The sequence below is a fragment of the Bordetella sp. 2513F2 genome (assembly GCF_054642735.1).
The window spans coordinates 2444685-2554305 of the sequence record NZ_CM137755.1; the positions used below are offsets into that span (position 1 = coordinate 2444685).

The 109621-nt window shown below is 66.7% G+C and carries 120 protein-coding genes and 1 tRNA gene (2 of these 121 only partly in view); 70 read left to right on the plus strand and 51 right to left on the minus strand.

Features of this window, described 5'->3' with window-relative positions; all coding sequences use genetic code 11:
* The 8 genes from clpP to ACYBYQ_RS11565 all read right to left on the minus strand — a co-directional run.
* Positions 1-125, minus strand: the start of a protein-coding gene (gene clpP / locus ACYBYQ_RS11530) for an ATP-dependent Clp endopeptidase proteolytic subunit ClpP (RefSeq protein WP_459614333.1). 541 nt of this gene lie to the left of the window's left edge; the window shows 125 of its 666 coding nt (coding positions 1-125); the start codon lies at positions 123-125; the stop codon falls past the left edge of the window.
* A 2-nt stretch (positions 126-127) separates the two neighbouring features.
* On the minus strand, positions 128-1438 hold the full coding sequence (gene tig / locus ACYBYQ_RS11535) for a trigger factor (RefSeq protein ID WP_459614334.1): 1311 nt from the start codon (positions 1436-1438) through the stop codon (positions 128-130).
* A 122-nt stretch (positions 1439-1560) separates the two neighbouring features.
* Positions 1561-1767, minus strand: a complete 207-nt coding sequence (locus ACYBYQ_RS11540) for a cold-shock protein (RefSeq protein ID WP_459614335.1) — start codon at positions 1765-1767, stop codon at positions 1561-1563.
* Positions 1768-1951: 184 nt separating this feature from the next.
* On the minus strand, positions 1952-2527 hold the full coding sequence (locus ACYBYQ_RS11545) for a DUF924 family protein (protein WP_459614336.1): 576 nt from the start codon (positions 2525-2527) through the stop codon (positions 1952-1954).
* 136 nt (positions 2528-2663) lie between these two features.
* Positions 2664-4061, minus strand: coding sequence for a group II intron reverse transcriptase/maturase (ltrA, locus tag ACYBYQ_RS11550; protein ID WP_459614337.1), 1398 nt, complete (start codon positions 4059-4061; stop codon positions 2664-2666).
* 486 nt (positions 4062-4547) lie between these two features.
* Positions 4548-4751, minus strand: coding sequence for a cold-shock protein (locus tag ACYBYQ_RS11555; RefSeq protein ID WP_459614338.1), 204 nt, complete (start codon positions 4749-4751; stop codon positions 4548-4550).
* Positions 4752-5088: 337 nt separating this feature from the next.
* Positions 5089-5409 carry a hypothetical protein gene (locus tag ACYBYQ_RS11560; protein ID WP_459614339.1) on the minus strand — a complete coding sequence of 107 codons (321 nt, stop codon included), beginning with the start codon at positions 5407-5409 and terminating at the stop codon, positions 5089-5091.
* A gap of 51 nt (positions 5410-5460) precedes the next feature.
* A complete protein-coding gene (locus ACYBYQ_RS11565) occupies positions 5461-5742 on the minus strand; it encodes a hypothetical protein (RefSeq protein ID WP_459614340.1) in 282 nt (93 codons plus the stop codon).
* A 1308-nt stretch (positions 5743-7050) separates the two neighbouring features.
* On the opposite strand from ACYBYQ_RS11565, the gene ACYBYQ_RS11570 reads away from it, so the two are divergent.
* Positions 7051-7239 (plus strand): hypothetical protein, encoded by a 189-nt coding sequence (locus ACYBYQ_RS11570; protein ID WP_459614341.1) that lies wholly within the window; start codon positions 7051-7053, stop codon positions 7237-7239.
* A 44-nt stretch (positions 7240-7283) separates the two neighbouring features.
* The gene (locus ACYBYQ_RS11575) at positions 7284-7568 is read left to right on the plus strand and encodes an XRE family transcriptional regulator (RefSeq protein ID WP_459614342.1); all 285 of its coding nucleotides are present in this window, start codon (positions 7284-7286) and stop codon (positions 7566-7568) included.
* An 84-nt stretch (positions 7569-7652) separates the two neighbouring features.
* On the opposite strand, the gene ACYBYQ_RS11580 is transcribed toward ACYBYQ_RS11575, so the two are convergent.
* A protein-coding gene (locus tag ACYBYQ_RS11580; protein WP_459614343.1) for an IS3 family transposase occupies positions 7653-8842 on the minus strand; the annotation gives its coding sequence in 2 pieces (ribosomal slippage) (positions 7653-8572 and positions 8572-8842; 1191 coding nt in all).
* Between the two features lie 714 nt (positions 8843-9556).
* Here ACYBYQ_RS11580 and ACYBYQ_RS11585 point away from each other — a divergent pair.
* On the plus strand, positions 9557-10114 hold the full coding sequence (locus tag ACYBYQ_RS11585; protein ID WP_459614344.1) for a hypothetical protein: 558 nt from the start codon (positions 9557-9559) through the stop codon (positions 10112-10114).
* Positions 10115-10123: 9 nt separating this feature from the next.
* On the opposite strand, the gene ACYBYQ_RS11590 is transcribed toward ACYBYQ_RS11585, so the two are convergent.
* Positions 10124-11161: a phage portal protein gene (locus ACYBYQ_RS11590; protein WP_459614345.1), complete on the minus strand. Its 1038-nt coding sequence runs from the start codon at positions 11159-11161 to the stop codon at positions 10124-10126.
* The gene (locus tag ACYBYQ_RS11595) at positions 11158-12912 is read right to left on the minus strand and encodes a terminase large subunit domain-containing protein (RefSeq protein WP_459614346.1); all 1755 of its coding nucleotides are present in this window, start codon (positions 12910-12912) and stop codon (positions 11158-11160) included. Before ACYBYQ_RS11595 ends, ACYBYQ_RS11590 begins: the two co-directional genes overlap by 4 nt.
* Before the next feature lie 142 nt (positions 12913-13054).
* Here ACYBYQ_RS11595 and ACYBYQ_RS11600 point away from each other — a divergent pair, with 142 nt between their 5' ends.
* The 26 genes from ACYBYQ_RS11600 (at position 13055) to ACYBYQ_RS11725 (ending at position 33151) form a co-directional block, all read left to right on the plus strand.
* Positions 13055-13876 (plus strand): GPO family capsid scaffolding protein, encoded by an 822-nt coding sequence (locus ACYBYQ_RS11600; RefSeq protein ID WP_459614347.1) that lies wholly within the window; start codon positions 13055-13057, stop codon positions 13874-13876.
* Between the two features lie 27 nt (positions 13877-13903).
* The gene (locus ACYBYQ_RS11605; RefSeq protein ID WP_459614348.1) at positions 13904-14956 is read left to right on the plus strand and encodes a phage major capsid protein, P2 family; all 1053 of its coding nucleotides are present in this window, start codon (positions 13904-13906) and stop codon (positions 14954-14956) included.
* Position 14957: 1 nt separating this feature from the next.
* Positions 14958-15659 (plus strand): phage terminase small subunit, encoded by a 702-nt coding sequence (gpM, locus tag ACYBYQ_RS11610; RefSeq protein ID WP_459614349.1) that lies wholly within the window; start codon positions 14958-14960, stop codon positions 15657-15659.
* 92 nt (positions 15660-15751) lie between these two features.
* Entirely contained in the window at positions 15752-16228 is a 477-nt protein-coding gene (locus ACYBYQ_RS11615) for a head completion/stabilization protein (RefSeq protein ID WP_459614350.1), read from the plus strand.
* Entirely contained in the window at positions 16229-16435 is a 207-nt protein-coding gene (locus tag ACYBYQ_RS11620; RefSeq protein ID WP_459614351.1) for a tail protein X, read from the plus strand.
* A 1-nt stretch (position 16436) separates the two neighbouring features.
* A complete protein-coding gene (locus ACYBYQ_RS11625; RefSeq protein WP_459614352.1) occupies positions 16437-16808 on the plus strand; it encodes a putative holin in 372 nt (123 codons plus the stop codon).
* Positions 16805-17101, plus strand: a complete 297-nt coding sequence (locus ACYBYQ_RS11630) for a phage holin family protein (protein WP_459614353.1) — start codon at positions 16805-16807, stop codon at positions 17099-17101. Before ACYBYQ_RS11625 ends, ACYBYQ_RS11630 begins: the two co-directional genes overlap by 4 nt.
* On the plus strand, positions 17094-17903 hold the full coding sequence (locus ACYBYQ_RS11635) for an N-acetylmuramidase domain-containing protein (RefSeq protein WP_459614354.1): 810 nt from the start codon (positions 17094-17096) through the stop codon (positions 17901-17903). Before ACYBYQ_RS11630 ends, ACYBYQ_RS11635 begins: the two co-directional genes overlap by 8 nt.
* Before the next feature lie 318 nt (positions 17904-18221).
* Complete coding sequence (gene lysC / locus ACYBYQ_RS11640) at positions 18222-18455, plus strand: Rz1-like lysis system protein LysC (RefSeq protein ID WP_459618763.1); 234 nt, start codon at positions 18222-18224, stop codon at positions 18453-18455.
* Positions 18439-18939, plus strand: a complete 501-nt coding sequence (locus ACYBYQ_RS11645; RefSeq protein ID WP_459614355.1) for a phage tail protein — start codon at positions 18439-18441, stop codon at positions 18937-18939. The genes lysC and ACYBYQ_RS11645 overlap by 17 nt, the downstream gene beginning before the upstream one ends.
* Complete coding sequence (locus ACYBYQ_RS11650) at positions 18936-19403, plus strand: phage virion morphogenesis protein (protein ID WP_459614356.1); 468 nt, start codon at positions 18936-18938, stop codon at positions 19401-19403. The genes ACYBYQ_RS11645 and ACYBYQ_RS11650 overlap by 4 nt, the downstream gene beginning before the upstream one ends.
* Before the next feature lie 61 nt (positions 19404-19464).
* Positions 19465-20097, plus strand: coding sequence for a phage baseplate assembly protein V (locus ACYBYQ_RS11655; protein ID WP_459614357.1), 633 nt, complete (start codon positions 19465-19467; stop codon positions 20095-20097).
* Positions 20094-20453, plus strand: coding sequence for a GPW/gp25 family protein (locus tag ACYBYQ_RS11660; RefSeq protein WP_459614358.1), 360 nt, complete (start codon positions 20094-20096; stop codon positions 20451-20453). Before ACYBYQ_RS11655 ends, ACYBYQ_RS11660 begins: the two co-directional genes overlap by 4 nt.
* Position 20454: 1 nt before the next feature.
* Positions 20455-21378, plus strand: a complete 924-nt coding sequence (locus ACYBYQ_RS11665) for a baseplate assembly protein (RefSeq protein WP_459614359.1) — start codon at positions 20455-20457, stop codon at positions 21376-21378.
* Positions 21371-21994 (plus strand): phage tail protein I, encoded by a 624-nt coding sequence (locus ACYBYQ_RS11670; protein WP_459614360.1) that lies wholly within the window; start codon positions 21371-21373, stop codon positions 21992-21994. Before ACYBYQ_RS11665 ends, ACYBYQ_RS11670 begins: the two co-directional genes overlap by 8 nt.
* Positions 21991-23172: a phage tail protein gene (locus ACYBYQ_RS11675; protein WP_459614361.1), complete on the plus strand. Its 1182-nt coding sequence runs from the start codon at positions 21991-21993 to the stop codon at positions 23170-23172. Before ACYBYQ_RS11670 ends, ACYBYQ_RS11675 begins: the two co-directional genes overlap by 4 nt.
* A gap of 5 nt (positions 23173-23177) precedes the next feature.
* A complete protein-coding gene (locus tag ACYBYQ_RS11680) occupies positions 23178-23582 on the plus strand; it encodes a hypothetical protein (RefSeq protein WP_459614362.1) in 405 nt (134 codons plus the stop codon).
* Positions 23583-24039: 457 nt separating this feature from the next.
* On the plus strand, positions 24040-25047 hold the full coding sequence (locus ACYBYQ_RS11685) for a hypothetical protein (protein ID WP_459614363.1): 1008 nt from the start codon (positions 24040-24042) through the stop codon (positions 25045-25047).
* 60 nt (positions 25048-25107) lie between these two features.
* Positions 25108-25530 (plus strand): hypothetical protein, encoded by a 423-nt coding sequence (locus ACYBYQ_RS11690; RefSeq protein WP_459614364.1) that lies wholly within the window; start codon positions 25108-25110, stop codon positions 25528-25530.
* 1283 nt (positions 25531-26813) lie between these two features.
* Positions 26814-27995: a phage tail sheath protein gene (locus ACYBYQ_RS11695; RefSeq protein ID WP_459614365.1), complete on the plus strand. Its 1182-nt coding sequence runs from the start codon at positions 26814-26816 to the stop codon at positions 27993-27995.
* Positions 27996-28062: 67 nt separating this feature from the next.
* On the plus strand, positions 28063-28572 hold the full coding sequence (locus ACYBYQ_RS11700) for a phage major tail tube protein (RefSeq protein ID WP_459614366.1): 510 nt from the start codon (positions 28063-28065) through the stop codon (positions 28570-28572).
* Between the two features lie 17 nt (positions 28573-28589).
* Positions 28590-28940, plus strand: a complete 351-nt coding sequence (locus tag ACYBYQ_RS11705; RefSeq protein WP_459614367.1) for a phage tail assembly protein — start codon at positions 28590-28592, stop codon at positions 28938-28940.
* Between the two features lie 8 nt (positions 28941-28948).
* Positions 28949-29062 (plus strand): GpE family phage tail protein, encoded by a 114-nt coding sequence (locus tag ACYBYQ_RS11710; protein ID WP_459614368.1) that lies wholly within the window; start codon positions 28949-28951, stop codon positions 29060-29062.
* A 2-nt stretch (positions 29063-29064) separates the two neighbouring features.
* On the plus strand, positions 29065-31620 hold the full coding sequence (locus ACYBYQ_RS11715; protein WP_459614369.1) for a phage tail tape measure protein: 2556 nt from the start codon (positions 29065-29067) through the stop codon (positions 31618-31620).
* A gap of 11 nt (positions 31621-31631) precedes the next feature.
* Positions 31632-32087 (plus strand): phage tail protein, encoded by a 456-nt coding sequence (locus ACYBYQ_RS11720; RefSeq protein ID WP_459614370.1) that lies wholly within the window; start codon positions 31632-31634, stop codon positions 32085-32087.
* Positions 32087-33151, plus strand: a complete 1065-nt coding sequence (locus ACYBYQ_RS11725) for a contractile injection system protein, VgrG/Pvc8 family (protein WP_459614371.1) — start codon at positions 32087-32089, stop codon at positions 33149-33151. Before ACYBYQ_RS11720 ends, ACYBYQ_RS11725 begins: the two co-directional genes overlap by 1 nt.
* A 14-nt stretch (positions 33152-33165) precedes the next feature.
* Here the strand turns inward: ACYBYQ_RS11725 and ACYBYQ_RS11730 are convergent, their stop codons facing one another.
* The 3 genes from ACYBYQ_RS11730 to ACYBYQ_RS11740 form a co-directional block, all read right to left on the minus strand.
* Positions 33166-33504 carry a hypothetical protein gene (locus ACYBYQ_RS11730; RefSeq protein WP_459614372.1) on the minus strand — a complete coding sequence of 113 codons (339 nt, stop codon included), beginning with the start codon at positions 33502-33504 and terminating at the stop codon, positions 33166-33168.
* Between the two features lie 113 nt (positions 33505-33617).
* Positions 33618-34103 (minus strand): hypothetical protein, encoded by a 486-nt coding sequence (locus ACYBYQ_RS11735; protein ID WP_459614373.1) that lies wholly within the window; start codon positions 34101-34103, stop codon positions 33618-33620.
* A gap of 8 nt (positions 34104-34111) precedes the next feature.
* Positions 34112-34519 carry a helix-turn-helix domain-containing protein gene (locus ACYBYQ_RS11740; RefSeq protein ID WP_459614374.1) on the minus strand — a complete coding sequence of 136 codons (408 nt, stop codon included), beginning with the start codon at positions 34517-34519 and terminating at the stop codon, positions 34112-34114.
* Positions 34520-34810: 291 nt separating this feature from the next.
* On the opposite strand from ACYBYQ_RS11740, the gene ACYBYQ_RS11745 reads away from it, so the two are divergent.
* From ACYBYQ_RS11745 to ACYBYQ_RS11775, 7 genes are all read left to right on the plus strand, one after another.
* Positions 34811-35092 (plus strand): Ogr/Delta-like zinc finger protein, encoded by a 282-nt coding sequence (locus tag ACYBYQ_RS11745; RefSeq protein WP_459614375.1) that lies wholly within the window; start codon positions 34811-34813, stop codon positions 35090-35092.
* Positions 35085-35480: a hypothetical protein gene (locus ACYBYQ_RS11750; protein WP_459614376.1), complete on the plus strand. Its 396-nt coding sequence runs from the start codon at positions 35085-35087 to the stop codon at positions 35478-35480. The genes ACYBYQ_RS11745 and ACYBYQ_RS11750 overlap by 8 nt, the downstream gene beginning before the upstream one ends.
* 121 nt (positions 35481-35601) lie before the next feature.
* On the plus strand, positions 35602-35802 hold the full coding sequence (locus ACYBYQ_RS11755) for a hypothetical protein (RefSeq protein WP_459614377.1): 201 nt from the start codon (positions 35602-35604) through the stop codon (positions 35800-35802).
* A complete protein-coding gene (locus ACYBYQ_RS11760; RefSeq protein ID WP_459614378.1) occupies positions 35799-35957 on the plus strand; it encodes a DUF4406 domain-containing protein in 159 nt (52 codons plus the stop codon). Before ACYBYQ_RS11755 ends, ACYBYQ_RS11760 begins: the two co-directional genes overlap by 4 nt.
* A 7-nt stretch (positions 35958-35964) precedes the next feature.
* Positions 35965-38655, plus strand: coding sequence for a toprim domain-containing protein (locus ACYBYQ_RS11765; protein WP_459614379.1), 2691 nt, complete (start codon positions 35965-35967; stop codon positions 38653-38655).
* Positions 38656-38931: 276 nt separating this feature from the next.
* Positions 38932-39195: a helix-turn-helix domain-containing protein gene (locus tag ACYBYQ_RS11770; RefSeq protein WP_459614380.1), complete on the plus strand. Its 264-nt coding sequence runs from the start codon at positions 38932-38934 to the stop codon at positions 39193-39195.
* 209 nt (positions 39196-39404) lie between these two features.
* Positions 39405-40370, plus strand: coding sequence for a DUF2971 domain-containing protein (locus ACYBYQ_RS11775; protein WP_459614381.1), 966 nt, complete (start codon positions 39405-39407; stop codon positions 40368-40370).
* 67 nt (positions 40371-40437) lie between these two features.
* Here ACYBYQ_RS11775 and ACYBYQ_RS11780 read toward each other — a convergent pair whose 3' ends face one another.
* Both ACYBYQ_RS11780 and ACYBYQ_RS11785 read right to left on the minus strand, forming a co-directional pair.
* Complete coding sequence (locus ACYBYQ_RS11780) at positions 40438-41448, minus strand: tyrosine-type recombinase/integrase (protein ID WP_459614382.1); 1011 nt, start codon at positions 41446-41448, stop codon at positions 40438-40440.
* A gap of 143 nt (positions 41449-41591) precedes the next feature.
* Positions 41592-41678, minus strand: a tRNA-Leu gene (locus ACYBYQ_RS11785).
* A 97-nt stretch (positions 41679-41775) separates the two neighbouring features.
* Between ACYBYQ_RS11785 and dapC the strand changes: the two genes are divergently transcribed.
* The 5 genes from dapC to ACYBYQ_RS11810 are packed head-to-tail and all read left to right on the plus strand — an operon-like array spanning position 41776 to position 47799.
* Positions 41776-42972, plus strand: coding sequence for a succinyldiaminopimelate transaminase (gene dapC / locus ACYBYQ_RS11790; protein ID WP_459614383.1), 1197 nt, complete (start codon positions 41776-41778; stop codon positions 42970-42972).
* Between the two features lie 24 nt (positions 42973-42996).
* The gene (dapD, locus tag ACYBYQ_RS11795; RefSeq protein WP_459614384.1) at positions 42997-43818 is read left to right on the plus strand and encodes a 2,3,4,5-tetrahydropyridine-2,6-dicarboxylate N-succinyltransferase; all 822 of its coding nucleotides are present in this window, start codon (positions 42997-42999) and stop codon (positions 43816-43818) included.
* Positions 43815-44951 carry a succinyl-diaminopimelate desuccinylase gene (gene dapE, locus ACYBYQ_RS11800; RefSeq protein WP_459618764.1) on the plus strand — a complete coding sequence of 379 codons (1137 nt, stop codon included), beginning with the start codon at positions 43815-43817 and terminating at the stop codon, positions 44949-44951. Before dapD ends, dapE begins: the two co-directional genes overlap by 4 nt.
* A 5-nt stretch (positions 44952-44956) precedes the next feature.
* Positions 44957-45850 carry a 50S ribosomal protein L3 N(5)-glutamine methyltransferase gene (gene prmB / locus ACYBYQ_RS11805; RefSeq protein WP_459614385.1) on the plus strand — a complete coding sequence of 298 codons (894 nt, stop codon included), beginning with the start codon at positions 44957-44959 and terminating at the stop codon, positions 45848-45850.
* A complete protein-coding gene (locus tag ACYBYQ_RS11810) occupies positions 45847-47799 on the plus strand; it encodes an ABC-F family ATP-binding cassette domain-containing protein (RefSeq protein ID WP_459614386.1) in 1953 nt (650 codons plus the stop codon). The genes prmB and ACYBYQ_RS11810 overlap by 4 nt, the downstream gene beginning before the upstream one ends.
* 69 nt (positions 47800-47868) lie before the next feature.
* On the opposite strand, the gene ACYBYQ_RS11815 is transcribed toward ACYBYQ_RS11810, so the two are convergent.
* The 3 genes from ACYBYQ_RS11815 to ACYBYQ_RS11825 are packed head-to-tail and all read right to left on the minus strand — an operon-like array spanning position 47869 to position 51631.
* Complete coding sequence (locus ACYBYQ_RS11815) at positions 47869-48165, minus strand: chorismate mutase (RefSeq protein WP_459614387.1); 297 nt, start codon at positions 48163-48165, stop codon at positions 47869-47871.
* A 5-nt stretch (positions 48166-48170) separates the two neighbouring features.
* A complete protein-coding gene (locus ACYBYQ_RS11820; RefSeq protein WP_459614388.1) occupies positions 48171-50426 on the minus strand; it encodes a UvrD-helicase domain-containing protein in 2256 nt (751 codons plus the stop codon).
* Positions 50423-51631 (minus strand): DesA family fatty acid desaturase, encoded by a 1209-nt coding sequence (locus ACYBYQ_RS11825; protein WP_459614389.1) that lies wholly within the window; start codon positions 51629-51631, stop codon positions 50423-50425. The genes ACYBYQ_RS11820 and ACYBYQ_RS11825 overlap by 4 nt, the downstream gene beginning before the upstream one ends.
* Before the next feature lie 231 nt (positions 51632-51862).
* Here ACYBYQ_RS11825 and ACYBYQ_RS11830 point away from each other — a divergent pair, with 231 nt between their 5' ends.
* A complete protein-coding gene (locus tag ACYBYQ_RS11830; RefSeq protein WP_459614390.1) occupies positions 51863-52261 on the plus strand; it encodes a hypothetical protein in 399 nt (132 codons plus the stop codon).
* On the opposite strand, the gene ACYBYQ_RS11835 is transcribed toward ACYBYQ_RS11830, so the two are convergent.
* Both ACYBYQ_RS11835 and purN read right to left on the minus strand, forming a co-directional pair.
* On the minus strand, positions 52245-53687 hold the full coding sequence (locus ACYBYQ_RS11835; protein ID WP_459614391.1) for an RsmB/NOP family class I SAM-dependent RNA methyltransferase: 1443 nt from the start codon (positions 53685-53687) through the stop codon (positions 52245-52247). The genes ACYBYQ_RS11830 and ACYBYQ_RS11835 overlap by 17 nt on opposite strands.
* The gene (purN, locus tag ACYBYQ_RS11840; protein WP_459614392.1) at positions 53684-54361 is read right to left on the minus strand and encodes a phosphoribosylglycinamide formyltransferase; all 678 of its coding nucleotides are present in this window, start codon (positions 54359-54361) and stop codon (positions 53684-53686) included. Before purN ends, ACYBYQ_RS11835 begins: the two co-directional genes overlap by 4 nt.
* Before the next feature lie 34 nt (positions 54362-54395).
* Here purN and ACYBYQ_RS11845 point away from each other — a divergent pair, with 34 nt between their 5' ends.
* The 4 genes from ACYBYQ_RS11845 (at position 54396) to coaBC (ending at position 60020) form a co-directional block, all read left to right on the plus strand.
* Positions 54396-55361 (plus strand): bifunctional riboflavin kinase/FAD synthetase, encoded by a 966-nt coding sequence (locus tag ACYBYQ_RS11845; protein WP_459614393.1) that lies wholly within the window; start codon positions 54396-54398, stop codon positions 55359-55361.
* A complete protein-coding gene (ileS, locus tag ACYBYQ_RS11850) occupies positions 55351-58212 on the plus strand; it encodes an isoleucine--tRNA ligase (RefSeq protein ID WP_459614394.1) in 2862 nt (953 codons plus the stop codon). The genes ACYBYQ_RS11845 and ileS overlap by 11 nt, the downstream gene beginning before the upstream one ends.
* Before the next feature lie 2 nt (positions 58213-58214).
* Positions 58215-58748, plus strand: coding sequence for a signal peptidase II (gene lspA, locus ACYBYQ_RS11855; protein ID WP_459614395.1), 534 nt, complete (start codon positions 58215-58217; stop codon positions 58746-58748).
* Between the two features lie 66 nt (positions 58749-58814).
* Positions 58815-60020: a bifunctional phosphopantothenoylcysteine decarboxylase/phosphopantothenate--cysteine ligase CoaBC gene (coaBC, locus tag ACYBYQ_RS11860; protein ID WP_459614396.1), complete on the plus strand. Its 1206-nt coding sequence runs from the start codon at positions 58815-58817 to the stop codon at positions 60018-60020.
* Positions 60021-60041: 21 nt separating this feature from the next.
* Here coaBC and ACYBYQ_RS11865 read toward each other — a convergent pair whose 3' ends face one another.
* Positions 60042-60995, minus strand: coding sequence for a nucleoside recognition domain-containing protein (locus ACYBYQ_RS11865; protein ID WP_459614397.1), 954 nt, complete (start codon positions 60993-60995; stop codon positions 60042-60044).
* A gap of 135 nt (positions 60996-61130) precedes the next feature.
* On the opposite strand from ACYBYQ_RS11865, the gene ACYBYQ_RS11870 reads away from it, so the two are divergent.
* Positions 61131-61589, plus strand: coding sequence for an Lrp/AsnC family transcriptional regulator (locus ACYBYQ_RS11870; protein ID WP_459614398.1), 459 nt, complete (start codon positions 61131-61133; stop codon positions 61587-61589).
* A 32-nt stretch (positions 61590-61621) separates the two neighbouring features.
* On the opposite strand, the gene ACYBYQ_RS11875 is transcribed toward ACYBYQ_RS11870, so the two are convergent.
* A complete protein-coding gene (locus ACYBYQ_RS11875) occupies positions 61622-62662 on the minus strand; it encodes a metal-dependent hydrolase (RefSeq protein WP_459614399.1) in 1041 nt (346 codons plus the stop codon).
* A 107-nt stretch (positions 62663-62769) separates the two neighbouring features.
* Between ACYBYQ_RS11875 and ACYBYQ_RS11880 the strand changes: the two genes are divergently transcribed.
* From ACYBYQ_RS11880 to dut, 3 genes are read left to right on the plus strand one after another with little or no spacing between them, the layout of a single operon-like run.
* Complete coding sequence (locus tag ACYBYQ_RS11880) at positions 62770-63411, plus strand: DedA family protein (RefSeq protein ID WP_459614400.1); 642 nt, start codon at positions 62770-62772, stop codon at positions 63409-63411.
* 9 nt (positions 63412-63420) lie between these two features.
* Positions 63421-63930, plus strand: coding sequence for a hypothetical protein (locus ACYBYQ_RS11885; RefSeq protein WP_459614401.1), 510 nt, complete (start codon positions 63421-63423; stop codon positions 63928-63930).
* Between the two features lie 50 nt (positions 63931-63980).
* Positions 63981-64427: a dUTP diphosphatase gene (gene dut, locus ACYBYQ_RS11890; RefSeq protein ID WP_459618765.1), complete on the plus strand. Its 447-nt coding sequence runs from the start codon at positions 63981-63983 to the stop codon at positions 64425-64427.
* Positions 64428-64473: 46 nt separating this feature from the next.
* Here the strand turns inward: dut and ACYBYQ_RS11895 are convergent, their stop codons facing one another.
* From ACYBYQ_RS11895 to lhpI, 7 genes are all read right to left on the minus strand, one after another.
* Positions 64474-65589 (minus strand): NADH:flavin oxidoreductase/NADH oxidase, encoded by a 1116-nt coding sequence (locus ACYBYQ_RS11895; protein WP_459614402.1) that lies wholly within the window; start codon positions 65587-65589, stop codon positions 64474-64476.
* Between the two features lie 105 nt (positions 65590-65694).
* Positions 65695-66465, minus strand: a complete 771-nt coding sequence (gene ehuA / locus ACYBYQ_RS11900) for an ectoine/hydroxyectoine ABC transporter ATP-binding protein EhuA (protein WP_459614403.1) — start codon at positions 66463-66465, stop codon at positions 65695-65697.
* Entirely contained in the window at positions 66462-67133 is a 672-nt protein-coding gene (gene ehuD / locus ACYBYQ_RS11905) for an ectoine/hydroxyectoine ABC transporter permease subunit EhuD (RefSeq protein WP_459614404.1), read from the minus strand. Before ehuD ends, ehuA begins: the two co-directional genes overlap by 4 nt.
* Complete coding sequence (gene ehuC, locus ACYBYQ_RS11910) at positions 67130-67771, minus strand: ectoine/hydroxyectoine ABC transporter permease subunit EhuC (protein ID WP_459614405.1); 642 nt, start codon at positions 67769-67771, stop codon at positions 67130-67132. Before ehuC ends, ehuD begins: the two co-directional genes overlap by 4 nt.
* Before the next feature lie 13 nt (positions 67772-67784).
* Positions 67785-68708 carry an ectoine/hydroxyectoine ABC transporter substrate-binding protein EhuB gene (ehuB, locus tag ACYBYQ_RS11915; RefSeq protein ID WP_459614406.1) on the minus strand — a complete coding sequence of 308 codons (924 nt, stop codon included), beginning with the start codon at positions 68706-68708 and terminating at the stop codon, positions 67785-67787.
* A gap of 145 nt (positions 68709-68853) precedes the next feature.
* Positions 68854-70041 carry an ABC transporter substrate-binding protein gene (locus ACYBYQ_RS11920; RefSeq protein ID WP_459614407.1) on the minus strand — a complete coding sequence of 396 codons (1188 nt, stop codon included), beginning with the start codon at positions 70039-70041 and terminating at the stop codon, positions 68854-68856.
* A gap of 38 nt (positions 70042-70079) precedes the next feature.
* The gene (gene lhpI, locus ACYBYQ_RS11925; RefSeq protein WP_459614408.1) at positions 70080-71036 is read right to left on the minus strand and encodes a bifunctional Delta(1)-pyrroline-2-carboxylate/Delta(1)-piperideine-2-carboxylate reductase; all 957 of its coding nucleotides are present in this window, start codon (positions 71034-71036) and stop codon (positions 70080-70082) included.
* 164 nt (positions 71037-71200) lie between these two features.
* Between lhpI and ACYBYQ_RS11930 the strand changes: the two genes are divergently transcribed.
* Positions 71201-71626 carry an OsmC family protein gene (locus ACYBYQ_RS11930; RefSeq protein ID WP_459614409.1) on the plus strand — a complete coding sequence of 142 codons (426 nt, stop codon included), beginning with the start codon at positions 71201-71203 and terminating at the stop codon, positions 71624-71626.
* A gap of 73 nt (positions 71627-71699) precedes the next feature.
* Here ACYBYQ_RS11930 and ACYBYQ_RS11935 read toward each other — a convergent pair whose 3' ends face one another.
* The 7 genes from ACYBYQ_RS11935 to thrS form a co-directional block, all read right to left on the minus strand.
* Positions 71700-71876: a hypothetical protein gene (locus ACYBYQ_RS11935; protein WP_459614410.1), complete on the minus strand. Its 177-nt coding sequence runs from the start codon at positions 71874-71876 to the stop codon at positions 71700-71702.
* 159 nt (positions 71877-72035) lie between these two features.
* Complete coding sequence (gene ptsP, locus ACYBYQ_RS11940) at positions 72036-73730, minus strand: phosphoenolpyruvate--protein phosphotransferase (RefSeq protein WP_459618766.1); 1695 nt, start codon at positions 73728-73730, stop codon at positions 72036-72038.
* Between the two features lie 118 nt (positions 73731-73848).
* On the minus strand, positions 73849-74118 hold the full coding sequence (locus ACYBYQ_RS11945) for an HPr family phosphocarrier protein (RefSeq protein ID WP_459614411.1): 270 nt from the start codon (positions 74116-74118) through the stop codon (positions 73849-73851).
* Positions 74119-74213: 95 nt separating this feature from the next.
* Complete coding sequence (locus tag ACYBYQ_RS11950; RefSeq protein ID WP_459614412.1) at positions 74214-74615, minus strand: PTS sugar transporter subunit IIA; 402 nt, start codon at positions 74613-74615, stop codon at positions 74214-74216.
* 11 nt (positions 74616-74626) lie between these two features.
* Positions 74627-75583 carry a glutathione synthase gene (gshB, locus tag ACYBYQ_RS11955; protein ID WP_459614413.1) on the minus strand — a complete coding sequence of 319 codons (957 nt, stop codon included), beginning with the start codon at positions 75581-75583 and terminating at the stop codon, positions 74627-74629.
* Positions 75584-75748: 165 nt separating this feature from the next.
* A complete protein-coding gene (gene infC / locus ACYBYQ_RS11960; protein WP_459618767.1) occupies positions 75749-76297 on the minus strand; it encodes a translation initiation factor IF-3 in 549 nt (182 codons plus the stop codon).
* A 20-nt stretch (positions 76298-76317) separates the two neighbouring features.
* Positions 76318-78270, minus strand: coding sequence for a threonine--tRNA ligase (gene thrS, locus ACYBYQ_RS11965; RefSeq protein ID WP_459614414.1), 1953 nt, complete (start codon positions 78268-78270; stop codon positions 76318-76320).
* 394 nt (positions 78271-78664) lie between these two features.
* Between thrS and ACYBYQ_RS11970 the strand changes: the two genes are divergently transcribed.
* Positions 78665-79402: a response regulator transcription factor gene (locus tag ACYBYQ_RS11970; RefSeq protein WP_459614415.1), complete on the plus strand. Its 738-nt coding sequence runs from the start codon at positions 78665-78667 to the stop codon at positions 79400-79402.
* 2 nt (positions 79403-79404) lie between these two features.
* On the opposite strand, the gene arfB is transcribed toward ACYBYQ_RS11970, so the two are convergent.
* Positions 79405-79818: an alternative ribosome rescue aminoacyl-tRNA hydrolase ArfB gene (gene arfB / locus ACYBYQ_RS11975; protein ID WP_459614416.1), complete on the minus strand. Its 414-nt coding sequence runs from the start codon at positions 79816-79818 to the stop codon at positions 79405-79407.
* An 80-nt stretch (positions 79819-79898) separates the two neighbouring features.
* Here arfB and queE point away from each other — a divergent pair, with 80 nt between their 5' ends.
* The 7 genes from queE (at position 79899) to ACYBYQ_RS12010 (ending at position 86222) form a co-directional block, all read left to right on the plus strand.
* Positions 79899-80531 (plus strand): 7-carboxy-7-deazaguanine synthase, encoded by a 633-nt coding sequence (gene queE / locus ACYBYQ_RS11980; protein ID WP_459614417.1) that lies wholly within the window; start codon positions 79899-79901, stop codon positions 80529-80531.
* Positions 80532-80556: 25 nt separating this feature from the next.
* On the plus strand, positions 80557-81000 hold the full coding sequence (queD, locus tag ACYBYQ_RS11985) for a 6-carboxytetrahydropterin synthase QueD (RefSeq protein WP_459614418.1): 444 nt from the start codon (positions 80557-80559) through the stop codon (positions 80998-81000).
* A gap of 115 nt (positions 81001-81115) precedes the next feature.
* Positions 81116-81604 (plus strand): MarR family winged helix-turn-helix transcriptional regulator, encoded by a 489-nt coding sequence (locus ACYBYQ_RS11990; RefSeq protein ID WP_459614419.1) that lies wholly within the window; start codon positions 81116-81118, stop codon positions 81602-81604.
* Positions 81601-83646 carry an FUSC family protein gene (locus ACYBYQ_RS11995; protein ID WP_459614420.1) on the plus strand — a complete coding sequence of 682 codons (2046 nt, stop codon included), beginning with the start codon at positions 81601-81603 and terminating at the stop codon, positions 83644-83646. Before ACYBYQ_RS11990 ends, ACYBYQ_RS11995 begins: the two co-directional genes overlap by 4 nt.
* On the plus strand, positions 83643-83855 hold the full coding sequence (locus ACYBYQ_RS12000; protein WP_459614421.1) for a DUF1656 domain-containing protein: 213 nt from the start codon (positions 83643-83645) through the stop codon (positions 83853-83855). The genes ACYBYQ_RS11995 and ACYBYQ_RS12000 overlap by 4 nt, the downstream gene beginning before the upstream one ends.
* 4 nt (positions 83856-83859) lie before the next feature.
* The gene (locus ACYBYQ_RS12005) at positions 83860-84765 is read left to right on the plus strand and encodes an efflux RND transporter periplasmic adaptor subunit (protein ID WP_459614422.1); all 906 of its coding nucleotides are present in this window, start codon (positions 83860-83862) and stop codon (positions 84763-84765) included.
* A gap of 17 nt (positions 84766-84782) precedes the next feature.
* Complete coding sequence (locus ACYBYQ_RS12010) at positions 84783-86222, plus strand: efflux transporter outer membrane subunit (protein ID WP_459614423.1); 1440 nt, start codon at positions 84783-84785, stop codon at positions 86220-86222.
* A gap of 10 nt (positions 86223-86232) precedes the next feature.
* Here ACYBYQ_RS12010 and ypfH read toward each other — a convergent pair whose 3' ends face one another.
* A complete protein-coding gene (gene ypfH / locus ACYBYQ_RS12015) occupies positions 86233-86931 on the minus strand; it encodes an esterase (protein WP_459614424.1) in 699 nt (232 codons plus the stop codon).
* 195 nt (positions 86932-87126) lie between these two features.
* On the opposite strand from ypfH, the gene imuA reads away from it, so the two are divergent.
* The 3 genes from imuA to ACYBYQ_RS12030 are packed head-to-tail and all read left to right on the plus strand — an operon-like array spanning position 87127 to position 92416.
* The gene (imuA, locus tag ACYBYQ_RS12020; RefSeq protein WP_459614425.1) at positions 87127-87822 is read left to right on the plus strand and encodes a translesion DNA synthesis-associated protein ImuA; all 696 of its coding nucleotides are present in this window, start codon (positions 87127-87129) and stop codon (positions 87820-87822) included.
* Positions 87752-89227: a Y-family DNA polymerase gene (locus ACYBYQ_RS12025; RefSeq protein WP_459614426.1), complete on the plus strand. Its 1476-nt coding sequence runs from the start codon at positions 87752-87754 to the stop codon at positions 89225-89227. The genes imuA and ACYBYQ_RS12025 overlap by 71 nt, the downstream gene beginning before the upstream one ends.
* Before the next feature lie 36 nt (positions 89228-89263).
* Entirely contained in the window at positions 89264-92416 is a 3153-nt protein-coding gene (locus tag ACYBYQ_RS12030) for an error-prone DNA polymerase (RefSeq protein ID WP_459614427.1), read from the plus strand.
* A 39-nt stretch (positions 92417-92455) separates the two neighbouring features.
* Here ACYBYQ_RS12030 and ACYBYQ_RS12035 read toward each other — a convergent pair whose 3' ends face one another.
* Together ACYBYQ_RS12035 and ACYBYQ_RS12040 are read right to left on the minus strand one after the other, a co-directional pair.
* Positions 92456-92992 (minus strand): GNAT family N-acetyltransferase, encoded by a 537-nt coding sequence (locus tag ACYBYQ_RS12035; protein WP_459614428.1) that lies wholly within the window; start codon positions 92990-92992, stop codon positions 92456-92458.
* A gap of 27 nt (positions 92993-93019) precedes the next feature.
* The gene (locus tag ACYBYQ_RS12040) at positions 93020-94270 is read right to left on the minus strand and encodes a D-amino acid dehydrogenase (protein WP_459614429.1); all 1251 of its coding nucleotides are present in this window, start codon (positions 94268-94270) and stop codon (positions 93020-93022) included.
* Between the two features lie 163 nt (positions 94271-94433).
* Between ACYBYQ_RS12040 and ACYBYQ_RS12045 the strand changes: the two genes are divergently transcribed.
* Positions 94434-94895: a GatB/YqeY domain-containing protein gene (locus ACYBYQ_RS12045; RefSeq protein ID WP_459614430.1), complete on the plus strand. Its 462-nt coding sequence runs from the start codon at positions 94434-94436 to the stop codon at positions 94893-94895.
* A 6-nt stretch (positions 94896-94901) separates the two neighbouring features.
* Here the strand turns inward: ACYBYQ_RS12045 and dinB are convergent, their stop codons facing one another.
* Complete coding sequence (gene dinB / locus ACYBYQ_RS12050) at positions 94902-95984, minus strand: DNA polymerase IV (protein WP_459614431.1); 1083 nt, start codon at positions 95982-95984, stop codon at positions 94902-94904.
* Between the two features lie 116 nt (positions 95985-96100).
* On the opposite strand from dinB, the gene ACYBYQ_RS12055 reads away from it, so the two are divergent.
* Positions 96101-96523, plus strand: a complete 423-nt coding sequence (locus ACYBYQ_RS12055) for a PaaI family thioesterase (protein WP_459614432.1) — start codon at positions 96101-96103, stop codon at positions 96521-96523.
* A 12-nt stretch (positions 96524-96535) separates the two neighbouring features.
* Here the strand turns inward: ACYBYQ_RS12055 and ACYBYQ_RS12060 are convergent, their stop codons facing one another.
* Positions 96536-96979, minus strand: coding sequence for a BPTD_2524 family lipoprotein (locus ACYBYQ_RS12060; RefSeq protein WP_459614433.1), 444 nt, complete (start codon positions 96977-96979; stop codon positions 96536-96538).
* 73 nt (positions 96980-97052) lie between these two features.
* Here ACYBYQ_RS12060 and ACYBYQ_RS12065 point away from each other — a divergent pair, with 73 nt between their 5' ends.
* From ACYBYQ_RS12065 to prpF, 3 genes are all read left to right on the plus strand, one after another.
* The gene (locus ACYBYQ_RS12065; RefSeq protein WP_459614434.1) at positions 97053-98960 is read left to right on the plus strand and encodes a S9 family peptidase; all 1908 of its coding nucleotides are present in this window, start codon (positions 97053-97055) and stop codon (positions 98958-98960) included.
* Between the two features lie 150 nt (positions 98961-99110).
* Complete coding sequence (locus ACYBYQ_RS12070) at positions 99111-101654, plus strand: penicillin-binding protein 1A (RefSeq protein WP_459618768.1); 2544 nt, start codon at positions 99111-99113, stop codon at positions 101652-101654.
* Positions 101651-102820 (plus strand): 2-methylaconitate cis-trans isomerase PrpF, encoded by a 1170-nt coding sequence (gene prpF / locus ACYBYQ_RS12075; RefSeq protein ID WP_459614435.1) that lies wholly within the window; start codon positions 101651-101653, stop codon positions 102818-102820. Before ACYBYQ_RS12070 ends, prpF begins: the two co-directional genes overlap by 4 nt.
* Here prpF and ACYBYQ_RS12080 read toward each other — a convergent pair.
* Positions 102817-103560 (minus strand): metallophosphoesterase, encoded by a 744-nt coding sequence (locus ACYBYQ_RS12080; RefSeq protein ID WP_459614436.1) that lies wholly within the window; start codon positions 103558-103560, stop codon positions 102817-102819. The two genes, prpF and ACYBYQ_RS12080, sit on opposite strands and share 4 nt — an antisense overlap.
* 59 nt (positions 103561-103619) lie before the next feature.
* Between ACYBYQ_RS12080 and ACYBYQ_RS12085 the strand changes: the two genes are divergently transcribed.
* Both ACYBYQ_RS12085 and ACYBYQ_RS12090 read left to right on the plus strand, forming a co-directional pair.
* Positions 103620-104792, plus strand: a complete 1173-nt coding sequence (locus ACYBYQ_RS12085) for a PepSY-associated TM helix domain-containing protein (protein ID WP_459614437.1) — start codon at positions 103620-103622, stop codon at positions 104790-104792.
* Positions 104789-104971 (plus strand): hypothetical protein, encoded by a 183-nt coding sequence (locus ACYBYQ_RS12090; protein WP_459614438.1) that lies wholly within the window; start codon positions 104789-104791, stop codon positions 104969-104971. The genes ACYBYQ_RS12085 and ACYBYQ_RS12090 overlap by 4 nt, the downstream gene beginning before the upstream one ends.
* Before the next feature lie 81 nt (positions 104972-105052).
* On the opposite strand, the gene ACYBYQ_RS12095 is transcribed toward ACYBYQ_RS12090, so the two are convergent.
* Entirely contained in the window at positions 105053-105880 is an 828-nt protein-coding gene (locus ACYBYQ_RS12095; protein ID WP_459614439.1) for an aldo/keto reductase, read from the minus strand.
* 164 nt (positions 105881-106044) lie between these two features.
* Between ACYBYQ_RS12095 and ACYBYQ_RS12100 the strand changes: the two genes are divergently transcribed.
* Entirely contained in the window at positions 106045-106440 is a 396-nt protein-coding gene (locus ACYBYQ_RS12100) for a Rieske (2Fe-2S) protein (protein ID WP_459614440.1), read from the plus strand.
* A gap of 76 nt (positions 106441-106516) precedes the next feature.
* Here ACYBYQ_RS12100 and ACYBYQ_RS12105 read toward each other — a convergent pair whose 3' ends face one another.
* From ACYBYQ_RS12105 to ACYBYQ_RS12130, 6 genes are all read right to left on the minus strand, one after another.
* The gene (locus tag ACYBYQ_RS12105; protein ID WP_459614441.1) at positions 106517-106732 is read right to left on the minus strand and encodes a hypothetical protein; all 216 of its coding nucleotides are present in this window, start codon (positions 106730-106732) and stop codon (positions 106517-106519) included.
* Between the two features lie 79 nt (positions 106733-106811).
* Positions 106812-107915, minus strand: coding sequence for an AGE family epimerase/isomerase (locus tag ACYBYQ_RS12110; protein WP_459614442.1), 1104 nt, complete (start codon positions 107913-107915; stop codon positions 106812-106814).
* A gap of 148 nt (positions 107916-108063) precedes the next feature.
* Positions 108064-108276 carry a hypothetical protein gene (locus ACYBYQ_RS12115; RefSeq protein WP_459614443.1) on the minus strand — a complete coding sequence of 71 codons (213 nt, stop codon included), beginning with the start codon at positions 108274-108276 and terminating at the stop codon, positions 108064-108066.
* Positions 108277-108445: 169 nt separating this feature from the next.
* Positions 108446-108679, minus strand: a complete 234-nt coding sequence (locus tag ACYBYQ_RS12120; protein WP_459614444.1) for a hypothetical protein — start codon at positions 108677-108679, stop codon at positions 108446-108448.
* 153 nt (positions 108680-108832) lie between these two features.
* Positions 108833-109453, minus strand: a complete 621-nt coding sequence (locus ACYBYQ_RS12125; protein ID WP_459614445.1) for an ureidoglycolate lyase — start codon at positions 109451-109453, stop codon at positions 108833-108835.
* Between the two features lie 13 nt (positions 109454-109466).
* On the minus strand, positions 109467-109621 hold the 3' end of the coding sequence (locus tag ACYBYQ_RS12130; RefSeq protein ID WP_459614446.1) for a hypothetical protein. It continues 235 nt past the right edge of the window; the window shows 155 of its 390 coding nt (coding positions 236-390); its start codon lies off the right edge, out of view — the gene reads right to left on this strand; the stop codon is at positions 109467-109469.

Here is a 109621-nt window from a genome sequence, read left to right on the forward strand (position 1 = left end):
GCGCGCTCGCCGCGCCCGGACTGCTCGATGACCATGGGGATATACCCCAGGCCGGTGGGAGTCTGCGTCTGGGTGACCGAGGCTCCGCCGTTCATTGCTGCATAGAAATCGGTGAAACGCTGCATGGTTATGCCATCCCCATCAACTGATCGAAGGGCACCTTCTCTTCGGTAACCTTGGCTTGGCCCAGGACATGGGCCACGACATTGTCTTCCAGCACGATGGCCTCGATTTCGGCACGGCGCTGGCGATCGGAGAGATAGTAGCTGACCACCTGGGCGGGCTGCTCGTAGTTCTCCGCGAATTCCTCGATGCGGGCACGCACCTGCTCAGGCTTGGCCTGCAGCTGGGCCTGCTTGACGAGTTCGGACACCAGCAGGCCCAGGCGCACGCGGCGCTCGGACTCGGCGGCGAACACCTCGTTGGGCATCGGGACCGAATCGGCGTTGGGAACGCCGCGCTGCTTCAGTTCTTCGCGCGCCGCGGCGACCCGGTTCTGCACGTCGCTCTCGACGAGGGCCTTGGGCACGTCGAACTTGCCGGCTTCGACCAGCGCGTCCATCACGCTGCTCTTGGTGCGGGCCTGGAGACGGTTCTTGACCTCGCGCTCGATGTTGGCGCGGATGTCGGCCCTGAGCTTGTCGACGTCGCCTTCGGCCTGGCCCAGCGACTTGGCGAACTCGCCGTCGACCACAGGCAGCACGCCCTCGGCCACTTCCTTCACCGTGATGGTGAATTCAGCCGTCTTGCCGGCCACTTCGCGGCCCTGGTAGTCGTCGGGGAAGCTGAGCGGGAACACCTTGGTGTCGCCGGCCTTGAGGCCGCGCGCCGCCTCCTCGAATTCGGGCAGCATGCGGCCCTGGCCGAGGACGAACGGGAAGTCCTCGGCCTTGCCACCTTCGAACGGCACGCCGTCGATGGTGCCGGCGAAATCGAGCACCACGCGGTCGCCGTCCTGGGCGGCACGATCGGCGCGGGGCTCATAGGTGGCGCGCTGCTTGCGCAGCACGTCGATGGTCTGCTCGACCTCCGCGTCGGTGACGTCGGTGGCGTAGCGCGTGACCGACAGCGCGGCGAGGTCGGGCACGGCAACCTCGGGATAGACCTCGAAGGTGGCGGAGAACGCCAGCGTGCCCTCGGGCACGTTTTCGGTCTTGGGTTCGAGCGACGGCATGCCGGCCACGCGCAGCTTGGCGCTGTCGATGGCCTGCTCGAAGGCGCGGCCGACCTGGGTATTGATCACGTCATAGCGAATGCCGGGGCCATGGCTGCGCTCGAGCATCGCCAGCGGGGCCTTGCCCGGGCGAAAGCCCGGCACCTTGGCCGTGCGGGCCACGCGCTTCAATTGCGCCTGGACTTCCTTTTCGACGTCGGCCACCGAGACGGCCAGATCAATACGGCGCTCCAGGCCGGAGAGGGTTTCAACCACAGGCTGCATTCAAAGACCTATTTTCCGAGAAGTAAGGGAGACGAACGGATAAACAGGTCATTTTACCGGAAAGTCGCCAAGCGCCTCCGGCCCCTGCCACCACGCTGGGGAAACCCCGGCTGCCAGCAGCCTCAGCCCGTGACCGTGATGTTCTTGGCGCTGGGCCCCTTGGGGCCCTCCGCGACCTCGAACGAGACGCGCTGGTTTTCCTGCAGGGATTTGTAGCCCTCGCTCCGGATTTCGGAGTAATGGGCGAACAGATCCTTGCTGCCGTCGTCGGGAACGATGAAGCCATACCCCTTCTCGGCGTTGAACCATTTGACGATACCAGTTGCCATGGGAACCACCCTGCAGGTAGCGATTGCTCGCGGAAAGGCCAGATGCTCAAGCAGGAAGGAACGCCGGCCCCGGGGACTACCAGGCTGCGGCCGGGGCCGCGCCACTTGAAGATCTCGCCGATCCAGTTTAGGAGCGAAGCCTGGCCCGGTCAACGCGCGCGTGCCGCCTCTGGCCGGCCCGGCCTCAGCCCGCGAAGCCCCCTTCGTCCAGAAAGCGCTGTTCGTCCTCGGTGGTGACCCGGCCGAGCATGGCATTACGATGCGGGAAGCGGCCGAACCGCAGGATGATGTCGCGGTGCAGCTCGGCCCAGCGCAGCGCATCGGGATCGAGCTCGGCCATCAGCGCCACGCACTGCGCCTGGGCCTCCGGATCCTCCGCATGCTCCAGCGGGAGGTAGAAAAACTGCCGCAGCGCCGGCTCGGCCTGACGATCTAGGCCCACCGCGATGGCCCGGCGCGCATGGGCCAGCGCGAGGCCGTCGGTGGCATACATGTGCGCCGTGCCGCGGAACGCATTGCGCGGGAACTGGTCCAGCAGGATCATGAGGGCCAGCGCGCCCTCGACCGTGCCCGCCCAGTGCGCCAGCGCACCGCGCGCCGCGGCAAGGTGCGCACCCAGGAAACGCCGCCGCAACAGGGCGTCGAAGGCGTCGTCCTTGGCGAACCAGGCCGCCGGGCCGGCCTCGCGCCAGAACGCCACCACCTCGCCAGCCGGCGGGATATCGGGATCGGCCCCGAAAGCCGCATCGATGTCCGTCATGCCATCGCCTCCATGCGCAGGAACCGGCATGCCCGGCCCCGCCGTTGCAGGAATCAGAAAAACCCATCGGGTAGGGTGAGGGGTCACCCCCTCGGCCCTCCCACACCACCGTACGTGCGGTTCCGCATACGGCGGTTCAGTTGATACGCTGGAGGCGATCCACGGTATCGCGGATCGAGATCAGCCCCAGCCCCTGGAAGTACGCGTTGGGCAACGCGTGCGTCAGGTGTGAGGCGCCCGCATTCCACCAAGGCCCACGGCCATTGACGCTGGACTTCGCCGCGCGTGCCGGGTCTAGCCCCAGCACGATCATGTGCCGTCTTCGCGTCCGTGGCCGCTTCCATTGCCGCCAGATCAGGCAGCGCAACCGCCGCCTTATCCAGCCGTCCAGTCCCTGCATCCGGCGTCGCTGCAGGCTCAGCCGGAAGTAGTTCGCCCAACCCCTCAGTAGCGGGTTCAGCGTCTGGATCGTGTAACCAACGGACCAACCCCGGCCTTCGCGCACCACCTCCCGCACCCGGCTCATCAATCGCTCGATGCTCTCCGGGGCGATCCGCAGGTGCGCCTGCCCAAGCCGTACGGCCACCCGGTACCCCAGGAACTTGCGTGCCCCCGGCCGGGCCACCGCACTCTTGGCCTCGTTCACGCGCAGCCTCAAGACCCTCTCGAGATAGGCCCTGGTGCTGCGCATCACCCGCTCGCCCGCCCGCTTGCTTGCGACGTAAATGTTGCAGTCGTCCGCATAGCGGCAGAACGCCAGGCCTCGGCGCTCCAGTCTATGGTCCAGATCACTGAGCAGGATGTTCGACAACAGCGGCGAGAGCGGTCCGCCTTGCGGCGTGCCTTCTGTACGCGCCTGCGCCAGCCCATCGGCCATCATCCCCGCTTGCAGCAAGCGGCGAATCAGCTTCAGGACCTCCTTGTCTTGCACCTGCCGCGCCACCCGGGCCATCAGCACGTCGTGGTCCACTCGGTCAAAGAACTTCTCCAAGTCCAGGTCCACCACCCAATGCCGTCCCGCCTGCACATGGGCCTGCGCCTGACGCACCGCGTCCAACGCACTCCTGCCAGGACGGAACCCGAAGCTGCTCGCCGAGAACGTCGGCTCGAAGATCGGTTGCAGCACTTGATGCAACGCCTGCTGGATGAGCCGGTCTACCACGGTCGGCACGCCCAGTGTCCGTACCCCGCCTTGCGGCTTCGGTATGTCCACCCGGCGCACCGCCCGCGGCATATACGTCCCCGCCAGCAGCGCCGCCCTTACGCTGGGCCAGTGCGCCTTCAGCCAGCCGCCAAGGTCTTGCACGGTCATGCCGTCTATGCCGGCCGACCCCTTATTCCCCAGCACTCGCCTGTACGCCTGGCTCATGTTCGAGCGTTCCACGACCCGCCGCATCAGCGAGTCGCCCTCCGATTTCGTTTGCCCGGGTGTCGCTGTGCGGGCCTGCGCACCCCGGCCGCGCTCGGACAGCTTCCGGCCGCCTCCCGCCTCCAAGGCCCCTGTCTCCAGAGCTTCTGCATCCACAGCTCGCATCAAGATCACCCGTCCTACTCTCGGTATCCTCTGTTCGGGCCTTCGGTCATGGTCCTCATCGGCTCGCCGCCTTCGCCATCGACCTACTATGCCCTCGGCTGACTTCTGATCGCGCGTCCCCTCGCCTTGCGGCTTCGGTAGCTGGGCCAGCCCAGCACGCGGTCAGATCTCCCCGGGTATTGCACACCCACCTTCACGCTTATGCCTGTCGGATATACGTCCCAGCGTTCCGGACAAGTATCGGGCTTTGACGAGTTTGGCCGCCTTACCCCGCTGACACGCCTCATCCGCTTCCTGTGCGTCAGGCCAGCGCTTTGCCATCCGGCTTCCTTCAGACTCGCAGTCGCCCGCGAAACCCTTGCCTTCGGCTAACTCTTCCCCTTGTCGGGCGAGTAGAGGACTTCCACCTCCAAGTGGGTGCGCCCTGCCGGGCGCACCAAAAGCAAAAAAGCCCCTTGCGGGGCTTTCATCGGATGACCAGAAGCCTTAGAGGATCTGGATCTTCGTGGCTTGCGGGCCCTTGGGACCCATGGCGGTCACGAAGCTGACGCGCTGGTTTTCCTCGAGGGACTTGAAGCCATTGGCCTGAATTTCGGAGAAGTGCGCAAAGAGGTCCTTGCCACCCGACTCGGGGGTGATGAAGCCATAACCTTTCTCTGCGTTGAACCACTTAACGACGCCGGTTTCCATACTGTGTTTCCTAGAAATAATGTGGGCTTATCGCCCGGGACCACGGATCAATCAAGGAGGAGACAGTAGAACAATAACGGTCGCCGCAAAGGCAAGGCACTGTACGAACTTGAACACCCCAGATCGCGTGCCGACACTATCGTCAGGTTCCCCTCACAAGTCAACATAATCCTCAAAAATGCGTGCCAATAATGCAACAAAGAGAAACTCGGGACGCATTCAAAGGGGCTGTTACGCAACTATTTGCAAAATCGCACATAAATCCCGGATGTCCGGGCCCCAATTTCCGGTCCGCACACCGTTGCTGCCGGCCAAATCGCATGCCGTCCCGACGTCGTCAGTCGTCTTCCGGCAGGCCGAGGAGGTCGAGCGCGGCACCGTAGCAGTCTTCGTCGGCGCAGAAGAACACCATCACATCCGCGGGCTTGACGTTTTCGATCACCGCATCGATCTCCTCCTGGGCAGTGGATACGGCCTGGACGGCCGAAGCGTGGATGTCGGCGCCCGCCTCGACCAGCGCGGCCGGGACGAGTTCGGGAATGACTTCGAGGTCGGGCTCGCCAAGCACGACGAACGCCGTCAGGACGGCCCCGTCGACGTTCGTCTCGAGGCACAGGCCATGGGCCAGGGTCGCCTGGCGGCGGCTGGTGATCTGCATGATGGTTCCAGAGGGAAACAGGCGGCGCCCCGCCGCCTCAGTGGGAAAAACTCAGGGGGAAAAATAGCGGTGACGCACCTTGCGCGCCACCAGCGTGGCTGCTGCGCCGATTACGAGATTGAACATGCCGGCAGCCACGGCCAGCAGCCCGGCATGCGGCGCGAATTCGCCGCGATGCGCCAGCCCGAATGCAGCCGCCAGCACCAGCACCGCAATGACCGCCACGCCCGCCAGGCTGGCCGCGAGGCGCTGCAATCGCGCAAGCAGCGCACCGCCCGCAAGCGCCACGGCCACCACGGCTGCCATGGCCCAGTAGAGGGATTCATAGTCCATGCCGGCTCATCGGCAGTGTTGGTGCGAGGGAGGGGACTCTACGAACCAATGTTTATACGGGTTTCCAGGTTTTGTGGGGCCAAAACGGGGCCACACGCACATTCGAACATCACTCCCAGCCAGCGGTGGCCGCATCGAAGGACCGAATCAATTGTACGCGCACTTCGACGTGGCCCCCGGCCGCCTGCAGCTGCTCGGCGGTGGCCAACGGTCCTGCCCCCGCCGGCATCGAGCCTGGCCCGCCCCGTCCATCAGCCGGCGCCGTACCTTGGGTTTCTCGCCGCCCGATCCGCCAGCTCGGCCGCACTGCGTTGTGGCTCTGGCCAGCGAGTCAGCGAGCGGAAGAATTGCGCAAAAAATGACCAAAACACCCCGCGAAACGTCCCTTTTTCAAGATCGGGGGAGAGGTCGGGAAAAACCTAACCTTCCTAACCGGACATGCCACACTGCCCGCAGAGCCTTTATTCATGCGGGTTTCCGCGATTTCGCAAAACCTAACCTTTTCCTAACCATTTCCTAACCCGGTTAGGTTTCCATACCCTAACCTTTACAAAATACAACATCCTTATAAATCAATGACTTGTGCTCAGGTTAGGTTTCAGGTTAGGTTTGGTTAGGTTTCTACCCTAACCCTAGTAGTGCTTAAAAATCAGATACTTAGGGCCACTTTTTTGGCTCGGTTAGGAAGGTTAGGTTTTTCCCGCCCCCCTCCCCCACCCTGTGCAAAATTTGAGCAAACGCAAAGCAACCGCGCTCGCCGCGCAACGGGTATCGCGGTGAGTCCGTACCGCGTCATATCGCGGCGTCCAGTAACGCCCTAAGTCGGGCCGCTAAGGGGCTTTCTGCTTGGCGCCCAGGGGTGACGCACCAGCGAGTCGAAAACGACCCATTTAGCGGGCAGGCGCGGAGGGGGGAAGACCGCGCGCCGGAGGGCTTCGCCGACAAAAAAGCTGTATATTTATACAGTCTTTTGAGGTGATGCCATGGCGAAATACCCGACCTTCGAGCCCGCCCCCCCGATGCTGACCGGCAACGAGATCCGCCGGCTGTATGATTTGGCTCACGTACGGATGTGGTGGCCTGGTTGCTGGAGACGGCCGAAGAGCTGAAGATGGAACCGTGCGTGATTGAGTCCCGCAAAACGGATTTCCGTGCCGAATTCCGGGAGAAGGTCAAGAACATCACTAAAGCTGACCGCGAAAGGAAGGGAAAGACGGGTCTTGACATATAGACCCAATGGGTCTAATATTAGGTCTGTGGGTAGCGCATTGGGCGCAGCCCCTCAACCTCGAAGAGAGAGACCTTCAAATGGAAATGACTGTCATGGAAGCCGCCCAGCTGGAAAAAACGCACGCTGAGATCGCCAAGCTGATGGCCGAGACGTCGAAGATCAACGCCGAAGCCCGCAAGCTGACGCGCGAGACGGTCTGGTACCCGCTGCTGATCGCCACCGGCCTGGTCGGCTCCATCGTCGCGCTGACCAAGCTTTTCCTGTAACGACGAAGCCCCGCCAATGTGCGGGGCTTTTCCCTTCCGAGCCCATGCCCACCATCCATAACTACTCCCCTCCCACCACCGAGCAACTAGATGCCTTCAAGGCGGAGCTAGGCTTCACAGGTGCGCAGATGGCCGAACTCTTCGCACTAGGTGGCTCGCACCAATGGCGCAAGTACACCGGCGGGCAGTCGCCACGGGCCATGAGCGTGCAGATGCTTTTCTTTGGCTGCGCCATGCTGGAGCTGCCTCCAGAACAAATCGAGCGCGTGTTGGCCCGTATGCGGGCGGCAGGGGCGCAGTTTGACTATGACGAAGCGACGGAGCGGTAGAGGCGAATGCAGCGTAAGGCTCACCGGGCGTGCGAGATCTGCCTGGATTTATCCCGCTTTCACGGACAGGTTAGGGCTTGGTTTTCAAGCCGGAACGGGTTCAGGTATTGCTTGATTTGAGCGTTCGAAGTTGGCAGGCGACAGATACCCCAGGCCGGAGTGTCGGCGCCGCGGGTTGTACCAGCCCTCGATGTAACTGAACAGCGCCATGCGGGCCTCGGTCTTCGTTTTAAAGACGTTGCGTTCAATCAGTTCACACTCGAGCGTAGCGAAGAAGCTCTCGGCCATGGCGTTGTCATAGGCATCGCCCACGCTGCCGGTCGAAGGTCTGACACCCATTTGCGCGCAGCGCTTGCCGAAGGCCACACTGGTGTATTGACTGCCCTGATCGCTATGATGGATGACCTCGTCGGGCTTGCGCTGCGCCAGCGCCATGTTCAACGCGGTCAGCACCAGATCGGTCGTCATGCGTTCGCCGATGGACCATCCCACCACACGCCGGCTCCAGACATCGAGCACGATGGCCAGGTAGACGAACCCCGCCCAGGTTGGCACGTAGGTCATATCCGCTACCCACAACTGATTCGGGCCATCGGCCTGGAAACGTCGGTTGACCAGGTCGGCCGGCGGGCGCTGGCGAGGCTCGCGCTGCGTGGTGATCGTAAAGCCCCGACGCTTGCTGACTCCGCGCAACTTGGCCGCGCGCATCAACCGGGCGATGCGCTTACCCCCGACACGCACGCCGTGCTCGGCCAGTTCGGCCCGGATACGCGGCATGCCGTAAGTCTGGCGCGAGTCGGCGTGGATCGTGCGGATACGCTCGCTGAGCACTGCATCGGCGATCGCCCGCTTCGATGGCCCTCGGTGCTGCCAGTCGTAGAAGCCGCTGTGCGACACGCCGAGTATTCGGCACATGGCTCTCACGGGGAAGTCGGCCTGGTGCGCGCTCATGAGTTCGAAGACGGCGTGGACGTCTTCTCGCTTTTGTTTGCGAACCAGGCCGTAGCCTTTGCCAGGATGTCGCGCTCCATCTGGACCTGGCGCAGTTGGCGACGCAGTCGGATGAGTTCTTCACGCTCGGCCTCGTTCAAGGCACTGCCTGCCGACTTGGCCGGCTTGTCTGCCTTCAGGCCGGCAGCAGCCACCCAGTTGACGACCGTCTGGGCCGAGCAACCGAACTCCTGGGACAGCTCGGCAGGAGTTCGGCCGGCTGCGACCAACTCCACGATCTGCTGGCGAAATTCCGCCGGATACGGCGGGCGTGTCTTGGGCATTGCGGACTCCTTGTTCCACTAAGGGTAAGGTGTCCGTCAAACCGGGGCAAATCCAAATCCAACCTTTTACGCCGTCGGCGCATAGAGCTCGCCCGATATCACGCCACCAAGCCTGTACGGACTATCCCCCACTGCGAGGTCTGCGGCACCGCATTGCCAATAGGCCGAGGCCTTTCGAAGCTGACTTGCAGGGGCGAATGCCGGCGCGTGCGCCGCTTATTACTAGCCCGCCAAAAGCAGCACAGCGAATAGCTTCGGACTCGCTTAGGCACAGCTGGTCGCTCTACCCCTCCCCGTAATCTTCTATTACGATATGATGCGTTCATACACGGCGCACGTAGAGGGAGTCATGGAGATCATCCACTTCCAAATAAGAGCTAGCTCTTCACCCGATCCCTACACCATTACCGTCACTCGCAGTCGCGGCGAAGTCACCCTCACGTGCACGTGTGCTGGAGCGGCAAATGGCCAGATGTGCAAGCACCGTCTTGGCATTATCGAGGGAGACGCTTCCGCCATCCTTGGCGACAGTACGCGGGACGTACATCAGGTCCGCGAGTGGATCGCCGGGTCGCCTCTGTACCAAGCAGTAGAGGCTTTGCGGACCGCCCTGGCTGAGGAAGAAGCTGCGAAGACGCGGGTCAGGCACGCTAAGCGCAGTCTAGCCGCCATGTGCATGGGAGGTAAGCTGTGAGTCGCCGGGTTGAGAACAAAGTGGTTGCCTTTACGGATTCAAAAGGGGAACTTTCCGGTTACGCGGCAGGTTGGTTCTTCTGGGTGCACAAGGCGTTCCGTGAGGCACTGGATATCTCCTATCGCTACCCGATCGATGAAGAGAAGACCAAGATCGCTCGCGACAAGCGCAGTCTCGCGCTACACGGCGTCACTCATGACGAACTGAAGCGCCAATTGGGCAAGAATTTTGCCGACTCATTGAAGCACCAAGAAGTCATGCGCACAAAAATTCCGCGGCGCGTCGACACCATAGGTGATCCTCCCGCATACAACTTTCGACCATATGATGGCCTTGAGAGCCGGTGTGGTCGATGGTATGTACAAGTCAAAGATCCCCGCACAGTCGGCGCTGAGTCCAACGAAGACGAAGACCCAAATACGCTCTACGTCCAGCTTTTTGCGCGACTCGAGCCAACCCAGCGTTGGGAGCCGCGACAGCTGTACAAATTGTCCCAAGCTGAGTTTGGCCAATTGCTTTTCACCGGCTCGTGTGCATCTTTGAACCTCACTCTACCCACAGATCTCGATGCTGCTTAGGCCGCTGCCTTACTCGACATCTTTGCTCATCTCTACGGCATAAGGCTTGAACCGCACGACCTCCTCGTCCAGCCAGGCATTCAGCTCCAAGAACCGGGCCTGCAGTGGTTCGATCTCATTGCGCGCAAAGACCTGAGCGGCCGGCAGCACCGCGCCAAACCCGCCCGTGTTGCCGGGCACGATCCCCATGAGCTGGGGCGGCACCCGGTGGGCCGCTAACACGTCGTCGCGCGTTGTGCTCTTGATGTTGAAAAAATCGTCCCGCGCAGCTACCTCGCTGATCGGGATTACCTGCACGCCATCCTTCTTGCCGCCGGGGGCATGAATGAAGAGATTGCGGAAGTTCCCCGGTCCCTTCGAGTTGCGCAGCGCCTGGCGGATGTTATCGACGTCCCTAGTGTTGTTGACCGCGTCGGACATATACAAGATGAAGCCCGCATGGCTTCCATTGTTGTAGTAGCGCCGCCGGAACAACGTGGCGGACTCGTTGAGCCAGGCACTTTGCAGCGTGCTGAGGTACTCCGGGAGGCCATACACCTCCTGGTTGATGTCCGGTTCCTTGAGGTGCCAGATACTGCCTGGTGCGAACTCGAATTCATCGGCCCCACCGGGCACGTAATAGAACGTCCCAGGTTCGACGCCAACACGCATGTACTTCGCCAGCGCGGGCCGCAGGCCCAGCAGGCGCCCGGTGACACTGCGGCGCTGCTCGATATAGCCATTCCCAAAGGTCAGGAAATTGACGGCCAGCTCCTTGACAAGGGCGGGCGGCAACAGAGGGTGCGGCTCTAACGTCGACGCCAGCACGTTGGCCTTGAAGTAGATGGCGCTGCTGTGGTGCGTGCTGGCCCGGAAACTCTTGGCCAGGCCATGAAAGCTGATGGGCGGCTCATACCACCGACCATTGTCCAGGCACTCGATGTAGTCCAGAATCTCGCGCCGGTCCATCACCGGTACGGGATCGTCAAAGGTGAAGGCCTCCACGCCGGGGCGTGGCCCTGCTGCCGCGGCAAGCGGTGCGCCCCGGGCATCTATCAGCTGACTCATGCAAATATCTCCACTGTTCCCTGGTTGGCCTGCCCACCCTCCAGGGGTTCAAAGTCCAGAGCGTGCATGCACGCCCATGCAAGATCCGCGTGGCCCGTGTCATCGGCCCGCCCCGCGTCATACGTCACGCTGCGCCCGCTCGCAGTGAGCGTCTTTCGGATAGCCATGAAGGACTGTGCGAGGTCGCTCCAGCCAGCATCGAACTCCAGGCGCTTGTTACGCATCACGTCTCCTGCCTTCAGCACCAGGCGCGACTTCACCTCCGGCGAATAGGTGATCTGGCGAACCGTCGGGAAGAATTGCTTGACCAGCTGGAACACGCCCTGCCCCATGCCCGTCGCATCAATGGCGATATCCACCACGGCGTACTGCTCTGTCAGCTCGCGGATCTTCTCCGCCTGCTTGGCAAAATCGAGGCCTCGCCACTGGTAACGCTCCAGGATCCGAAACTTGCCGCCCGGCGTGCGGGGCAGCGCAACCACAACGCACCCTGCCGAGTCGCCCGAAAGCGACGGGTCATATCCGATGGCCACAGGGTGGTAGGCGTAGCGGCGTAAGCCGAAATAATCCACGTCGACCCAATCCACCATTGCATCGACCATGCAGCCCTGCAGCAGCGCCAGCGGAAACACCGACGCGCTGTCGTCGATGAACTTGCACATGAGCAGGTTCTCGAACTGGTCGGGGCTGTATTCGTAGTTGCGCAGCTCGTCAATGTCGAAGAGATTGCAGCCGCCTGCCTCGGCATCCATGATCGTGACGATCTGCCGCCACACCCTGTCGGCGCACAGCACGCCGCCCTGCAGCGCGGCGTGGTCCACGTCGATACTTACCTGCTCCTTCTTGCTTCGGCGCTTGTTGAACTGCTCGCCGGTCCACAACGGGTATGCCTCGTGCGACATTGCCGATGGCGTACTGAAGTACGTCTTGCGCCATTGCTTGTGCAGCGCCATGCCGCTGGCCACCTTGTTCAGCTCGGCGAACTTAGGCACCCAGAAGAACTCATCGAAGTAGAAATTTCCGTGGTACGACTGAGCCGTGCGCGCGTTCGTGCCCAGGAAATACAGGTGGGCCCCATTAGGCAGCACAATGGGATCGCCCTTGAGATCGACGTCGGCCGCCTCGCGCGCGAACTGCACGATGTACTGCTTGAACACGTGCGCCTGCGACTTCGAAGCGGACAGAAAAATCTGATTGCGCCCCGTGGATATCGCATCTACCAGCGCCTCGCGGGCGAAGTACCACGTCGCGCCTATCTGGCGCGACTTCAGGATCATGCGCGTGCGCTGATCGCCATTCCGATACCAAACCTTCTGATAGTCAAACAGCGACCCCTCGAACGCCGCCAGGAGCTTTGTAGCCTGCTCCTCGCTGATGGCGTTTCTTTCCGGCCGGCGCTTTGGCCCGGCGTTGCGGCGCTCCAGATTCGGGTTGAGGTCCGATTCGCTGCCGCCGCCTTCATAGCGCCGTACGCGCGCCGTGCGCTCCAGCTGACGCGTGAGAAGGTCAATCTCCTTGAAGTCCCGGCCGTCCTTCTGATCCTTGGCCACAAGCAGGGCCAGCCGGGTCTCGATCGCGCTCTCAATCTTCTGCAGCGGCGTGGCCTTGTCCCAGCCGTCGCGGGACTTCCAGCTATGCACCGTGGTGCGCTTCTCGCCCAGGCGGCGGGCAATGGACGAAACGCGCCAGCCCTGCCAGTACAGGTCGCGGGCAACGCGGCGCGGGTCTGTGGTTTCGCGGTTCTCCAACATGCCCGCCATGCTGCCGGCAATTCTCGCGCGCGCGTGATCCCTGCTTTTGTGGCACCGCCAGATACGTCTCTGCATCGTTGAGCGCGCGGTGGCCTACAGCCAGTATGGCAACACCTCAACACCACTGAGCAGCGAGACAACCATGCCCAAGAAATGGTTTACCGTGGCCACCGAAGGCCAGACCACCGATGGCCGCGTCATCGAGCGCAAATGGCTCGAAGATATCGCCGAGACCTACGACCGCAAGAAGTACGGCGCGCGTATCTGGCTGGAGCACTTCCGCGGCATCCTGCCCGATGGCCCGTTCAAGGCCTATGGCGATGTGCTGGCCGTGCGTACGGCGGAGAACGAGCAAGGGCAGCTGACCCTCCAGGCCGAGATCGAGCCGACCAACGATCTGGTCGCCATGACCAAGGCGCGCCAGAAAATCTACACGTCCATGGAGATCGACCTCAACTTTGCCAATTCCGGCAAGGTGGGGCTCATCGGCCTGGCTGTCACCGATACCCCGGCCAGCCTGGGAACTGACATTCTGGAATTCGCCGCACAGCATCCGGACAAGAATCCGCTCGCTGCTCGCAAGCAGTCGCCCGCCAATCTCTTCACGTCGGCGCTGCCGGTCGAAATGGATTTCACCGAGATCGGCCTGGAGACGGAGGCTGCAGGGCTGCTGCGCAAGATGGCCGAGACCTTCCGCGCCATCGCCGCACCCAAGGCCAACCCGGCAGCTCTCGGTGAGCTCTCGGAGGCCTTCACCGCATTCTCTGCGCACTACACCGAGCAGCAACAGGCCCATGCGGCGGCCCTGGCCAGTCTGCAGGCCGAGGTCGAGGAGTTCAAGACGCACTACGTGCCGGTCTCGGAATTTGCCGCCCTGCGTGCCCAGCTGGACAACACCGACCGCAGCGCGGTGCATCGCCCGACCGCCACCGGCAGCAACGGCACCGTGCAGACGGACTGCTGAACCACACACCATCTACTGGAGCTACACATGCGCACCGATACTCGCGCTCATTTCAGCGCTTACCTCAAGCAGATCGCGTCCCTGAACGGCGTGGAAGACCCCACCAAGGCATTCAACGTGCAGCCTGCCGTGCAGCAGCGAATGGAGCAGAAGATCCAGGAAAGCTCCGAATTCCTCACGAAGATCAACATGCCCCTCGTCACGGACCAACAGGGCCAGAAGATCGGCCTGGGCGTGGCGAGCCCGGTGGCCAGCCGCACCGACACCACGACGAAGTCGCGCCAGACGCGCGACCTCACCGCGCTGGACGACAACGGCTACCACTGCATCAAGACCAACTTCGATACCCATATTCCGTATGCGCGCCTGGACGCCTGGGCCCGCTTCCCCGACTTCCAGGTGCGCGTGCGCGACGCGCTGCTCAAGCGCCAGGCCCTCGACCGCATCATGATCGGCTTCAACGGCGAAGCCGCTGCGACCGAAACCGATCTCGAGGCCAACCCGCTGCTGCAGGACGTGAACAAGGGATGGCTGCAGAAGCTGCGCGAACGCGCGCCCCAACGCGTGCTCAACCAGGGTGCCGCAGCGGGCAGCCCCGTGCGTATCGGTAAGGGCGGCGACTATGCCAACCTCGACGCGGCGGTCTTCGACCTGCTGGAGCTTCTGGATCCGTGGTTCCAGGCGGACACTCAGCTGGTGGCCATCGTCGGGCGGGGCTTGCTGCATGACAAGTACTTTCCGCTCATCAACGGTAGCGAGCCTGCCACCGAGAAGCTCGCCGCCGACATCATCGTGAGCCAGAAACGGATCGGCGGCCTGCCGGCCGTAGCCGTACCCTACTTCCCGTCCGGCCGTGTGCTGGTCACGCGCTACGACAACCTGTCGATCTACACCCAGGAGGGCTCGCGCCGGCGTTACGTGCGGGAAGCTCCCGAGCGCGACCGGGTGGAGTTCTACGAGTCGTCCAACGATGACTATGCCGTGGAAGACTACGGGTGCGCGGCCCTGCTGGAGAACATCGAAATGCTGGACGACTCCGGAGCCCCGGTTACGACCGAGGCGACACAGGAGGGCCAATAACATGGCGAGCCTGGCCCAACGCCACCGCATCCGGGTGCTCGCTGAGCAAGCCAACCCGGGTGCTGCGAGCGTCACGGCCGGCGGCGCCCATCGGATGATGATGGCCCGCCTGACCGCCGACCGCCGCCGCCTGCACGACATCCAGTCCGTCGAACGCAAGATCGCGGCCAAGCGCGAAATGTTGCCGGCGTACAGCGACTACATCGCCGGCGTGCTCAAAGCCGATGCCGGCGGCCAGGACGAGGTCATCACCACGTTGATGGTTTGGCATCTGGACGTGCTGGATTTCTCCCACGGGCTGGAGATCGCGGCCTATGTGCTCAAGCATGAGCTGGCGCTGCCCGAGCGGTACAACCGCAAGGTGCCGGCCCTGCTGCTCGATGAAGTGCCCGGCGCAGTGCTTGAGGGCCGCGTACCTGCCACTTCCGACACGCTGACCGCACTGCAGCGCGTAGCTGCCCTCACCCAGGACCAGGACGCGCCGGACCAGGCGCGCGCCAAGCTGCACCGGGCGCTTGGCGAAGTGTTGGCGGCCATGGCCGGCGAGACCCCGACCGGCGCCCAACTGGAGATGGCCCGCGCGGCGCTCGCCCAGTTGAACCGGGCAGTCGCCCTGCACCAGGCAGTCGGCGCCAAAAAGACCATCGAGCAACTGCAACGGACCATCAAACGGGCCGAGGCGGCATCTGCCGCTTCGCCCTGACCGAGTGCCCCCAAGCGCACGGCGGCGCGGGCTGAAGGTGAGTCACCGATCCACTGGAAGCCCGCCCACCGCCGGTTTCCGGAATCGTACCCATGAGCTTTATCGCAGCCGCACCCCTCCCCGCTGACGCGAGCCCGCCCGAGGTCATCGCCAACGACGGCTTCTGGCCCAGCATCGGCCTGTCGGACGCTCGCCAGATCATGCGCCTGGACGACGGCACTGTGCCACAGGCGCGACTGCGCCATGCCCTGGTTGCCGCCATGATCGAGGTCGCGCGCGATGTGGCAGACTGGAAAGCCCAGCGCCTGGCCGAAGGCTACACGACGGCGGACGAGGTGCCCAGCCCGTGCATTGATGGGGTACCTGTGCACATGCACTGCTACCTGCGCGCCGTGTACTGCTACGCCAAAGCCGACGTCATCGAGCGCATGACGGACTACGACCTCACCGGTACCGGCCAGCGCAAGCGCGAACTGATGGACGAGGCGCCCGACGATCTGCGCCGCGACGGGCTGTGGGCCATCTCGCGTCTGCTGGACCGTTCACGCGCGACTGTGGAGCTGATCTAGATGCAAGTGCGCACCCAACAAGGCGATACCGTCGATGCGCTGTGTTGGCGCTATCTGCGGATGACCCGGGGGGTGGTAGAGCAGACCTACGAGCTCAACCCCGGCCTGGCCGAGCACGGCCCGATCTTGCCTCACGGCCAGCTGGTCACCCTGCCCGAACCCTCCACCGAACCTACGACGGTGCCGACCGTCAACCTGTGGGACTGACATGGCTGAACCCTCTACCTCCACGGCCGCCGGTGCGACCCTGATATCGGGCGCGGCCCTGGCGTCGCTCTTACCGCACATGGACGCGAATGCCGCATTCGGCGCGATTATGGGCGCCGTCTTTGTCGCCAGCACCCGCAAAGACCTCTCCGCCTGGAAGCGTGTGTTGTCGTTCCTCTTCTCGGCGCTGTGCGGCTACGGTGGGGCTGGCGAATTCATCGCCCGCGGCCTGGCCATGCAGAGCTTCTTTCCCGCGATGCTGGTGGCGCTGGTCATCGTACCGGTTGCGCTGAAGGTCATGGCCTGGGCCCCCGATATCGACCTCGCGCACCTGCGGGCCACCTTGCTGCGCCTTCTGGGGGACCGGAAATGATCGCCGCGGCCTCTTCGACCATCGCGCCCCTGGCACTGGTTTGCGCCCTTGTGTACGTGGCCGCGGCCTGTCGATTCCTAGCCTACCGCCCCAATGGCGCCCGCCACCGGCCGGCGGTATCGCTGCTGGCGTGCGGACTGATCGCCGCGTTGCTGTGCCGGGCGGCCGAGATCCTGCTGTGTCAGGCCGCAACAGGTCTGCCGGAGCTCTGCATTGGCGCCTGCATCTGCGCGGCAGCCTGGCGTGCCCGTGGCAATGTGGCGGCGCTCCTGAGGGGGTGCGCCAATGGCTGACATCCTTCGCCGGGGCGACATCGGCCAAGCCGTCACCGACCTGCAGGCCGCGCTGCAGGCGGCTGGCTTCACCCTGGAGCGTACCGGCATCTATGACGAAGCCACCGAGACGGCTGTACGGGCCCTACAGCGCGTTTCCGGTCTGGTGGTGGACGGAAGGTATGGGCCCAAGTCGAAAGCGGCCCTACAGCGCTTGGATACTCGGCGCCTACTGCGCGAACGCGACCTCCAAGACGCGGCCGAGCGCCTGGGCGTGCCCCTGGCCAGCATCAAGGCCGTCAACGAGGTCGAGTCGGCCGGCTCCGGCTTTCTGGAAGACGGCCGGCCCAAGATCCTGTTCGAGCGCCACGTCTTCTACAACCGCCTGGGAGAGCATGGTCTGGATCCCGGCCCGTACGCCGAGCGCTACCCAAGCCTGGTTAACCCCAAGCGCGGCGGCTACGCCGGCGGCACCGCCGAATACACCCGCCTGGCCAGCGCTGAGGCCATCTGCCGTCCGGCCGCCCTGGAGGCTGCCAGCTGGGGATCATTCCAGATCATGGGATACCACTGGCGAAATCTGGGTTACGAGGGCATCGAGGTGTTCGTACAGGCCCAGGGCATGGGCGAAACGCAGCAGCTGGACGCCTTCGTGCGCTTCCTGCTGGCCGACCGTGCGCTACTCAGGGCCCTACGCGCACGCCGCTGGGCTGAATTCGCGCGCCGCTACAACGGGCCGGCGTATGCCGCGAACCTCTACGACGTCAAGCTGGCGCGGGCGTTCGACCGGTTTGCTGGCCAGGAACTGGAGCTGCAGGCATGACAACGCTTTCGAGCTGGTCCTGGCGCCTGGCCCCCTATCTGGCGGGCGCACTTCTGACATACGGCCTATGGACCCAGCACCAGGCGCTACAGGCACAGAGACAAGCCATCCAGACGTACGAGACCCAGCTGCGGGCGCAGAATCAGGCGATGCAGGACATCGCCGCGCGCGTGGACGGCTACGGAGTGCAGCTCAGGGAGCTGGCCGCCGTGCAAAGCGGCTTCCGGGCGGATCTTCAGGCCCGTGAGCGTGAAATAGGAGACCTCAAACGTGAAAATCCCGACTTCCGCACATGGGCTGACAGTGATTTGCCTCCTGATGCTCGCCAGCTGCGCGAGCGCCCCACCATCACCGGCGCTACAGGCTTCCGTGAATTCCTGCGCACCCGTGGTGCCGTGCGTCCTGACGGCCTCGAGCGCCACGACCAACGGCGACCTGCTGCAGCTGATTGATCGCATTGAGGCTGACTGGGCCATCTGCGCGGCACAGGTTGATGCCGTGGTTACGTGCCAGCAACAAGCCAATGAGGTGAACCATGCGCAAGCCCGCTGAGCTGCGCGCGTATCTCACGCGCGCCAACGCATTCCTGCAGGCGAACCCGGACCGGCTGAGCGTATTCATTGACGATGCCCGCGTGCGCAGTACGGCATCCGGCAACCTGTCTCATGAGTACGCCTATACCCTCAATCTCATCATCCAGGACTTCACGGGCGAGCCCGCAGCCATCGTGCTCCCCATCCTAGCCTGGCTACGCAGAGCACAGCCGGAAGTCTTCGCCAATCCGCAGATGCGCGATAACGCACTGCAGCTGGAGGTAGAACTACTGAACAATCAGACCGTGGACGTATCGATCCGATTGTCGTTGACCGAGCGTGTCGTGGTAGGTGCGGATAGCACGCCGGGTCGACTGCAGGCGCGGTATGTGGGTGAACCTGGCGAGCCCTACCTGACCGGCGACGGCGGACCGTATGACGTGTACGAGGGCGACAAGCACGTCACCACGCTGCCCGACGTGCCCTGGGATCCTATGGCATGAGCGCTGGGACATTCGAGGACGTGGCCGAGTGGGCGGCCGGCTTGATGGCGCGCCTGTCGCCGGCTGAGCGCAGGCGCGTCAATCGCCTGGTGGCCGTTGAACTCCGTCGCGCGCAGTCCGACCGCATTGCCGCCCAGCGCAATCCCGACGGCTCGACTTATGCGCCGCGGCGCGCGCGCAAAAATCTGCGCGGCAAGACCGGGCATATCCGGCGCAAGATGTTCACGCGTCTGCGCACGGCCCGCTACTTGAAGGCGCAGGCCACCGAATCGACCGCACTGGTGGGATTCACCGGTGCTACGGCGCGTATCGCCAGGATCCACCAGTACGGCCTGCGGGATCGGCCATCGCCCGGCATGCCGGACGTCAGATACGCCGTGCGCGCCCTACTCGGCTTCACGGGCGCCGACCGGGCCCGCATCCTCGACGCATACGCCCGACACCTTGCAGGCCTCGGCCTGTAGCTGGCCCGCCCACAACGGCAACTCCGTGCGCGCGCGAGGCCCGCCCGGCACCATGGGAGGCATGACGGACACAGCCGAACTCTACCGCCTGCTCGCCAACCTGATCCGGATTGGCCAGATCATTGCCGTGGATCTCACGCAACGACCCGCCCTTGTGCGTGTAGCCTCCGGCGATCTCGAGACCAACTGGTTGCAGTGGTGCGAGCGCCGGGCCGGCACGACGACCACATGGAGCCCACCCACCGTAGGCGAACAGGTACTGATGCTGTGCCCGGAGGGCGATACCGCCGCGGCTATCGTGGTTAGCGGGCTGAACTCCGACGCCAACCCGGCACCATCGGCAAGCCCGGACGAATGGAAGATCCGATTTCCGGACGGCGCCACCGTCACCTACAACCATGCCACCGGCGACTTGCTGCTCACCGGCATGCAGACTGCAACGGTGGAGGCTGCACGCAGCATGACCGTGCGCTGTCCCGACATCCTGCTCGACGGCAAAGTCACCGTCACCGACCTCTTTAGCTACCAAGCCGGCATGAGCGGCATGAACGGTCGCGGCAACAGCACCGCCATAACGGGAGACCTGACGCACCGCGACGGACGCCTCTCGAGCAATGGCGTTGTGCTCGATCAGCACAACCACGACGGCGTGCAGCGTGGGGGCAGTAGCACCGACGGGCCGAACAAATCATGAGCACGTACCTCGGCATGGACGCCCGGACCGGCTTACGGATCACCGACGGCGCGCACCTGCAGCAATCTGTAGCCAAGATCCTCGGCACCAGCATCGGCACGCGGCTGCGCCGCCGGCCCTTCGGCTCCAAGGCGCCGGACCTTATCGATGCACCGGCCAACCGCGCCACCCTGCTGCAACTGTACGCTGCGGGCGCGACGGCGCTTATGGCCTGGGAACCGCGGCTCAAGTTGCGGTCGATATCGGCCAACCTCGCCACTGACCAGCCCGGCCGAGTGGAGATCTCCGTAGCGGGCGAAACCTCCCACGATGGCGGTACGCAAGGCGTCTCTCTCACCGTGGCCATGGGAGGATAGCGTGGCAACGTCCAATACCATCGACCTCTCACAGTTGCCGGCTCCGCTAGTCGTTGAGCAGCTCGACTACGAGCGGCTGCTGGAAGCCCGTAAGGCGCGCATCATCGCCCTTTTTGCCGCCGACGAGCAGACAGCCGTAGCGGGGGCTTTGGCGCTCGAGTCCGAGCCCATGACGATACTGGTGCAGGAAAACACCGAGCGCGAGCTCATCCTGCGCCAGCGCGTCAACGACGCGGCGCGCGCCGTGCTGCTTGCCTTCGCCAAGGGCTCCGACCTCGAGCACATCGCGGCCGAGTACGGGGTAAGTCGACTCACAATCAAGTCGGCCGATCCCAACACTATGCCGCCCACACCTGCGGTCATGGAAGAGGACGAAGACCTCCGCGACCGCGCTCAGCTGGCTTGGGAAGGCCTGTCCACTGCCGGCCCACGTGGCGCCTATGAGTTCCATGCACGCTCGGCCCACGGCCTGGTCGCCGACGCAAGCGCCATAAGCCCTGAACCCTGCGACATTGTGGTGTCGGTCCTCTCCCGTGAGGGGGACGGCACAGCATCGGAAGAAGTCTTATCGGCCGTACGTGCTGCGCTATCGGACGAGGACGTGCGCCCGCTGGGCGACCGGGTGACGGTGCAATCTTCCCAGATCATTCAGTACAACGTCGTCGCCCGACTCTACCTCAAGGGCAACGGCCCCGGCCAGGAGGTTACGCAGCAGACGGCAATATCCGCGTGCGCGGCCTACGTGCAGCGGCCACGCCGCCAGGGCGTCTCCATTTGGCGTTCCGCGCTCACCGCCGCGCTGCACGTCGAAGGCGTCGACCACCTGGAACTTCTGGAGCCCGCTACCGACATTCTGCTGGACAGCACGCAGGCGGGCACCTGCATGTCGTTGAACGTCACTATCGCAGAGCAAGGCAATGGCTGATCCTGAAACCATGCTGCCGCCCGGCTCTACGCCCCTCGAGCGCAACCTGGCGCAAGGCATGGCCGCCATCGCGGAAGTACCGGTGCCACTGCGCAGTCTGCGTCGCAGTGCCACGTGCCCGGCGTCCCTTCTGACTTGGCTGGCCTGGGAGCGCTCTGTTGACCGGTGGGACGACGCTTGGAGCGAAGAGGCCAAGCGCGGCGCCGTCGCCAACTCGTTCTTCGTGCACAAGCACAAAGGCACCATCGGGGCGCTACGCCGCGTCGTGGAGCCGCTGGGCTACCTACTGGAAGTCACCGAATGGTGGCAAATGCAGCCCGAGGGCAGGCGCGGCACGTTTCAACTCTCCATTGGCGTCCTGAACAACGGCGTGACGGATTCGATGTACGCCGAGCTGGAGCGGCTGATTGACGACGCAAAGCGCCTGAGCCAGCACTTGATTGGCCTGGCCATCACCCTGGAAGTACGCACTGAGGCGAATCACGCGGTGGCCTCCTATGACGGCGACGTGCTGACTGTCTATCCCTACCAGCCTACCGAGATCAGCGTCTCCGCGATGACCTCCTACGGCGTACGAGACCACACCATCGACACCTTGACGGTATACCCGCAATGACTACCTACTACGGCATCCTCACCCGCATTGGGGAAGCGAAGCAGGCCAACGCACTGGCCCTGCGTATCCCGCTGGAGATCACGGAGCTAGCCGTCGGCGACGGCGGCGGCAACGACGCACCGGTACCGACACCCGACCGCGAGCAGTTGGCGCTTCTGGGAGAGTGGCGCAAAGCGCCCCTCAACCGGCTGTATCCGGACACCAACAACGCCAACTACCTCATCGCAGAACAGGTGCTGCCCGAGTCGGTTGGCGGGCGCTGGATCCGCACCATGGGCCTGTACGACAAGGACGGCGACCTCATAGCCGTGTGCAACTGCCCGCCCACCTACAAGCCCCTGCTGGAGGAAGGATCTGGGCGCACGCAGGTGGTGCGCATGGTCATCATGGTGGCCAGCACCGCAGCGTTCATGCTAAAGATCGACCCCGCGGTGGTGCTGGCCACGCGCGATTATGTGGACGAGTCCATCAAGAATCAGGCGCGCGCCACAGAGACGGCATTCGGGCTGGTGACATTCGCAACCAAGGCGGAAACAGTTGAGGCAACGGAGCGGGCCAAAGCCGTAACTCCCGCCGGGCTCGTGGGCCTGATGCCCTGTCGCGGCATCGCTGTCTACAACACGCCCGGCACGTTCTCGTTCGCTCGGCCCTCAGGCTGCGACCATGCCCTGGTCTACGTCACGGGAGCGGGCGCGGGCGGAGGCGGCAGCGCGAGCGAGCGCGCAGGCGGCGGCGGTGCAGGCGGGACGGCTTTTATGCGCGTCACCTTCACCGACGAGACCACAGTTGCCGTCACCGTCGGCCGTGGCGGCTCGGGCGGGCCGCTGGGATTCAGCGGGGGAAACGGCGGAACCTCCAGCTTTGGCGCATTTTGCTCCGCCACGGGCGGCGTAGGTGGCGGTGTCATCAAAGGCGCGCCGGCTGGTGGCGCCGGCGGCACGGCAACCGGGGGAGACCTACTGCTGGCAGGCGGCGCAGGCAGCGACGGCGTACCGGATGCCTTTGGCACCGGCCTAGGCATCGGCGGTGGTCATGGCGGCAGCTCCTTCTGGGGCGGTGGCGGGCGAGGAGCGAATGGCCCGGGCATGGGCGCCATTTGCCCCGGTGCCGGTGGTGGTGGTGGCGGTGCCGGTACCGGTGGCCGCGGCGCTGACGGCCTTGTGATGGTTATGTGGTGACGACTATGTGGACTCGAATCGAAAACGGCACCGTGGCCGAAATCACGGCCACCGACCCCACTGGAAGGTTTCACCCTTCCCTGGTCTGGATCCCTTGCCCTGACGGCATTGAGTGCGGCTGGATCTACGCCAATGGCGAATTCTCCCCGCCGCCGCCGCCCTCGCCCCCCGTTCCCGAACGAGTCACGCGCCGCCAAGGCTGCCTAGCCCTGCTCGATGCCGGCCTGCTCGATGAAGTGGAGGCCAAGATTGCGGCAATTGCCGATCTGGCGCAGCAGCGCGCGGCTCAGATCGAGTACGAGGCAGCCACCTGGGAGCGTAGCAACAGTTTCCTGCAGAGCATGTGGGAGAGCCTGGGTGGCACGCCGGAAGGACTTGACCAGATGTTCATCGCGGCCGCATCGAAATAGCAGGTATCCGTTAGCAGATACCCGGCACCGCCGGTCCCTATACCCCAACTGTGAAATCCTGAGTAACATCTAGTAATTCATAGCAGCCAAGGGGGACAACATGCCTAGGAGAAGACGTTCGCACGAAGGCTACGGCGGCTTTCTCCTGACGTTCGAACCCGGCAGGGCGGAGTGGCTAGCAGAGCGGCTGCCCCCAGGCTTGGAAGAGTCTACATGGAGCGAGACATTCTCTTCGCGAGACTGGGAGCTTGAGCAGCGTGAACTGGTGTGCCTGATGGATCCTATGCGACCCGAATCGACAGTCTGCGCCGTTGCATTAATGGAGAGGATGCACGGAAATGGGGGCTTCGCAACGCTAAAAATGCGTTTTACACGGATACTAGCATTCGAAGACGGTGTATCTCTCTCTGAGCTGGGTCTAGAAAGCCTTGAAGCATCGGTTTCGACTCGAAACTCGATGAAGCGTATCAACGAGTCTACATGGAATCACTTGCTGATGCGGCTGAAGCAAGCAAGGCAAAGGGACGCGAATCACCTAGACGCTCTTATAGCTGCACGTCAGGCTGAACATCGATTGCTCGGGGGTACGCCACGCTATGCACGGCTAAACGAGCAGCGAGATGCTCTTGGCCTAGCACTCGATATCGGCCACCTGGACCGCCGCTCGGTGTTGGAATCCATCGCGCCAGAGAAAGCCCCCGAAGCTCAGTCAATGCTCGACCTCCTAGATGACTCGATTCGGCCCCAAGAACGCAGCCTGCTAGAACACGACGGCATGCTTTTTGAACTGCTCCTCGACAAGGCACCACATAGATCCATCACCATCTCTAACGACCGTGGCTATTCAGTATCCGTGAAGATCACCGACCACACCAACCTAGAGGCGGTTTTAGGAACCGATCTTCTTATATACAACGCACGGTTTAATAGCTTCCTACTCCTGCAGTACAAAAAAATGGCTAAGGTCCAGAGTACTTGGAGTTATGCGATCCCTCCTTCCGCTAACCTGCGTCTACAACTGCGCCGGATGTTGACGCTCCAGTCTGCTATAAACCGCCAAGTCACCAATTCTTCCTCACGGCCACAGTCACTATGGAACTATCGACTAAATAACGACCCTTGCTATTTCAAATTCTGCGAAGAGTTCCGCCCTAATGCTCGGGATGCAAGTCTAGTCCCAGGAATTACGATACCTGCAGCTCAACTCGACGCCTTTCTGGATCTACCTGAGGCTCGCGGCCAAAATGGCGGCCTATCGGTGGGCTACAACAACTGCCCCCGATATCTCAATAATACGGAGTTCATCGATCTCGCCAGATCGGGTTGGATTGGCGGGGGGGAACACTGCTTCGAGTTGATGCAAAGCATATTGAAAGCCAATGCTCAAGGCGACCACGCTACGGTAGTGGCAATCCTCGATGGCCCCCAACACACGTCTGCCTCAGAGCGCAGGTGGTGGACGTAGAAGACCCGCGCTGTTCTTGCCCTTGTGGCCAGAACGGAAACCTCCAGCAGGAGATACAAGATGAGCACGCTATTTTTTATCATTATCCTGGTGCTTTTAGCTAGCTTCTTTGTTTTTTATAAATCCATCAAGAAAAGGGCGGAACTGAGACGAAAGGCTCGAGCAACCTACAACGACATAAGGGCAGCGGTCAATCTCTGGGCATTTGACCGCAACGATGTAGACAAGAGAACCCTGGCGCTAGCTGCGCTGGAAATCTACGAAACTTGGCATAAGCGCGCAATGCTGCTACCCATAACGTACCAACACACAACCCCAGAAGGGTTCGAACTAATTGACGAGTGGCGAAAGATCCTCGAAGAGGAGGAGCGTGCCGCTGCGGACTGGGTGTCCCTTGGCCGAGGAAGCGTCGCCGCGATGACATTTAGAGAATACATCACGGAGCTGCGCGAACTACGTCAACATACTGATATCAGCTCCTGAATGACACGTACCGACGATATTCCGGTACACCGAGATACGGTCGCGAAATGTCTGATTCTAATATTGACAGCTTAAGACGGCAGTTCCGGCTCGACCTCGAGGCCGCATGTGAGGCTTGCATTCAGTACTATGGGATAAAGTTCAAAAGACAGCAACCAACACTTAGCTCCCCGTTAAGTCGTTGGCTGGAGTATCGACTCCGGCAGATCGACCCAATCCCTCGCACCATCAGGTATTCCAACCGTTTCCCGAGGCCACTGCCTAAAAAAAATAGACGAGGCCGAGAGGTGTTAGAAAGGAAGATTCTTTTGGGTGCTGATATCAATCCATATCAGAGCCGAGGGCTGATGGAGAACGACTTAAGTTCCCGTCGTTCCGGGGAGAGGACCGATAGGCTATGGGCTGATTGGGGAATCAGTCACCTACACCTCACAGACGAAGAGCCCGCCACCGGAGAATACTTCGCCCCTCGGTCGGACTGGCACTTGCTTGTAATGGTCGTGGCAAATGAGGTGTGGTTTCTGGACGCGGTACCCCACCTAAAAGGGGAACAATATTCGGAGATCGATCTCCTCGATATCGTCGTGGAGAATTGGCCGGATCACATGGCCCGGTATGGGCTTAGGGGGATACTCTCTGGATCAAACATCACGGCGCAACAACGGGAGCGGTTCCGCAGGAGTGGCGTCAACTCCCTAATCACTATTCGAGGCAAGACGTATATAGGTCCAAATTTTGGCCTGACTACCGCTGCTACCCCACTTGCGGTAACTAGTACCGCGGACCAAATGCTTGGCGCCGCTGACACTTTGGCCCAGTGGGTCTGCGATCCAAACACCGTTGCGGCACATCCATCGCTGGTGGCTGACATCGACAATCCTAATTACAGACTAGGAATAATGCCGCACGGAATAGTTATTACTGAAGAAGCCAGCAAAAGGGCCTTTCTACTGCCATCAGCGTGGAGTTGTGTATCCCATTTGGAATACTTGTTTCCTTCTTGGGTTAGGCACTCTGTTATCAACGATCATTAGCGCTCGAGTCAATAGCCTCCCGCATACTCCTGCCACGCAGCTGCGAGCTGTCCCTAGCGCCCCTGCGCACTGACGGAGTCCGATTCTGTTCGGAGTTGGGGCGCCGTAACGACTTCTAGAGGTTGAACTTTATCGCTCATTGTGGATGCGGCTCATACACCGCAAATGAGCTGCCCGCGCGCGCGCGAAACGCCAAACTGGCGCCACGTTCCCCTGGTGCATCGAGCACCCCAAACACACGAGGGCTACATGGCTGCCGACTCCTATCACCACGGCGTGCGCGTTATCGAAGTTGACGACGGCACGCGCCCAATTCGCACTGTCTCAACCGCCGTTGTCGGCTTCGTGGCTACTGCCGATGACGCCGACCCGGTCACCTTTCCGCTGAATACCCCCGTCCTGGCGACCAACATCCGCGCTGCTGCAGGCAAGGCCGGCGACACCGGAACGCTGGCGCGCACGCTGGAAGCCATCGGCGCGCAGACCAACCCAGCGACCGTCATCGTGCGCGTTCCCCAGGGCGAGACCGAAGCGGAAACCACCTCCAACGTGATCGGCGGCACCGACGCCAACGGCCGCTACACCGGCATGCGCGCACTACTCGCGGCCCAGAGCAGTGGGCCGCTCGTCAAGCCGCGTATTCTGGGCGCGCCGGGCCTGGAGACGCCGGCGGTGGCTGCGCAGCTGGCCACCATCGCGCAAGCACTCCGCGGATTCGCATATGCCGGCGCCTGGAACTGCAACACCAAGGAAGACGTCGCCGCTTACCGCGAAACCTTCGGCCAACGCGAGCTGATGCTCATCTGGCCAAACTTCCTGGGCTGGGACACCGCCACCAACTCCGAAGCGGCGATATCGGCGTCCGCCACTGCGCTGGGCTTGCGGGCAAAGATTGACCAGGAGACCGGCTGGCACAAGACCCTCTCCAATGTCGTCGTCAACGGCGTAACAGGCATCGACAAGCCGGTCTACTGGGATCTTCAAGACCCTGCTACCGACGCCGGCTACCTCAACGAGAAAGACGTCACGGTACTCATCAACAAGACCGGCTTCCGCTTTTGGGGCAGCCGCACATGCGCGGGTCCCCAGAGCCTCTACCCTTTCGAGAACTACACGCGCACCGCGCAAATCATCGCCGACACCATGGCGGAAGCGCATATGTGGGCGGCGGACCAGCCCATGCACCCCTCGCTAGTCCGCGACATCATCGAAGGCATCAACAGCAAGTTCCGCACGTGGAAAAACCAGGGCTACATCCTCGACGGATCCGCCTGGTACGACGACGAGCCCAACACCAAGGAAACGCTCAAGTCGGGGCAGCTCTATCTGGACTACGACTACACGCCGGTTCCGCCCGCCGAGAACATCGTGTTCCGCCAGCGGATCACCGACCGCTATCTGCTCGATTTCAGCCAGCGGATCAACGCCTAACGCGGCGGGCCGGTCGCCTTAACGGCCCGGCCGCTTCCTCCCTACCCCTGGAGTATTCATCATGGGCATGCCCAGCAAACTGAAGAATCTCAATCTTTACAACGATGGCGCCAGCTACCTCGGCGAAATCGCCTCTTTCACACCTCCGAAACTCTCACGCAAGATGGAGGCCTATCGCGCGGCCGGCATGCTCGGCGCTGCACATGCCGACTTCGGCCTGGACGACGACGCGCTGCAGGTGGAGTGGTCGGTGGGCGGTTACGTCAAGCAGGTACTGCAGCAATACGGCGCCACGGGCGTGGACGGCGTGCAGCTGCGCTTTGCCCAGGCATACCAACGCGACGACACCGAAGACGTCGATACCGTGGAGATCGTCCTGCGTGGCCGCCATTCGGAGCTCGACCGTGGCGACGCGAAGGTGGGCGACGACACGGAATGGAAGATCACCACGAAATGCACCTACTACAAGGAGACGCTGAACGGCGAAACCCTGCTGGAGATTGACCTGTTCAACCTGGTCTACATGGTCAACGGCGTGGACAAGCAAGAGGCCATCCGCCGCGCCATCGGCATGTAACCCAATTGGAGCATCGCATGGAACATACCAACCAATCCACCGAGCACGTCCAGTCGCCCGCAGCCGCCAGCCAGGACGCCGGCGCGCAGACCGTCACCCTGGACGAGCCGATCCGCCGCGGCGACCAAGTCATCGAACGGCTGACCATCCGCAAGCCGACGTCCGGCGCCCTGCGTGGTGTCACCTTGGTGGCCCTGTCGCAAATCGACGTCATCGCCCTGCAGACCGTGCTCCCGCGTATTTGCGAGCCGATCCTCACCAAACAGGAGATCGCCAATCTGGATCCGGCCGACCTGATGGCGGTGGGCGCGACGGTGGCCAGTTTTTTCATGTCCAAGGCGGACCGCGCCGCCTTCCAAATTGCGTAGAGGACGCGATGGCGGACATCGCCGCGGTATTCCACTGGCCGCCGAAGGCGATGTACGACCTCTACCCCGAGGAACTGATGGAGTGGCGCGAGCGTGCGCGGGTGCGCTCGCAGCCTGAGTAACGATGGACAAGAATCTGCAGCTGCGCATCATCGCGGCAATGCAAGACAAGCTCTCGGCTCCGCTTTCCCGGATCCGGGGCCGCTCCGTCGCCTCGGCCCGCAGCATGAGCGACCTGCGCGATCGCCTCAAGGCGCTATCCGCGACCCAACGCGATGTAGGGCGCTTCACCGAGCTGGCCCGTGGGCTCCAGGCAACCCGCAGCGAGCTGTCGTCCGCGCAGCAGCGTGTCGCTGAGCTCGCACGCCAGATGCAGGCCACAACGGCGCCAACCCAAGCCATGCGCCGGAAGTTCGATGTCGCGGTGCGCAGCGCTCAGCAGCTCAAGGCGCGCCACGGCGAGCAAGCGCGCGAACTGCAGCAGCTGCGCAGCCGCCTACACGACGCCGGCATTTCCACCGGGAAATTGGTGCAGCACGAGCGAGACCTGCGCCAGCGCATCCTGCAGACCAACCAGGCACTCAACCAGCAGGCCGCGCGCCTCAAGGCAACCGCCGCACAGCAACAGCGGCTGGCTTCTGCCAAGGAACGAATGGACCGCATGCGCGGCGCAGCCGGCTCCATGGCTGGCACCGGTGTCGCCGCCACAGCCGCCGGCGGCGCAGGCCTCTACACTGCCGCCCGCTTCCTGGCGCCCGGACTCGACTTCGATGTGAGCATGAGCCGCGTTCAGGCACTGGCGCGCCTCGAGAAAGACAGCCCCGAGGCGCAAATGCTCCGGGCACAGGCACGCCAGCTTGGGGCGTCTACCCAATTCACGGCGGGGCAGGCGGCGGACGCGCAGGGCTTCCTGGCCATGGCGGGCTTTCGCCCGGATGCCATCCAGGCGGCCATGCCCGGCATGCTCTCGCTGGCCAAGGCGGGCGATACCGATTTGGCCCAGACCGCTGATATCGGCTCCAATATCCTCACCGGCTTCAACCTGCAGGCCTCTGAAATGGGCCGCGTCGGCGATGTGCTGGTCGGCGCGTTTACCCGCTCGAATACCAGCCTGTACCTCCTGGGCGAAACGATGAAGTACGTCGCGCCCGTGGCTGCTGGCGTGGGCCAGGACATCGAGACGATGGCGGCCATGGCGGGCAAGCTGGGGGACGCCGGCATCCAGGGCAGCATGGGTGGCACCGCACTGCGCGCGATTGTGAGCCGCTTGGCGGCGCCGCCGAAGATGGCCGCCGATGCACTGGCCGAGCTGAATATCCAGACAAAAGACGCCGCCGGGAACCTCCGGGATCTCCCGACTATCCTCCGCGAGATCCACAGGCGGACACAGAACATGGGCACCGCCCAACGCTCTGGCCTATTCAAGGCCATCGCGGGCGAAGAGGCCTTCAGTGGCCTGCAGGTGCTCGTCAACCAGGCCGGTAGCGGCGAGCTCCAGAAGTTCGTCGCCACACTGCGCCAGTCGGCCGGAGAGGCCGACCGCACCGCCGCAAAGATGGCCGACAACCTGCGGGGCGATCTTGACGCCATGAGCAGCGCCTGGGAGGACTTCGGCATTGGGATCGAAGAGCAAGAGGACGGCGCTCTGCGCAGGCTCGTGCAAGGTATCACTGGCGCCATCGGCCACATCGCACGCTGGACCCAGGCCAACCCTCAGCTGACCAGCTCCATCTTCCGCGTAGGTGCCGTACTCGCTGCGGTGGTGGCCATCATGGGAACGCTGACGCTGGCGCTGGCCAGCCTTGTCGGGCCGTTTGCCATCTTCCAGTATGGGATGACCCTTCTCGGGGCCCGCGCACCTATTGCCGGCCGCGCCCTCGGCGTCCTGGCCAGCGCAATCCGGCTCGTCGGCACCGTCGTCGTCTGGCTCGGCCGAGCCTTGTTGACCAACCCACTTGCCCTGGCCATCACAGCTATCGGGCTAGCGGCCTACTCGATCTACCGGTACTGGGGGCCGATCAAGGGCTTTTTCTCTACCCTATGGGACTCGGTGAAGCAGGTATTCTCCGGCGGGCTCGGCGGCATTGTTGCCTTGCTCGCTGACTGGTCACCACTGGGCGTCGTGTATCGCGGCATATCCGCTGGATTGTCGGCGCTGGGCATCGAGCTGCCAGCGAAGTTCTCCGACTTCGGATCCATGCTGATGCAAGGGCTTATCAACGGAGTCGTGAGCATGGCTGGCGCCGTGCGGGAGACGATTTCCAACATGGGCGGCAGCGTCGTGTCATGGTTCAAGGACAAGCTGGGCATCCAATCTCCCAGCCGCGTCATGATGGAAATGGGCGGCTATGTCGCCGAAGGCGCCGCGCTCGGCATCACTCGGCAGCAGCCGACCGCGGTAAAGGCGGCTCAAGCCCTGGCCGCCTCCGTGGCGCTGAGTGCGGGGCCTGTGGCGGCTGCGGACACGCCGCCAGATCGCCTGTTCGATACGCGGACGGCCGTGGCCACCGCGCCGGCCGCGCAGCCGCCGGTCTCCATCCAGGGAGACACCATCACGCTGCACATCTCGGTGGCGTCCGGCAATCCGCAGGATATCGCCCGTGCGGTGGAAGACGCGTTGCGCCGGCGTGATGCCGAGAAAGGCGCTCGCCTGCGCTCGGCGCTGCGCGACATTGATTAGGAGAAGTCACCATGATGATGGCGCTGGGCATGTTCGTATTCAGCCTGCCCACCCTTGCGTATCAATCCCTGCGGCGCCGTACCGAATGGCGGCATCCGTCTAACACCCGAATGGGAAGCATGCCGGGATACCAGTTTGTCGGCAAAGGACAGGATGCCATTACGCTGGGCGGCGTCCTCATTCCCGAGCTGGCCGGCTCGGCAGGGTCCCTGACCCTACTGCGGCGCATGGCCGACACCGGCAAGGCATACGTGCTGGTCGACGGCTCGGGCACTGTCTATGGCGCCTGGGTTATCAGCAGCATGGAAGAGGACCAATCCCTCTTCTACGTCAATGGCCAGCCCATGCGGGTGGAGTTCACCATCAACCTCCAATGCGTGGACGATACCCAAGCACGCACGCTGCTCGATGACCTGCAGCTGCCTATAAGCAGCATGGACGGCTCGGTGCTGGATTGGAGCCTGTAATGCCCTCTCCCCACCTCACGGGTCACCGCACACCCGCCTGGCGCGTGACGCTAGACGGTCGCGATGTCTCCGCCAAGATCCGCCCACGGCTCATGCAGCTATCGCTGACGGAATGCCGCAGCGATGAAGCCGACCAACTCGAGATCCAGTTGGACGACAGCGACGGGCAGCTGGCGATACCGGCGCGCGGAGTGGTCGTGCGCTTGGCCCTGGGCTGGCAAGATACCGGCCTGGTCGACAAAGGAGAATTCACGGTGGACGAGGTGGAGTATTCGGGGCCACCCGACACCGTGACAATTCGGGCGCGCAGTGCCGACATGCGTTCGGCGCTGCGCACGCGTAACGAGCGCAGCTTTCACGACAAGACCATCGCGGAGATTGTCGCCACCATCGCCGAGGACCATGGCCTGACCCCTGTTGTCGGCAGCTTCGGCCCGGTCAAGGTGGCACATATCGACCAGACCAACGAATCCGATGCGGCGTTTCTGGCCCGCATCGGCAAACGCTACGATGCGGTCGCCACGATCAAAGACAAGCGCCTGCTCTTCCTGCCGGTGGCGCAGGGCCAGACCGCCAGTGGCAAGGAAACCCCCACCATCACCCTGCAGCGCGGAGACGGCGACCGGATACGCTTTCATGCCGCTGACCGGAATTCTTACACCGGCGTGCGGGCCTACTGGCAGGACAAGGCAAAGGCGCAACGGCGCAGCGTGCTGTATGGCGTCAGCGGCAACGCCAAACGGTTGAAAACCCTGTTTGGCAACGAAGCCGACGCGCTGGCCAACGCGAAGGCCGAATGGGAGCGCATCCAGCGCGGCGTGGCCACGTTCGAGATGGACTTGGCTTTCGGGCGGCCCGACCTGATCCCGCAGAGCCGCCTCGTGGTAACCAACCTGAAGAATCCGCTCGGAACGTACACCTGGCTGATCGCACGCCTGGCGCATAGCCTCAACGACAACGGCCTGACTACTCGCCTTGAGGCGGAGACGGCAGAGGCCGCGGAGATGCGCGACCAGGGCGACGCCGGCCGCGCACCGGTGTCCGAAACGGACGACGCAGATTAACTATCTGTCTATTTTTATCTTATGTAGTTACAACTACGGCAAAATTTTTTGCGCGCTTTGGGCGGACGCTTATGGTCGACAACCACATCTAGCTTCAGCACCACGCATGCCTCGCTAATCTGCACGTTGTTGTTGCCCCGGATCACCTGGCTGACGGCAGGACCCGCCAGCAATTGCATGTTCCCATCCCCGATAATTTCCTGATTGGCGGCCTCTGCCGACGACGCAGTTGCCGCACTGCGCTCGGGGTCCGCATCTTGCAGAGCGGCCCGCAGCGTGCGCAACACATCGTCGGCCTTGTGAGCCTCGGGGCGCTCGAACTGCAGGACCTTCGATTGCTTGTCTTCGTACATCTTCCTTCCTTTGCAAGCAGCCGGCTCCATGCAGGCGCGCGATGCACGCGGCCCACAGCCCTCGCCGGCAGGATCAGGGCGTCAGATCGGCCGGCTCGAAGGCGTCCCGCCTGCTATCTCAGCAACCGGGACGCCGCTAGGCCGATAAGCGCGGCGACGCCCATTACGACGGCCGCATCACCACTCCACACGTCGGGGATCCAGCCCAGCTGATGCAGGAGAAGTCCGGAGAACAGGACGACCGCTGCAGGAGCGGCGATATACATTGCTCGCCGCTGGACGCGCTGCTGATGTAGCGCCAGATAGTGGCGTCGGACGTTGTTGCCGCAGTGCAGGCAGGTGTCGGCATATCGGCCTACCGGCTGGTGACACGCTGGGCAGGCGATGAAGTCGCCGTTCTCCGGGAATGTCGACGCGCCATAGACGTTGATGTCGCGGCCAGCCTGGATATGGCTTGTACCTTCGGCGTGCTGGTGAATGCGCGCCGCCTCGTCCACCGTGGGGCTGGCCTGTGAAAGCGCGCCGTTCAACGTGGCCAGTACGTCATCATCCCGGCGGGGCGCCCTCGGGAATTGCACGACGGTGTCGTCTTTCTCCATGGTTCACCTCACGCCGCCAGCTTTAGCACCAGATCCATTAACTGATCACGGGTCGCGCCCACCTGTGCCTTGCTGGCCTGGAATAGCGCCTCGGCAGCCATACGCTTCTTCGCGGGTGGCAGTGTCTTCTTCACCTTCACCAAGGCCAGCTCCAGCGTCTCCCAGGCATCGCTCATGCGCCGAACATCGTCAGCGAGCTGCTCGGGCGTGATGGCCCGTATTCCTGTCACGACGTACTGAATATCGACTCCCTTAGCCGCCAGCGCCGCGAGATATTCACCGTCAGGCGATCGATTCCCCGCCTCGTAATTCCGCTGGGCAAGCGCTTTGACCCCTCCCAATTCCCCAAACTCTGCCTGATTCATGCCCAGGCGGGTGCGCTCTTCGCGTAGCCGCAAGCCGAGTTCTATTCGCATCTATTTCCTCTTGACGATGGATTCATTTGAATCTATTATCTGCTCGTCACGTCCCTGAGCAGAGTGTCACGCTATGCAACATACACCATCGCGCCGTCCTGGTGCATGCAAACGAAACGAAAAACAGATGATTGGGCTGCGGATGTCGCCAGCCGACATCGAGAAATGCAAAACGCTGGCTGCGTCGGAAGAGCGTTCAGCGGCATCCTTCGCGCTGCTGATGTACCGCCGAGGGCTCGCCCAGTACGAGACTGAACGCGCCAAGTCCCCCAAGACCCGCCGGGGCTAACCATGAATGTCCTCGGCATGAATTGCCCGCACTGCGACGACTGGGCGACCGTGCGATCCAGCGAGCGCCTGTCGCCGCTGGTGAGGGTCGTGTATTTCCAGTGCCGCAACCTGTATTGCGGGCACACCTGGAAAGCGCACGTCGAGGCCATCGCAACCATCTCGCCGTCCGCCATCCCCCGGTCCGGCGTCAGCCTGCCCATCTCGCCCTATAGCGAAACGCTGCGCCGTGCGGCCAGCGCCAAATCCGCCAACCCCAACCAGCTCAGTCTCGACCATGAATAGTCACGCCAAAGTCCCCCACTTCCTCGGCCCTGACTGGAGCCGCGATTTCATCTCTGACCAGGCGCACGAGTTCCTGCGTGTTGAACAAGCCAACGGCGCCACCACGCCCAGCAGCCGCGACAATCTGCTATTGGAGCGCTGCACGGCCCATCTGATGGCGATCTGCAACTGCTCACGTCGCACAGCCGAGACGCACGCCGCCCAGGCCATCGCCGAGCTGGCCAGCCGCCGCAGCCGGGTGTCATTCGACATGGACCGCAGTACCAGCCACGCGCTTTTTGTCGTAGACCGTGCGACCAACACCACGCGCGTGATTTCCGCCGCGGAACTGCTGCAATTGCTGCAGCACCATGAATCCAGTCAGGCCCGGGCGCCCGTAGCCGCCTAAGCCCCTACCCCTATAGAGCATTCCCCGCCCCGGCGGGCGCCTCGCGCCCGTTGTGGCTTCCTGTTGCCTGGAGAAACGCAACATGCCCGCAATCCCCGTCATGGCCCGCGTAGAGGCCCACATGCGCGACGACGAGCTGATCGCGCTCAACTGGCTGTTTGAGCACCTGCTCAATAACCACTATGAGGCCGGCTGCAACCTTTTCCTGTCAGCCGCACATGGCGATGCTTCCGTGGCCGCCGACATGCGGGCCCGCTCTTGCTTGATGCATACACCCGCCCGGCGCGCCATGCGTGAGTGCAACACGGTGGAAAGGGCATGAAGATCTACCTTGCCGACCCCATGACGGGGTCAAACATCAACCATGCGGCATTCCACGCCGCTGCGGCGCGCCTGCGCGATGCTGGCCTGGGCATGCCGGTCTGGCTGTTCGATGTTGATGCAGCGGGCGCGGCCGTGCTGCGGCGTTTTCCCTGATAGCCATATGAAACCCGACCTACACCGAGAAGTGATGGCTCGCCTGGAAACCTACGGATTTCGGGAACGGTCCGGCTGGCTGCGGCGGGGCCTATGCCCAGCTTGCGGCAAGAAAGAGCTGTACACGAACGCTGAACATCCCTGGGTGCTGCGTTGCGGCCGCCTGAACAACTGCGGCTACGAAGGACACGTGAAGGACCTGTTCCCGGAGATTTTCGATAACTGGTCCAAGCGATTCGCGGAACAACAGAAAACCAACCCGAACGCCGCCGCCGACGCCTATCTGGCGCACGCGCGCGGCTTCGACCTGGCCCCGCTTCGGGGCAGCTACACCCAGGAGTACTACCACGACCGCGAGCGCGGCATCGGAAGCGCAACCGTGCGCTTCAACGTCGGCACGACGTGGTGGGAACGTTTGATCGATCAGCCCCACCGATTCGGCAAGCAGAAGGCGCGCTTCCAATACGGCGGTAGCTACATGGGCACATGGTGGGTACCGCCCACAGTTGACCTGGCCACCGTCACCGTGCTGTGGCTGGTGGAAGGAATTTTCGACGCCATCGCCATGACGCAGGCCGGCATCCCGGCCGTAGCCCTGATGTCGTGCAACAACTACCCGACGGCTGCCCTGGCCAGCCTGCGCGTCGCGCGCGGCGCCAATGGCACGCTGCCGCAGCTCGTGGTGGCGCTCGACGGCGATAAGGCGGGCACCGCCTTCATCCGCAAACACGTCCTGCGCGCCCGGCGTGAGGGCTGGCAAGCGGTCGCGGCCTACATCCCCCAGCGGGGCAAGGGCAAGCGCGACTGGAACGATCTTTTTCTGTTGGACCGCCACGCGGGCGAAGACCAGAAGAAGCACCTCGACCCGGACGGCCTGCGCACCTATCGCTACTACGGCGACCTCCTCATGGCTGAGACGGCCACCGAGAAAGCCCTGCTGATCTATCAACACGACAACAGCAGGACAGCGTTCGACTTCGAGTTTGGCAAACGCCTGTACTGGTTTGAGATGGATGTCTCGGCCTACTCGAAGGCATTGGATCGGCTGGACGAGCAAGGTGCCAGTGCCAACATGACGCCGCAGCAGATGCGCGAGACCGCGTTGCGGGAGGCCGGTGCCGTCCGCACCATCTGCAACTGCTATCCCCAGCCCCTCTATTTTCAGGAAAACCGCCTGACCGATGAGAGCTGGTATTACTTCCGGGTGGAATTCCCCCACGACGGTAAGCCCGTCAAAAACACGTTCACGGCGGCACAGGTTTCCGCCGCCAGCGAGTTCAAGAAGCGCCTACTGGCGATGGGGGCCGGAGCCATGTTCAGCGGTACGCAGCAGCACCTCGATCGCATGATGGAGCGTCGCCTCTACAACATCAAGCGCGTGGAGACCGTCGACTACATCGGCTATAGCAAGGAACATCGAGCCTATATCTTCGGCGACGTGGCCGTGAAAGATGGCCAGATTTACAGCCTGAACGAAGAGGACTACTTCGACTTGGGCAAGCTGGCCGTGAAATCCCTAGTGGTCAGCGATATGACCATCAACGCCGATCCCCACGATTACCGGGCTGATTGGTTCGATAAGCTGTGGGCGGCATACGGCGCCAAAGGCGTGGTGGCGCTAGCCTTCTGGTTTGGCTCTCTGTTCGCCGAACAAGTGCGCGAGCAGTTCCGCAGCTTCCCTTTCCTGGAGGTCGTGGGCGAGGCCGGCGCAGGAAAGACCACCATCATTGAATTCCTGTGGAAGCTCTTCGGGCGCGACTACGAGGGCTTCGACCCAGCCAAGGCCACTCCGGCGGCGCGCGCGCGCAACTTCGCGCGTACCAGCGCCATGCCGGTGGTTCTGATCGAGTCAGACCGCGAGCGAGTGGGCGATGACAAGGGCACCCACAGCAAAGCTTTCGACTGGGATGAACTGAAACCCATGTACAACGGTCGCGGCATCCGCGCCCGAGGCGTTGCCAACGGAGGTAACGACACGTACGAGCCGCCCTTCCGGGGCACTGTCGTCATTTCGCAAAATGCCCAGGTCGCCGCCGGCGAGGCCATCCAATCGCGCATCGTACACCTGTTCTTCGACCGTGCCGGGCAGAACGCGGAAACGTTCGCGGCCGCCAAAGCCCTGAGCACCACGGACATGAGCGAGGTCTCCGGGTTCGTCCTAGCGGCAACGAAGCGCGAGGCCCAGGTAATGGAGGTGATCGCCGCGCGCACGCCGGGCTACATCACCCAGCTGATGGCCATGCCGGAGGTCAAGATGACCCGGATCGCCGAATGCCACGCGCAGATGATGGCCATCGTGGACGCCCTGCGCCTCGTGGTAAAGATGTCCGACGCCCAGCACCAGGCTGTCCTGGACCTCATTCCTCAGCTGGCAATCAACCGCCAGCAACTCATCAACGCGGACCATCCGCTGGTGCAGGAGTTCTGGGACACATTCGAGTACCTGAACGGCGACGACATTTCTCCGCGCCTGAATCACTCGACCCACGATGACGAGATAGCCGTCAACCTCAACCACTATGTTGAAGAAGCGGCCGTCCACAAGCAGCAGATCCCCAGCATCCGCGACCTAAAAAAAGTCCTGCGCACCAGCCGCCGGCATAAGTTCGTCGACGTGAAAACGGTCAAGAGCCGCATCCGCGCCAATGCCGGATCGCCTGGCGCCGTGCACTGCTGGGTGTTCAAGAAGGGGGCATGACATGAAATCGCCCACCGTCGAACAATTGGCGCGCGCACATGCTGCCGCGCGCCTGCGCGGTCCACTCGCAGATGCGCTCAGCAATCCTACGCTAGCTCGCTGCCTGCAAATCACGGCCATCGCACTCGCCGCCCAGGCGCACCCTCATGAGTTTCGCCCGCCGCCGGCGGCGCCGCCCTCGCCTACATCTTCCGTAGCCATATCGACCCGTATTAACCAAGCCCCTCAGCCGGCCCGCGATTTCAAACGCGCGTGTGCGGGCGACAAGGACAACGAATGAAAGAAGTAAACCAACCTACACCGCCAGCAATAACATTGGCTCCGAGCGAACTCGGCGAACTGCTCACGCAGGCAGCCGAGCGTGGCGCGGCACTGGCCATCGACGCTCTCGCCGTCTATCACCTGCAGGATGCCGCCAAGCGCCTGAGCATGTCCTACAACACCCTGAAAAAACGCATAGCTGAAGGGAAAATTAAGCCGGTGGACGGCCGTATCACTGGAGCGGAAATTCGCCGCTACCTCATGCAAAGAAGTCGGTAGAGCCGAAACTGATGCGCGCCAATATCGGAATGACCTTCCGGTATTGGCGAGCGGCATGCGCCATAAGGGGTGAAATCAGTCACATTCGAGCCAGTCGTCCGACCTACAATACTGTTCGCCCCGCAACCTGACGAAGCGCAACACGTCAATGCTCGTTCGAGCAGTTTCAGCTGCAGCAAAAAGTGACTTCTAGTAGACGGAGGAACAATATGGATGATAGAGAAATCGTAGGCATATTCATGCCCTACGCGCTGCACCGAATGGAAGAAGCCAATAACACTGGGCTACGGTTTGCCCACTACACCACCGCGGAGACCGGATTTAAAATCCTCGATTCCGGGCATATATTCTTGCGCAACTCCAGCTTAATGAATGACTTTTCTGAAGTCCGCCATGGGTGCGATTGCCTGGTCCGAGCTCTCGATGGACCTGCAGGGGAGCGGCTGAAGGCTGCGCTGTCTGACATTAATCCCGGGTTGCCACGCGCTCTAGAGTCGAGCCTCCATGACCACCTCGAGCAAGTGCTAAGCCAAACATATCTAATGTCCATATCGGAGCACTTGGACCATGAAGATGAATTTGGCAGGCTCTCCATGTGGCGCGCCTACGCGCCAGAAAACGGTATTGCTTTCGTCTTGAATAATAGGCCGTTCGTCACGCCAAGCAACGCATTAGGGGCTTATACCAGTCCTGTGTTGTACACGATGCCTGACGACCGACAGCCAGCATTCGAGGAAGTAGTCTCGTCCATAGAGAGACATATCGAAATCCTAAGGCAGCTTGGAGGCACGTTAGTGCTGCGTCTTCTGATCCATGCCTTCCGCTTCGCAGTTCAATCTACTAAACATCCGGCGTTCCGTGAAGAGCGCGAATGGCGGGTAATCTACTCCCCCCTCCCTACCACTCTGCAAGAGACGCAATCCAACGATCGGATCCCCATGGAGTTGATAAGCCTAGGCGGAGTACCACAAAGGATCTACAAAATACCGTTTCGCGACTACCCCGAGGAGGGGTTTGTGGGAGCGACTATTCCAGCCCTGTTGGATCGTGTGCTAATTGGCCCGTCGACAGACGCCAACACAATAGCGGAAGCCTATGTCGACAAGCTGACTCAACTGAATGTGCCCGATGCCCAAAAAAAGATCGTTGTGACGGGCATTCCGCTTCGGAACTAAGGTTGTGACACCACGTCCATTTTTAGAAGTCGCAGGCTTACATGGGCATAAATCCTTAAATCAGCACTCATCCCAATCGCGCCGCTATGGACGAGGCGGTCGGGTTGTAATAGACCATCGCCTGCTTCGGGTTTGTCCAACCGAAAATCTTGCATAGCGTAAGCGGATCAACCTTCGATGCCATCATCGTCGCCGCAGTGTGGCGCGAGTCGTGGAACGTGAATCCCACCAGTCCGGCACGCTCCCTGTGGCGACGGAAGAGAACATCCAAGCTCGCAGCATCGAGACCAAAGACACTTGGCTCATCCCAACCGCGCAGTCGTGCAACCAAGCGCCGTGCCCGCGAGGACAGGGGTACGTCGCGTACGGTGCCGTTCTTCGTGTCAGGTAGATGTACGTAATCGCTATACACTCTGTCCCAGGTCAAACCACATAGCTCGCTCGCTCGCATTCCAGTCCGAATAGCCAGCAGCAGGCATACTGCGACAGATTCCGCGGTCGAGCCTACATGCGGGGCTCTGGGCCGATACTTCATTTGGCGCAATAAGGCGCGCAGTTCCCACCATTGGATGACCCGCTCTCGCGGCTTACCCTGCTTTGGGCGCTTCACTTCGCCGCACGGATTGGCCTTTACCCATCCCCATTCCTTCTGAGCCACCGTAAAGACCGACGACAACAGTGACATCTCGCGGCGCACGGACCCGGATGTGATGACCTTCAATCGCGCATCACGGAATGCAGCGATGTGCCTGGGCTCGACTTGGCCCATCGGCATATCCACTGGGAGCGCGGGGTGGTTCTCAAAGGCAGTAAGTCGGACCACCTCCCACTTCTCCCCTTTATGTTTCGGAGCCACTTCTTCGGCGTATCGCCGCAATCCCCGCCGCAGCGTGGGTGCGTCCTTTGGAGCCTCCACGGCGCCGTGAGCGCGCAGCTCCGCCTCTCTGGTTGCACCCCAGATTTTTGCATCCCTCTTGGTCGGGAAAACTTGACTATCGCGCAGCGGCTTGTCGTGACCAGGTACGCGCACTTTTACCTGCACCCGCCAGCCGCCGGCTACCTGCTGGATACTCGCCATTTCATGGGGCCAGGCATGGGGCCAAGCCGGGGCCAAATGTTGAAAACTTGTGCTCCCATGCCGTCAAGCAGCTTCGCCGCCATGCTCTAACTCGTTGATTTTTCTCGTTATTGATTCTACCGGATCAACGAATTTTATCTAAGTGGTGCGAGGGAGGGGACTCGAACCCCTACACCTTTTACGGCGTCTGGACCTAAACCAGGTGCGTCTACCAATTTCGCCACCCTCGCGTTGGGATTGCCCATCCCGGGCTGCCATCGAGGTGCGCACGCGGCATTTCCGACGGCCAAGCCCGATATTGTAGCTTGCTTGTTAAAATCCTGCGCCATGAACCCCCGCCTGGATGCCTTGCATCCCTACCCCTTCGAAAAATTGCGCGCGCTGCTGGCCCAGGCCGGCCCGGCGCCGCAGGAGCTGGCGCCGATCGACCTCTCGATCGGCGAGCCCAAGCATGCCGCCCCGGCCTGCGTGATGCAGGCCATACGCGAGCACCTCGACGGCCTCTCGGTGTATCCGGCCACCCGCGGCCAGCCCGAACTGCGCGCCGCCATCTCGCAATGGCTGGCGCACCGCTACAGCATCCCGGCGCCGGATCCCGACACCCAGGTGCTGCCGGTGCTGGGCTCGCGCGAGGCGCTGTTCGCATTCGCCCAGGTGGTGCTGGATCCGACCGCGGGCGCCCGGGTGGTGTGCCCCAATCCGTTCTACCAGATCTATGAAGGCGCGGCCCTGCTTGCGGGCGGCCGCCCCTACTACCTCGATGCCGATCCGGCCCGCGGCTACGGCTGTGATTGGTCTGGCGTGCCCGAAGAGGTATGGCGCGAGACGGGGCTGGTCTATGTGTGCTCGCCCGGCAATCCGGCCGGCAACGTGATGACGCTGGACGGATGGCGCGAGCTCTATGCGCTGTCTGATCGCTACGGCTTCGTCATCGCCTCCGACGAATGCTATTCGGAGATCTATTTCGACGACGGCGATGCGCCGCTGGGCAGCCTGCAGGCGGCGCGGCGCCTGGGCCGCGACGACTACGCCAATGTGCTGGCCTTCTCCAGCCTGTCCAAGCGCTCCAACGTGCCGGGCCTGCGCTCGGGCTTCGTGGCGGGCGATGCCCGGCTGATCGCCGCATTCGTGCGCTACCGCACGTATCATGGCAGCGCGATGAGTCCGCTGGTGGCGGCTGCCAGCATCGCGGCCTGGTCCGACGAGGCCCATGTGCGCGAGAACCGCAGCCTCTACCGCGAAAAGTTCCGGGCCGTGGTGCCTCGCCTGTCCACGGCGCTGGACGTGCGCCTGCCCGATGCCTCGTTCTATCTCTGGGTGCCCACCCCGGGCTCCGACACTGCCTTCGCCCGCGATCTCTACGCCCGCACGGGCGTCACCGTGCTGCCGGGCAGCTTCCTGGCGCGCGAAACACAGGGCCGCAACCCGGGCCAGGGCCATGTGCGCCTGGCGCTGGTCGCCCCGCTCGAGCAATGCGTGGCCGCAGCCGACCGCATCGCGCATTTCGTCCGAACCTCGATTTGATCAACCCACTGACACTGAATCCTCATGACTCTCGACCTGCAAACCACCATCGAACAAGCCTGGGAGAACCGGACCAACCTCTCTCCCACCGACGCCGGCGCCGAAGTCCGTGAGGCAGTCGAGCAGACCATCGCCGCGCTGGACCTGGGGCGGCTGCGCGTGGCCGAAAAACTGAACGACGAATGGGTCGTGCATCAGTGGATCAAGAAGGCGGTGCTGCTGTCGTTCCGGCTGCAGGAAAACGCCGTGATGGGCCAGGCGCCGCTCCAGTTCTACGACAAGGTTCCGCTCAAGTTCGCTGAATACGGCGAGAACGCCTTCAAGATGGGCGGCTACCGCGTGGTGCCGCCCGCCGTGGCGCGCCGCGGCGCCTACATCGCCCACAACGTGGTGCTGATGCCGTCCTACGTCAACATCGGCGCCTATGTCGACGAAGGCACCATGGTCGACACCTGGGCCACGGTGGGCTCGTGCGCGCAGATCGGCAAGAACGTGCACCTGTCGGGCGGCGTGGGCATCGGCGGCGTGCTCGAGCCGCTGCAGGCCAACCCCACCATCATCGAAGACAACTGCTTCATCGGCGCGCGCTCCGAAGTCGTGGAAGGCGTGGTGGTGGAAGAGAATTCGGTGCTGGCCATGGGCGTGTTCCTGTCGCAGAGCACCAAGATCTACGACCGCACCACCGGCAAGATCCTCTACGGCCGCGTGCCGTCCGGCTCGGTCGTGGTGCCCGGTTCGCTGCCGTCCCAGGACGGCTCGCACAGCCTGGCCTGCGCCGTGATCGTCAAGCGCGTGGATGCCCAGACGCGCGCCAAGACCAGCATCAACGATCTGCTGAGGGCCTGATGAGCTCTGCCGTCCTGGATCTGGTCAAGGACCTGATCGCCCGCCCTTCGGTCACGCCCGACGACCTCGATTGCCAGCAGATGCTTGCGCAGCGGCTGGCCCGCATGGGCTTCGCCTGCGAAACCATCGCCCGCGGCGGCGTGACCAACCTGTGGGCGCGCCGCGGCAGCGCTGCGCCGCTGGTGGTGTTCGCGGGCCATACCGACGTGGTGCCTCCTGGCCCCCTCGAGAAATGGGACAGCGATCCGTTCGCGCCGACCGAACGCGACGGCTTTCTCTATGGCCGCGGCGCCGCCGACATGAAAAGCTCGATCGCCGCCTTCGTGGTGGCGGTCGAGGAATTCATCGCCGCCCACCCGGCCCATCCCGGCTCCATCGCGCTGCTGCTCACCTCCGACGAGGAAGGTCCGGCAGTCGACGGCACCGTGATCGTGTGCGAGGAACTGCAGCGCCGCGGCGAGCAGCTGGACTACTGCATCGTGGGCGAGCCCACCTCGGGCGAGGTGCTGGGCGACACCTGCAAGAACGGGCGGCGCGGCTCGCTGTCGGGCCGGCTGGTCGTCAAGGGCATCCAGGGCCACGTGGCCTATCCGCACCTGGCGCGCAACCCCGTGCACCAGCTCGCGCCGGCCCTGGCGGAACTGGCGGCAACCGAATGGGACGAGGGCAACGAATATTTCCCGCCCACGACCTTCCAGGTGTCGAACCTGAACGCCGGCACCGGCGCCACCAACGTGGTGCCCGGCGAGGCGGTGGCCCTGTTCAACTTCCGGTTCTCCACCGCCAGCACGCCCGAAGGCCTGAAGGCGCGGGTACACGGAATACTCGACCGGCACGGACTCGAATACACGCTCGACTGGGAGCTCGGGGGGGAACCCTTCCTCACGCCGCGCGGCTCGCTGACCGACGCCCTGGTCGACGCCATCCGCGACGAGACCGGCGTACAGGCCGAGCTCTCGACCACGGGGGGCACCTCCGATGGCCGCTTCATCGCCAAGATATGCCCTCAGGTGATCGAGTTCGGCCCGGGCAACGCCACCATCCACAAGATCAACGAGCGCATTGCGCTGGACAGCCTCGAGCCCCTGAAGAACATCTACCGCCGCACGCTCGAAAACCTGCTGGTGCGGTGACACGAATGCCCGATTCCCGAACCGAACTGCAAACCGTGCGCGACCTGATGCGCTATGCGGTCTCGCGCATGAATGCAGCCCAGGTGGCCCTGGGCCACGGCTGCGACAATGCCTGGGACGAGGCGGCATACCTGGTGCTGCATGCGCTGCACCTGCCGCTGGACACGCTGGAGCCCTTCCTGGATGCCCGGGTGCTGCCCGCCGAGCGCGAGCAGGTGCTGGCGCTGCTGGACCGGCGCGTCGACGAACGCGTGCCTGCTCCCTACCTGACCGGCGAAGCGTGGCTGCGCGGCCATCGCTTCTACGTGGACGAACGCGTGATCGTGCCGCGCTCGCCCATCGCGGAACTGCTCGATACCGGCCTGGCGCCCTGGATCGCCGATCCCGAGGCGGTGGGCCGGGCCCTGGACATGTGCACCGGCTCGGGCTGCCTGGCCATCCTGACGGCGCTGGCGTTTCCCGACGCGCAGGTCGATGCGGTGGACGTCTCGGCCGACGCGCTGGCAGTGGCCGAACGCAACGTGCAGGAATACGGGCTGCAGGATCGCCTGAAGCTGTATCGCAGCGACCTGTTCGACGACCTGCCGGCGCAGCGCTACGACCTCATCGTGTGCAATCCGCCCTACGTCAACAGCGGCTCCATGGATGTCCTGCCCGACGAATACCGACGCGAGCCCGGGCTTGCGCTGGCAGGCGGCGACGATGGCATGGACCTGGTGCGCCGCATCCTGGAGGCGGCGCCGCGCTACCTGGCCGACGAGGGCATCCTGGTGCTGGAAATCGGCCATGAATACGAGCACTTCGTGGCTGCCTTCCCGGATCTCCAGCCGGTCTGGCTCGACACCGCCGAAGCGACGCAACAGATCCTGCTGCTCGAGCGCCGGCAGCTGACGCCGTGATCCGCGCACAAGGGCTGACCTTGCGCCGGGGCACCAAGGTGCTGCTGGACGGCGCCGACTTCGTGGTCCATCCGGGCGAACGCGTAGGCATCGTGGGCAAGAACGGCGCGGGCAAATCCACGCTGTTCGGGCTGCTCACCGGCGAGCTGGACGCCGACGGCGGCACGCTGGATATGCCGGCCGGCTGGCGCATCGCCAGCGTGGAGCAGGAAATCGCGGCGAACGACAGGCCTGCCCGCGAGTTCGTGATCGACGGCGATCGGCACCTGCGCGCGCTGCAGGCGCAGCGTGCGGCCCTGGCCGACGACCAGGGTACCCGGATCGCGGAAGTGGAGTCGGAACTGGCGGATGCGGGCGCCTGGGACGCCGCCTCGCGCGCCGAGCAACTGCTGGCCGGCCTGGGTTTCGCGCCGGACGCCTGGATGCGGCCGGTGGCGAGTTTCTCCGGAGGATGGCGCATGCGGCTGGCACTGGCGCGCGCGCTGATGGCGCCCTCGGACCTGTTGCTGCTGGACGAACCCACCAACCACCTGGATCTCGACGCCATGCTGTGGCTGGAGAAGTGGCTGGGCGCCTACCCCGGCACGGTCCTGGTGATTTCGCACGATACGGAGTTCCTGGACGCCGTGGCGCGCGCCGTGCTGCATTTCGACCACGGCAAGCTGGTGCGCTATCGCGGCGGCTACCAGGGCTTCCTGGCCCAGCGCGCGGAGCGCCTGCGCCAGGCCAACGTGGCGTACGAACGCCAGACCCGCGAAGCCGCGCGCCTGCGCGGCTTCATCGACCGCTTCAAGGCCAAGGCCAGCAAGGCCAAGCAGGCGCAGAGCCGGGTCAAGGCCCTGGCGCGCATGGAACTCATGGCGCCGGTCCATGCCGAGGCCGGCATCGACATCCGCATCCCCTCGCCTGAACATACGCCCGACCCGCTGCTCACGCTGGAACACGTCTCGGCGGGCTATGCAGATCCGGCCAGCGGGGCGCAGCCCGTATTGCGCGACGTCACCCTGATGGTGCGCGCCGGCAGCCGCATCGGCGTGCTGGGCGCCAACGGCGCGGGCAAGAGCACGCTGATCAAGACGCTGGCCGACGAGCTGCCGGTGCAGCATGGCGAGCGGCGCGCCTCGCGCGGCCTGGCCATCGGCTATTTCCACCAGCACCAGCTCGACATGCTGGACCTGGACGGCACGCCGCTGCAGCACCTGGCCCGCATCGCCCCCGAAGTGCGCGAGCAGGAGCTGCGCAATTACCTGGGGGGATTCGGTTTTTCGGGCGATGCCGTCACGAGCAAGGTCGGCCCGATGTCGGGCGGCGAAAAAGCCCGCCTGGCCCTGTCGCTCATCGTCTGGCAGAAACCCAATCTGCTGCTGCTGGACGAACCCAGCAACCACCTGGACGTGGAAACGCGCGAGGCGCTGGCCACCGCGCTGGCCGAGTTCTCGGGCAGCATGCTGCTGGTGTCGCACGACCGGCATCTGCTGCGCACCACGGTGGACAGCTTCTGGATCGTGGCGGACGGCGCCGTGCAGGAATTCGACGGCGACCTCGAAGACTATCGCGACTGGCTGGCCGAACGGCAGTCGGCCGGTCGGGCGCAGACCCGCGCCGAAGCCCGGTCCGGGGGCCCCTCCTCCCCCGCCTCTGGCCCGGCGCCCGACCGCAAGGCCCAGAAGAGGCTGGAAGCCGAGCAACGCCAGCGGCTGTCGGCGCTGCGCAAGCCGCTGGAGGCGCGCCTCGCCAAGCTAGAAGCCGACATGGAACGGGCCCGCTCGCGCATGGCCGAACTCGACGCACGCATCGCCGACCAGGATTTCTATTCGGAAGCGCGCCGGGCCGAGCGCCAGCAGGTCATGGCCGAGCACGGTGAGCTCGGCAAGCACGCCAGCGACCTCGAGGAACAATGGCTGGCCATACTCGAAGAACTCGAGGCCATCGACAAGCAGGCGGAATAATGGTCCCTGCGGCGGGCGCCGCGCGCCTGCGGGCCCGCGGCCCGCGCAGGAGCCGCTGGCCGCAAGGGATCAGGAGTAGCGTTCGCGCTGGCGGCGCTGCTCGGCCTCTACCGCATCCATGATGGCGTCGAGCAGCGTGACGGCGAGTTCCGTCGGCACGCCCGAATCCAGCGTCAGCGCCCGGATGCGCTCACGCCGCGCCTCGCGGCTGGCATGCGGGCCGTCGGCGGACAGGCCATGCTCGCGCTCGAGCTCGCCTATGCGGTCGGTGCAGCGGAAGCGCACTCCCAGGAGCAGCAATATCTGCTGGTCGATCTCGTCGACCTCGGCCTGCAATGCCGGAAGCTCGCTGCGGGTATCAGCCATGTTGCTCATCCTTCGATGATGTCGAGCTTGGCAATGCCCAGCGCCAGGGTCTTGGCCCCCACCTCGCGGAACTGGATCTGGGCCTGGGCGTCCTGGCCGGCCCCGCTCAGGCCGATGATGGTGCCTTCGCCGAAACGGGCATGGCGCACGCCCTGGCCGAGACGGAAATGCTGGGCGCCGACCGTGATGCCGCTGGACAGGCCGCGCGGCGCCCGCGGTGCGATGGCGCCGGTGGGCGCGCGGCCGAAGGCATCGCGCCGCCCGCTGCCCCAGCCGTCGGAAACGGCCTGGGCATAGGCGCCCGCCACCCGCGGGGTGAGCCATTTGAGGTGCGCCTCGGGGATCTCCTCGAGGAAGCGCGAACGCATGGCGTAGCGGGTCTGGCCATGCAGCATGCGGCTCTGCGCCATGCTGATGTAGAGGCGTTCGCGCGCCCGCGTGATGGCCACGTACATCAGGCGCCGCTCTTCCTCGAGGCCGCTCTGCTCCAGGATGCTGTTCTCGTGGGGAAACAGGCCTTCCTCCAGACCGGTGATGAACACGGCGTCGAACTCCAGGCCCTTGGCCGCGTGCACGGTCATCATCTGGACGGCGTCCTGGCCCACCTGGGCCTGGTTGTCGCCGGCCTCCAGCGCCGCATGGGACAGGAAGGCGGCCAGCGGCGTCAGGCCGTCGGCTGCGGGCTGTCCGTCGACCTCGGGCACCTTGCCGGCCGGCAGGCCGTCGTAGTTTTCCTCGGAGGCGAACACGGCAGCGGCCGTGATGAGTTCGTTGAGGTTCTCCAGGCGCTCGGCGCCTTCGCGCTCGCCCTTGTAGTGCTCAATCAGGCCGCTGCCCTCGAGCATGTGCTCGACCACCTCCGGCAACGGCAGGCCGCGGGTCTCGTCGGCCATGCGCGCGATCAGCTGGGCAAACTGTGCCAGGTTGGAACCGCCCTTGCCTCCCACCATGGCCACCGCGCCATGGAGGCTGGTGCCATGGACGCGCGCAGCGTCAGCCAGCTGCTCCAGCGTACGCGCGCCGATGCCGCGCGCGGGAAAGTTCACCACCCGCATCCAGGACGTGTCGTCGTCGGCGTTGGCCATGAGCCGCAGGTAGGCCAGCGCATGCTTGACCTCCTGGCGCTCGAAAAAGCGCAGGCCGCCGTAGACCTTGTAGGGAATGCCGGCGGAGAACAGCGCATGCTCGAGCACGCGCGATTGCGCGTTGCTGCGATAGAGCACTGCGATCTCGCGCCGCAGCCTGCCTTCCTGGACCAGCGCGCGGATCTCGTCCACCACCCACTGCGCCTCGAGGGCGTCGCTGGGCAGTTCGACGACGCGCACCGGTTCGCCCTCGCCCTGGTCGGTCCAGAGGTTCTTGCCGAGCCGGCCGGTGTTGTGGCCGATCAGGGCATTGGCCGCGTCCAGGATATGCCCGTAGGAGCGGTAGTTCTGTTCCAGGCGGATCACGCTGCCGCGCGCGTAGTCGCGCTCGAAGTCGGCCATGTTGCCGACATTGGCGCCGCGGAACGCGTAGATGGACTGGTCGTCGTCGCCCACCGCGAAAATGGCCGCGCCCCCCCCGGCCAGCAGCCTCAGCCACTTGTACTGCAGCGTGTTGGTGTCCTGGAACTCGTCGACCAGGATATGGCGGAAACGCCGCTGGTAGTGCTCGCGCACGGGAGCATTGCGCTGCAGCAGCTCGTAGGCGCGCAGCAGCAGCTCCGCGAAGTCGACCACGCCCTCGCGCTGGCACTGCGCTTCGTAGAGCTCGTAGATCTCGATCATGCGCCGGCGATAGCTGTCCCAGGCTTCGACGTCGGCCGGCCGCAGCCCTTCTTCCTTGGCGCCGTTGATGAAGCGCTGCACGTCGCGCGGGGGATACTTTTCGTCGTCGATGCCGTTGCCCTTGAGCAACCGCTTGATGGCGGCCAGCTGGTCGGCGATATCGAGGATCTGGAACGTCTGAGGCAGCCCGGCGTCACGGTGGTGAGCACGCAACATGCGATTGCACAGGCCGTGGAAAGTGCCGATCCAGAGGCCGCGCGTGTCGATCGGCAGCGTGGCCGTCATGCGCGCGAGCATCTCGCGGGCCGCCTTGTTGGTGAACGTGACCGCCAGCAGCGCAAAAGGACTGGCCTGGCCGGTTTGAATCAGCCAGGCCATGCGGGTGGTGAGCACCCGGGTCTTGCCGCTGCCCGCCCCGGCTAGAACCAGGGCGTGCTGGGGATCCAGGGTGACGGCGGCGCGTTGTTCCGGGTTGAGCTTCTCAAGCATCATGCCGCGTAGCGGCGCAGACGCAGGGCGAACTGCTCGAGCCCGGCAATGCCGCTTTGCTGGGCGCGCTGGCACCAGTTCTGCAGATCATGGAGCAATTGCTCGCTGCTGGCGCTGGAGCTTTCCCAGAGGCGGCCGAGCTCGCGGCGCATCTGCACCAGCGTGGACAGCGACTGGTTCTGGGCGATGACCTGGTCGACCTCGGCGCGCTGCTCCGGCTGCAGGACTTCTTCGTTGCGGTGCAGCCAGCGCCGCACGCGCCGCAGCGTGGCCCAGCGGCACTGGGCGCTGTTCTCGTCGCGCGAGGCCTTGAGCTTGGCCAGCTCTTCGCCGGCAGCCTGCTTGATGACGTCGGCGTACCGGGCCATGACTTCGTAGCGGTGCGTGATCACCCCCTGCAGGGTGCGCAGGTCGATGGCCTTGGCCGTGGGATCGAGCTTGAGCCTGGGCGCAACCTTCTTGACCTTGGCCAGCCCCAGGAAGCGCAGGACGCTGATATAGCACCAGCCGATGTCGAACTCGTACCACTTGGCCGAGAACTTGGCGGACGTGCCATGGGCATGGTGGTTGTTGTGCAGCTCTTCGCCACCGATGATGATGCCCCAGGGGAACACGTTGGTGCTGGTGTCGGGGCTGTTGTAGTTGCGGTAGCCCCAGTAGTGGCCGATGCCGTTGACCACGCCCGCGGCCCAGAACGGGATCCAGGCCATCTGCACGGCCCACACGGTGAGACCGATGGCGCCGAACAGGGCCAGGTCGATGCCCAGCATGATCAGGATGCCGGCGAGGCTGTGCTTGGAATAGATGTTGCGCTCGAGCCAGTCGTCGGGGGTGCCGTGGCCGAACTTGGCCATGGTCTCGCGATTGACGGACTCCTGGCGGTACAGCTCGGCGCCGCGGAACAGCACCTTCCAGATGCCGAACAGCATGGGCGAATGCGGATCACCCTCTTTTTCGCACTTGGCGTGATGCTTGCGGTGGATGGCGACCCATTCCTTGGTGACCATGCCGGTGGTGAGCCAGAGCCAGAACCGGAAGAAGTGCATCACCGCGGGATGGAGGTCGAGACCGCGGTGCGCCTGGCTGCGATGCAGAAAGACCGTGACGGACACGATGGTGATGTGCGTGACCACCAGGGTATACAGAACGATCTGCCACCAGGACGCCTGCGCCAGGCCGTGGGAAAGGAAACTGAGGACTTGATCCATAAAAGCTGTGTTGTAGCCTCGTGTGAAATATAGGAGTGCAGTTTAGCCTACATGCCTACCGATAGACAGCCCGGATGCAAAATAGTTCTTGAGCCAAATCAAGCACCTAGGATGAAATCCGCACAGTCTGCCGGCACCGCACCGCGTTTTAGCATGCCGCATGCCTGGAGAGCCGCTCTGCTACGATTTGCAACATCCGCCATCTTGCCCCGGCGCCCGGGTATCAACCTCATGTCCATATTGCTTCCCCGCTGGCCGGTCCGCCTGGCCTGCGTCCTGGCCGGCCTCCTCATGAACGCTGCCACGGCCGCCGCCCCCACGGACGTGGCCAGCGGCGACAGCGTGATCCTGGCCAGCTATTACGAGCTGGGGCCCGGATGCGTGGCGTTGCGGCCGCCGCGGCTGCGCATCACGCAGCCGCCCGAGCTGGGCCAGGCCATCGTGATGGGCAGCCACGCCGTGGTGCAGGCTTCGCCGGGCTGCGCCCCGATGCGCGTGCCGGTCGTCCAGGTGCTGTACCAGGCCGGGCGCCCCGGACTGGACATGGTGTCCTGGGAGGTGCGCTCGCAGCGGCGCGACAGGAAGCCGGCCGAAACCAGCGCCCAGGTGCGCGTCACGCCGCGTCGCTGACCGGGTCCGGCTCGCCGCCGTCGGCTTCCGCGGGCGTGCCGCCCTCGGCATGCGCGGCCGCTGCCTTGCGCCGCTCGAATACGGCGGCGAAGAAGCCGTCGGTGCCGTGCACGTCGGGCCGCAGTTGCATGTAGGGGCCCTGCAAAGAAAGCGACGGGCACCGCTGCCCCATGATCTCGGCCGCGTCCAGGCGTTCGAAATCCGGATGTTCGGCCAGGAAGCGCTCGGCCTGCGCGGCGTTCTCTTCGTCGAGCAGGCTGCAGGTGGCGTACACCAGCCGTCCGCCCGGAGCGACGCAACGCGATGCGCTGGCCAGGATGCGATGCTGCAGCGCGCACAGCTCGGCCAGGGATTCGGGGTGCTGGCGCCACTTCAGGTCGGGATTGCGACGCAGCGTACCGATGCCGCTGCAGGGCGCGTCCACGAGCACGCGCTGCGCCTTGCCGGCCAGGCGCTTGACGCGCGTATCGTTCTCGCCGTCGATCACCACGGGCACCACATTGGACAGGCCGCTGCGCGCAAAGCGCGGCTTGGCCCGCGCCAGCCGGGCCGCCGACACGTCGAAGGCATAGAGCCGTCCGGTGGATCGCATCAGGGCGCCCAGCAGCAGGGTCTTGCCGCCGGCGCCGGCGCAGAAGTCGATGATCATTTCGCCGCGGCGCGGCGCCACCAGCATGGCCAGCAACTGGCTGCCTTCGTCCTGCACTTCCAGGCTGCCGTCCTCGAACTGCGGCCAGCGATTGACGGGCGGATGCCCGGCCAGCCGTATGCCCCAGGGCGAATGCGGCGTGGGCGCAGGCTCGTAGCGCAGCGCCGGGCCGCTGCGCAGCGAAGCCAGCAGCGCGTCGCGGTCCTGCTTGAGCGGGTTGACCCGCAGGTCCAGTGGCGCCGGCCGGTTCAGCGCGTCGAGCAAGGCGTCGGCATCGGGCATGGCGCCCAGGCGCTCATCCAGCCAGTCGGGCATGCTGGTGCGCACGGCCCGCGGCAGCGTCCGGGGATCGATGCGCGACACGTGCTGCAGCCAGGTCGCCTCGTCGGCCTGCAGGCCTTCTTCGAGGGCCGGCTGGCCCAGCGTGGCGGCCAGGCCGAGGATGGCAAGGCGCCGCGAGGCGGGGCCGACACCGGACTCGGCCATGCGCCGATAGCGGCGCAGGTTGCGCAGCACGTCGTACACGGCGCCGGCGATCTCGGCCCGGTCGCGCCCGCCCAGCTTGGGATGGGCGCGCAGCCAGTGCGACAGGACGGCGTCGGCGGGATGGGTCCATTGCAGGAGCTCGCCGAGTACGCGCTGGACCTGCTCGATGCGCAGCGCGGCACGGGGCACGCGCGGGTGGTCGGGCAACGGGCCTGCAGACGGGCGCGCACGGCCGCGCTGCGGCGAGGAAGAACGGGCGCCGCGCGGACGCGGCGTCTGGGATGAACTCATGTCGGTTCCAGCATGAAAAGGCGCTGCGGGTTGCCCTGGACCAGCACTCGGTGGTCGCCGGCGAGGCTTACCCGCCCTTCGGCCAGCCAGCGTGCCGCGGCCGGGTAGATGCGATGCTCGATTTGCAGCACCCGGTGGGCCAGGGCGTCGGGCGTATCGGTGGCGTGCACGGGCACGCAGCCCTGCACGATGATCGGACCATGGTCGAGCATGGGGGTGACGAAGTGTACGGTACAGCCGTGGACCTGCACGCCATGGGCCAGGGCCTGGGCATGGGTATGCAGGCCCGGGAAGGCGGGCAGCAGCGAGGGGTGGATGTTCACCAGCCGGCCGGCGTAGCGCTGGACGAAGCCCGCAGTGAGCACCCGCATGAAGCCGGCCAGCAGGATGTAGTCGGGCGCATGGCGGTCGATTTCGGCGGCGAGCGCGGCGTCGAAAGCCTCGCGGCTGGGGTAGGCCTTGTGGTCCAGGCCGGCGGTGTGGATCCCCTGCTCGCGCGCCCATTGCAGGCCGGCGGCGTCGGGCCGGCTGGCGATCACCGCCGCCACATCTGCGGGCCAGCCTTCGCTGCGGCATGCCCGTATCAGCGCCTGCATGTTGCTGCCGCGCCCGGAAATGAGAATGACGAACCGGCACGGCGGCCGGGAAATGGGAGCCAAGATGAGGGATTCCATGAGCGAGCGAACCTGAAATTGTAAACTCTCGTCCGTGAAACCTACGCTGCGCATCCATCGCTATCTGCCCCCGCCCTCCCGGCGGTCGCCGTGCGCCCTGACGATCGGCAATTTCGACGGGGTGCACCGCGGGCACCAGGCCATCCTGGCGCGCGTGCACCGCGAAGCCCGGGCGCGCGGGCTGACGCCCGCGGTCATGACCTTCGAGCCCCATCCGCGCGAGTACTTCGCCGCGCTCTACCAGCGCCCCGAACTCGCGCCCACCCGCATTTCCGGACTGCGCGACAAACTCTGCGCCCTGGGCGAGGCCGGCATCGAGCAGGTGGTGGTGGAACGCTTCGACGCCCGCCTGGCCGAGATGTCGGCCAACGCATTCATCGAGGACCTGCTGGTCCATGGCCTGCAGACGCGCTGGCTGCTGGTGGGCGAGGATTTCCGCTTCGGCCGCAAGCGCAGCGGCGACATCGACCTGCTGCGCGAAGCCGGCCTGCACCATGGCTTCGAAGTGCACACGCTGTCGGACGTGGCCGACGCCCACGGCCACCGGATTTCCAGCTCCGAGGTCCGCACCGCCCTGGCGGTGGGCGACCTGGCCCGGGCCCGCGAACTGCTCGGCCATCCCTTCCATCTCAGCGGGCATGTCGTGCATGGCCAGAAGCTCGGCCGCGAACTGGGCTTCCCCACCATGAACCTGCGGGTGGCACCGCGCTGCGCGGCGCGCTCGGGCATCTACGTGGTGCGCGTGCTGGGGCTGGGCGGGCGTCCGTTGGCCGGCGTGGCCAGCCTCGGCGTACGGCCCACGGTGGAGGACAACGGCCGCGTGCTGCTCGAGGTGCACGTCCTGGACGAGACCGTGGACGCTTACGGTAAACTCGTGCGGATCGAATTCCTGCACCAGCTGCGGGACGAAGAGAAATTTCCCACCCTATCCTCCCTGACTGCCGCCATCGCCGAAGACGCGCGAAATGCGCGCGCCTATTTTGCCGTCCATGGACTATAAAAAAACCCTCAATCTGCCTGACACCTCCTTTCCCATGCGCGGCGACCTCGCCAGGCGGGAGCCGGCCTGGATTGCCGAATGGGAGGAAAAGCGCGTCTATCAGGCGATCCGCGCGGCCAGCAAGGGTCGACCCCGCTTCGTGCTGCACGACGGCCCCCCGTATGCCAACGGCGACATCCACATCGGCCACGCCGTCAACAAGATCCTGAAGGACATCATCGTCAAGAGCCGCAACATGGCCGGCTATGACGCCCAGTACGTGCCGGGCTGGGATTGCCACGGCATGCCCATCGAGATCCAGATCGAGAAGAAGCACGGCAAGCACCTTCCCGTGGCCGAGGTGCAGTCGCGCGCCCGCGCCTATGCGCTCGAGCAGATCGACCGCCAGCGCAAGGACTTCAAGCGCCTGGGCGTGCTGGGCGACTGGGAACGGCCCTACCTCACCATGAATTTCGGCAATGAGGCCGACGAGATCCGCGTGCTGGGCCGGATCCTCCAGAAGGGCTACGTCTTCCGCGGACTCAAGCCCGTCAACTGGTGCTTCGACTGTGGCTCGGCGCTGGCCGAAGCCGAGGTGGAATACGCCGACCGCGTCGATCCCGCCATCGACGTGGCATTTCCCTTCGCGGACCGCGACGGCCTGGCTGCCGCCTTCGGACTGAACTCGATCGAACCCGGCGCGGCCGTGATCTGGACCACCACCCCGTGGACCATTCCGTCGAACCAGGCGCTCAACGTCCATCCCGAATTCGACTACGCGCTGGTGCGCGTGAGCCCTGCCCCCGCGCATGGCCCGCTGCTGCTGCTGGCGGCGGAACGGGTCGAGCCCTGCCTCAAGGCCTGGGGGCTGGCAGGCGAGATCATCGCCACAGCCAAGGGCGCCGCGCTCAGCGGCCTGCGCATGCGCCATCCGCTGGCCACCGCAGACGCCGGCTATGACCGCACCGCGCCGGTCTACCTGGGCGACTACGTCACGCTGGACGCCGGCACGGGCATCGTGCATTCGGCGCCGGCCTACGGCATCGAGGACTTCGTCTCCTGCAAGGAGCACGGCCTCAAGGACGAGGACATCATCAATCCCGTGATGGGCGACGGCAAGTACGCCGGCACGCTGCCGCTGTTCGGCGGGCTGACCATCTGGGAAGCCAATCCCCGGATCGTCGAGGCCCTGCAATCGGCCGGCACGCTGATGCACGTGGAGAAGCTGTCGCACAGCTACATGCACTGCTGGCGCCACAAGACCCCGGTGATCTATCGCGCCACCAGCCAGTGGTTCGCGGGCATGGACGTCAAGCCGCTGGACGGCGCCAGGACCCTGCGGGAAACCGCGCTGGAGGCCATCGACGCCACGGCCTTCTATCCCGCCTGGGGACGCGCGCGCCTGCACGCCATGATCGCCAACCGCCCCGACTGGACCCTCTCGCGCCAGCGCCAATGGGGCGTGCCCATGGCGTTCTTCGTGCACAAGGAAACCGGCGCGCTGCATCCGCGCACGCCCGAGTTGCTGGAGCAGGTGGCGCAACGCGTCGAGCAGCATGGCATCGAGGCCTGGCAGACGCTGGACCCGCGCGAACTGCTGGGCGACGAGGCCGACCAGTACGAAAAGAACCGCGACACGCTGGACGTGTGGTTCGATTCGGGCAGTACCCATGCCACCGTGCTGGGCGGCCAGGACGGCGACCTCGGCGGCTCGCACGGCGCCGAGCTGGCCTGGCCCGCCGACCTGTACCTGGAAGGCTCCGACCAGCACCGCGGATGGTTCCACTCTTCGTTGCTCACCGGCTGCATGCTCTACGGCCGCGCCCCCTACAAGGCCCTGCTGACCCACGGCTTCGTGGTCGACGGCCAGGGACGCAAGATGAGCAAGTCCGTGGGCAACGTCATCGCCCCGCAGAAGGTGTCCGACTCGCTGGGCGCGGAAATCCTGCGCCTGTGGGTGGCTTCCACCGACTATTCCGGCGAGCTGTCGATCTCCGACGAGATCCTGAAGCGCGTGGTGGAAGGCTACCGCCGCATCCGCAACACGCTGCGCTTCCTGCTGGCCAACCTGGCCGATTTCGATGCGGCCTCCCAGGCCGTGCCGCACGCCGAACTGCTGGAAATCGACCGCTACGCGCTGGCCATGACGGCGCAGATGCAGGACGACGTCCTGGCGCACTACGAGCGCTACGATTTCCATCCCGCCGTGGCGCGCCTGCAGACCTTCTGCTCGGAAGATCTCGGCGCGTTCTATCTCGACATCCTGAAAGACCGCCTGTACACCACGGCGGCCGACAGCCGCGCGCGGCGCTCGGCCCAGACGGCGCTGCTGGAAATCACGCAGACCCTGCTGAAGCTGATGGCCCCGATCCTGTCCTTCACGGCGGAAGAGGCCTGGCAGGTGCTTGCCGCTTCTGCCCTCAGGCACCAGGCCGACGTGGCGCGCGTCACCATCTTCACCGAGCTCTATCACGTGCTGCCCCAGGATGCCGAAGCCGGGGCCCTGGCCGAGAAATGGACGCGCCTGCGCGCCATCCGCGCCGAGGTCATGCGCAAGCTCGAGGAAGTCCGCACCGCCGGCGGGATCGGCTCGTCGCTGCAGGCCGAGGTCGACATCGGCGCCAGCGCCCAGGATCGCGCTTGGCTGGCCAGCCTGGGCGCCGACCTGCGATTCGTGCTGATCGTCTCGCGCGCCACCGTGCACGAGACCGACGGCACGCTCGAGGTGCGCATCACGCCCTCCACCCACAAGAAATGCGAGCGCTGCTGGCACTGGCGCGAAGACGTGGGCGCGGACCCGGCGCATCCGGAGATCTGCGGCCGCTGCGTGGCCAACCTGTTCGGCGCGGGCGAACCGCGCGACAAGGCCTGACCATGGCCGGCACCTCCGCAGGCGGCCAGACCGCGGGCCGCGGCGGCGCCCTTGCCCGCTGGCTCGGGCTGGCCGCGCTGATCATCCTGCTCGACCAGGCCACCAAGCTGTACTTCGACGCCGCGTTCGCCTATGGCGAACGACTCAACGTGCTGCCCGTCTTCGACCTGACGCTGATGTACAACCGCGGCGCCGCCTTCAGCTTTCTTGCTTCCGAGCAGGGCTGGCAACGCTGGCTGTTCACGGCCTTCGGGATCGTGGCCTCGGCCGTGATCGTCTGGCTGCTGCGCCGCCATGCCGCGCAACGCCGCTTTTGCCTGGCCCTCACCCTCATCATGGGCGGCGCGCTGGGCAATGTGATCGACCGCCTGGCGTACGGCCACGTGATCGACTTCCTGCTCTTCTACTGGCGCGACTGGTATTACCCGGCCTTCAACATCGCCGACGTGGCCATCACCTGCGGCGCCGTGCTGCTGGTGGCCGACGAGTTCCTGCGCGGACGCCGGCGCGCCGATGCCGCGGGCAGGCAGCCCTGAACCCCGACGCCGTGGCGGTTGCGTTTTGCCCGATAATGGCCCGATAGACCCCTACCCGGCACATCCATGCTAGACCTCGCCCGCAAACGCATCGTCCTCGGCCTGACCGGCGGCATCGCCTGCTACAAGATCGCCGAGCTGGTGCGGCGCATGACAGAACAGGGAGCCACGGTCGACGTCGTCATGACCGAGGCCGCCACGCATTTCATCACGCCGGTGACCATGCAGGCCCTGTCGGGCCGGCCGGTATTCGTCGACGCCTGGGACTCGCGCGTGGGCAACAACATGGCCCACATCGATCTCACCCGCGGCGCCGATGCCGTGCTGGTGGCGCCGGCCAGCGCCGACTTCATGGCCAAGCTGGCGCACGGCCTGGCCGACGACCTGCTGTCCACCCTGTGCCTGGCGCGCGCCTGCCCGCTGCTCGTGGCCCCGGCGATGAATCGCGAGATGTGGGGCAACCCGGCGACCCAGCGCAACGTGGCGCAGCTGCGCAGCGACGGCATCGCCGTGCTGGGTCCTGCCGAAGGCGAGCAGGCTTGCGGCGAGACGGGTTCCGGCCGCATGCTCGAAGCGCACGAACTGCTGGCAGACCTGATCGCCTTCTTCCAGCCCAAGCTGCTGGCGGGCCGCCATGTGCTGCTGACTGCCGGGCCGACCTCCGAGCCGATCGATCCGGTGCGTGTGCTGAGCAACCGCTCTTCCGGCAAGACCGGCTATGCGCTGGCGCGCGCTGCGCACGAGGCAGGCGCCAGGGTCACCCTGGTCACCGGCCCCACGGCCCTGCCGGCGCCGCGCGGCGTCGCAGTCCTGCCCGTCATGACGGCGCAGCAGATGCACGGGGCGGTGATGGCCCATGCCGGCGACGCGGACGTGTTCATCGCGGTGGCGGCGGTGGCCGACTGGCGCGTGAAGAACACGAGCGGCCACAAGCTGAAGAAGACGGCCGACGGCGCCGGCGCGCCGGTGCTGGAGTTCGAACTCAATCCCGACATCCTGGCCGAGGTGGCCCGCCTGCCCGACGGCCCCTGGTGCGTGGGCTTCGCCGCCGAAACCGAGAAGCTGGCGGAGCATGCCGAAGCCAAGCGCGTGCGCAAGGGGATCCCGCTGCTGGTGGGCAACCTGGCGCAGCACGTCATGGACGCCGACACCACTGAACTCGTGCTGTTCGACGCCCAGGGCAGCCACTCCCTGCCGCCCGCGCCCAAGCTCGAGGCCGCGCGCCGCCTGGTGGCCGAAATCGCGGCACGGTTGCCGCGCAAGGCCCCCTGAGGCAGCAGGCAGCCGGCGGCCTCAGCCCGCCACGGCAGCAACCCCGCCCGGCGTGGCTCCCCGGGTCAGGCGCGCCAGCAGCGCCACCACCGCCAGGGTGATCAGCACCCTGCCCCCCAGCACCACCCAGCCATTGGCCCCCAGCGTCATCAGCAGCAGGGTGTCCTCGATCAGCGAATGCGACAGCGACAGCCATGCCAGGGCCAGGAAGCGCGTGCGCGCGGGGTACTGCTGGCGCTCGGCCTCCTCGATGATGAGCGCGCCCCCATAGGTGAGGCCCAGCAGCACGCCCACCGTGGTCACGGGCGTGACCCGCGGATCCAGGCCGGAGAGGCGCAGCAGCGGCGCCATGGCCGCCGTGATGACGCGCATGATGCCCGTGCGGTCGAGCACGTCGAGCAGGATCAGCAGGCCCACCAGGATGGCGTAGGTCAGCCCCAGCGAGTAGGCCGTGCCGGCCATCCATTGCCACACGCCCTCCCAGCCCGCGGCCTCTGCCGCAGCCTGGGGCAGCCACGCAAAGTCGACCGGTTGCTGCAGCCAGCCGCCCAGGCGGCACGCCCAGGCCACCAGCGCGCCATAGCCCACCGCGGCGGCCAGCCGCAAGGCCGCGGTGGCCCAGAAGCTCGCGCCGGCACGGCGCACGATGGCCTGTTCGATCGGCAGCGCATGGGCGAACAGCATCATGGCGCCCAGGGCGCTGAACTGGGCCACGGTCAGGTCCAGCACGGGGGCAAAGCCGATCAATGCGGCGATCGCGCCATAGAGCCCGACGAACACGCAGGCGATCCAGATCATGCCTGCCTCGGGCGGCAGGTCCAGCAGGGCCATGGCCGGCCCGACGGCCTGGCCGATCGCGTCGATCCAGCCCAGCCATTGCCCCACCTGCACCAGCAGCATCACGGGCAGCATCACCTTGAGCAGTTGCACGAACAGATGCGCGCTGCGGCGCCACAGTTTCAGGAGATACGGCATGGGTACGGCGTGACAGGCAGAAGTGGGCAGAGGCGCCAGCATAGCCAAGCCCGGGCGCAATGAGCGTGCAATCTTGTTGTGTTGGTTCGACGAATCTTGCTAAAAATACTGGTTGCTGAACAATTTTCCGTTGCCATGGATCTGGACGCCCTCGACCACCGCATACTCGGCGTACTACAGCGCGACGCCGACCTCTCGAACCAGGCCCTGGCAGACCGGGTCGGGCTGTCGCCGTCGGCCTGCCTGCGGCGCGTGGCGCGGCTCAAGCAGGCGGGCGTTATCCGCCATATCGTGGCCGTGCTGGATCCGGCGCACCTGGCACGGGCGCTCACCGCCATCGTCACCGTGGAATTCGCGCATCACAGTTCCGCGCAGCGGCAGAATTTCACGCGGCGGGTCCGGGCGGAGCCCGCGGTGACGCAGTGCTACCTCGTGACCGGCCAGGTGTCATGCATCCTGGTGGCGCAGGTGCGAGACATGGAAGCCTACCTGGCGCTGGCGGACCGCCTGTTCGACCGCGATCCCAATGTGCAGGCGTTCTACACCCACATCGTGATGCAGACGCTCAAGCACGAACTGGCCCCGCAGCCCTGAGCGCTGCACCGTGGCCGCGAGCCGCCGCGGCATCAGCGCAGCGCCTGGGGTGCCCACTCGGCCAGCGGCAGGGGCCGGCCGGAATCGACGATGCGGGCCAGCAGCAGGCGCAATTGTTCTGCGCCGCCGCGGTCGCTGGGCCAGCGATACGGCACGACCGGCTGCCAGCCCCCATCGGCGCCGCGTTCGGCCATCACGAAGCGGAAGGTGTAGTAGCCGGCCATGCCCATGCGCAGGTCGGTCACCACCAGGGCATTGCCGATGGCGTCGTAGCGCAGCCAGCCGTCGGTGAACCAGCGCAGCCGGGCGTGCAACGGCACGTCGGCCAGTTCGCGCGCCATGCCGGGGTGTCCATCCAGGCGCAGGGACTCGGGCGGCCCCCGGTCGAACCATCCGCTCACCGCCTCGTAGTAGTACCCGTCGCGGGTTTCCGCAATCACGCGCCACAGCAGCGTATTGAACGGCATGGGCGTGGCGAGCACCCGCGCCACGTCCACCCCCTGGGCGCGCAGCGCCTGCTGCACCCGGGCCTCGGCATGCCAGCGACCGGCCAGCCCGAACCCGAGGTATGCCGCGCCGAACAGCAGCGTGGCGACCATGGCGCGGCGCGGACCGCGCGTCGGCCCCGCGATGGCCGCCACGATCACGGCCAGGACCATGGGCACGGTATAGACGGGATCGATGATGAAGACCGCGGACCAGCTCTCCGGCGTCCAGGCCAGCGGCCAGAAGAGCTGCGTCCCGTATACCGTGAAAGCGTCCAGTATCGGATGCGTGACCAGCACCAGCAGCAGCGTCAGGACCAGCCGGCCGGCACTGTAGGGCGCATCGGGCCAGCGCCTGCGTATCAGCCAGGCCAGCAGCAGAGCCAGGCCGGTAAGCACGAAGACCGAATGCGAGAAGCCGCGATGGTAGGTCATGGTGGACACCGGATCGGGATAGCCCACCAGCACGTCGAGATCAGGGAGCGTGGCGAGCAAGGCGCCATAGAGCATGGCCTTGCGGCCCTGGAATCGGCCCAGCATGGCACCTTGAATGCCTGCGCCGAGCACGGCTTGAGTCACCGAATCCATGGAGGGGGATTGTTACCTGAGATGTGGGAACCGGGGAAAGCGGACCACACGCCGGGCCGCCTCGAGCAGGCGTTAAGATACAGGATAGTCTCGTCTCTGTTCTGCTCATGGATTCCTACATCGACCAAGCCGGCACCTTCATCCAGACGCACCAGGAATGGGCGGGCCTGGTCACGTTCCTGCTGACGCTGGGCGAATCGCTGATCGTGGTGGGACTGTTCATCCCCGCAACCGCCCTGCTGCTGCTCACCGGCGGACTCATCGGCGCCGGCACGCTGTCGCCATGGCCCATCCTGGCCTGGGGCGTGGCGGGCGCCGTGCTGGGCGACGCATTGTCGTATGGCCTGGGCCGCTGGTGCGGGCCGGGCGTATTGCATCGCTGGCCCCTGAACCGGCAGCGCGCTGCGGTGGCGCGGGCGCGCCTGTTCTTCTCCCGCTACGGTTTCGCCGCAGTGCTCATGGGCCGCTTCCTGGGGCCCCTGCGCTCCACCGTGCCCACCGTGGCGGGCGTGATGCGCATGCATCATGGCCGCTTCCAGCTGGCCAACACGCTGTCTGCGGTGCTGTGGCTGCCCTTGATGCTGGCCCCCGGCTTCCTCACGGCCCGCGGCCTGGGCGCCGCGCACGACATGCAGAACGTCGGGCTGATGGTCGGCACGGCCGCCTCGGTGCTCCTGGGCGTGTGGCTGCTCGTCATGCTGGTCCGCAAGCGCCGCTCCACCCCCGTCGCGTCCCGCCATTCCCGCTGAGGTACTGCCATGCCCATCCACGGAGAGCCCCGCAACGGAGACTTCGCCAGCTATGTCGAGGCGCTGAGCCAGCAGGGCCGCACCGCGCCCGGGCAGGTGGCGCGCCCCACGCGCGATGCCGCCGCGCAGGTCCTGTCGCCCTCGAACTGGGGCAGGAGCCGCGGCGAAAAAACCGCCGACAACGCCGGGCAGGCGCCCACCGACCCCTGGCAAGGCAGCTTCTCCGAAGCCGATGCCCCGCCCCTGCCCCTCGCTGCACGCAACTCCCAGCGCCGCATCGCGGCCGGCCTGACGATTGCCGCGCTGGTGGCGGCATGGTTCGCGCTGACCCAGCTGATGCAGGCGTTGCGCCAGCCCGTGGAACCCGAAGCCTTCATCCCCGTGGCGTTCCTGGGCGTGTGCGCCTTCATGCTGTACAACGGCGGCCGTCGCCTGCGGGCGCGCGTGCGCCGGGCGCCCGCGCCGCGCTACGGCAAGCTGCAGGTCGGCAAGAAGGACGCCGCGCAGCAGCAAACCTGATCCCGGCGGCGCTCCGCGCAGCCTTCCTCTCCCTGTCTCCGAACCCCATGATTTCCGTCGATCTGAAGATCCTGGACGCGCGCATGCGCGACCAACTCCCGTCCTACGCCACCGCCGGCTCGGCCGGGCTGGACCTGCGCGCCTGCCTGGACGAGCCCCTGACGCTGGCGCCCGGGGCCACCACGCTGGTCCCCACGGGCCTGGCCATCCACCTGGCCGACCCGGGTTATGCCGCGCTGATCCTGCCGCGCTCGGGCCTGGGCCATAAACACGGCATCGTGCTGGGCAACCTGGTCGGGCTGATCGACTCCGACTACCAGGGCCAGCTGATGGTGTCCACCTGGAACCGCGGCGCCGAGCCCTACACGCTGCAACCCATGGAACGCCTGGCGCAACTGGTGATCGTGCCGGTGGCGCAGGCGGCTTTCCGCGTGGTGGACGACTTCGCCGCCTCGAGCCGGGGCGAAGGCGGATTCGGCAGCACGGGCAGCCACTGAGCGCAGCGGCGGCGGCCACGCCGCCGCCCGGCCCTCAGCAGCGCCCTCAGCGCTGGCCGAAGCGGGTTTCGCCGAACAGGGCCTTCTGGTCGCGGGGTTGCGAGCGCCAATACTGCGGCGGCGCCGCCACCTGGCCGCCCAGCCGGGCGGCGGCATGCCAGGGCCAGCGCGGGTCATACAGCACGCCGCGCGCCAGGGCGATCAGGTCAGCCTGGCCATCGGCCAGGATGCGCTCTGCCTGCTCGGCCTCGGTGATGAGGCCGACGGCCATCGTGGGCAGCCCGGTCTCGCGCTTGACGCGCTCGGCCATCGGCACCTGGTAGCCAGGCCCCAGCGGGATCTGCTGCATGGGGGACACGCCTCCGCTCGATACATGGACGAAATCGCAGCCTTCGGTCTTGAGCGCCTGCGCGAAGGCCACCGTCTGGCCGAGGTCCCAGCCGCCGTCGACCCAGTCGGTGGCGGAGACGCGCACGCCCACAGCCAAGTCGGGCACCGCATTGCGCACGGCCCGGAACACCTCGACAGGAAAGCGCATGCGGTTCTCCAGCGAACCGCCGTAGTCGTCCAGGCGCTGGTTGGACAGCGGCGACAGGAACTGGTGCAGCAGGTAGCCGTGCGCGGCATGCAGTTCGATGGCTTCGAAGCCCAGCCGCTGCGCGCGCAGCGCGGCGTCGACGAAAGCCTGGCGCACGCGCGCCAGGCCTGCCCCATCGAGTGCGCGCGGCGGCGTCTCGCCATCTTTGTGGGGAATCGCCGAGGGCGCATCGCACAGCCAGCCGCCGTCGGCCGCGTCGATCAGGCCGCCGCCCTCCCAGGGCGCACGGCTGGAGGCCTTGCGGCCGGCATGGCCGAGCTGGATGCCCAGCCGCAGGGTGGAAGGCGCATAGCGCCGGATGGCCTGCACCACGCGCCGCAACGCGGCCTCGTTATCGTCGGACCAGAGCCCGAGGTCTCCCGGCGTGATGCGCCCGCCGGGCTCCACCGCCGTGGCCTCGACGATGAGCAGGCCCGCCCCCGAGAGCGCCAGGTGGCCGAGATGGATCATGTGCCAGTCGGTGGCACAGCCCGATTCGGCCGAATACTGGCACATGGGGGCGATCACGATGCGATTGTGCAGGGACAGGGGCCCGAGGGTGACGGGCGTGAAAAGCAGACTCATGCGACGGACTCCGTCTACGACGACCAAAACCGCAAGCATATCGCCAGAGCCGCCCCTGCGGGCCCAACCCTCTCAAATTGGCGGAGATATCGCGTGCGGACCGGCCTACGCCGCCTCGATCACGCTCTGCAGGAACTGCTGCGTGCGCGGCTCGCGCGGCGCGCTGAACAGCGTGGCGGATTCGGCGTCTTCCACGATATTGCCCTGGTCGAAGAACAGCGTGCGGTCGGACGAGCGCTCGGCGAACTTCATCTGGTGGGTGACGATGATCATGGTCATGGTGCGGCGGGCCGCCAGATCGCGCAGGATCTCGAGGATGCCGCCGACGAGTTCGGGATCCAGCGCCGACGTGACTTCGTCGAACAGCATGATCTCCGGGCGCATGGCCAGCGCCCGGGCTATCCCGACACGCTGCTTCTGCCCGCCCGACAGCTGTGCCGGATACGCGTCGAGCTTGTCGCCCAGGCCCACCATCTCCAGGTACTCGCGGCCGCGTTCCAATGCCGCCTCGCGCGACAGCCCCTCGACATGGATGGGCGCCTCGATGACGTTGCCCAGCGCGGTCTTGTGGGGGAAAAGATTGAAATGCTGGAACACCATCCCGATCTTGCCGCGTATGCGCCTGACGTGCGCCGAATTCGGGCCCATCTCGCGGCCCTGGGCATCGTGCCACATGGGCTCGCCGTCGATGTGGATCTCGCCGCTGGTGGGCCGGTCCAGCGTCATGAGCAGACGCAGCAGCGTGGACTTGCCCGAACCGGAGGGGCCGATCACGGAAACGGTCTGCCCGGCGGGGATCTCCAGGTTGATCCCGCGCAGCACGTCCACGTCCCCATAGCGCTTGCAGAGATTGGTAAGGCGGATGCTTGCGCTCATCGTTTTCCTCCATAGCGTTTCAGGCGGTCCTCCAGCCTGCGCACCAGCCAGGCCGCCGCCAGGCTGAGCACCAGGAACAGCGCCCCCACCAGCGTCAGGGGCTCGGTGTAGCGGAAGGTGGTGGAACCGATCATCTTGCTCTGCTGCAGCAGTTCGACCACCGTGATGGCCGACAGCAGCGGCGTGTCCTTGAACATGGCGACCAGGTAGTTGCCCAGCGCGGGCACCACGGGCGGGATGGCCTGGGGCAGCACCACGCCCAGGGCCGTGCGCCAGCGCGACAGGTTCAGCGCCGTGGCCGCTTCCACCTGGCCGCGCGGCACCGCCTCGATACCGGCGCGGTACACCTCGGCGCAGTACGCGGCATAGTGCACGCCCAACGCCAGTATGCCGGTGGTCAGCGGCGACATGCTCAGGCCCGTGGAGGGCAGAACATAGAACAGGAAATACATCTGCACCAGCAGCGGCGTGCTGCGGACGAACTCGATGAAGACCGCCGCGGGTGCCGACACGATGGCCAGCGGCGCGCGCCGCATCATCGCCAGGGCCAGCCCCAGCGTCACGGCCACCAGCATGCCGATCAGCGTGGCCTGCACGGTGATGACCAGGGCCGAACCCAGCGTGGGCAGGATCTCCCATGCGAACTGCCAGTCGAAAATGGGCTTCATCGGACGCGAAACCTCCGTTCCAGCATGCGGATGCCCGCGGTGATCAGCAGCGCCACGACGAAGTACAGCAGCAGCACCGCCAGGAAGATCTCGGTGGTGCGCAGGGTTTCGCTGCGCAGCAGCTGTCCCCGGAAGGTCAGGTCCGTGATGGTGATCAGGGACACCAGCGCGGTGTTCTTCAGCAGTTCGATCAGCAGGTTGCCGGCCGGCGGCAGCATGGCCGGAAAGGCCTGCGGTAGCACGATGCGACGCATGACCTGGCCGGCGGTCATGTTGAGCGCCACCGCAGCCTCGCGCTGCCCGCCCGGCACCGCCAGGATCGCGCCGCGCACCACTTCCGCGCCATAGGCGCCGGCATTGGCGGCCAGCACCACGATGGCCACCAGCAGCGCCGGCAGCCGCAGCCCGAACATGGGCAGCACGTAATAGAACCAGAAGAGCTGCACCAGGGCCGAGGTCCCGCGGAATATCTCCACGTATACGGTGGCCACCGCGCGCACCGGGGCGTGGCGCGACAGGCGCGCCAGCCCCGCTGCCAGGGCGAGCGGCACGGCCAGCGCCGCGGCGCCCGCCGTGATCTGCAGCGTGACGCCCAGGCCTTCCAGGAGCGCCGGGAACAAACCGAGCATGTCCTGCATGTCGCCGCCTCCGTTACGGGGTGCCGCAGAGCTTGGCGGCGGTCACGTCGCCGGGCAGCTCGCCCTCCGTGAAACCGAAAGGCTCGACCAGCTTGCGGTGCTCCTCGGTCCCGATGAACTTGGCCAGCTCGGCATTGAAGGCGTCGGCCAGTTCCTTGTCCTGCGTACGGAAGGCGAAGGCGCCGTAGCCGCGCACGCTCTTGCCGTCGATCGTGGGATCCGTGAACGGCTGGGCCTTCTCCAGCGCCGGGTTGCTGGTGCGGTTCAGCAGGTCGTTCACGGTGAGCGCCGTGGCCGCATAGGCGTCGGCGCGACCCGCCTCGATCCCCGAGAGTGCGCTCACGGCATCCGGGAACACCACCATCTGTCCGGCAGGCACCTGGAGCTTCTGGGCGTACTCTGCCTCGATGGCCCCGACCACCACACCCAGCTTGGCCTCGGGATTCTTGGCGATGTCTTCGTAGCTGTGCAGATTCTTGGGATTGCCCTTCTGCACCAGGAAGGCCTGCCCCACGCCATAGGTGGGATTGGAGAACGTCACCTGCTGGCAACGCTCGGGCGTGACGTACATGCCGGCGGCGATGATGTCGAAACGCTGGGCCTGCAATCCGGGAATGAGCGAGCCGAACTCGGTCAGCACGCCCTCGACTTCATCCACGCCCATGCGCTTGAGCACCACGCGGGCGATCTCGACGGCCTCGCCGGTGACGCGACCTTCCTTGCTGTCCATGTAGGCGTACGGCGCCTCATTGGCATAGCCGATGCGGATCCGTCCGGCCTGGCGCGCGGCCTCCAGTGTGCTGGCGGCCGGCTTGCCCGTGTCAGCGGCCTGGCCCGTGGCCGGCGTGTCGCCCGAGCCGGAATCGGAGCAGGCGGCCAGCAGGCCCAGCCCGCCGATCAGCAGTGCCTTCTTTGCCGTAGTCAGCATGCGTGCCATGGTCTTTCCCTCCAAAGATTGCCAGTGTGATTAATTCTCTCGAAATGGTGTGCTGCAAAATCATTCTTATACGAAGTATATAGGCACAAAAAAGGCAGGCCGCAGCCTGCCCCTGCCACCGCACCGGAAAGGTGCAGGCTGTGTGCTATTGACCGGCGTAGGAAAAGTGCCCAGCACGCACCATGCCCATGACCCGCGCGCGTTCGTCGAATCCCTGGTGGTTCGCGGGTGAAATATTCAGCACGCCATTGGGCACCACCAGCTCCTGCGTGCTTTCCAGCGCATCGCGCAATGCCGAACGGAAAGCCGGCGTGCCCGGCCGGGCGCCCGTGCGCAGGGCCCGCGCAACGGCGTCGTCCAGCAGCATCCAGGCGCCGTAGGCATCTCCGGCGAACTGGGTGAGCGTGTTCTTGCCATACTGGGCTTCGTACTTGTCGGCGAAGGCGACGGCCACGGACTTGACCGGATTGTCGTCCGGCAGCTCGCGCGCCACCACGCCGGGACCGGTGGGAAACAGCGTGCCCTCCACGTCCTTGCCGCCCACCTGGAGGAATTCCAGCGTGCCGATCCCGTGGGTCTGGTAGATGACCCCTTCGTAGCCGCGCTCCACCAGGGTCTTCTGCGGCAGGGCCGCAGGCGTGCCCGCGCCGGCGATCAGCACGGCCTGCGGCTTGGCCGCCATGGTCTTGAGGACCTGTCCCATCACCGAGGCGTCGGTGCGCTGGAAGCGCTCCTGGGAGACGATCTCGATGTCCTTGCCGGCCGCGGCGGAGAATTCCTGCCACCAGCCGTCCCCGTAGGAATCGGCGAAGCCGATGAAACCTACGCGGCGCAAGCCCTTGCGCTTCATGTCCTCGACCAGGGCGGAAGCCATGAGGGTGTCGTTCTGCGGCATCTTGAAGGCCCAGCGCCGTTTCGGGTCGGAGGCCGGCTCGACGATCACGGCCGACGCCGCCAGCGCCACCATGGGCGTGGCCGTTTCGGCTGCCACGTCCAGCCCCGCCAGCGCGGCCGCGGTAGTATTCGGGCCGACGAGGGCGTCGACCCCGTCCTCGGAAGTGAGCTTGCGCAGATTGCGCACCGCGCGGCTGACGTCGGTGCCGTCGTCCAGCACCACGTAGCGGGCAGGCTTTCCGCCCAGCGTCTGGGGCCACAGGCGGATGGCATTGTTGGTCTGGATGCCGATGGCAGCCGCCGGACCCGTGGTGGAGACGTCCACGCCGATGACGATCTCGTCCCGGCCGGCCGGGTCGGCGGCGCCCTGCGCCTGGACGGAAAAAACGGGGGCGACGGCCACCACGAGGGCGGCCAGGCGGGCGAACGGCAAGGACATGAGGGCTACCTGGGTAAGAGGAAAAACGGAACGAAACCCTATTTTGCCTCATGCGCGGCGCCGGCCGTCCCCGTCTCGTAGACGAGCGCAGCCACGGCCAGGTCCTCCAGCGCGGAGCCCACCGCCTTGAATACGGTGATCTCGTGCGGATCCGAGCGGCCGGCCACCCGCCCGCGGACCAGGTCGTAAAGCGTGCCCCGCAGGCCGTCGCGCGCCAGCACGCCCGCCTCGAAAGCCGCCAGCAGGTCGCCCGCCTTGGTCGGGGCCTCGTCGGTGTCGACATAGACGGAGGTCCCGTCGAAGCAGGCCGGGTCGGTTTCCAGCATGTCGGGCTTGAAGCTGCCCACCAGGTCGAGGTGGGCGCCGGGCTGCAGCCAGGCGCCCCGGACCAGCGGCCGGGTCGACAGCGTGGCGCAGCTCACGATGTCGGCCTGCCGGACGGCGTCTTCGAGGTCGTCCACCGCCTCGGCAGCGCAGCCCTGCTGCGCCAGCGCCCCGGCCAGCGCCCGCGCACCGGCCGGCCGCACGTTCCACACCAGCACCCGGTCGATGGGACGCACGGCGCGCATGGCTTGGGCAAGCAGCGAGGCGATCCGCCCCGAGCCCACGATGAGCAGCACGCGCGCGTCTTCCCGTGCCAGGTACGAAGCGCCCAGCGCCGCGGCGCCGGCGGTGCGATAGGCCGTGACCACATCGCCGTCCACCATGGCCAGCGGCACGCCGGTGCGGGCGCTGTACAGCGTATAGGTGGCATGCAGCCCCGGCAGGCCGAGGCGCGTGTTCTCCGGGAAGATATTGATCACCTTCACGCCGAAATAGCCCTGCGCGTTCCAGGCCGGCATGATCAGCACCGTGCCGGCGCCCTCGCCCGCGCCGATGGTGTGCACATGGCGCAGCGGCACCTCGGCGCCTTCCTGGAATGCCTGCCGCAACGTGGCGATCACGCGGGGAAAGTCCAGCGCGGCACGGGTGCGGGCGGTGTCGAGGATCTGCATGGAAGGCGTACTCCTGAGGCTCGGGGTACGCGCATTATCGCCTTGTGCCGCCTTGGTACGGGCCGACACATGGCCGCAGCGCGCCGCAGACGTATCATGGACGGACACGGCGCACGCCGCAGCGCGGCGCTCCGTACCTTCGTTCCACCCAGCAAGGAGAGGCTATGAAGAAGACTGCATCCGCCGTCTGGCAAGGCGACCTGAAGACCGGCAAGGGCCTGATCTCGACCCAGAGCGGCGCCCTGGCCGACCAACCCTACGGCTTCAATACCCGCTTCGAGGACCAGCCCGGCACCAATCCCGAAGAATTGATAGGCGCGGCCCACGCCGGCTGCTTCTCGATGGCCCTGTCGAACATCCTGGGCCAGGCCGGCATGGTGGCCGACCGGATCGAGACCAAGGCTGAAGTGACGCTGGACAAGAGCGGCGAGGGATTCGCCATCACGGCCGTGCACCTGGACGTGACCGCCACCATACCCGGCGCCGACGCCCAGGCCTTTCAGGAAGCCGCAGAGAAGGCCAAGGCCGGCTGCCCGGTGTCGAAAGTGCTCAACGCGGCCATCACGCTGGAAGCGAGGCTCGCTTCCTGACCCGCGGCGCGCCGCGGACCCCGACGCCGGTATGCATGCTGCCTTGCAACATGCCTATCGGCGCGATCGGCCTTCAGTGCGGGCGGCGGGCCGGCATCACGCAGCGGTGCTGGCGCGCCGCCTCCATGCCGCGGCGCACTTCCGCGACGGCGTCGGCAAAACCGGAAACGTGAAGTTTGAGCTTACGCATCAAGGACTTGGGAACAGGACGCGAGACGGGGGCAACGGCGGCGGACAGGACATCGCTCATGATTTCTCTCCCTGAGAAAAAGCGACCGGTAAGATGAGTCCATCTTAGGCCCACCCATGATGCGCCGCAACAAAAATCGGGAAATACCCTGAGGAGTGTGGCTTTGCCGCACAGCCCTGCGGGCCATCTGCCGGCGATCTGAAGGCTCAGGGCCGGGGCTCAGGGCTGGTCCAGCGCGTCCAGGTCGATGGGCAGCGCCCGGTTGAGCGCCGTGGCCACCTTCGTCCGCAGCGCATTGGAATGGGCCCGCCGCACCTCGCGCTTGACGTCCAGCAGCTGCTGGGGATGCATGGAGAACGACGTGAGCCCCAGCCCCAGCAGCAGCCGCGTCATGCGCGCATCCCCGGCCATCTCGCCGCATACCGCCACGGGCTTGCCGGCCCGTTCGCCGGCATTGATGGTGTTGGCCACCAGGCGCAGCACGGCCGGATGCAGCGGGTCGTAGAGGCCGGCCACGTCGTGGTCGCCCCGGTCGATGGCCAGGGTGTACTGGATCAGGTCGTTGGTGCCGATCGACAGGAAGTCCAGCGCCTGCACGAAGGGCTCGATGGCGATGGCGATGGCGGGCACCTCCACCATGGCGCCTACGTCGATGCGCGGCGCATAGGCCTGGCCGCGGGCGTCGAGATCGGCACGGGCGGACTCGATGGCCGCGTACGCGGCGCGCACCTCGTGCATGTGCGCGATCATGGGCAGCAGCAGGCGCACGGGCCCGTGTGCGGACGCACGCAGGATGGCGCGCAACTGGGTGGCGAACATCTCGGGCCGGGCCAGGCAGTAGCGGATGGCGCGCTGGCCCAGCGCGGGATTGGTGGCCACGGTGGCCTCGCCGTCCAGCGTCTTGTCGGAACCGATGTCGAGCGTGCGGATGGTGACCGGACGCCCCGCCATCGTGCGCACCACGGCCGCATAGGCCTGGTACTGCTCTTCTTCGGACGGCAGCTCGGCACGCCCCATGAAGAGGAATTCGCTGCGGAACAGCCCGATGCCGTCGGCCCCGGACTTCAGCGCCAGCTCGGCTTCGTCGGGCAGCTCGATATTGGCCTGCAGCCCGATCGCGATGCCGTCCAGCGTGACGGCCGGGACGTCGCGCAGCAGCGCGAGCTCGGCGCGTTCGTCGGCGTACTCCTGCTGCAGCGCGCGGTATTCCTGCAGGATGCGCCCCGAAGGATTGACCAGCACCGTGCCGGAGGCGCCGTCGACGATGAGCATGTCGCCGTCGCGCACCAGCTCGCGCACGTTGCCCATGGCCACCACCGCCGGCACGCCCATGCTGCGCGCCACGATGGCGGTATGCGAGGTGGGACCGCCGAGGTCGGTGACGAAGGCGGCGAAACGCGCGCCGCGCAGGCGCAGCATGTCGGCGGGCGAGATGTCGTGGGCCACCACCACCAGGGGGTCGTCGCCGTCGACCTGCGCGCATTCGGGCAGCATCGCGGGCGTGCCGGCCAGCACGTGCAGCACGCGCTCGATCACCTGGCGCACGTCGGCCCCGCGCTCGCGCAGGTATTCGTCTTCCATGGCGTCGAACTGCTGGCTGAGCATCTGGCCCTGCGCCGTGAGGGCCCATTCGGCGTTGTACTGGCGCTCGCGTATGAGCGCCAGGGCCGGCTCGGCCAGCAAGGGGTCGGCCAGCAGCAGGCGGTGCACGTTGAGCATCGCGCCCAGTTCGCGTGGCGCGTCGGCCGGCAGCGTGTCGGCCAGCTGGAGCAGGTCGGACTGGGCCCGGGCCAGCGCATCGGTGAGGCGGCGGCACTCGGCCTCGACATCCTCGGCGGCGATCCGGTAGTGGGCCACCTCGAGGGCTGCCGCCCCCATGACCACGGCCCGGCCTATGGCGTAGCCGCGCGCCACGCCCTTGCCGTGCAGCGCAATGACGACGCTTGCCGATCGATCTGCCGCCTGCCCGGGCGCCGGCAGGCACAGCCTCCCCTCGTCCCCGACGGGGCCGCCGGGCATGCAGGAAGGCAGGTTATTCGTGCTCACCGAATTTGCTGTCGAACAGGGATTGGATCTCGGACAGGGCCTGGTCTGCGTCGGCGCCGCTGGCCTCCAGCCGCACCGTGACGCCCATGCCCGCCGCCAGCATCATCACGCCCATGATGCTCTTGGCATTGACACGCTGCGCGCCGCGCGAGATGTAGATTTCGCTCTTGAACCGGCTGGCCAGCTGGGTGAGCTTGGCCGCTGCGCGCGCATGCAATCCAAGTTTATTGCTGATGACGATGTCTGAGGTAGGCATGAAGCGATAGGGTTCGGACACGGGCCGCGCCGGGCGCACGCTACAAGCGCCGCCAGGCGCACTATGGATACATGATAGGGCAAAACGCCCTACGCTCAGTTGACTTGCAGACAGCCCTGGACCCCGCCCGCCAGCGCCTTCTCGCGCGTCTCGGCCAAGGACAGATTGCGGTAGGTGAGCGCCCGCAGCAGCATGGGCGTGTTCAGCCCAGCCAGCACGCAGCACTGCACGCCCTGGGCCTGCGCGTCGACCACGGCCCGCTTGGCGATGTTGGCAGGCGTGGCGCCGATCAGGTCGGTAAGCACCAGCACCCCCTCGCCGCGGTCGAGCCGGCGTATGTCGGCCAGCACCGACGGCAAGGCCGACTCGGGCTGGGCCTCGGGCTGGATGTCGTGCACGGCCAGCGTACAGGCCACGTCGTCACCCATGACATGGCTGGCCAGCTCGTGCATGGCTTCGCCGAGCGGCGCGTGGACGACAATGACGATCCCGGTCATAGCTGGTGTGTTCAGCCCGCGGCGCGTTCCAGCGCCTTGGCGAACATCTCTCCCACGTTGAAGCCCGTCTGCTCGGTGATCTCGACGAAGCAGGTCGGGCTGGTGACATTGACTTCCGTGACGTAGTCGCCGATCACGTCCAGGCCCACCAGCAGCAGGCCGCGTCCGGCCAGCCGCTGGGCGACCGTGGCGGCGATATGGCGGTCGCGGTCGGACAGGGGCTGGGCCACCCCGCGGCCCCCGGCTGCGAGATTGCCGCGCGTTTCGCCCGCCAGCGGGATGCGGGCCAGGCAGTACGGCACCGGCTCGCCGTCGATCAGCAGGATGCGCTTGTCGCCCTTGACGATCTCGGGAATGTAGCGCTGCGCCATGATGGTACGGGCGCCGTTGTCGGTGAGCGTTTCCAGGATGGCGTTGAGGTTGGGCTCGCTGGCCTGCAGCCGGAAGATCCCCGTGCCGCCCATGCCGTCGAGCGGCTTGACGATGACGTCCTGGTGCCGGGCATGGAAGGCCTTGAGCCTGCCCATGTCGCGGGTGACCAGCGTGGGAGCGGCCAGATCGGCCAGTTCGGTGATGGCGAGCTTCTCGGGATGGTTGCGGATGGCCGCGCCGCTGTTGAAGACCTTGGCCCCCTGGGCCTGGGCATATTCCAGCAGGTGGGTGGAGTACACGTACTCCATGTCGAACGGCGGATCCTTGCGCATCACGACCGCGTCGAAATGCGCCAGCGGGAGATCCTGAGGGGCGCCGGTGTCGCGCCACCAGTCGTGGCCGTGCAGGTCGGCCACGTCCGGCAGTTCGATGCCGGTGGCGCCCGCGAGCACGCGGCCGCCGTCGATGTACAGGTCGCCCTGCATGGCCACGCTGAGCTGGTGGCCCCGCGCCACCAGGGCGCGCATCATCGCAACGGAACTATCCTTGTACGCCTTGAGCTGCGGCAAGGGGTCGATAACGAACAAGACATGCATCTGGGCACCCGTTGATACGCCGCGCCATGCGAAGCGGGCGCGGGATGACATCGTAGCCGAATTTGCCGGGAAAGGCTGGCAGCGGACCGGTAGGCCGGAATGCGACAAGGCCCGTTCCCCGTTCGGGGGACCGGGCCTTTCGGCTTCCTTGAGCCCTGCGCGGGATCAGCTGGCGGAGTCGGACTTGCCGCCGCTGCTCTTCTTGCGGGGGGCCAGCACCATCACCATCTGACGGCCCTCGAGCTTGGGCATCGCCTCGACCTGAGCCAGTTCGGTGAGGTCGTCGCGGACTCGCTCGAGCACCCGCATACCCAGTTCCTGGTGAGCCATTTCGCGTCCGCGGAAGCGCAGCGTGACCTTGGCCTTGTCGCCTTCTTCCAGGAAGCGGCGCAGATTGCGCAGCTTGACCTGGTAGTCGCCTTCGTCGGTGGCCGGCCGGAACTTGACTTCCTTGACCTGGATCACCTTCTGCTTGGCGCGGGCCTCGGCCTGGCGCTTCTGCTCCTGGTACTTGAACTTGCCGTAGTCCATCAGGCGGCAGACGGGCGGATCGGCATTGGGCGCGATTTCCACCAGGTCCACGTCGCTTTGCTCGGACAGGCGGAATGCATCGGCCAGTTTGACGATGCCCAGCTGTTCTCCGTCCAGGCCTATGAGGCGCACCTCGGGGACGCGGATTTCACCGTTGATGCGTATGCTTTTTTCAGTTGCGATGTTGACGACTCCTAGAAAGTTTAAGCAGCGCTGCCTTGGGGCTGTGTGGCGGCGCGCCGTTGGGCGACGTCGGCGGCAAGCCGCTCGACGAATGTGTCGAGCGGGATGGCGCCGAGGTCCAACCCTGCGAGACCGCGCACTGCAACCGTCCCGTTTTGCGCTTCCTTGTCGCCCACGACGAGGATGTACGGGATTTTTTGCAGGCTGTGTTCTCGGATTTTACGAGTGATTTTTTCACCACGCAAATCAGCCTGGACCCTAAAGCCTTGTTTTTTCAGGGTTTGTGTAATTTGTGCCGCATAATCGGCCGAATGCTCGGAAATACAGCACACCACGGCCTGCACCGGGGCCAGCCACGGGGGCATGGCGCCAGCGTGGTTTTCGATCAGCATGCCGATGAAACGCTCGAGCGAACCCAGGATGGCCCGGTGCAGCATCACCGGCGTGCGGCGCTGGTCGTTGGGGTCCACGTATTCGGCCCCCAGGCGCGCCGGCATGGAGAAGTCCACCTGGATCGTGCCGCACTGCCAGTGGCGGCCGATGGCGTCCTTGAGCGTGTATTCGATCTTGGGACCATAGAACGCCCCCTCCCCCGGCGATATCTCGAACTCGCAGCCGGTGCGGCGCAGGCTTTCCATGAGCGCATGTTCGGCCTTGTCCCAGGTCTCGTCGCTGCCGATGCGCTTCTCGGGACGGGTGGCGACCTTGTAGAGCACCTCGTCGAAGCCGAAGTCGCGGTAGACCTTCTGCAGCAGCGCCGTGAAGTTGGCGCACTCTTCCTGCATCTGGTCTTCGGTGCAGAAGATGTGGCCGTCGTCCTGCGTGAAGCCGCGCACGCGCATCATGCCGTGCAGCGAGCCGGACGGCTCGTTGCGGTGGCACTGGCCGAACTCGCCATAGCGCAGCGGCAGCTCGCGGTAGGAATGCAGGCCGGCGTTGAAGATCTGCACGTGGCCCGGGCAGTTCATGGGCTTGAGGCCGTAGACGCGGTTCTCGGACTCCGTCGTGAACATGTTCTCGCGGTAGTTGTCCCAGTGGCCGGTTTTTTTCCAGAGGGAGAGGTCGAGGATCTGCGGCGCCTTGACTTCCTGGTAGCCGTTGTCGCGGTACACCTGGCGCATGTACTGCTCGACCTGCTGCCAGAGGGTCCAGCCCTTGGGGTGCCAGAAGATCAGGCCGGGCGCCTCGTCCTGGAAATGGAACAGGTCGAGCTCGCGGCCGATCTTGCGGTGGTCGCGCCGCTCGGCTTCCTCGAGCATGTGCAGGTAGTCCTGCTGCTCTTCCTTGGTGGCCCAGGCCGTGCCGTAGATGCGCTGCAGCATCTCGTTGTTGCTGTCGCCGCGCCAGTAGGCGCCGGCCACCTTCATCAGCTTGAAGACCTTGAGCTTGCCGGTGGACGGCACGTGCGGGCCGCGGCACAGGTCGATGAACTCGCCCTCGCGGTACAGGCTGATGGTTTCGTTGGCGGGAATCGACGCGATGATCTCGGCCTTGTAGTGCTCGCCGATGCTCTTGAAGAATTCCACGGCATCGTCGCGCTTCCATTCCTCGCGCACCACCGGCTCGTCCTTGCGGGCGAGCTCGGCCATCTTCTTCTCGATGGCTTCCAGGTCTTCGGGGGTGAACGGACGCTTGTACGAAAAATCGTAGTAGAAGCCGTTGTCGATCACGGGGCCGATGGTGACCTGGGCGTCGGGAAACAGCGACTTCACCGCATAGGCCAGCAGGTGCGCCGTGGAATGGCGGATCATGTCCAGCCCGTCGGCATCCTTGGGAGTGACGATGGCCAGCTGGGCATCGGTTTCGATGCGATAGCTGGTGTCGACCAGGCGCGGCTCGGCGCCCGGCAGGGTGACCCGGCCGCCCAGCGCGGCCTTGGCCAGCCCGGCGCCTATGGATTGCGCCACCTCGGCCACCGTGACAGGGCCGGGATACTGGCGCTGCGAACCATCGGGCAGAGTGATTTGTACCATCGAAGAATTTCCTGGGGGAAGAAACGACGAACGCGGCCATCAGCCGCGTTTGTAGAGGAATACCGGGTGGGGTTGCCGGGGCTTGCCGTGGATGGCCGGCTCGGAACCCGACGCTGGATTGCTAACGCGACAGACAGCGCTGGGATCCGGTCGTAGTTCGGGCGGCAGACGGCATGTTGGGCGATGAAGGCGCCCGCTGCGGGGCGCCGGGCATGGAAAGATCGCCTGAGTGTACCAGATTGTACGAACTGCCGAGGATGCGGGAACGTCCGTCTGTCAACCAGTCTGATTTTTTGCTTCCGGGCTCCCTTCTTTTTGAAATTTAATGCAACATTAGGTTACTTTAGCCCTCTGCCGCCAGGGCTCCCGTCCGGCATTCCTTCAGGCAATCCCGATGGCCACGCCCCTTCTGCCCTCCCTTACCCCCGCCCTCGAACCCCTCGAGGCCGGGCTCGTCGCGCAACGCCGCTACCTGCTGCTGTCCCGCCCCCAGCACTGCGTGCGCATCGCCATCCTCGACGACCATCCCGTCACCACGCTCGGCCTGGCCTCGTACCTGGGCGGCAATTCCGATCTGGAAGTGCGGCATGCCGAGGTGTCCGGGCCCCGCCTGCTCGACAAGCTGCGCGAGTCGCCCTGCGACGCCGCCATCGTCGACTTCTACCTGCCCGAGCAGCCCTGGGACGGCATGGACTACATCCGCCGGTTGCGGCGCCAGCACCCCGAAATGGCCATCGTCACCTTCTCGGCCGACAAGACGCCCGACACGCGCTACGCCGCCTTCCGGGCGGGTGCCAACGGCTACCTGTCCAAGAGCTGTCCGGTCGACATGATCCCCGACATGCTGCGCGCCACGGTGGCCGACCGCCGCAATTTCTACATCGGGGATGCCGCCGGGATCCGGCCGGCCCGCCCGCAGCCGCCCGCCTCGCTGCTGACGACCTCCGAAACCGAGATACTGCGCCACATCGCCCAGGGCTTCTCGGTAACCCAGATTTCCCAGCGCCTGCTGCGCAGCAAGAAAACCGTGAGTTCGCACAAGCGACGGGCCATGCGCAAGCTGGGCCTGGCCGACGACCTTGGCCTGGCGCTGTACCTGAAGGAAAACTTCGCGCCTCACGCCGGGCGCTGAGTTCAGCCGTCCGCCAGGCTGCGCAGCCGCTTTATCTGGCCGCGCCGCACCTTGCTCTCCACGCGCCGCCGCTGCGAGGCCAGCGTGGGCCGCGTGGCGCGGCGCACGCGCACCGGCCGGGCCGCGGCCCGCACCAGTTCCAGCAGGCGCTCGACCGCCTGCGCGCGATTCTGCTCCTGGCTGCGCGACGACTGCGACTTGATCACGATCACGCCCTCCTTGGTGATCCGCCGGTCGTCCATGGCAAGCAGCGCCGCCTTCACGGGTTCGGGCAGCGACGAAGCAGGCACGTCGAAGCGCAGGTGCACCGCGCTGGACACCTTGTTGACGTTCTGGCCGCCTGCGCCCTGGGCGCGCATCATCGAGAACGCGATCTCGCGTTCGTCCAGGTAAAGGGATCCGGTCACGTGCAGCATCGATCCAGTCTACCGCGGCGGCGGGGGTAGCGGCTCGCACTAAAATAGCGGATTCGTCACACGCGCCTTTCCCCTTTCCCATGACCTACGCCGCCAAGGAAATCTTCAAGACCCTGCAGGGCGAAGGTGCACACGCCGGCCGCGCCGCCGTGTTCTGCCGCTTCGCCGGCTGCAATCTCTGGAGCGGCCGCGAGGCTGACCGGGCCAGCGCGGCCTGTACTTTCTGCGACACCGACTTCGTGGGCACCGACGGCGAAGGCGGCGGCAAGTTCGCCAGCGCCGCGGCGCTCGCCGACGCCATCGCGGCCGCCTGGGGCGGCGCCCCGGCCCGGCGCTACGTGGTCTTCACCGGCGGCGAGCCCCTGCTGCAGCTGGACGCGCCCCTGATCGAAGCCATGCACGCGCGCGGCTTCACCATCGCCATCGAAACCAACGGCACGCTGCCCGTGCCGCCGGGCGTGGACTGGATCTGCGTCAGCCCCAAGGGAACGGCGCCCGTCGTGGTGGAGCGCGGCAACGAGCTGAAGCTGGTCTATCCCCAGACCGACGCCCTGCCGGAAACCTACGCCGGCCTGGCCTTCGATCACTTCTTCCTGCAGCCCATGGACGGACCGGCGCGCCAGCGCAACACCGAGCAGGCCGTGCGGTACTGCATGCAGCATCCCCAATGGCGCCTGAGCCTCCAGACGCACAAATACATAGGCATTCCATGACGTCCCCCCACACCGGAGACCAACCGTGATCTCCGTGACCCGCAGGCTGGAATTCGACGCCGGCCACCGCATCCCCGACCACCGCAGCCAGTGCCGCAATCTGCATGGGCACCGCTACGTGCTGGAGGTCACCCTGTCCGGCGACGTTGCCGAGACCCCGGGCGAATCGGGCAACGGCATGGTGATGGATTTCGCCGACATCAAGCGCATCGCCAGCGAACACGTGGTCGATCCCTGGGACCATGCCTTCCTCGTGCATGCGGGCGACACCGCCGTGCGCGCCTTCCTCGAATCCCTGCCCGGGCACAAGACCGTGGTGCTCGACCAGGTGCCCACGGCAGAAAACCTGGCCCGCATCGCCTTCGACATCCTCGCGCCGAAGTACCAGGGCTGCTATGGCGGGCAATTGGCGCTCACCCGCGTGCGGCTGTACGAAACGCCGAACTGCTGGGCCGACTGCACCGGCTGAACCGATGCCGGGCGCGGCCCTCCCCGGTTTCGGGGCGCTCCGGAACCTTTTTCCACGGATTGAATTGTGTTTTCCATTTAGATTGGAAGCTAATAGATAGCTTACAATCTAGTTCATGAAAACCCCGTCCGACCTCCGCCTGATGGCCACCACGGCCAACCTCATGGTGCTTGCGCGCGCCTATCGCGGCGCGGCCGACAAGGCGCTGGCCGACTACGGCCTGTCGCAGGCCCTGGCCTGGCCGGTGATCATGGTCGCCCGGCTGGGCGACGGCGTGCGCCAGGGCGTGCTGGCGGAGTCGCTGGGCGTGGAAGGCCCATCGCTCGTGCGCATCCTCGACCAGCTGGTCGGCTCCGGCCTGGTCGAACGCCATGAGGATCCCGGCGATCGCCGCGCCCGCACCATCCACCTCACGCGGGCCGGCCGGGCGCTGAGCACGCGGGTGGAGGCGGTGCTGGCAGACCTGCGGCGCGAATTGTTCGCCGGCATCTCCGACGAAGACCTGGCCGTGTGCCAGCGCGTCTTCGAAACCTTGAAGACCGCGCTGGGCCGCGAGTCGGCCATGTCGGGCGCCAGCATGGCCAACAAGGGGCAGCAGCCATGAAACTGCCGGACGCCGAAGAGATACTGTTCTCCCTCAAGTGTTACGCCAGCGCCATGCTGGCGTTATACCTTTCGTACAGCATCGGCCTGCCGCGGCCGTTCTGGGCCGTGATCACGGCCTACGTGGTGTCGCAGCCGTGGTCCGGCGCCGTGCGCTCCAAGGCCCTGTACCGCCTGGGCGGCACTTTCTTCGGCACCGCCATGGTGGTGTACACCGTGCCGAAGCTGGCGAACTATCCGGTGCTGATGACCCTGGCCATGGCGCTGTGGGTGGGCGTGTGCCTGTACATCTCCGTGCTGGATCGCACCCCGCGCTCGTATCTCTTCATGCTGGCGGGCTATACCGCCGGGCTCATCGGTTTTCCCAGCGTGAGCACGCCCGACACCGTGTTCGACACGGGCCTGGCGCGCCTGGAGGAAATCAGCCTGGCCATCGTGTGCGCCACGCTGGTCCACAGCCTGGTGCTGCCGCGCGGCATCGCGCCGGCGGTGATCGGACGGCTGGACGCCACGCTGCGCGATGCGCGCACCTGGGTGCAGGCCGTGCTGCGAGGCGGCGACGATGGCCAGCAGGCCAAGGACCGCCGCACGCTGGCCAACGACATCACGCAGCTGCGCCTCATGTCCACGCACGTCCCGTTCGACACGGGCAACATCCGCTGGACCGCCAGCGCGCTGCGCGCCATGCAGGACCACATCGCCGCGCTCACCCCGTCGGTATCGGCCGTGGAGGACCGCCTGCGCGCGCTGCGCGAGGCGGACTGCACCCTGCCGCCGGACGTCGCCGCCCTGCTGCAGGACGTGTGCCGCTGGCTCGACGACGGCCGCAATGCGTCGCGCGAGCGCGCCGCGCAGCTGCGCGCCGAGATCGAGCGTCTCACGCCGCCGCTGGATGCGGCCACGAGCTGGCACGACACGCTGCTCATCAGCCTGCTGGCGCGCCTGCGCGAACTGGTCGACACCTTCGCGCGCTGCGTGGTGCTGCGCGGCGACATCCATGCCGGGCTGGAAGGCGCCAGGGCGGACACCCCCGACACGCGACTCCAGCCCCGCGGCCCGGCGCTGCACAGCGACCCTGCCCTGGCGCTGTGGTCGGCCCTGGCCGCCGCCCTGGCCATCGCGGTGTGCTGCGCGTTCTGGATCGGCACTGCCTGGACCAATGGCGCCACCGCCGCCATGATGGCCACGGTGTTCAGCTGCTTCTTCGCCTCGCAGGACAACCCCGTGCCGGGCATCATGCAGTTCCTGCGGTACACCGTGCTGTCGATTCCGCTGTCGGCGCTGTACCTGCTGGGCATCCTGCCGGCCGTGCATTCCTTCGAGACCCTGGCGCTGGCGATTTTCCCTGTCGCCTTCGTGCTGGGCATACTGATCGCCCGCCCCGCCTGGACCCTGCGCGGCATGGCGCTGATGTTCGGAATATTGGGCGCGCTGTCGCTGCACGACACCAACACCGCCGACCTGGTGTCGTTCATCGACAGCACGCTGGGGCAGATCCTGGGCGTGGCGACGGCCGCCGTCATCGCCGCGGTGTTCCGCACCGCCAGCGCCGACTGGAGCGCGCGCCGCATCCAGGCGGCCAACTGGCGCGAAGTGGCCACGCTGGCCACCACCAGCCGCGCACCCGAGCGGCGCGCCTATGCATCGCGCATGCTGGACCGCATCGGCCTGCTGCAGTCGCGCCTGTCGATCACCCGGCGCCGCGACGACCTGCTGGCGGCCGACGCCCTGCAAGACCTGCGCGTGGGCAAGGACGTCGCCGAACTGCAATCGGCCCGCCGCCAATTACCGGTGGCCGATGCCGCCATCCAGGCGGTGCTGCGCGGCGTGGCCGACGACTTCCGCGCGCGCCCGTCGGGCCGGCCCGGCGAGCGCCCGCCCGAACTGCTGCAGCGGATCGACCGGGCCCTGGCCACCGTTGCCGCCGCCACCGGCGGACCCGCCCGCAACCGGGCCGCCGTGGCCCTGGTGGGCATCCGGCGGGCGCTGTACCCGCAGGCCGCGGCCCCTTGCAAAACGTTTTCCGAAGAGCGCGCGACATGATCGGCGAATTCAGTTTCTACGGTATCTACTTTCCCTGGCTGCTGGTCGAGGGGCTGTGCGCGCTGGCACTCGGCTGGTGCGTGCGCCGCGTGCTGGCCCGTGCCGGCTTCTATCGCCTGGTGTGGCACCCGCCGCTGTTCGATGTGGCGCTGTTCGTGGTGCTGCTGTTCGGCGTGTCCCAGGTTTCACCTTTTATTTTGCAGAGATAGCAGCATGAAGTTGCCTACATTCCTTCGTCCCGCCGCGCTGGGCCGCGTCGCCGTCACGGCCCTGGCCGTGGTTGCAGCCGTATGTGCCGGCTGGCAGCTCTGGACGCATTACGAAGTCGAACCCTGGACGCGCGACGGCCGCGTCAAGGCCTATGTGGTGCAGGTGGCGCCCGATGTGTCGGGGCTGGTCACGGCCGTGCCGGTGCACGACAACCAGGACGTGAAGGCCGGCGAGGTGCTCTTCGAGATCGACCGGGCCCGCTTCCAGCTGGCCTTCGACCAGGCCCGGGCCGCGGTGCAGGCGCGCCAGGTGGCGGTGGACCAGGCGCAGCGCGACGTCAGGCGCAACCGCGGACTGGGCAGGCTGGTGGCGGCCGAAGTGCTGGAACAGAGCCTCGCCACGCTGCGCCAGGACGAGGCCGCGCTCGCCGAGGCGCGCGCCCAGCTGGAGGTCGCGCGCCTGAACCTGGAGCGCAGCCGGGTGGTGGCCTCCACCGACGGCCGCATCACCAACCTGGACCTGCGCGTGGGCTCCTACGCCACCGCGGGGCATGCCGTGATGGCGCTGGTGGACGCGCATTCGTTCTACGTGGAAGGCTATTTCGAGGAAACCAAGCTGCCGCGCATCCATGAGGGCGATCGCGCCAGCGTGACGCTGATGGGCGACACGCGCCGCATCGAAGGCCACGTGGAGAGCATCGCCATGGGCATCGCTGACCGCGACCGCAGTGTCGGCAGCAACCTGCTGCCCAACGTCAATCCCACCTTCAACTGGGTGCGCCTGGCGCAGCGCATTCCCGTGCGCATCCACATCGACCGCGTGCCCGACGGCGTGCGGCTGGTGGCCGGCCAGACCGCAACCGTGGCCGTGGGCGAGGCCGCCGGCGACGCCAGCTCGGCACGGCTCTGAGACGACACGGGGCCATCATGAAACGCATACTGATTCCCGCGCTGCTGAGCCTGGCGCTGCCCGCGTGCACCACCGTCGGACCCGACTACCAGGTTCCCGCAGATGCGGCGGCAAACCGGCCGGCGGCCAGCGCGCCGTTCCAGCAGGCCGGCCCGGGCACGCCGTTCCGGGCCGCCGAGCCGCCGGGAGCCTGGTGGCGGCTGTATGAAGATCCGCAACTGGACCGGCTGGTGCGCCAGGCGCTGGATGCCAACACCGACCTGCGCGAGGCCGCCGCCAATCTCGAAAGGGTCCAGGCTGCTGCGGCCGAAGCGCGCGGCGCGCAGCAGCCTGCCATCGGCGTCAATGCCTCGCCCGCCTACGGCCACAGCTCCGGCGTGCAGGTACTGCAGCCCGACACCCGGCCGATGAACCGCTGGTCCTACAGCTCGGGGCTGAGTTTCTCGTACCAGCTCGACCTGGTCGGCCAGATCCGGCGCGCCATCGAAGCTGCCGACGCCGATACCGAGTCGGCCCAGGCCGCGTACGACGCGGCGCGCGTCACCGTGGCTGCCGAAACCGCGCGGGCCTATGCGGACCTGTGCGCGGCCGGCATGCAGCTGGCTTCGGCCAGGCACTCGGTGGCCGTGCAGCGCGAATCGGTTGCGGCCGTGGAGCGCCTGCTGCAGGCCGGCCGCGGCACGGCGCTGGACGTTTCGCGGGCGCGCAGCCAGCTTGCGCAACTGGAGGCCGATGTGCCTCCCTTCGAAGCGCGCCAGCGCACCGCGCTGTACCAGCTGGCGGCGCTCACCGGCCGCACGCCGCAGGAGATGCCGCAGACGCTGCTGTCCTGCGCGCGGCCGCCGAGCCTGGCGCAGACGATACCGGTGGGCGATGGCGCCGCGCTGCTGCGCCGGCGCCCCGACATACGGCAGGCGGAACGCGCCCTGGCCGCCGACACCGCGCGCATCGGCGTGGCCACGGCCGACCTCTACCCCAGGATCAGCCTGGGCCTGTCGGGCAGCTCCGGCGGCCCCGCCTCGATTGCCGGGGAACGGGGCACCTACGGCTGGAGCATCGGCCCGCTGATTTCCTGGACGGTGCCCAACACCGGCGCGGTCCAGGCCCGCATCGCCCAGGCGCGCGCCGCCACCAGGCAGGCCCTGGCCCGGTTCGATGCCACGGTGCTGAATGCGCTGCGCGAAACCGAGAGCGCGCTGGTGAGCTATGCGCGCCAGCTGGACCGCAACCAGGCGCTGGTCGAAGCGCGCCAGCAGAGCGCACTGGCCGCCGAACAGGCCCGCCTGATGTTCCGCGCCGGCAAGACCGACTACCTGACGGTGCTCGACGCCGAGCGCACGCTGGCCTCCAGCGAAAGCGCGCTGGCGGCGTCGCAGGCAGCCCTGGCGGAAGACCAGATCGCCGTGTTCCTAGCGCTGGGCGGAGGCTGGCAGGAACCGGCGGCGGCAGCCCGATAGCCGCGCAGGCTCAATGCAGCATCGTGCCGGCAGGCGGCGCCGGGTCCATCGTCATCGCGGCGGCCCAGCTGCGCAGCGGCACGCAGGTCTGCAGGCGCTGGATGGCGCGCTGCACCAGCGCCGGATGCAGTTCGTGGCCCACGCGCGAGGCCACATCGATGGTGGAATCGCCGTGCAGCTCGGCCAGCCGGGCCTGCGCGGCCTGGGCGTGGCTGACCGGCATGACCGCATCGTCGGCGCCGTGCAGCAGATGTATGGTGGTATACGGCGGCGCGGCCGTGGGCAGCTGCGCATAGCGGCCCGCGAAGGCCAGCACGCGGCCGGCCAGCCTGCCGTAGGCCTGCACGGCCTCCAGCGCCATGATGGCGCCCTGCGAGAAGCCCACCAGCGCCGTGTCGGCGGCCTTCAGCCGCAGGCTGTGCTGGGCCGACTGCACGTATTCGGCCAGCGCGGGCAGTGCCTGCGCCACGCGCTGCGGCCGGTTGGCCTCGGTGATGTCGTGCACCGGGAACCACTGGCGCCCGCCTGCGTCGTGGGGCTCGAAGCCCTCGGGGATGCGCACCACGGCTCCCGGGAATGCCACCCGCAGGGCCAGCGCCAGCGACTCCAGCCCGTCGGGCGTGCCGCCCACGCCGTGCAGCAGGACGAACAGCTGCCGTACTTCCGTGCCGGGGTTGGGCCAGAATTCGATGGAGTGGGAATCGGACATGGCACGGGGCTCCGGGAATGATGGGACGAGCGGCCGGCCGGCCGCCCCGCCATTCATTCTAGCCCCGGCGGGTCCGGGCCCGCCGAGCCGGATGGCGCCGGGCCTCAGCGCGATGGCAGCCGGGCTGCCCCAGGCGGCAGGCCATTGCAGGACATGATTTACTGTATATTTATACAGTAATCGAGATCATCCCCCATGCTGTCTCCAGAACTCATCCACCCCGCGTTGTGGCGGGCAGCGCAGCTGGCGCAAGGCGCGGCGCGCTGCATTGCCACGGGATATCCCGCGCTGTCGGCGCAGCTGCCTCATGGCGGCTGGCCGCTGGGCACGCTCATCGAGCTGCTGCACCCGCATGCCGGCATGGGCGAACTGAGCCTGCTGCGTCCTGCCCTGTGCCAGCTCGAGCGCGGGCGCACCGTGGCCCTGGTGCAGCCGCCCCACGTGCCCCACATCGCCAGCTGGAGCAGCTGGCGCCTGGATCCCCGGCAACTGCTGTGGATCGATCCACCGCGCCCCAACGATGCGCTCTGGGCGGCCGAACAGATCCTGCGCAGCGGCGCCTGTGCCGCCCTGCTCTGCTGGCTGCCGCGCGCCCGTACCGAATCGCTGCGCCGCCTGCACCTGGCAGCCCAGCGCGGCGACACGCTGTTCTTCGCCCTGCGTCCGGCCTCGGCCGCGCGCCAGGCTTCTCCGGCCCCCTTGCGGCTGGCGCTGGCCAGCACGCCGCAAGGCCTGTCCATCCACATCCTCAAGCGCCAGGGGCCGAAATCCGAGGATCCGGTCACCCTGGCGCTCGAACCCGGCACGCCTCTCCCTCTCCATGCGCCTCTGGATCGCCGCCTACCTGTGCAGCCTGCCGCTGGACGCCATACGCCCGCGCTGGTCGGATGACGACCCCGGCTACGCCGTCTGCGACGCCGAGCACGCCATCGCCCTGACGCCGGCGGCCCGGCAGGCGGGGGCGCGCATCGGCATGCGGCGCGCCGGCATGCTGGCCATCGCCCCCCGGCTCACCGTCCTGGCGCGCCAGCCCGCTGCCGAAGCCGAACTGCGCCAGGGCGCCGCGCTGGCGCTGCTGCAATACACGCCCCAGGTTGCCGTGTTCGACGACACCAGCCTGCTGCTCGACGTGGGCGCCAGCCTGCAGCTGTTCGGCGGCCCCCGGGCCCTGGGCCGCAAGGTGGCGGGCACGCTGGCCGCCCTGGGCCTGCATGCGCAGGTCGGCATGGCCCCCACCGCCCGGGGCGCCTGGCTGCTGGCCCGCCAGCCTGCTGCGCAGGCGCCGCGGCGCGTGCTGCAGCACGCCACGCTGGCCCGCCGGCTGGATGCCCTGCCGCTGGCCCTGCTGCCCGAAGCCCAGGCCCGCCAGGACTGGCTGCAGGACCTCGGCTGCCGCACGCTGGGCGACCTGCGCCGCCTGCCCCGCACGGGCCTGCAGCGGCGCGCCGGGCGCGAGCTGCTGCAGGCGCTCGACCAGGCCCATGGCAATACGCCGGAGCTGCATGCCTGGCTGGTGCCTCCGGCCCGCTTTGCGCATCGCATCGAGCTGCCCGACTACATCGAGCAGGCCGATGCCCTGTGCACCGCCGTCCGGCGGCGCCTGCTGGAGCCCTTGTGCGGCTGGCTGGCGGCCAACCAGCGCGCAGTGCGGCAGCTCACGCTGGTCATCGAGCACGAACGCGGCCGTCATGCCCGGCCCCCCACCCCGATGCCGCTGGCCCTGTCGCAGCCCGCATGGCAGCACGAACAACTGGCCGGCCTGCTGCGCGAAAGACTGGGCCGGCTGGAACTGCAGGCGCCGGCCATCGCGCTGGCCCTGCATGCGCCCGCCACGGTGGAGCGCCCGGCCGCCAGCACCAGCCTGTTCCCCGATCCCGGCGGCTGCCCCGAGGAGCAATCCCGCCTCGTCGACCTGCTGGTGGCGCGGCTGGGCCGCGAGCGCGTGCGCCGTCCCGCCCCCCGCGCCGACCACCGCCCCGAGGTGGCCAACGTCTGGCAGGACGCCCTGGCGCCGGGCGCGGCGCCTCCCGACCTGCCGGACGGCCTGGAACGTCCCTGCTGGCTGCTGGACCCGCCCGTGCCGCTGGCCGTGCGCCAGCATCGGCCGGTATACCGCGAACGCTCCCTGCGCATGGTGCGCGGGCCCGAGCGCATCGAAAGCGGCTGGTGGGACAGCGCGCGGATCAGCCAGCGCGACTACTTCGTGGCCCAGGACGCCGAGGGCGTGCGCTACTGGATCTACCTCGAGCGCGACAAGACGGCAACGCGCTGGTTCCTGCACGGACTCTATGGCTGACATCGCGCGCTGCATGGCGCGCCTCCGGAGCACTGCATGACCCCCACTCCCGACCTGCTGCCGGCGTATGCCGAACTGCTGTGCCAGTCGAACTTCTCGTTCCTGCAGGGGGCCTCGTCTCCCGAAGACCTGGTCAAACAGGCGGCGGAACTGGGCTACTCGGCCCTGGCCATCACGGACGAATGCACGCTGGCGGGCGTGGTGCGCGCGCACGTGCAGGCCAAGGCGCTGACATTGCCGTTGATCATCGGCAGCCGCATGACGCTGCGCGCCAGCCCCGACGATCCCGGCCTGGACGTGGTCCTGCTGGCGCAGACGCGCGAAGGCTACGGCAACCTCTGCGAGCTGATCACGCTGGGGCGCACCCGCGCGCGCAAGGGCACGTACCGCCTTGCGCCCGCCGACCTGGACGACCCCGAGCCCGACTGGGCGCACCTGCGCAGCCTGCCCGAATGCCTGGCCATACTGATCCCGCGCCATGGCCAGCCGGTCGACAGCATCGCCGCGCAGGCGCACTGGCTGGCGCGCACCTTTTCCGGGCGCGCCTGGATCGGCCTGTGCCTGCAGCACCGCGCCCGCGACGACCTGCATCGCGCCGCGGTGGAGCAGGCGGCGCGCGCCAGCGGCCTGCCCGTCACCGCGGTGGGCGGCGTGCAGATGCACCGGCGTTCGCGCAAGTCCCTGCACGACACGCTGGCCGCCATACGCAGCGGCCGCAGCGTAGCCCAGTGCGGCTACGACCTGGCGCCCAACGCCGAACAGCATCTGCGCTCGCGCGTGCGCCTGGCCGGCCCGTATCCGCCCGAGGCGCTGGCCGAAAGCGTGAAGATCGCCCGGCGCTGCACTTTCTCGCTGGACGAGCTCAAGTACGAGTACCCCGACGAGATCGTGCCCCAGGGCCATACGCCCCGGTCGTACCTGCGGCAGCAAACCCTGGCCGGCGCCGCGACGTTCTTTCCCGGCGGCATCCCGGGGACGGTCGCCAGCGAACTGGAGCGGGAACTGGGCCTGATCGCGGAACTGAAGTACGAAGCCTATTTCCTCACGGTCTACGACATCGTGAAGCACGCGCGCAGCCTGGGCATCCTGTGCCAGGGGCGCGGCTCGGCGGCCAACTCGGTCGTGTGCTATTGCCTGGGGATCACCGCCGTGCCTCCCGCCGAGGGCCGCAACCTGTTCGAACGCTTCATCAGCCGCGCGCGCAACGAGCCGCCCGACATCGACGTGGATTTCGAGCACCAGCGCCGCGAGGAAGTGATCCAGTACATCTACCGCAAGTACGGCCACGACCGCGCCGCGCTGACCGCGGTGGTGATCTCCTACCGGCCGCGCAGCGTGCTGCGCGACACGGGCAAGGCCCTGGGCGTGGATCCCGCCCTCATCGATGCAGTGGCGCGCGCCCACCAATGGTGGGACGGCCGCAAGAACCTGCTGCGCACCCTGGGCGAATGCGGCCTGGATCCCGACTCGCCGGTGGCCCGCAACTGGGCCGAGCTGGCGCAGGCGCTGGCGGGTTTTCCGCGGCATCTGTCGCAGCATCCGGGCGGCTTCGTGATCTCGCGCGGCAAGCTCTCGCGCCTGGTGCCCATCGAGAACGCAGCCATGGACGGCCGCAGCGTGGTGCAATGGGACAAGGACGACATCGACGCTCTGGGCCTGCTGAAAGTGGACGTCCTGGCCCTGGGCATGCTGTCGGTATTGCGGCGGGCGCTGGAGTTCGCGGGCCGGCGCCGCGGCCGCCCAATGACGCTGCACGACATCCCGCAGGACGACCAGCCCACCTACGACATGATCTGCGAGGCCGACACCATCGGCGTGTTCCAGATCGAGTCGCGCGCGCAGATGAGCATGCTGCCGCGGCTGCGGCCGCGCGAATTCTACGACCTGGTCGTGCAGGTGGCCATCGTGCGGCCCGGCCCCATCCAGGGAGGCATGGTGCATCCCTACCTGCGGCGGCGCCAGGGCCTCGAGGCCGTCACCTATCCCGGCCCGGAGGTCAAGGCCGTGCTCGAGCGCACCGAGGGCGTGCCCATCTTCCAGGAACAGGTCATGCAGATCGCCGTGAAGGCAGCCGGCTTCTCGCCCGACGAAGCCGACGCGCTGCGCCGCTCCATGGCCTCGTGGCGGCGCAAGGGCGGCGTGCACCAGTTCCGCGACAAGCTCATCAACGGGCTGCTGAAACGCCGCTACGCGCGGGATTTCGCCGAGGCCCTGTTCTGCCAGATCGAAGGCTTCGGCGAATACGGCTTTCCCGAAAGCCATGCCGCCAGCTTCGCCCAGCTGGCCTATTCCAGCGCCTGGCTCAAGCGCCACGAGCCGGAAGCCTTCCTGGCCGCGCTGCTGAATTCGCAACCCATGGGCTTCTATGCCCCCGCGCAGCTGGTGCAGGATGCCCGGCGCCACCACGTGGTGGTGCTGCCTGCCGACGTGGGCGCCAGCGGCTGGGAGGCCTCGCTGGAAGCCATCCCCGGCGCCGCGCGGCCCGCCGTGCGCCTGGGCCTGAACCAGGTGCAGGGGCTTTCCGACGAGGCCGCGCAACGCATCGAGCAGGCGCGCCTGGCAAGGCCGTTCACCGACACGCGCGACCTCGCCCTGCGGGCGAACCTCACGCGCCACGACCTCGACCGGCTGGCCGCAGGCGATGCCCTGCGCAGCCTGGCCGGACATCGCCGCCACGCCAGCTGGGAAGCGGCGGGCGGCGTGCCCGAACGCGGACTGCTGCGCGACGCAGGCGTGCACGACACCGAGGCGCCGCGCCTGCCCGCCCCCGCCGAAGCGCACGACATCGCCGCCGACTACCGCAGCCTGGGCCTCACCCTGCGCCGCCATCCGCTGGCCCTGCTGCGCGACCAGCTGGCCGCGCGCCGCTTCCAGCCCGCCAGCACGCTCAGGCACTACCCCGACCGCCGGCCCGCACGCGCCTGCGGCATCGTCACGGTGCGCCAGCGTCCGCAGACCGCGAAGGGCGTGATCTTCGTCACCATCGAGGACGAGACCGGGCAGGTGAACGTGGTGGTGCGCACCGAACTCATGGATCGCCAGCGCCGCGAACTGCTGGGCGCCACCCTGCTGGGCGTGTATGGCACCTGGCAGAGCCGCGACGGCGTGCATCACCTGATCGCGCAGCGCCTGGTGGACCTCACGCCGCTGCTGGGCGAACTCCCGGCGCGCAGCCGGAATTTCCACTAGGGCGCGTCGACGCAGGAAGATGCCCCGCCTGCCCGCCGCTCAGCTGCGCAGGCTGCAGCGCATCAGGACTTCGTCGTAATGCCGGCCGTCCACTTCGAGCGCGCGAGGCTCCATGCCATAAGGCACGAAGCCGGCGGCGCGATACAGCCGCTGCGCCGCGGCGTTGTGCGCCCCCACAGTGAGCAGCACGCACTCCAGCCCCCGCCCGCGCGCATGCTCCAGGACGTGCGCCACCAGGGCCGCCGCCACCTTGCGGCCACGCGCCCGCGGCGGCACATATACGCCCCACAGCACGCCCTTGTGGCTTTGCTTGCGCGCCTGCGGCACCATCAGGCCGGCCACGCCAGCCCAGTCGTCGCCCCCGATGGACGCCGCAAAGACCGCGCCCTGCGCCAGACGCTCGGCGTAGTGTCCGGGCGGCAGCGCGGCCTCTTCATCCCACGAGGAGCCAAAGGCATCGGGGTGGGCCCGCAGCCCTTCCAGCCTCAATGTGCGATAGGCCTGGGCTTCTTCAGGCACGAGCCGCCGGATCTGCAGGCCGGCCGGCGCAAGCAAGGGGTGCGTGTCGAGTGGCATGCCCATCAGCGTAGCAGAACTGCTCCTTCAGACTGGCAGGAAACCCTGCGCATCGATGGGCAGCGGCAGCGAGGACATCTGCGCCGTCAGCAACGCCGCGCTGCCGCAGGCCAGCGTGAAGCCCAGCGCGCCCTGCCCCACGTTGAGCCACAGGTTCGAGGCCACGCGGCTGCGGCCGATCAGGGGCCTGCCCGTGGGCGTGGCCGGACGCAGCCCGGCCCAGGGAATCGCGGCGTCGAGGTCCAGCGCGGGGAAGGTTTCGTGCACCTGTCGCTTGAGCAGCGCGATGCGCTGCGGGTCGATCGCGTCGTCGCGGCTGCCGATGTCGACCATGGCCGCGATGCGCAGGACGGAGCCGATGCGCGCATAGACGATGCGGCGCTGGTAGTCGGTGACGCTGATGGCCGGCGCCGACGTATCGCCGGCGGCCACCGGCACGCTGAGGCTGTAGCCCTTGAGCCCATACAGCGGCACGTCGCCGCCGAGCGGATGCAGCAGCGCGCGCGTGCCCAGGCCCGTGGCCAGCACCACGGCGTCGGCGGGCATCTCGCCCAAAGCCGCCTGCACGGCCACGATGCGCCCGCCTTCGCGGCGCAGTCCACGCACGGGATTGGACAGGCTGCAGGTCACGTTGCCGAGCTGCTGCAGGCGCTCGTAGAGCGCCTCGGTGAACTGCCGGCAATCCCCCGCTTCCTCGCTGGGCGTGTAGACGGCGCCCGCCAGCTGGCTGCCCATGCCGGCCAGCGCCGGTTCGAGCGCCAGGGTCTGCGCCGCGTCGAGGATCTCCTGGCGGGCTCCCAGCGAGGCCTGGTAGGCCACCAGTGCGCGGGCCTTCTCGAGCAGGGCCGGGTCGCGGTACGCGATCAGCTTGCCGTTGCGCACGTGGCCGAAGTCCATCGGCTCCTGTTCCAGCAGGGCGTGCATCACGTCGCGGCTGAGGTAGGCCAGGGCCTGCAATTGCGCCGTCGAGCGGCGCGCCACCTCCGCCCGGCACGCCAGTGCGAACTGCAGGCACCAGCGCCACTGGTGGGGATCCAGCCGCGGCCGGAAACGCAGGGGCGAATCGGCACGCAGCAGCCAGCCCGGCACGCTGGAAAGCACGCCCGGACCGGCCAGAGGCGCCACGTAGCTGTAGCTGAGCTGCCCGCCGTTGGCATAGCTGGCGACCTCGGCCGGACGCGGGCGGGCGTCCAGCAAGGTGATGTCGTGCCCCTGGCGCGCCAGGAAATAGGCCGTGGTGACGCCGACGACGCCGGCGCCGATGACGCAGATGCGCATGGATTCTTCCGCGATGAAGACGATGCCTCATTCTGGCGCGGCTGCGCCGCCCGGGCCAATGCCAAAGCCGGGGGGAGCCATAACCCGAGGTACGCCCCCCGCCCGGACGCCCCCCGAAGGTGCAAAATAGCGGTTTTGCCGCAACCCATCCGAGGATCCCATCATGAGCTCTGCCACGCTCAAAACCCGCCTGTCCGACGCCGTGAAGGACGCCATGCGCGCCAAGCAGGGCCCCCGCCTGGCGACGCTGCGCTTCCTGCTCGCCGCGGTCAAGCAGCGCGAAGTGGACGAGCGCCGCGACCTGACCGACGCCGAGATCACCGGCATCATCGAAAAGCAGGTCAAGCAGCGCCGCGAATCCATCGCCGCCTTCGAGCAGGCAGGCCGCGCAGAAACCGCCGAACAGGAAAAGGCCGAGCTGGCCGTGCTGCAGGAGTTCCTGCCGCAGGCGGCCTCCGAAGCCGAGATCGCGGCCGCCATCGAGGCCGCGCTGGCCGACGTGTCGGCCCAGGGCGCCAGCGGCCCCGCCGCCATGGGCAAGGTCATGGCCATCCTGAAGGCAGGCCTGGCCGGCCGCGCCGACATGGCCGAAGTCTCGAAGCAGGTCAAGGCCCGGCTGGGCTGAACCGCCTCATCCAGCCAGGCCGAAGAGCTCGGCCTGGCGTGCCTGTGCGCCAGGCTCGTCGAAATTGCTCATGCCCACGCCGGCCAGCCGGTAGCGCGTCTGCGGGGGCAGGTCGACCCGGGCGCACAGGGCCCGGGCCAGCGCCGCCAGCTCGGCGGCCGACGCGGGCGGCTGCAGCATCGTATGGCTGCGCGTCAGGATGCGGAAGCGGTCCGTCTTGAGCTTGAGCACCGCGGTGCGCCCCAGCATGCCCTTGCGATGCGCCTGGTCCCACACTTTCGCGGCCAGCCGGTCCAGGGTCTCGCCCAGCTGGTCCAGCCGCAGGTCCGCCTCGAACGTGGTCTCGGCGGATACCTGCTGCGCCGCCTGATCCGGCTCCACGGCGCGCGGGTCGATGCCGCGCGCCAGCTCGTACAGCCGCTGCCCGTAGCGGCCGAAATGCCGCGCCAGCGCTTCGCGCGGATGCGCGCGCAGGTCGCCCACGGTATGGATGCCGAGTTGCTCCAGCCGGCCCTGGGTGACCTTGCCCACCCCGGGCACCTTGCGCACCGGCAGCGTCTCCAGGAACTCGAGCACGCGCCCCGGACGGATGACGAACAGGCCGTCCGGCTTGTTCCAGTCGGAGGCGATCTTGGCAAGGAACTTGTTGGGCGCCACGCCCGCCGAGGCCGTGAGCCCGGTTTTCTCGCGGATCTCGCGCCGGATCGCCTGCGCCACCTCGGTGGCCGAGGCCAGCCCCTGCTTGTTGACGGTGACGTCCAGATAGGCCTCGTCCAGCGACAGCGGCTCGATGAGATCGGTATGGCGCGCGTAGACCTCGCGCACCTGGCGCGACACGGCGCGGTAACGCTGGAAATCCGGCGGCACGTACACCGCATGCGGGCAGAGGCGCCGCGCGCGCGCCGCCGACATGGCCGAGTGGATGCCGTAGCGGCGCGCCTCGTACGAGGCCGCGCACACCACCGACCGCGGCCCGGTCCAGGCCACCACCACCGGCAGGCCGCGCAGCCCGGGACGATCGCGTTGCTCGACCGACGCGTAGAACGCGTCCATGTCGACGTGCACGATCTTGCGGGCGGGTTGGTCCATGGGCATGAAGCGGAGCCGCGCCGACAGCGTCTATGGCGCGGTCAGCCGCGGGAAGCGGCGCGATCCGGGGCGCAGAAAGCGAATATTATGACGCGCTCCCGTATCCGATCGATCGCATGCAGATGTCGTCCACTCCCGCACAATCCGACTACTTCGGCCTGGACATCCCGTTCATGGCCTACCTGGGCCTGCTGCCCGAGCACATCGAGCAGGGTCTTGCGCGCACCCGCCTGCCGCAGCGCCCGGAACTGGCCAACAGCCGCGGCGACGTGCATGGCGGCACGCTGATGAGCGTGCTCGACTTCACCCTGAGCGCGGCCGCGCGCGGCCGCGATGCGGGCATCGGCATGGCCACCATCGACATGACCACCAGCTTCCTCAGCCCCGCCCGCGGCGAACTCCTGGTGGAAGCCCGCTGCCTGCGCCGCGGCACTTCGATTGCCTTCTGCGAAGGCGAGATCCGAGACAGCAGCGGCACGCTGGTCGCCAGGGCCTCGGCCACCTTCAAGATCGTGAAGCAGGGCCCGGGCGGCGACTGAACCGCCGCTGACCTACCCCGAGATCCAGTCGCTGCCGGTTTCCGGCAGGCCCGGCATGTAGGCCCTGCATGAGGGCACGCCGAAGACGATGGCCTGGCGCATGGCATGCATCGCATCGCGGTCCCAGATGCTCCTGCCCCACATGCCCAGCTGGACGCGGCTGCGGCCGGCGCCCTGCGCGACAATCTCCACGCGCGCCATCTCGCCGCCGAAGAACGGCGCCACGACGCGCACCTGGGCGGCCTGGGCGGCGGCGTCGAGCCGGCGCTCGACACGATAGCCACCCTGCCCGAGCAGGCAGCGCTCGGCCTGGGCAACGGCCGCCTCATAGGCTGCCTGATAGCCGGTCGGCACTTCGAAGCTGCCCGAAAGGCCGGCGCCTCCCGGATCGTTGCCCACCGCGCAGCCGGCCAGGGCGGCCACCAGGGCGGCTGCGGCAATCTTCTTGCAATGCATGATTCCTCCGGATGAGATCGCCGCATTATCCCGCAAACCCGCGGCGGTTCGACACTTCCGCCGGCGGTATGGCATGATCGGCGACGACATCGGCGGCCCGCCAGGCCGCGCCGCACCGGAGACAGCCTTGCCCACCGCCATCCCGCCCCGCTATCCGCTCAAAGACTTCTTCCGCAACCCGGACCAGGGCTACTTCCGGCTGGCCGACGACGGCGCCACGCTCGGCTTCATGCAGCCGGTCAGCGTCGACGGCGCCCCGGCCCGCATGAACATCCACGTGCAGGCCCTGCAGGACGGCCGGCCCGCGGGCCAGCCGCGCCGCCTCACCGCCGAGACCGAGCGCGACATCAGCGACTTCTTCTGGAAGGGCAACCATACGGTGCTCTACCAGAAAGACTTCGGCGGCGACGAGAATTTCCACGTGCTGGCCGTCGACGCGCGCAACGGCCGCATCGTCGACCTCACCCCCTACGACGGCGCGCGGGCCCACATCGAGGACGACCTCGCCGACGACCCCGAGCACGTGCTGATCAGCCACAACCACCGCGACCCCGAGGTCTTCGACGTCTATCGCGTGCACGTGCACACCGCCGAGGCTGTGCTGGTGGCGCAGAATCCGGGCAACGTGGTGGGCTGGCAGACCGACCATGCCGGCCGGGTGCGCGCCGCCGTGACCAGCGACGGCCTCGAGACCACGCTGCTGTATCGCGACGACGAAGGCCAGCCGCTGCGGCCGCTCATCACCACCGACTACCGCACCACGGTCAGCCCGCTGTTCTTCACCTTCGACGACCGCAAGTTCTACGCACTCAGCAACCGCGGCCGCGACCGGCTCGCGCTGGTCGTCATCGACCCGGCCGCGCCCGATGCCGAGACGCTGATATTCGAAGCCGACACCGTGGACCTGGACGGCGCCGCCTATTCGCGCAAGCGCAAGGTGCTGACGCTGGCCAGCTATCACACCGACAAGCCGCAGTACGCCTTCTTCGATGACGAGACGGCCCGGCTCTACGCCCGGCTGGACGCCCACCTGCCCGGCTATGCCTGCGCCGTGCAGGGCTGGAACCGCAACGAGGACCTCTTCATCGTGGCCGCCTACAGCGACCGCACGCCGGGCTCGCGCTACCTGTACGATGCGCAGCGCGACACGCTGGCCAAGCTGGCCGACATCAATCCCGCGCTGCCCGAGGCCGACATGGCGCCCATGCAGCCCATCCGCTACACCAGCCGCGACGGCCTGGCCCTGCACGGCTACCTCACCCTGCCGGTGGGCCGCGAGCCGCGCAACCTGCCCTGCATCGTCAACCCGCACGGCGGTCCGTGGGCCCGCGACGGCTGGGGCTACAACCCGGAAGTCCAGTTCCTGGCCAATCGCGGCTTCGCCGTCCTGCAGATCAACTTCCGGGGCTCCACGGGCTATGGCCGCGCCTTCTGGGAGGCCAGCTTCGGCCAGTGGGGCCTGGCCATGCAGGACGACATCACCGACGGCGTGCAGTGGCTGATCGCCCAGGGCATCGCCGATCCGGCGCGCATCGGCATCTACGGCGGCAGCTACGGCGGCTATGCCACGCTGGCGGGCGTGGCCTTCACCCCCGATCTCTATGCCGCGGCGGTCGACTACGTGGGCGTGTCCAACCTGTTCACCTTCATGCAGACCATCCCGCCATACTGGAAACCGCTGCTGGACAAGATGCACGACATGGTCGGCCACCCCGAGCGCGACCGCGAACGGCTGGCGGCCACCTCGCCGGCCCTGCACGTCGACCGCATCAAGACGCCGCTGTTCATCGCCCAGGGCGCCAAGGACCCGCGCGTGAACAAGGCCGAGAGCGACCAGGTGGTGCAGGCGCTGCGCCAGCGCGGCGTGGAGGTCGAATACATGGTCAAGGACAACGAAGGCCACGGTTTCCACAACGACGAGAACAAATTCGAGTTCTACGCGGCCATGGAGCGCTTTTTCACGCAGCACCTGCGGCCCTGAGGGATGCCCGCCTCCGGGGGACGCATCGGCTAGGTTTGGTTACGGAAACCTAATCGCGGCCAACACGGTCTACGGTGTTCTGGCCTAGAATCGGCACCGATGAATCATCCCGAGCATTCCCCCGTTCCGCGTTTGCGCCTGCGCGGCCTGATGGCCAAGGCGTTGGTAGCCCTCACCGGCCTCGGCTTGGCCGGCGTCCTGGCCCTGGGCCTGGCGATAGCCCTGGCCTGGCCCAGCCTGCCCGACCTGCACGCCATGACCGACTACCGGCCGCGCGTGCCGCTGCGCGTCTATACCGCCGACCACGTCCTGATCGGCGAATTCGGCGAAGAGCACCGCAACGTGCTGCGCTTCGACGAGATCCCCGACGTGATGAAGCACGCGGTGCTCGCCGCCGAGGACGACCGCTTCTACGAGCACGGCGGCATCGACTGGATGGGCGTGATCCGCGCCGGCCTGGCCAACCTGGTGAGCATGTCCAAGTCGCAGGGCGCCAGCACCATCACCATGCAGGTGGCGCGCAATTTCTATCTCTCGTCGGAAAAGACGTATTCGCGCAAGTTCTACGAACTGCTGCTCACCTTCAAGATCGAATCGCAGCTCACCAAGGACCAGATCCTCGAGCTGTACATGAACCAGATCTACCTCGGCCACCGCGCCTACGGCTTCGCCGCCGCCGCCCGCACCTACTTCGGCAAGCCGCTGGCGGAAATCACGGCGGCCGAGGCCGCGCTGCTGGCCGGCGTCCCCAAGGCGCCCTCGCGGTCCAATCCCATCACCAACCTCGAGCGCGCCCGCGCCCGCCAGCACTATGTGCTCGGCCGCATGCAGGCCCTGGGTTATCTCACGCCCGAGCAGACGCAGGCCGCGCTGGCGCAGCCCCTGGTGATACGCGGCTCCGAAGGCGGCCCCGCGCGCGGCTATGCCATCCACGGCGAATATCCCGCCGAACTGGTGCGCCAGCTCATGTATGGCGTCTACCAGGACGACGCCTATACGCTGGGCATCGATGTCTACACCACGATCAACGCCAAGGACCAGCAGGCCGCCTACGAAGCCGTGCGCCGCGGCGTGCTCGACTACACGCGCCGCGCGCCCTATCCCGGCCCCGAGGACCAGATCGAGCTGCCCGAGGGCATCGAGAACGATGCCGCGGCGCTGGACGAACTGCTCGACGGCGTGCAGGAGAACCTGCCCGACAGCGGCGACCTCTACACCGGCGTGGTGCTGTCGGCCAGCCCCACCGCGATCCGGGTGGCGCGCAGCGCGGGCGAGATCATCACCATCGATGACAAGAAGGCCCTGGCCGTGGTGGCGCGCGCGCTCAGCGAACGCGCCAAGCCCGAGAGCCGCATCCGCCGCGGCTCGGTGGTCTACGTGCACAAGAACGGCGAGCACTGGGAGATCATCAACATGCCGGCGCTGCAGGCCGCGCTGATATCGGTATCTCCCAAGGACGGCGCCATCCGCGCCATGATCGGCGGCTTCGACTTCTTCCGCGGCTCGTTCAACCGCGTCACGCAGGCCTGGCGCCAGCCCGGCTCGAACATCAAGCCCTTCGTGTACGCGGCCGCGCTCGAGCGCGGCCTGACGCCGGCCACGCAGATCTCCGACCAGCCCTTCGAGCTCAGCGCCGAACAGACCGGCTCGCGCCCGTGGCGGCCCAAGAACGACGGCGACCAGTACGAGCCCATGCTGACCTTCCGCGAGGGCCTGTACCGCTCCAAGAACATGGTGTCGATCCGCATCCTGCAGGCCATCGGCCCGAAATACGCACAGGACTACCTCGCCCGCTTCGGCTTCGACAAGGCGCGCCAGCCGCCCGTGCTGCCGCTGGCGCTGGGCGCAGGCAGCGCCACGCCGCTGCAGGTGGTTTCCGCCTATTCGGTATTCGCCAACGGCGGCTATCGCGTCGCGCCCTATCTGATCGACCGCGTCACCGACCGCTCCGGCAAGGTGCTCATGCAGAGCCAGCCCGTGCAGGCGGGCGACGAACGCGCCCGCACCATCGACCCGCGCACCGCCTGGGTGATGGACGACATCCTGCGCGACGCGGCCACCCGCGGCACCGCCGCCCGGGCGCGGCGCGCGCTGGGCCGCGACGACATTGCCGGCAAGACCGGCACGACCAACGACGCCGTCGACGTCTGGTTCTCGGGCTACAACGCCGACCTGGCCACCACCGTATGGATGGGCTTCGACCAGCCGCGCAGCCTGGGCAGCAATGCCTACGGCAGCGGCCTGGCGCTCTCCACCTGGCTGGACTACATGAAGCCGGCCCTCGACGGCGTGCCTGTCCGCCCGCAGCCCAAGCCGCCCTCGGGGCTGATCATGGCCAACGGCGACTACTACTTCTCCGAGTTTCCCCCCGGGCAAGCCGTGGCGGCGCTGGACCTCAGCACGGGCGACGAGCTCACCGACTTCCTGAACAACCTGCGTCCCAGCGACGACGCGCCCTCGCGCGTGCGCCAGCCCGACGAGCCGCCGTCATCGGGCAGCCGTCCCCCCATCCCGCCCATCCCGGTGCCCAGCGCCGACATGAGCGGCACGGGCCGCGGCCCCCTGCCGCTGCAGCCGGCCACCCAGCCGGCCGGGCCGCCTCCAGGCCCCGCCGGCGGCACGGCCACGGACCTGCGCCTGCGCCCGGTGACCCCACCACAGCAGCCGGGCCCGCGCCCGCTTTCCCCCACATGAGCCCCACCGCTTCCGCGCGCCAGCTGCGCGTGCCCGCCGTGTACATGCGCGGCGGCACCAGCAAGGGCGTGTTCTTCCAGCCCCGCCACCTGCCCGAGGATCCCACCCGCCGCGACGCGCTGCTGCTGCGCATCGTCGGCAGCCCCGACCCCTACGGCAAGCAGATAGACGGCATGGGCGGCGCCACCTCCAGCACCAGCAAGGTGGTGCTCGTGGGCCCCTCGAGCCGGCCCGGCTGCGACGTGGACTACCGCTTCGGCCAGGTGGCGATCGACCGCCCCCTGGTCGACTGGAGCGGCAACTGCGGCAACCTCAGCGCCGCCGTGGGCCCCTACGCCATCGCCGAAGGGCTGGTGCGCGCCCCGCGCGACGGCCTGGCCACGGTACGCATCTGGCAGGCCAACCTGGGCAAGGTCATCGTGGCCCACGTGCCCATGCAGGACGGCGAAGTGGTCGAACTGGGCGATTTCGAGCTCGACGGCGTGACGTTCCCCGCCGCCGAAGTGCGCCTGGAGTTCCTGGACCCGGGCGCCGACGACGGCGAAGCCGGCGCCATGTTCCCCACCGGCGCGCCGCTGGACACGCTGGACGTGCCCGGCGTGGGCAGGCTGCAGGCCACGCTGATCAATGCCGGCAACCCCACCGTCTTCGTGGACGCGGCCGCCCTCGGGCTGGACGGCCGGGAGCTCCAGCCCGCGGTCAACGGCGATGCCGCGCTGCTGGCCCGCTGCGAGGCCGTGCGCGCCCATGCCGCCGTGGCCATGGGCCTGGCAGCAGATGCCGCGCAGGCGTCCGCCACCCGGCAGCACACGCCCAAGCTGGCCTTCGTGGCCCCGCCTGCGTCGTACATCGCCTCCAGCGGCCGGCCCGTGGACGGCGCCGGCATCGACCTGCTGGCGCGCATCCTTTCCATGGGACAGCTGCACCATGCCATGACGGGCACGGGCGCCGTCGCGCTGGCGGCCGCCGCGGCAGTGCCCGGCACGGTGGTCAGCCGCGCCCTGGGCAGCGCGCGCACCGGCCTGCGCTTCGGCCACCCCTCCGGCACGCTGGCCGTGGGCGCGCAGGCCGAACAGGATGCGGACGGCTGGCGCGTCACCAAGGTCACCATGAGCCGCAGCGCACGCCGCCTGATGGAGGGCTGGGTGCGGGTGCCGCCCGTCTAGGGCGTGCCGGGGCCGGCCCGCCGCACCGGGCGCGGCCAGGCCTGCAGCGTGCCCAGGTCGAGCAGCGTGAAATAACCCGCTTCCTGCCATCCCCCGGTGTCGATGTGGAAGACGTTGCCCAGCGCCACGGGCTGGTCCACCGGCGTGTGCCCGGCCACCACCGCCCGTATGCCGGCGACACCGCTGGGATCCTGCCGGGCCAGGCGCTCGCGCGACCACTGGCAGAACGAGCGCGTGCGCCGGTGGCGCGCCTGCAGCGCGCCTTCCAGCCGGCGCCAGTCGTCCACCGGGCAATCGGCATGCACCAGGCCCACGGGCCCCGCCGCGGTGGCCACCTCGATCGCCACGGGCAGCGCCCCCAGTGCGCGGGCGCAGTCCCGCTGGCGGCCCGGCGCCAGCTCGAGGAACCAGCCCCCGCCATACTTGCGCCAGTTCTCCCGATCCACGCGGCCGGTGCGCACATGGCGGATGGCATAGTCTTCGTGGTTGCCCTGCACCGCGTGGAACCAGGGCTGCGCCAGCCACTGCAGCGCCGCTTCGCTTTCCGGCCCGCGGTCGATCAGGTCGCCCACCGAGAACAGCCGGTCGCGCGCCGGGTCGAATCCCGCCTGATCCAGCGCCTCGCGCAGGCGCGAGAAATGCCCGTGGATGTCGCCCACGGCCAGGTCGCGGCCCGCAGGATTGGGACCGATCCGCAGGAACGGGCGCCCATCCGGCTGACAGCCACTTGAATGAAGCACCTGAGAATCACTACTATTCATGTTATCGTCTCGCCGACCCGATTCCGGACTCCTCCGCCATGACAGCCGCGTCCAAGATCAAGACCTGGTATCTCGTCCATAAATGGACCAGCCTGGTCTGCACTCTGTTCCTCCTCGTGATCTGCATCACGGGCCTGCCCCTGGTGTTCCACCATGAGATCGAGCACCTGCTCGACGAAGGCAAGCCCATGGCGGAGCTGCCGGCCGACACGCCGACCCTCAGCCTGGACCGGATCGCCGCGCAGGGCAAGAGCCTGTATCCCAACGAGTACATCGATTACATCTACATGGACGACGAAGAGCCCCAGGCCTACGTCGGCCTGACGCCCGAACACGGCAAGGTGATCGAGGCCGGGCACGCCGTGCGCGTGGACACGCGCACCGGCGACATCCTGCACGACGGCCCCACCTACGCGTCCGACCGCTTCTCGTTCATGGGGATCATGCTGGCGCTGCACGTGGACCTCTACGCCGGCCTTGCCGGCCAGCTGTTCCTGGGCTTCATGGGCCTGCTGTTCGTCATCGCCATCGTCTCGGGCGTGGTGCTCTACGGCCCTTTCATGAAGAAGCTGGAGTTCGGCACCGTGCGCGCCTCGCGCTCGCGCCGCCTGAAATGGCTGGATCTGCACAACCTGCTCGGCATCGTCACGCTGGTCTGGGCCTTCGTGGTGGGCCTCACCGGCGTGGTCAACGAACTGACCGTGCCCCTCTTCCGCCTGTGGCAGGCCACCGACCTCGCCGCCGTGGTGGCGCCGCACCGCGACAAGCCCATCCCCACCCAGCTGTCTTCGCCGCAGCAGGCCGTGGACAAGGCGCTCGCCGCCGTGCCGGGCAGCGCCCTCAGCATGGTGGCATTCCCGGGCAATCCTTATGGCAGTCCTCATCACTACGTGGTCTGGCTCAAGGGCGACACCCCGCTCACTTCCAAGCTCAACACGCCGGTATTGGTAGACGGGGTCTCCGGCGAGCTCACCATGGTGGCCCGCATGCCCTGGTACCTCACGGCACTGGAGCTGTCGCGGCCGCTGCACTTCGGCGACTACGGCGGCCTGCCGCTGAAGATACTGTGGGTCCTGCTGGACCTGGTCACCATCGTGGTCCTGGTCAGCGGCCTGTATCTGTGGGTGGCCCGCCGCAAGGCCAACGAAGCCCGCATTGCCGAACTGGTGCGCCGCCACCAGGCAGTCGAACCCCAACGCAGCCCCGCATGAGCCCTCGCAACCGTTTCCTGTTCGTCTGGGGCATGCCCGTCCTGATGGGCGTGCTCAGCGTCTTCGGCCTGCTGGCCGCGCTGCTGGGCACCGGCGCCTGGCACTGGGGCTCCTGGACGGCGCTGGCGTGGCTGCTGGTGGTGATCGCACGCTACTGGCTCTGGCCGCGCGAACGCTGAGGCGCCTGGCGTCGTGGCGCCGGGCGCGCCGCGGCCCGGCACCGGTAGGCCCGGCGCCCGCCCGGCCTTCCCGCCCCGCACTCAGCCCTTGAACGTTTCCGGATCGGGGCCCAGCCGGCCGCTTTCAGGCAGGCCGTCGATCGCGGCCATGTCCTCGGCGCTGAGCTCGAAATCGAACAGGTCGATATTGGCGCGGATGCGGGCCGGCGTGGCGGATTTCGGGATCACGATCAGGCCGTTCTGCAAGTGCCAGCGCAGGGCCACCTGCGCCGGCGTCTTGCCATGGCGCTGTGCGATGTCGGCGATGGCGGGATCGCGCATCACGCCGCCCTGCCCCAGCGGGCTCCAGGATTCGGTGGCGATGCCGTGCTGCGCATGGAACGTCCGCATGGCCGGCTGCGCAAAGCCGGGATGCAGCTCGATCTGGTTCACCGCCGGCACCACGCCGGTTTCGTCGATCAGGCGCTGGAGATTGGCCTGGGTGAAGTTCGACACGCCGATGGAACGCGCACGGCCGTCTTCCTTCATGGCCACCATGGCGCGCCAGGCGTCGAGGTAGCGGTCGCTGCCCGCCACCGGCCAGTGGATCAGGTACAGATCGACATAGGCCAGGCCCAGCTTGCGCAGGCTGTCGTCCATGGCCTGCATGGCCTCGTCATAGCCATGCTTGTCGTTCCACAGCTTGGTGGTGATGAACAGGTCCTTGCGGGCCACCCCGGCGGCCCTGAGGCCCTCGCCCACCCCCGACTCGTTGCCATAGATGGCAGCCGTATCAATGGAACGATAGCCTGCAGCCAGCGCTTCCTTCACGACGGACCCGGCCTGGTCGTTCGGAATCTGCCACACGCCCAGCCCCAGCTGGGGCATCACGTTGCCGTCGTTCAGCGTGACGGTAGGGACTTGCACCATACGACCTCCTGAAATGAATGAGTACCACGACACGGCCGCGCGCCGCCACGGCGGCGGCCACGCGCCCATGCCTGATGATAGCCTCCCGGCACGACAGCCTGCTGCCCGCCGCGTTGACAGCGGCGCGGTCCTCGCCGAAGATCGCAGCTTTTGGACCGATCTCCATGCATGACCAGCAAGGTACCGGCGCCCTGCGCGTATGCGCTGCGTCGGAACTGCACGACGGCGGACTGGGCGTGAAACTTCCCGTCTGCGACCGCTCCGGCCGCACCACCGCATTCTTCGTGCGCTACCAGGGCCGCGTATACGGCTATCTCAACCGCTGCGCCCACGTGGGCGTGGAACTGGACTGGGAAGGCAGCTTCTTCACCCGCGCCGGCGACCTGCTCATGTGCGCACGCCATGGCGCCACCTATGCGCCCGACACCGGACTGTGCGTGGGCGGGCCATGCCGCGGCGGGCGGCTCACGGCCCTGCGCGTGGAGGAACGCGACGACCCGGACGGCCGCGCCGTGTACTGGCTGCCGGAGGGCGCAGTGCGCCCTGCCGGCGAAGACTAGCGCCAGCCTCGCGGCACTGCATCCGGCATTGCACCCGGCACTACGCCCGTCACCGCACGCGACGCCATACGCCGCGCTACGGCGCCAGGCGGAAACCGAGGTCTCCGCCCCAGCGGTCGGTTTCGCGCAACCACTTGGCGCCGCACTGGATGCAGCGGAAATGGTCTTCGCGGTTCGACTCCCGGCCCTTCTGGCTGGGGTGGGTAAAGCCCTGGTGGCCCAGCTGGGCATGCGGCGGCACGCCGGGCTGGCCAGGCGCGATTGCTTGGCACGCAGGACACATCACGCTCATGAGTCTTCCCTGGTTTCCCGAATCTCCAAATTGTAAGGGATTCTCTCATATGCAGGGACAAGCGTAAGCATTCGCGACTTCAGGCGTGGCTCCCGTGGGCAGACGCCAGCGTTTCGTAACAGGTGGCCAGATGATAGGGGGTGGTGGCGGGCATGTCGGCCCGCACCACGGCGCCCTGCGGATCCAGGCACTCGTGCCAGCCGCCGGCGTGCAGGAAGCGCCGCTGCAGCTGCCCCAGCTGCGCCGCCAGGCGCGGGCTGGCCGTGAGGGCCAGGTAGCGCAGATACTCGGTCTGGGCCCAGATGCGCTGTGCCGGGTCGTGCACGGCGCCGTTGCCTCCCACGGCGGCTGCCACGCCCCCGGTATCCGGCGCCACGCCGGCGGACTCGATCCACGCGCAGCCACGCGGCAGGGCCAGGGGGAGTTCCAGGCCGTCGAAAACCTCGGGCGCCGACTGCAGCAGGACATACCATTCGAACTGGTGCCCTGGCTCGATGCGGTTGCCGCTGCTGCCTTGAGGCAGCTCCAGCACGCATTGCGTGGCGGGATCCAGGAACTGGTCGGCGGTGCCGGCCGCCACGCGTCTCAGGGCCTCGGCGAACCAGGTGGGCTCGATCACGCGCGCGGCGGCGAGATAGGCTTCCGTGAGGTGCATCACAGGATTCTGCGCGGGCCCGCGCAAGCGCTGTGCGCCGTCCTCGCTGAGCGCAGCATCGTACACGCCGCCGCCGCGATGGAAGCGCTCCTCCACCCACTGCGCCGTGGCCAGCACGACCTGGCGCGCCTCGGTGCGGCGCGAGCGCTCGAAATAGGCGGCGCAGGCGAAGATCACGAAAGCGTGGGTGTAGAGATCCTGGGTGGTGTCCAGCGGCTTCCCGTCAGGGTCCACGCTGTAGCGCCAGCCGCCGTGGCGTTCGTCACGGAAATGGCGCAGCAGCGCTGCGAACAGCGCGTCGGCATGCGCGGCCGCCTCGGCGCCAACGGCCCGCGCATGCACATAGAGCTGGCGGGCGCAGGCCATGGCGCGGTAGCGCACGTCGGGCAGCGGCTTGCCGTCCGGCCCCAGGGCTTCGTGCGGCAGGCCCAGGGCCGGATTGAATCCCCGTGTGCGCCACGCGGGCAGCACCACCTCGTCGAAATGCCGGCGCAACGCCTGGGCAATGTCGGGAAGAGACTTGGACATGATGATCTGGCGCGATCGTTGCTGGGTGCGCCGATGGAAAAGGCCGGCGCCACACATCCACGATACCTGATTCGTGAAAGCGCAGCGCCGGCCCGGGTATCGGCGCCGCTGTGCGGCGGCGCCGGCTGGGCACTATGCCCGTCACCACCTAGCGATAGACGTTCTCCAGGAGCCAGTCCTGAGCGAAGGCCTCGGCACGGTCCCGCGCTTCATCCAGCGAAGCGCATGTGCCCAGATAGGAAAAAGCAGCATCCACTTCGGTTCCGCCTTCCGCCGTGACGGTCAGCAGGACACCGTAACCCCCGGTGTCCATGGGGGCCGTGGAAACGTCGATCAGAACTTCCTGGTCATGATGCGGCATGGCGCCCTCCCAGTCGGTTGCTTGTGAGACGCGTGGCGGGCACGCGCAGGATAGACGTAGGCTATGCGCTGATGTCATGACCCACATCCTGGAATATTGGACCCGGGGTACCGGGCCAAGTTCACCGCCCTCGGCAGGCAGCAGGATTCGCGGTTTCAGCGCGTTACGGCTAGCGATGGAAGGCCGCCGGATCTGCCATGCGCAAGGCCAGGCGGCCCTTGTCGGTGACGACCCAGCCACCGTGCTGCCTGCGTATGCAGGCCAGCAATTCGAGCGCCTCGAGGATATGGGACGGCGCGTCGTCGGGGGATTCCGCTGCGTCGGCCCCGGGGCCCGCGGGCTGGGCGGCGATCACGCCCAGCCAATGGGCCAGTTCTCCTTGCCGGATGCGTGCTGGTGCCATGGAATACGAGCCCAAAATCCAGACGATAGCACGGTCGCCGCTGGTACCGGCGGATACGATTTTCCGCTTGCGGCCGCATTCCCGCCGCCTTAAATTGAAGTTGCCGGGCCTCTGACACCCTATGCGTGCGAGGCAGGCGGGAGCGCCCCGAACTCAGAAGAGTCGGGGCGCCCCTTCGTTTGAGGAAGCTGGCGGCCCGGTTTCCGGCCGGTTTGCCTGCGGGGCGGCGATGCGCAACGCCGGCAGTCCGTGCGAGGCCAGGTCCACGATGCGGCTCTCGTGCCCGCCGCCCTCGTGCGCCAGCGCGGCAACCAGGTCCAGCGTGGTAGAGCGGCGGGTGAGCATCAGGCAGCGTGCCGGGCAGCCGGCCACGCGGGTGGCGTGCCAGGTGCGCGGCCGCATGCACACGCCCTGGCCCGGCGGCACGGCAAACACGCTGGCGCTGGCGGGATCGGGCAACGCCGGGTCGTCGGGCAGCCCGTGGGCAACCACATGCAGGATGCCCCGCCCCAGCAGGGGCACGATGGCCTGCTCGGTCAGCCAATGGACTTCCAGCGCGGGCACGTCGAGGACCTGGTTGCGATAATCCACCCAGAGCACCTCGGTCTCGCCACCGCCCGTGTCGAACACGTGTTCATGCCAGAAGTCGCTGGCCGGATGGCGGAAACCCGGCCGCGGATCGCCGGATGCATAGGGCTTGCCCAGCACCCAGCCATACGGGGCGAATGCTTCGGGCGTGAGCGGCAGTACGGGCAGGGGCAGAACGGAAGACATGTAGCGGGACGCCCTACGCCGCAGCGCGAAACACCTGGTGTGGCGCCATGGATTCATATACCGGGCTGGTATAGCCGTAGCGTTGCGCGTAGTCCTTTTCCACCTGCCAGGCATGCCGGATGTTGGCGGCCTGTGCCGGATTGCCCTGCACGATGTGGTCGACCATCC

Coding starts and splice junctions, on each gene's coding strand:
- tig (WP_459614334.1), bottom strand. CDS start 1,438: ATGCAGCCTGTGGTTGAAACCCTCTCCGGCCTGGAGCGCCGTATTGAT.
- ACYBYQ_RS11540 (WP_459614335.1), bottom strand. CDS start 1,767: ATGGCAACTGGTATCGTCAAATGGTTCAACGCCGAGAAGGGGTATGGC.
- ACYBYQ_RS11545 (WP_459614336.1), bottom strand. CDS start 2,527: ATGACGGACATCGATGCGGCTTTCGGGGCCGATCCCGATATCCCGCCG.
- ltrA (WP_459614337.1), bottom strand. CDS start 4,061: ATGCGAGCTGTGGATGCAGAAGCTCTGGAGACAGGGGCCTTGGAGGCG.
- ACYBYQ_RS11555 (WP_459614338.1), bottom strand. CDS start 4,751: ATGGAAACCGGCGTCGTTAAGTGGTTCAACGCAGAGAAAGGTTATGGC.
- ACYBYQ_RS11560 (WP_459614339.1), bottom strand. CDS start 5,409: ATGCAGATCACCAGCCGCCGCCAGGCGACCCTGGCCCATGGCCTGTGC.
- ACYBYQ_RS11565 (WP_459614340.1), bottom strand. CDS start 5,742: ATGGACTATGAATCCCTCTACTGGGCCATGGCAGCCGTGGTGGCCGTG.
- ACYBYQ_RS11570 (WP_459614341.1), top strand. CDS start 7,051: ATGGAAATGACTGTCATGGAAGCCGCCCAGCTGGAAAAAACGCACGCT.
- ACYBYQ_RS11575 (WP_459614342.1), top strand. CDS start 7,284: ATGCCCACCATCCATAACTACTCCCCTCCCACCACCGAGCAACTAGAT.
- ACYBYQ_RS11590 (WP_459614345.1), bottom strand. CDS start 11,161: ATGAGTCAGCTGATAGATGCCCGGGGCGCACCGCTTGCCGCGGCAGCA.
- ACYBYQ_RS11595 (WP_459614346.1), bottom strand. CDS start 12,912: ATGTTGGAGAACCGCGAAACCACAGACCCGCGCCGCGTTGCCCGCGAC.
- ACYBYQ_RS11600 (WP_459614347.1), top strand. CDS start 13,055: ATGCCCAAGAAATGGTTTACCGTGGCCACCGAAGGCCAGACCACCGAT.
- ACYBYQ_RS11605 (WP_459614348.1), top strand. CDS start 13,904: ATGCGCACCGATACTCGCGCTCATTTCAGCGCTTACCTCAAGCAGATC.
- gpM (WP_459614349.1), top strand. CDS start 14,958: ATGGCGAGCCTGGCCCAACGCCACCGCATCCGGGTGCTCGCTGAGCAA.
- ACYBYQ_RS11615 (WP_459614350.1), top strand. CDS start 15,752: ATGAGCTTTATCGCAGCCGCACCCCTCCCCGCTGACGCGAGCCCGCCC.
- ACYBYQ_RS11620 (WP_459614351.1), top strand. CDS start 16,229: ATGCAAGTGCGCACCCAACAAGGCGATACCGTCGATGCGCTGTGTTGG.
- ACYBYQ_RS11625 (WP_459614352.1), top strand. CDS start 16,437: ATGGCTGAACCCTCTACCTCCACGGCCGCCGGTGCGACCCTGATATCG.
- ACYBYQ_RS11630 (WP_459614353.1), top strand. CDS start 16,805: ATGATCGCCGCGGCCTCTTCGACCATCGCGCCCCTGGCACTGGTTTGC.
- ACYBYQ_RS11635 (WP_459614354.1), top strand. CDS start 17,094: ATGGCTGACATCCTTCGCCGGGGCGACATCGGCCAAGCCGTCACCGAC.
- lysC (WP_459618763.1), top strand. CDS start 18,222: ATGCTCGCCAGCTGCGCGAGCGCCCCACCATCACCGGCGCTACAGGCT.
- ACYBYQ_RS11645 (WP_459614355.1), top strand. CDS start 18,439: ATGCGCAAGCCCGCTGAGCTGCGCGCGTATCTCACGCGCGCCAACGCA.
- ACYBYQ_RS11650 (WP_459614356.1), top strand. CDS start 18,936: ATGAGCGCTGGGACATTCGAGGACGTGGCCGAGTGGGCGGCCGGCTTG.
- ACYBYQ_RS11655 (WP_459614357.1), top strand. CDS start 19,465: ATGACGGACACAGCCGAACTCTACCGCCTGCTCGCCAACCTGATCCGG.
- ACYBYQ_RS11660 (WP_459614358.1), top strand. CDS start 20,094: ATGAGCACGTACCTCGGCATGGACGCCCGGACCGGCTTACGGATCACC.
- ACYBYQ_RS11670 (WP_459614360.1), top strand. CDS start 21,371: ATGGCTGATCCTGAAACCATGCTGCCGCCCGGCTCTACGCCCCTCGAG.
- ACYBYQ_RS11675 (WP_459614361.1), top strand. CDS start 21,991: ATGACTACCTACTACGGCATCCTCACCCGCATTGGGGAAGCGAAGCAG.
- ACYBYQ_RS11680 (WP_459614362.1), top strand. CDS start 23,178: ATGTGGACTCGAATCGAAAACGGCACCGTGGCCGAAATCACGGCCACC.
- ACYBYQ_RS11685 (WP_459614363.1), top strand. CDS start 24,040: ATGAAGCGTATCAACGAGTCTACATGGAATCACTTGCTGATGCGGCTG.
- ACYBYQ_RS11690 (WP_459614364.1), top strand. CDS start 25,108: ATGAGCACGCTATTTTTTATCATTATCCTGGTGCTTTTAGCTAGCTTC.
- ACYBYQ_RS11695 (WP_459614365.1), top strand. CDS start 26,814: ATGGCTGCCGACTCCTATCACCACGGCGTGCGCGTTATCGAAGTTGAC.
- ACYBYQ_RS11700 (WP_459614366.1), top strand. CDS start 28,063: ATGCCCAGCAAACTGAAGAATCTCAATCTTTACAACGATGGCGCCAGC.
- ACYBYQ_RS11705 (WP_459614367.1), top strand. CDS start 28,590: ATGGAACATACCAACCAATCCACCGAGCACGTCCAGTCGCCCGCAGCC.
- ACYBYQ_RS11710 (WP_459614368.1), top strand. CDS start 28,949: ATGGCGGACATCGCCGCGGTATTCCACTGGCCGCCGAAGGCGATGTAC.
- ACYBYQ_RS11715 (WP_459614369.1), top strand. CDS start 29,065: ATGGACAAGAATCTGCAGCTGCGCATCATCGCGGCAATGCAAGACAAG.
- ACYBYQ_RS11720 (WP_459614370.1), top strand. CDS start 31,632: ATGATGATGGCGCTGGGCATGTTCGTATTCAGCCTGCCCACCCTTGCG.
- ACYBYQ_RS11725 (WP_459614371.1), top strand. CDS start 32,087: ATGCCCTCTCCCCACCTCACGGGTCACCGCACACCCGCCTGGCGCGTG.
- ACYBYQ_RS11730 (WP_459614372.1), bottom strand. CDS start 33,504: ATGTACGAAGACAAGCAATCGAAGGTCCTGCAGTTCGAGCGCCCCGAG.
- ACYBYQ_RS11735 (WP_459614373.1), bottom strand. CDS start 34,103: ATGGAGAAAGACGACACCGTCGTGCAATTCCCGAGGGCGCCCCGCCGG.
- ACYBYQ_RS11740 (WP_459614374.1), bottom strand. CDS start 34,519: ATGCGAATAGAACTCGGCTTGCGGCTACGCGAAGAGCGCACCCGCCTG.
- ACYBYQ_RS11745 (WP_459614375.1), top strand. CDS start 34,811: ATGAATGTCCTCGGCATGAATTGCCCGCACTGCGACGACTGGGCGACC.
- ACYBYQ_RS11750 (WP_459614376.1), top strand. CDS start 35,085: ATGAATAGTCACGCCAAAGTCCCCCACTTCCTCGGCCCTGACTGGAGC.
- ACYBYQ_RS11755 (WP_459614377.1), top strand. CDS start 35,602: ATGCGCGACGACGAGCTGATCGCGCTCAACTGGCTGTTTGAGCACCTG.
- ACYBYQ_RS11760 (WP_459614378.1), top strand. CDS start 35,799: ATGAAGATCTACCTTGCCGACCCCATGACGGGGTCAAACATCAACCAT.
- ACYBYQ_RS11765 (WP_459614379.1), top strand. CDS start 35,965: ATGAAACCCGACCTACACCGAGAAGTGATGGCTCGCCTGGAAACCTAC.
- ACYBYQ_RS11770 (WP_459614380.1), top strand. CDS start 38,932: ATGAAAGAAGTAAACCAACCTACACCGCCAGCAATAACATTGGCTCCG.
- ACYBYQ_RS11775 (WP_459614381.1), top strand. CDS start 39,405: ATGGATGATAGAGAAATCGTAGGCATATTCATGCCCTACGCGCTGCAC.
- ACYBYQ_RS11780 (WP_459614382.1), bottom strand. CDS start 41,448: ATGGCGAGTATCCAGCAGGTAGCCGGCGGCTGGCGGGTGCAGGTAAAA.
- dapC (WP_459614383.1), top strand. CDS start 41,776: ATGAACCCCCGCCTGGATGCCTTGCATCCCTACCCCTTCGAAAAATTG.
- dapD (WP_459614384.1), top strand. CDS start 42,997: ATGACTCTCGACCTGCAAACCACCATCGAACAAGCCTGGGAGAACCGG.
- prmB (WP_459614385.1), top strand. CDS start 44,957: ATGCCCGATTCCCGAACCGAACTGCAAACCGTGCGCGACCTGATGCGC.
- ACYBYQ_RS11815 (WP_459614387.1), bottom strand. CDS start 48,165: ATGGCTGATACCCGCAGCGAGCTTCCGGCATTGCAGGCCGAGGTCGAC.
- ACYBYQ_RS11820 (WP_459614388.1), bottom strand. CDS start 50,426: ATGATGCTTGAGAAGCTCAACCCGGAACAACGCGCCGCCGTCACCCTG.
- ACYBYQ_RS11825 (WP_459614389.1), bottom strand. CDS start 51,631: ATGGATCAAGTCCTCAGTTTCCTTTCCCACGGCCTGGCGCAGGCGTCC.
- ACYBYQ_RS11830 (WP_459614390.1), top strand. CDS start 51,863: ATGTCCATATTGCTTCCCCGCTGGCCGGTCCGCCTGGCCTGCGTCCTG.
- ACYBYQ_RS11835 (WP_459614391.1), bottom strand. CDS start 53,687: ATGAGTTCATCCCAGACGCCGCGTCCGCGCGGCGCCCGTTCTTCCTCG.
- purN (WP_459614392.1), bottom strand. CDS start 54,361: ATGGAATCCCTCATCTTGGCTCCCATTTCCCGGCCGCCGTGCCGGTTC.
- ileS (WP_459614394.1), top strand. CDS start 55,351: ATGGACTATAAAAAAACCCTCAATCTGCCTGACACCTCCTTTCCCATG.
- lspA (WP_459614395.1), top strand. CDS start 58,215: ATGGCCGGCACCTCCGCAGGCGGCCAGACCGCGGGCCGCGGCGGCGCC.
- coaBC (WP_459614396.1), top strand. CDS start 58,815: ATGCTAGACCTCGCCCGCAAACGCATCGTCCTCGGCCTGACCGGCGGC.
- ACYBYQ_RS11865 (WP_459614397.1), bottom strand. CDS start 60,995: ATGCCGTATCTCCTGAAACTGTGGCGCCGCAGCGCGCATCTGTTCGTG.
- ACYBYQ_RS11870 (WP_459614398.1), top strand. CDS start 61,131: ATGGATCTGGACGCCCTCGACCACCGCATACTCGGCGTACTACAGCGC.
- ACYBYQ_RS11875 (WP_459614399.1), bottom strand. CDS start 62,662: ATGGATTCGGTGACTCAAGCCGTGCTCGGCGCAGGCATTCAAGGTGCC.
- ACYBYQ_RS11880 (WP_459614400.1), top strand. CDS start 62,770: ATGGATTCCTACATCGACCAAGCCGGCACCTTCATCCAGACGCACCAG.
- ACYBYQ_RS11885 (WP_459614401.1), top strand. CDS start 63,421: ATGCCCATCCACGGAGAGCCCCGCAACGGAGACTTCGCCAGCTATGTC.
- ACYBYQ_RS11895 (WP_459614402.1), bottom strand. CDS start 65,589: ATGAGTCTGCTTTTCACGCCCGTCACCCTCGGGCCCCTGTCCCTGCAC.
- ehuA (WP_459614403.1), bottom strand. CDS start 66,465: ATGAGCGCAAGCATCCGCCTTACCAATCTCTGCAAGCGCTATGGGGAC.
- ehuD (WP_459614404.1), bottom strand. CDS start 67,133: ATGAAGCCCATTTTCGACTGGCAGTTCGCATGGGAGATCCTGCCCACG.
- ehuC (WP_459614405.1), bottom strand. CDS start 67,771: ATGCAGGACATGCTCGGTTTGTTCCCGGCGCTCCTGGAAGGCCTGGGC.
- ehuB (WP_459614406.1), bottom strand. CDS start 68,708: ATGGCACGCATGCTGACTACGGCAAAGAAGGCACTGCTGATCGGCGGG.
- ACYBYQ_RS11920 (WP_459614407.1), bottom strand. CDS start 70,041: ATGTCCTTGCCGTTCGCCCGCCTGGCCGCCCTCGTGGTGGCCGTCGCC.
- lhpI (WP_459614408.1), bottom strand. CDS start 71,036: ATGCAGATCCTCGACACCGCCCGCACCCGTGCCGCGCTGGACTTTCCC.
- ACYBYQ_RS11930 (WP_459614409.1), top strand. CDS start 71,201: ATGAAGAAGACTGCATCCGCCGTCTGGCAAGGCGACCTGAAGACCGGC.
- ACYBYQ_RS11935 (WP_459614410.1), bottom strand. CDS start 71,876: ATGAGCGATGTCCTGTCCGCCGCCGTTGCCCCCGTCTCGCGTCCTGTT.
- ACYBYQ_RS11945 (WP_459614411.1), bottom strand. CDS start 74,118: ATGCCTACCTCAGACATCGTCATCAGCAATAAACTTGGATTGCATGCG.
- ACYBYQ_RS11950 (WP_459614412.1), bottom strand. CDS start 74,615: ATGACCGGGATCGTCATTGTCGTCCACGCGCCGCTCGGCGAAGCCATG.
- gshB (WP_459614413.1), bottom strand. CDS start 75,583: ATGCATGTCTTGTTCGTTATCGACCCCTTGCCGCAGCTCAAGGCGTAC.
- thrS (WP_459614414.1), bottom strand. CDS start 78,270: ATGGTACAAATCACTCTGCCCGATGGTTCGCAGCGCCAGTATCCCGGC.
- ACYBYQ_RS11970 (WP_459614415.1), top strand. CDS start 78,665: ATGGCCACGCCCCTTCTGCCCTCCCTTACCCCCGCCCTCGAACCCCTC.
- arfB (WP_459614416.1), bottom strand. CDS start 79,818: ATGCTGCACGTGACCGGATCCCTTTACCTGGACGAACGCGAGATCGCG.
- queE (WP_459614417.1), top strand. CDS start 79,899: ATGACCTACGCCGCCAAGGAAATCTTCAAGACCCTGCAGGGCGAAGGT.
- ACYBYQ_RS11990 (WP_459614419.1), top strand. CDS start 81,116: ATGAAAACCCCGTCCGACCTCCGCCTGATGGCCACCACGGCCAACCTC.
- ACYBYQ_RS11995 (WP_459614420.1), top strand. CDS start 81,601: ATGAAACTGCCGGACGCCGAAGAGATACTGTTCTCCCTCAAGTGTTAC.
- ACYBYQ_RS12000 (WP_459614421.1), top strand. CDS start 83,643: ATGATCGGCGAATTCAGTTTCTACGGTATCTACTTTCCCTGGCTGCTG.
- ACYBYQ_RS12005 (WP_459614422.1), top strand. CDS start 83,860: ATGAAGTTGCCTACATTCCTTCGTCCCGCCGCGCTGGGCCGCGTCGCC.
- ACYBYQ_RS12010 (WP_459614423.1), top strand. CDS start 84,783: ATGAAACGCATACTGATTCCCGCGCTGCTGAGCCTGGCGCTGCCCGCG.
- ypfH (WP_459614424.1), bottom strand. CDS start 86,931: ATGTCCGATTCCCACTCCATCGAATTCTGGCCCAACCCCGGCACGGAA.
- imuA (WP_459614425.1), top strand. CDS start 87,127: ATGCTGTCTCCAGAACTCATCCACCCCGCGTTGTGGCGGGCAGCGCAG.
- ACYBYQ_RS12025 (WP_459614426.1), top strand. CDS start 87,752: ATGCGCCTCTGGATCGCCGCCTACCTGTGCAGCCTGCCGCTGGACGCC.
- ACYBYQ_RS12030 (WP_459614427.1), top strand. CDS start 89,264: ATGACCCCCACTCCCGACCTGCTGCCGGCGTATGCCGAACTGCTGTGC.
- ACYBYQ_RS12035 (WP_459614428.1), bottom strand. CDS start 92,992: ATGCCACTCGACACGCACCCCTTGCTTGCGCCGGCCGGCCTGCAGATC.
- ACYBYQ_RS12040 (WP_459614429.1), bottom strand. CDS start 94,270: ATGCGCATCTGCGTCATCGGCGCCGGCGTCGTCGGCGTCACCACGGCC.
- ACYBYQ_RS12045 (WP_459614430.1), top strand. CDS start 94,434: ATGAGCTCTGCCACGCTCAAAACCCGCCTGTCCGACGCCGTGAAGGAC.
- dinB (WP_459614431.1), bottom strand. CDS start 95,984: ATGGACCAACCCGCCCGCAAGATCGTGCACGTCGACATGGACGCGTTC.
- ACYBYQ_RS12055 (WP_459614432.1), top strand. CDS start 96,101: ATGCAGATGTCGTCCACTCCCGCACAATCCGACTACTTCGGCCTGGAC.
- ACYBYQ_RS12060 (WP_459614433.1), bottom strand. CDS start 96,979: ATGCATTGCAAGAAGATTGCCGCAGCCGCCCTGGTGGCCGCCCTGGCC.
- ACYBYQ_RS12065 (WP_459614434.1), top strand. CDS start 97,053: ATGATCGGCGACGACATCGGCGGCCCGCCAGGCCGCGCCGCACCGGAG.
- ACYBYQ_RS12070 (WP_459618768.1), top strand. CDS start 99,111: ATGGCCAAGGCGTTGGTAGCCCTCACCGGCCTCGGCTTGGCCGGCGTC.
- prpF (WP_459614435.1), top strand. CDS start 101,651: ATGAGCCCCACCGCTTCCGCGCGCCAGCTGCGCGTGCCCGCCGTGTAC.
- ACYBYQ_RS12085 (WP_459614437.1), top strand. CDS start 103,620: ATGACAGCCGCGTCCAAGATCAAGACCTGGTATCTCGTCCATAAATGG.
- ACYBYQ_RS12090 (WP_459614438.1), top strand. CDS start 104,789: ATGAGCCCTCGCAACCGTTTCCTGTTCGTCTGGGGCATGCCCGTCCTG.
- ACYBYQ_RS12095 (WP_459614439.1), bottom strand. CDS start 105,880: ATGGTGCAAGTCCCTACCGTCACGCTGAACGACGGCAACGTGATGCCC.
- ACYBYQ_RS12100 (WP_459614440.1), top strand. CDS start 106,045: ATGCATGACCAGCAAGGTACCGGCGCCCTGCGCGTATGCGCTGCGTCG.
- ACYBYQ_RS12105 (WP_459614441.1), bottom strand. CDS start 106,732: ATGAGCGTGATGTGTCCTGCGTGCCAAGCAATCGCGCCTGGCCAGCCC.
- ACYBYQ_RS12110 (WP_459614442.1), bottom strand. CDS start 107,915: ATGTCCAAGTCTCTTCCCGACATTGCCCAGGCGTTGCGCCGGCATTTC.
- ACYBYQ_RS12115 (WP_459614443.1), bottom strand. CDS start 108,276: ATGCCGCATCATGACCAGGAAGTTCTGATCGACGTTTCCACGGCCCCC.
- ACYBYQ_RS12120 (WP_459614444.1), bottom strand. CDS start 108,679: ATGGCACCAGCACGCATCCGGCAAGGAGAACTGGCCCATTGGCTGGGC.
- ACYBYQ_RS12125 (WP_459614445.1), bottom strand. CDS start 109,453: ATGTCTTCCGTTCTGCCCCTGCCCGTACTGCCGCTCACGCCCGAAGCA.